At 65.6% G+C, this 115,343-nt stretch carries 97 protein-coding genes and 4 pseudogenes (1 of these 101 running past the window's edge); 53 read left to right on the plus strand and 48 right to left on the minus strand.

Going from position 1 to position 115,343, the window contains the following annotated elements; genetic code table 11:
* The first annotated feature begins 67 nt into the window (after nt 1–67).
* The gene (locus tag IPM80_18635; protein ID MBK8960372.1) at nt 68–793 is read left to right on the plus strand and encodes an alpha/beta hydrolase; all 726 of its coding nucleotides are present in this window, start codon (nt 68–70) and stop codon (nt 791–793) included.
* 46 nt (nt 794–839) lie between these two features.
* Here the strand turns inward: IPM80_18635 and IPM80_18640 are convergent, their stop codons facing one another.
* Nucleotides 840–1,979 carry an amidohydrolase gene (locus IPM80_18640; GenBank protein ID MBK8960373.1) on the minus strand — a complete coding sequence of 380 codons (1,140 nt, stop codon included), beginning with the start codon at nt 1,977–1,979 and terminating at the stop codon, nt 840–842.
* Nucleotides 1,980–2,275: 296 nt separating this feature from the next.
* Here IPM80_18640 and IPM80_18645 point away from each other — a divergent pair, with 296 nt between their 5' ends.
* Nucleotides 2,276–2,767, plus strand: a complete 492-nt coding sequence (locus tag IPM80_18645; protein ID MBK8960374.1) for a hypothetical protein — start codon at nt 2,276–2,278, stop codon at nt 2,765–2,767.
* Nucleotides 2,768–2,882: 115 nt separating this feature from the next.
* Here IPM80_18645 and IPM80_18650 read toward each other — a convergent pair whose 3' ends face one another.
* The 3 genes from IPM80_18650 to IPM80_18660 all read right to left on the minus strand — a co-directional run bounded on the left by IPM80_18650 (nt 2,883) and on the right by IPM80_18660 (nt 5,152).
* Nucleotides 2,883–3,326, minus strand: coding sequence for a hypothetical protein (locus tag IPM80_18650; GenBank protein ID MBK8960375.1), 444 nt, complete (start codon nt 3,324–3,326; stop codon nt 2,883–2,885).
* Nucleotides 3,327–3,455: 129 nt separating this feature from the next.
* Nucleotides 3,456–3,854: a nuclear transport factor 2 family protein gene (locus tag IPM80_18655; GenBank protein MBK8960376.1), complete on the minus strand. Its 399-nt coding sequence runs from the start codon at nt 3,852–3,854 to the stop codon at nt 3,456–3,458.
* A 53-nt stretch (nt 3,855–3,907) separates the two neighbouring features.
* Nucleotides 3,908–5,152 (minus strand): amidohydrolase family protein, encoded by a 1,245-nt coding sequence (locus IPM80_18660; protein MBK8960377.1) that lies wholly within the window; start codon nt 5,150–5,152, stop codon nt 3,908–3,910.
* Nucleotides 5,153–5,265: 113 nt separating this feature from the next.
* Here IPM80_18660 and IPM80_18665 point away from each other — a divergent pair, with 113 nt between their 5' ends.
* The gene (locus IPM80_18665) at nt 5,266–6,261 is read left to right on the plus strand and encodes an isopenicillin N synthase family oxygenase (protein MBK8960378.1); all 996 of its coding nucleotides are present in this window, start codon (nt 5,266–5,268) and stop codon (nt 6,259–6,261) included.
* 82 nt (nt 6,262–6,343) lie between these two features.
* On the opposite strand, the gene IPM80_18670 is transcribed toward IPM80_18665, so the two are convergent.
* From IPM80_18670 to IPM80_18680, 3 genes are all read right to left on the minus strand, one after another.
* Entirely contained in the window at nt 6,344–8,272 is a 1,929-nt protein-coding gene (locus IPM80_18670; protein MBK8960379.1) for a UvrD-helicase domain-containing protein, read from the minus strand.
* 85 nt (nt 8,273–8,357) lie between these two features.
* On the minus strand, nt 8,358–8,579 hold the full coding sequence (locus tag IPM80_18675; protein ID MBK8960380.1) for a DUF2788 domain-containing protein: 222 nt from the start codon (nt 8,577–8,579) through the stop codon (nt 8,358–8,360).
* The gene (locus IPM80_18680; protein MBK8960381.1) at nt 8,576–9,388 is read right to left on the minus strand and encodes a DUF2189 domain-containing protein; all 813 of its coding nucleotides are present in this window, start codon (nt 9,386–9,388) and stop codon (nt 8,576–8,578) included. Before IPM80_18680 ends, IPM80_18675 begins: the two co-directional genes overlap by 4 nt.
* 170 nt (nt 9,389–9,558) lie before the next feature.
* Here IPM80_18680 and boxB (IPM80_18685) point away from each other — a divergent pair, with 170 nt between their 5' ends.
* Nucleotides 9,559–11,058 carry a benzoyl-CoA 2,3-epoxidase subunit BoxB gene (gene boxB / locus IPM80_18685; GenBank protein ID MBK8960382.1) on the plus strand — a complete coding sequence of 500 codons (1,500 nt, stop codon included), beginning with the start codon at nt 9,559–9,561 and terminating at the stop codon, nt 11,056–11,058.
* A 39-nt stretch (nt 11,059–11,097) separates the two neighbouring features.
* On the opposite strand, the gene boxA is transcribed toward boxB (IPM80_18685), so the two are convergent.
* The 4 genes from boxA to IPM80_18705 form a co-directional block, all read right to left on the minus strand.
* A complete protein-coding gene (gene boxA / locus IPM80_18690; GenBank protein MBK8960383.1) occupies nt 11,098–12,375 on the minus strand; it encodes a benzoyl-CoA 2,3-epoxidase subunit BoxA in 1,278 nt (425 codons plus the stop codon).
* Nucleotides 12,376–12,472: 97 nt separating this feature from the next.
* Nucleotides 12,473–13,900 carry a benzoyl-CoA 2,3-epoxidase subunit BoxB gene (boxB, locus tag IPM80_18695; GenBank protein ID MBK8960384.1) on the minus strand — a complete coding sequence of 476 codons (1,428 nt, stop codon included), beginning with the start codon at nt 13,898–13,900 and terminating at the stop codon, nt 12,473–12,475.
* 90 nt (nt 13,901–13,990) lie between these two features.
* On the minus strand, nt 13,991–15,649 hold the full coding sequence (locus IPM80_18700; protein ID MBK8960385.1) for a benzoyl-CoA-dihydrodiol lyase: 1,659 nt from the start codon (nt 15,647–15,649) through the stop codon (nt 13,991–13,993).
* A 112-nt stretch (nt 15,650–15,761) separates the two neighbouring features.
* Nucleotides 15,762–16,694, minus strand: a complete 933-nt coding sequence (locus IPM80_18705) for a helix-turn-helix transcriptional regulator (GenBank protein ID MBK8960386.1) — start codon at nt 16,692–16,694, stop codon at nt 15,762–15,764.
* A 114-nt stretch (nt 16,695–16,808) separates the two neighbouring features.
* On the opposite strand from IPM80_18705, the gene IPM80_18710 reads away from it, so the two are divergent.
* Entirely contained in the window at nt 16,809–18,404 is a 1,596-nt protein-coding gene (locus tag IPM80_18710; GenBank protein MBK8960387.1) for a benzoate-CoA ligase family protein, read from the plus strand.
* 127 nt (nt 18,405–18,531) lie between these two features.
* Here IPM80_18710 and IPM80_18715 read toward each other — a convergent pair whose 3' ends face one another.
* Entirely contained in the window at nt 18,532–19,467 is a 936-nt protein-coding gene (locus IPM80_18715) for an XdhC family protein (GenBank protein MBK8960388.1), read from the minus strand.
* A 115-nt stretch (nt 19,468–19,582) separates the two neighbouring features.
* Nucleotides 19,583–20,053 (minus strand): hypothetical protein, encoded by a 471-nt coding sequence (locus tag IPM80_18720; protein MBK8960389.1) that lies wholly within the window; start codon nt 20,051–20,053, stop codon nt 19,583–19,585.
* A 219-nt stretch (nt 20,054–20,272) separates the two neighbouring features.
* Here IPM80_18720 and IPM80_18725 point away from each other — a divergent pair.
* Nucleotides 20,273–20,987, plus strand: a pseudogene (locus IPM80_18725) (amidohydrolase family protein).
* A 153-nt stretch (nt 20,988–21,140) separates the two neighbouring features.
* Here the strand turns inward: IPM80_18725 and IPM80_18730 are convergent.
* The 4 genes from IPM80_18730 to IPM80_18745 form a co-directional block, all read right to left on the minus strand.
* Nucleotides 21,141–21,611 (minus strand): nuclear transport factor 2 family protein, encoded by a 471-nt coding sequence (locus IPM80_18730; GenBank protein ID MBK8960390.1) that lies wholly within the window; start codon nt 21,609–21,611, stop codon nt 21,141–21,143.
* A gap of 82 nt (nt 21,612–21,693) precedes the next feature.
* A complete protein-coding gene (locus IPM80_18735; protein MBK8960391.1) occupies nt 21,694–22,464 on the minus strand; it encodes a DUF899 domain-containing protein in 771 nt (256 codons plus the stop codon).
* 69 nt (nt 22,465–22,533) lie between these two features.
* Nucleotides 22,534–23,211: a hypothetical protein gene (locus IPM80_18740; GenBank protein MBK8960392.1), complete on the minus strand. Its 678-nt coding sequence runs from the start codon at nt 23,209–23,211 to the stop codon at nt 22,534–22,536.
* Between the two features lie 44 nt (nt 23,212–23,255).
* Complete coding sequence (locus IPM80_18745) at nt 23,256–24,476, minus strand: helix-turn-helix domain-containing protein (GenBank protein MBK8960393.1); 1,221 nt, start codon at nt 24,474–24,476, stop codon at nt 23,256–23,258.
* Nucleotides 24,477–24,591: 115 nt separating this feature from the next.
* On the opposite strand from IPM80_18745, the gene IPM80_18750 reads away from it, so the two are divergent.
* The 4 genes from IPM80_18750 to IPM80_18765 all read left to right on the plus strand — a co-directional run bounded on the left by IPM80_18750 (nt 24,592) and on the right by IPM80_18765 (nt 28,530).
* Entirely contained in the window at nt 24,592–24,849 is a 258-nt protein-coding gene (locus tag IPM80_18750; GenBank protein ID MBK8960394.1) for a hypothetical protein, read from the plus strand.
* A gap of 1 nt (nt 24,850) precedes the next feature.
* Complete coding sequence (locus IPM80_18755) at nt 24,851–26,269, plus strand: aspartyl/glutamyl-tRNA amidotransferase subunit A (GenBank protein ID MBK8960395.1); 1,419 nt, start codon at nt 24,851–24,853, stop codon at nt 26,267–26,269.
* Nucleotides 26,270–26,508: 239 nt separating this feature from the next.
* Nucleotides 26,509–28,191 (plus strand): amidohydrolase family protein, encoded by a 1,683-nt coding sequence (locus tag IPM80_18760; protein ID MBK8960396.1) that lies wholly within the window; start codon nt 26,509–26,511, stop codon nt 28,189–28,191.
* Nucleotides 28,192–28,236: 45 nt separating this feature from the next.
* A complete protein-coding gene (locus tag IPM80_18765; GenBank protein MBK8960397.1) occupies nt 28,237–28,530 on the plus strand; it encodes an antibiotic biosynthesis monooxygenase in 294 nt (97 codons plus the stop codon).
* A 10-nt stretch (nt 28,531–28,540) separates the two neighbouring features.
* Here the strand turns inward: IPM80_18765 and IPM80_18770 are convergent, their stop codons facing one another.
* Complete coding sequence (locus IPM80_18770; protein MBK8960398.1) at nt 28,541–29,422, minus strand: carotenoid biosynthesis protein; 882 nt, start codon at nt 29,420–29,422, stop codon at nt 28,541–28,543.
* A gap of 173 nt (nt 29,423–29,595) precedes the next feature.
* Here IPM80_18770 and IPM80_18775 point away from each other — a divergent pair, with 173 nt between their 5' ends.
* Nucleotides 29,596–30,525 (plus strand): alpha/beta hydrolase, encoded by a 930-nt coding sequence (locus tag IPM80_18775; protein ID MBK8960399.1) that lies wholly within the window; start codon nt 29,596–29,598, stop codon nt 30,523–30,525.
* Nucleotide 30,526: 1 nt separating this feature from the next.
* Here the strand turns inward: IPM80_18775 and otsB are convergent, their stop codons facing one another.
* Both otsB and IPM80_18785 read right to left on the minus strand, forming a co-directional pair.
* Nucleotides 30,527–31,234, minus strand: a complete 708-nt coding sequence (gene otsB / locus IPM80_18780; GenBank protein MBK8960400.1) for a trehalose-phosphatase — start codon at nt 31,232–31,234, stop codon at nt 30,527–30,529.
* Between the two features lie 44 nt (nt 31,235–31,278).
* On the minus strand, nt 31,279–33,516 hold the full coding sequence (locus IPM80_18785; protein MBK8960401.1) for a trehalose-6-phosphate synthase: 2,238 nt from the start codon (nt 33,514–33,516) through the stop codon (nt 31,279–31,281).
* Between the two features lie 154 nt (nt 33,517–33,670).
* Here IPM80_18785 and IPM80_18790 point away from each other — a divergent pair.
* The 9 genes and pseudogenes from IPM80_18790 (at nt 33,671) to IPM80_18830 (ending at nt 45,871) form a co-directional block, all read left to right on the plus strand.
* Nucleotides 33,671–35,495 (plus strand): annotated as a pseudogene (locus IPM80_18790) (glycoside hydrolase family 15 protein).
* A gap of 92 nt (nt 35,496–35,587) precedes the next feature.
* On the plus strand, nt 35,588–36,088 hold the full coding sequence (locus IPM80_18795) for an ATP-dependent zinc protease (GenBank protein MBK8960402.1): 501 nt from the start codon (nt 35,588–35,590) through the stop codon (nt 36,086–36,088).
* On the plus strand, nt 36,085–36,990 hold the full coding sequence (gene rimK / locus IPM80_18800; GenBank protein MBK8960403.1) for a 30S ribosomal protein S6--L-glutamate ligase: 906 nt from the start codon (nt 36,085–36,087) through the stop codon (nt 36,988–36,990). The genes IPM80_18795 and rimK overlap by 4 nt, the downstream gene beginning before the upstream one ends.
* A gap of 4 nt (nt 36,991–36,994) precedes the next feature.
* The gene (locus tag IPM80_18805) at nt 36,995–38,047 is read left to right on the plus strand and encodes a succinylglutamate desuccinylase/aspartoacylase family protein (GenBank protein MBK8960404.1); all 1,053 of its coding nucleotides are present in this window, start codon (nt 36,995–36,997) and stop codon (nt 38,045–38,047) included.
* A 293-nt stretch (nt 38,048–38,340) separates the two neighbouring features.
* Nucleotides 38,341–40,266 (plus strand): hydantoinase/oxoprolinase family protein, encoded by a 1,926-nt coding sequence (locus IPM80_18810; GenBank protein MBK8960405.1) that lies wholly within the window; start codon nt 38,341–38,343, stop codon nt 40,264–40,266.
* 2 nt (nt 40,267–40,268) lie between these two features.
* Nucleotides 40,269–40,640 (plus strand): acetone carboxylase subunit gamma, encoded by a 372-nt coding sequence (locus tag IPM80_18815; GenBank protein ID MBK8960406.1) that lies wholly within the window; start codon nt 40,269–40,271, stop codon nt 40,638–40,640.
* Nucleotides 40,627–42,753 carry a hydantoinase/oxoprolinase family protein gene (locus tag IPM80_18820; GenBank protein MBK8960407.1) on the plus strand — a complete coding sequence of 709 codons (2,127 nt, stop codon included), beginning with the start codon at nt 40,627–40,629 and terminating at the stop codon, nt 42,751–42,753. Before IPM80_18815 ends, IPM80_18820 begins: the two co-directional genes overlap by 14 nt.
* A 33-nt stretch (nt 42,754–42,786) precedes the next feature.
* Nucleotides 42,787–45,021 (plus strand): hydantoinase B/oxoprolinase family protein, encoded by a 2,235-nt coding sequence (locus IPM80_18825; protein MBK8960408.1) that lies wholly within the window; start codon nt 42,787–42,789, stop codon nt 45,019–45,021.
* Nucleotides 45,022–45,145: 124 nt separating this feature from the next.
* A complete protein-coding gene (locus IPM80_18830; GenBank protein ID MBK8960409.1) occupies nt 45,146–45,871 on the plus strand; it encodes a hypothetical protein in 726 nt (241 codons plus the stop codon).
* Here IPM80_18830 and IPM80_18835 read toward each other — a convergent pair.
* On the minus strand, nt 45,845–46,516 hold the full coding sequence (locus IPM80_18835; GenBank protein MBK8960410.1) for a TetR/AcrR family transcriptional regulator: 672 nt from the start codon (nt 46,514–46,516) through the stop codon (nt 45,845–45,847). The two genes, IPM80_18830 and IPM80_18835, sit on opposite strands and share 27 nt — an antisense overlap.
* A gap of 579 nt (nt 46,517–47,095) precedes the next feature.
* Between IPM80_18835 and IPM80_18840 the strand changes: the two genes are divergently transcribed.
* The 10 genes and pseudogenes from IPM80_18840 (at nt 47,096) to IPM80_18885 (ending at nt 61,326) form a co-directional block, all read left to right on the plus strand.
* Nucleotides 47,096–48,157: a photosystem II stability/assembly factor-like protein gene (locus tag IPM80_18840; protein ID MBK8960411.1), complete on the plus strand. Its 1,062-nt coding sequence runs from the start codon at nt 47,096–47,098 to the stop codon at nt 48,155–48,157.
* 962 nt (nt 48,158–49,119) lie between these two features.
* Nucleotides 49,120–50,814 carry a DUF1302 family protein gene (locus IPM80_18845; protein ID MBK8960412.1) on the plus strand — a complete coding sequence of 565 codons (1,695 nt, stop codon included), beginning with the start codon at nt 49,120–49,122 and terminating at the stop codon, nt 50,812–50,814.
* 581 nt (nt 50,815–51,395) lie between these two features.
* On the plus strand, nt 51,396–51,566 hold the full coding sequence (locus tag IPM80_18850; GenBank protein ID MBK8960413.1) for a hypothetical protein: 171 nt from the start codon (nt 51,396–51,398) through the stop codon (nt 51,564–51,566).
* Between the two features lie 20 nt (nt 51,567–51,586).
* A pseudogene (locus IPM80_18855) lies at nt 51,587–52,842 on the plus strand (IS256 family transposase).
* Nucleotides 52,843–52,908: 66 nt separating this feature from the next.
* A complete protein-coding gene (locus IPM80_18860; protein MBK8960414.1) occupies nt 52,909–53,088 on the plus strand; it encodes a hypothetical protein in 180 nt (59 codons plus the stop codon).
* Nucleotides 53,089–53,169: 81 nt separating this feature from the next.
* Nucleotides 53,170–55,125 carry a DUF1302 family protein gene (locus IPM80_18865; protein MBK8960415.1) on the plus strand — a complete coding sequence of 652 codons (1,956 nt, stop codon included), beginning with the start codon at nt 53,170–53,172 and terminating at the stop codon, nt 55,123–55,125.
* 371 nt (nt 55,126–55,496) lie between these two features.
* The gene (locus IPM80_18870; protein ID MBK8960416.1) at nt 55,497–56,642 is read left to right on the plus strand and encodes a VWA domain-containing protein; all 1,146 of its coding nucleotides are present in this window, start codon (nt 55,497–55,499) and stop codon (nt 56,640–56,642) included.
* Nucleotides 56,639–58,918 carry a hypothetical protein gene (locus IPM80_18875; GenBank protein MBK8960417.1) on the plus strand — a complete coding sequence of 760 codons (2,280 nt, stop codon included), beginning with the start codon at nt 56,639–56,641 and terminating at the stop codon, nt 58,916–58,918. Before IPM80_18870 ends, IPM80_18875 begins: the two co-directional genes overlap by 4 nt.
* Before the next feature lie 7 nt (nt 58,919–58,925).
* Complete coding sequence (locus IPM80_18880) at nt 58,926–59,912, plus strand: GTP-binding protein (GenBank protein ID MBK8960418.1); 987 nt, start codon at nt 58,926–58,928, stop codon at nt 59,910–59,912.
* A 31-nt stretch (nt 59,913–59,943) separates the two neighbouring features.
* A complete protein-coding gene (locus IPM80_18885) occupies nt 59,944–61,326 on the plus strand; it encodes a DUF1329 domain-containing protein (GenBank protein MBK8960419.1) in 1,383 nt (460 codons plus the stop codon).
* Nucleotides 61,327–61,446: 120 nt separating this feature from the next.
* Here IPM80_18885 and IPM80_18890 read toward each other — a convergent pair whose 3' ends face one another.
* The 6 genes from IPM80_18890 to IPM80_18915 all read right to left on the minus strand — a co-directional run bounded on the left by IPM80_18890 (nt 61,447) and on the right by IPM80_18915 (nt 67,482).
* Nucleotides 61,447–63,375 (minus strand): ATP-binding cassette domain-containing protein, encoded by a 1,929-nt coding sequence (locus tag IPM80_18890; GenBank protein ID MBK8960420.1) that lies wholly within the window; start codon nt 63,373–63,375, stop codon nt 61,447–61,449.
* A 71-nt stretch (nt 63,376–63,446) separates the two neighbouring features.
* Nucleotides 63,447–63,746, minus strand: coding sequence for a YciI family protein (locus IPM80_18895; protein ID MBK8960421.1), 300 nt, complete (start codon nt 63,744–63,746; stop codon nt 63,447–63,449).
* A gap of 18 nt (nt 63,747–63,764) precedes the next feature.
* Nucleotides 63,765–64,340 (minus strand): peptidyl-prolyl cis-trans isomerase, encoded by a 576-nt coding sequence (locus IPM80_18900; GenBank protein MBK8960422.1) that lies wholly within the window; start codon nt 64,338–64,340, stop codon nt 63,765–63,767.
* 95 nt (nt 64,341–64,435) lie between these two features.
* On the minus strand, nt 64,436–65,218 hold the full coding sequence (gene yaaA / locus IPM80_18905; protein MBK8960423.1) for a peroxide stress protein YaaA: 783 nt from the start codon (nt 65,216–65,218) through the stop codon (nt 64,436–64,438).
* 90 nt (nt 65,219–65,308) lie between these two features.
* Complete coding sequence (locus IPM80_18910) at nt 65,309–65,998, minus strand: response regulator (GenBank protein ID MBK8960424.1); 690 nt, start codon at nt 65,996–65,998, stop codon at nt 65,309–65,311.
* Nucleotides 65,998–67,482, minus strand: coding sequence for a HAMP domain-containing protein (locus tag IPM80_18915; protein MBK8960425.1), 1,485 nt, complete (start codon nt 67,480–67,482; stop codon nt 65,998–66,000). The genes IPM80_18910 and IPM80_18915 overlap by 1 nt, the downstream gene beginning before the upstream one ends.
* Before the next feature lie 224 nt (nt 67,483–67,706).
* Here IPM80_18915 and IPM80_18920 point away from each other — a divergent pair, with 224 nt between their 5' ends.
* Nucleotides 67,707–68,153 carry a Spy/CpxP family protein refolding chaperone gene (locus IPM80_18920; GenBank protein MBK8960426.1) on the plus strand — a complete coding sequence of 149 codons (447 nt, stop codon included), beginning with the start codon at nt 67,707–67,709 and terminating at the stop codon, nt 68,151–68,153.
* 63 nt (nt 68,154–68,216) lie between these two features.
* Here the strand turns inward: IPM80_18920 and IPM80_18925 are convergent, their stop codons facing one another.
* Complete coding sequence (locus tag IPM80_18925) at nt 68,217–68,690, minus strand: hypothetical protein (protein ID MBK8960427.1); 474 nt, start codon at nt 68,688–68,690, stop codon at nt 68,217–68,219.
* Between the two features lie 402 nt (nt 68,691–69,092).
* On the opposite strand from IPM80_18925, the gene IPM80_18930 reads away from it, so the two are divergent.
* Together IPM80_18930 and IPM80_18935 are read left to right on the plus strand one after the other, a co-directional pair.
* On the plus strand, nt 69,093–70,091 hold the full coding sequence (locus tag IPM80_18930) for a fatty acid desaturase family protein (protein MBK8960428.1): 999 nt from the start codon (nt 69,093–69,095) through the stop codon (nt 70,089–70,091).
* A gap of 15 nt (nt 70,092–70,106) precedes the next feature.
* Nucleotides 70,107–70,601, plus strand: coding sequence for a pyridoxamine 5'-phosphate oxidase family protein (locus tag IPM80_18935; GenBank protein MBK8960429.1), 495 nt, complete (start codon nt 70,107–70,109; stop codon nt 70,599–70,601).
* On the opposite strand, the gene IPM80_18940 is transcribed toward IPM80_18935, so the two are convergent.
* From IPM80_18940 to IPM80_18960, 5 genes are all read right to left on the minus strand, one after another.
* Complete coding sequence (locus tag IPM80_18940) at nt 70,598–71,452, minus strand: TIGR03619 family F420-dependent LLM class oxidoreductase (GenBank protein MBK8960430.1); 855 nt, start codon at nt 71,450–71,452, stop codon at nt 70,598–70,600. The genes IPM80_18935 and IPM80_18940 overlap by 4 nt on opposite strands.
* Nucleotides 71,449–72,252: an SDR family oxidoreductase gene (locus IPM80_18945; protein MBK8960431.1), complete on the minus strand. Its 804-nt coding sequence runs from the start codon at nt 72,250–72,252 to the stop codon at nt 71,449–71,451. The genes IPM80_18940 and IPM80_18945 overlap by 4 nt, the downstream gene beginning before the upstream one ends.
* Nucleotides 72,253–72,378: 126 nt before the next feature.
* The gene (locus tag IPM80_18950; GenBank protein MBK8960432.1) at nt 72,379–73,875 is read right to left on the minus strand and encodes a 4-hydroxyphenylacetate 3-hydroxylase; all 1,497 of its coding nucleotides are present in this window, start codon (nt 73,873–73,875) and stop codon (nt 72,379–72,381) included.
* 254 nt (nt 73,876–74,129) lie between these two features.
* On the minus strand, nt 74,130–74,780 hold the full coding sequence (locus IPM80_18955) for a response regulator transcription factor (GenBank protein MBK8960433.1): 651 nt from the start codon (nt 74,778–74,780) through the stop codon (nt 74,130–74,132).
* Between the two features lie 23 nt (nt 74,781–74,803).
* Nucleotides 74,804–76,150 (minus strand): ATP-binding protein, encoded by a 1,347-nt coding sequence (locus IPM80_18960; protein MBK8960434.1) that lies wholly within the window; start codon nt 76,148–76,150, stop codon nt 74,804–74,806.
* 193 nt (nt 76,151–76,343) lie between these two features.
* Between IPM80_18960 and IPM80_18965 the strand changes: the two genes are divergently transcribed.
* Both IPM80_18965 and IPM80_18970 read left to right on the plus strand, forming a co-directional pair.
* Complete coding sequence (locus tag IPM80_18965) at nt 76,344–77,453, plus strand: DUF3047 domain-containing protein (GenBank protein ID MBK8960435.1); 1,110 nt, start codon at nt 76,344–76,346, stop codon at nt 77,451–77,453.
* A gap of 51 nt (nt 77,454–77,504) precedes the next feature.
* A complete protein-coding gene (locus IPM80_18970) occupies nt 77,505–78,410 on the plus strand; it encodes a DMT family transporter (GenBank protein ID MBK8960436.1) in 906 nt (301 codons plus the stop codon).
* Here the strand turns inward: IPM80_18970 and IPM80_18975 are convergent.
* The 6 genes from IPM80_18975 to IPM80_19000 all read right to left on the minus strand — a co-directional run bounded on the left by IPM80_18975 (nt 78,358) and on the right by IPM80_19000 (nt 82,015).
* Entirely contained in the window at nt 78,358–79,554 is a 1,197-nt protein-coding gene (locus IPM80_18975; GenBank protein MBK8960437.1) for an MFS transporter, read from the minus strand. The genes IPM80_18970 and IPM80_18975 overlap by 53 nt on opposite strands.
* 85 nt (nt 79,555–79,639) lie before the next feature.
* Entirely contained in the window at nt 79,640–80,074 is a 435-nt protein-coding gene (gene paaI, locus IPM80_18980) for a hydroxyphenylacetyl-CoA thioesterase PaaI (protein MBK8960438.1), read from the minus strand.
* Between the two features lie 36 nt (nt 80,075–80,110).
* Nucleotides 80,111–80,521 (minus strand): group II truncated hemoglobin, encoded by a 411-nt coding sequence (locus tag IPM80_18985; GenBank protein ID MBK8960439.1) that lies wholly within the window; start codon nt 80,519–80,521, stop codon nt 80,111–80,113.
* Nucleotides 80,521–81,240, minus strand: coding sequence for an alpha/beta hydrolase (locus IPM80_18990; GenBank protein MBK8960440.1), 720 nt, complete (start codon nt 81,238–81,240; stop codon nt 80,521–80,523). The genes IPM80_18985 and IPM80_18990 overlap by 1 nt, the downstream gene beginning before the upstream one ends.
* 6 nt (nt 81,241–81,246) lie before the next feature.
* Nucleotides 81,247–81,576 (minus strand): hypothetical protein, encoded by a 330-nt coding sequence (locus IPM80_18995; GenBank protein ID MBK8960441.1) that lies wholly within the window; start codon nt 81,574–81,576, stop codon nt 81,247–81,249.
* A gap of 82 nt (nt 81,577–81,658) precedes the next feature.
* A complete protein-coding gene (locus IPM80_19000) occupies nt 81,659–82,015 on the minus strand; it encodes a DUF192 domain-containing protein (GenBank protein ID MBK8960442.1) in 357 nt (118 codons plus the stop codon).
* Nucleotides 82,016–82,172: 157 nt separating this feature from the next.
* Here IPM80_19000 and IPM80_19005 point away from each other — a divergent pair, with 157 nt between their 5' ends.
* From IPM80_19005 to IPM80_19080, 16 genes and pseudogenes are all read left to right on the plus strand, one after another.
* A complete protein-coding gene (locus IPM80_19005; protein MBK8960443.1) occupies nt 82,173–82,418 on the plus strand; it encodes a hypothetical protein in 246 nt (81 codons plus the stop codon).
* 120 nt (nt 82,419–82,538) lie between these two features.
* Nucleotides 82,539–84,653 carry a hypothetical protein gene (locus tag IPM80_19010; protein ID MBK8960444.1) on the plus strand — a complete coding sequence of 705 codons (2,115 nt, stop codon included), beginning with the start codon at nt 82,539–82,541 and terminating at the stop codon, nt 84,651–84,653.
* Nucleotide 84,654: 1 nt separating this feature from the next.
* On the plus strand, nt 84,655–85,851 hold the full coding sequence (locus IPM80_19015) for a hypothetical protein (GenBank protein ID MBK8960445.1): 1,197 nt from the start codon (nt 84,655–84,657) through the stop codon (nt 85,849–85,851).
* Nucleotides 85,839–86,552 carry a hypothetical protein gene (locus IPM80_19020; protein MBK8960446.1) on the plus strand — a complete coding sequence of 238 codons (714 nt, stop codon included), beginning with the start codon at nt 85,839–85,841 and terminating at the stop codon, nt 86,550–86,552. Before IPM80_19015 ends, IPM80_19020 begins: the two co-directional genes overlap by 13 nt.
* Nucleotides 86,549–87,007 carry a hypothetical protein gene (locus IPM80_19025; protein ID MBK8960447.1) on the plus strand — a complete coding sequence of 153 codons (459 nt, stop codon included), beginning with the start codon at nt 86,549–86,551 and terminating at the stop codon, nt 87,005–87,007. The genes IPM80_19020 and IPM80_19025 overlap by 4 nt, the downstream gene beginning before the upstream one ends.
* A 118-nt stretch (nt 87,008–87,125) precedes the next feature.
* Entirely contained in the window at nt 87,126–89,087 is a 1,962-nt protein-coding gene (cpaB, locus tag IPM80_19030; protein ID MBK8960448.1) for a Flp pilus assembly protein CpaB, read from the plus strand.
* A 36-nt stretch (nt 89,088–89,123) separates the two neighbouring features.
* Nucleotides 89,124–89,441, plus strand: coding sequence for a hypothetical protein (locus tag IPM80_19035; protein ID MBK8960449.1), 318 nt, complete (start codon nt 89,124–89,126; stop codon nt 89,439–89,441).
* A 31-nt stretch (nt 89,442–89,472) separates the two neighbouring features.
* Nucleotides 89,473–91,005 carry a pilus assembly protein N-terminal domain-containing protein gene (locus IPM80_19040; GenBank protein ID MBK8960450.1) on the plus strand — a complete coding sequence of 511 codons (1,533 nt, stop codon included), beginning with the start codon at nt 89,473–89,475 and terminating at the stop codon, nt 91,003–91,005.
* Nucleotides 91,006–91,021: 16 nt separating this feature from the next.
* Complete coding sequence (tadA, locus tag IPM80_19045) at nt 91,022–92,746, plus strand: Flp pilus assembly complex ATPase component TadA (GenBank protein ID MBK8960451.1); 1,725 nt, start codon at nt 91,022–91,024, stop codon at nt 92,744–92,746.
* Nucleotides 92,747–92,749: 3 nt separating this feature from the next.
* A complete protein-coding gene (locus IPM80_19050; protein ID MBK8960452.1) occupies nt 92,750–93,628 on the plus strand; it encodes a type II secretion system F family protein in 879 nt (292 codons plus the stop codon).
* Between the two features lie 33 nt (nt 93,629–93,661).
* On the plus strand, nt 93,662–94,531 hold the full coding sequence (locus IPM80_19055; protein ID MBK8960453.1) for a type II secretion system F family protein: 870 nt from the start codon (nt 93,662–93,664) through the stop codon (nt 94,529–94,531).
* Nucleotides 94,528–95,085 carry a tetratricopeptide repeat protein gene (locus tag IPM80_19060; protein ID MBK8960454.1) on the plus strand — a complete coding sequence of 186 codons (558 nt, stop codon included), beginning with the start codon at nt 94,528–94,530 and terminating at the stop codon, nt 95,083–95,085. Before IPM80_19055 ends, IPM80_19060 begins: the two co-directional genes overlap by 4 nt.
* Before the next feature lie 7 nt (nt 95,086–95,092).
* Complete coding sequence (locus IPM80_19065) at nt 95,093–95,911, plus strand: pilus assembly protein (protein ID MBK8960455.1); 819 nt, start codon at nt 95,093–95,095, stop codon at nt 95,909–95,911.
* 138 nt (nt 95,912–96,049) lie between these two features.
* Nucleotides 96,050–97,015, plus strand: coding sequence for a carbon-nitrogen hydrolase family protein (locus tag IPM80_19070; protein MBK8960456.1), 966 nt, complete (start codon nt 96,050–96,052; stop codon nt 97,013–97,015).
* A gap of 80 nt (nt 97,016–97,095) precedes the next feature.
* Nucleotides 97,096–97,874: pseudogene (locus tag IPM80_19075) on the plus strand (SDR family oxidoreductase).
* Between the two features lie 51 nt (nt 97,875–97,925).
* On the plus strand, nt 97,926–98,546 hold the full coding sequence (locus tag IPM80_19080; protein ID MBK8960457.1) for a hypothetical protein: 621 nt from the start codon (nt 97,926–97,928) through the stop codon (nt 98,544–98,546).
* 38 nt (nt 98,547–98,584) lie between these two features.
* Here the strand turns inward: IPM80_19080 and IPM80_19085 are convergent, their stop codons facing one another.
* The 6 genes from IPM80_19085 to IPM80_19110 all read right to left on the minus strand — a co-directional run bounded on the left by IPM80_19085 (nt 98,585) and on the right by IPM80_19110 (nt 106,239).
* Nucleotides 98,585–100,195 carry a GMC family oxidoreductase N-terminal domain-containing protein gene (locus IPM80_19085; GenBank protein MBK8960458.1) on the minus strand — a complete coding sequence of 537 codons (1,611 nt, stop codon included), beginning with the start codon at nt 100,193–100,195 and terminating at the stop codon, nt 98,585–98,587.
* A gap of 51 nt (nt 100,196–100,246) precedes the next feature.
* Nucleotides 100,247–100,675 carry a GFA family protein gene (locus IPM80_19090; protein MBK8960459.1) on the minus strand — a complete coding sequence of 143 codons (429 nt, stop codon included), beginning with the start codon at nt 100,673–100,675 and terminating at the stop codon, nt 100,247–100,249.
* 120 nt (nt 100,676–100,795) lie between these two features.
* Entirely contained in the window at nt 100,796–101,593 is a 798-nt protein-coding gene (locus tag IPM80_19095) for an alpha/beta hydrolase (GenBank protein MBK8960460.1), read from the minus strand.
* A complete protein-coding gene (locus IPM80_19100) occupies nt 101,593–102,879 on the minus strand; it encodes an LLM class flavin-dependent oxidoreductase (protein ID MBK8960461.1) in 1,287 nt (428 codons plus the stop codon). Before IPM80_19100 ends, IPM80_19095 begins: the two co-directional genes overlap by 1 nt.
* 148 nt (nt 102,880–103,027) lie before the next feature.
* Nucleotides 103,028–105,499, minus strand: coding sequence for a PAS domain S-box protein (locus tag IPM80_19105; GenBank protein ID MBK8960462.1), 2,472 nt, complete (start codon nt 105,497–105,499; stop codon nt 103,028–103,030).
* A complete protein-coding gene (locus tag IPM80_19110) occupies nt 105,499–106,239 on the minus strand; it encodes a response regulator (protein MBK8960463.1) in 741 nt (246 codons plus the stop codon). The genes IPM80_19105 and IPM80_19110 overlap by 1 nt, the downstream gene beginning before the upstream one ends.
* Nucleotides 106,240–106,975: 736 nt before the next feature.
* Here IPM80_19110 and IPM80_19115 point away from each other — a divergent pair.
* The gene (locus tag IPM80_19115; protein ID MBK8960464.1) at nt 106,976–107,356 is read left to right on the plus strand and encodes a hypothetical protein; all 381 of its coding nucleotides are present in this window, start codon (nt 106,976–106,978) and stop codon (nt 107,354–107,356) included.
* Here the strand turns inward: IPM80_19115 and IPM80_19120 are convergent.
* Both IPM80_19120 and corA read right to left on the minus strand, forming a co-directional pair.
* The gene (locus IPM80_19120) at nt 107,353–108,006 is read right to left on the minus strand and encodes a nitroreductase family protein (protein MBK8960465.1); all 654 of its coding nucleotides are present in this window, start codon (nt 108,004–108,006) and stop codon (nt 107,353–107,355) included. The two genes, IPM80_19115 and IPM80_19120, sit on opposite strands and share 4 nt — an antisense overlap.
* 133 nt (nt 108,007–108,139) lie before the next feature.
* Nucleotides 108,140–109,111 (minus strand): magnesium/cobalt transporter CorA, encoded by a 972-nt coding sequence (gene corA / locus IPM80_19125; GenBank protein ID MBK8960466.1) that lies wholly within the window; start codon nt 109,109–109,111, stop codon nt 108,140–108,142.
* Between the two features lie 1,203 nt (nt 109,112–110,314).
* On the opposite strand from corA, the gene IPM80_19130 reads away from it, so the two are divergent.
* Nucleotides 110,315–111,952, plus strand: coding sequence for a glycosyltransferase family 39 protein (locus IPM80_19130; GenBank protein MBK8960467.1), 1,638 nt, complete (start codon nt 110,315–110,317; stop codon nt 111,950–111,952).
* Between the two features lie 54 nt (nt 111,953–112,006).
* Here IPM80_19130 and IPM80_19135 read toward each other — a convergent pair whose 3' ends face one another.
* Nucleotides 112,007–115,343 carry the 3' portion of an FAD-dependent oxidoreductase gene (locus IPM80_19135; protein ID MBK8960468.1) on the minus strand. 272 nt of this gene lie beyond the right edge of the window, so 3,337 of the gene's 3,609 nt are visible here — the last part of the coding sequence; the start codon falls outside the window, past its right edge; the stop codon is at nt 112,007–112,009.

The raw sequence follows: 115,343 nt of genomic DNA on the forward strand, positions 1-115,343 counted from the left end.
GGTCGATGGCGAATGCTGTGGCAACGGGAAATTCACCACCACGCCGATGGGGCAAGAGGTGCTTCACGTGGCGCTTCCGGAAGGCTATGGCAGCCGCGCCGAGCCCTACCCGGTGCTGGTGTGCCTCGATGCTCAATGGACTTTCGGCACGGTATGCGATGCGGCCTTGAACCTCGGGCTCGCGCGACTGCTGCCGCGGGTGATGGTGGTGGGCGTCGGTTGGTCGGCGCACACCGCGCGCGAAGTCGTGCATGCGCGGGCACGGGATTTCACCCCTACCGTCGGCGCGCTGCCTGCCGCCGTCGTGCGCAACATGGCGGGTGCGCCGGTGTTCGGCGGCGCGCAGGCGTTTCAGGGTTGGTTGCTGGACGAGGGGCTGCCCGCGCTGGAAGCAAGCTATAACATCGACCGCGCGCAGCGCACGCTGATCGGCCATTCGCTCTCCGGCCTGTTTTCGCTCTATACGCTACTCACGCGGCCGGCGGCGTTCTCGCGCTGGCTCATCGCGAGCCCGTCGTCGTGGTGGGACAAGCGCGTGGTATTTGATCTCGAACAACAAAATTTCGCGCACGGGCCAGTGCCCGAGGGGCGCGTGTTCATGTCGGCCGGTGAATTCGAGCAGTGCATCGGCGGCGAGATCCCTATGCTGGCCAATACCGAGGAGTTTCATGCGCGGCTCGCGATGCGACATTCGCCGTCGTTCGAGACGGTCTTTCGCGTTCTGCCCGGCGAGATACATCACTCGACGATGCCGGCCGCGGTGAGCCACGGGCTGCGCTGGCTGTTCCGCTGAGCCTTGGGGCGCAGGCTCGCGGTCCGCAGGTCCGTTGGCGGCGACCTCAGTTCCCCAGCCGATAGATCCTGCGCACGTTGCCGCCCAAGAGCTGCGCCCGCGTCGCCGGCGCGAGTTGCTCGGCAAAACGCGTGAGGTCGTCAACCCAGGTATGGGGATGATCGGGGTGGGGATAGTCGGTGGCCCACAGGAAACACTCGGCGCCGACATGGTCGACGGTGAGCGGCGCGGCGGTCTCGTCCGGGTCGGCGGAAATGAAGCACTGACGACGGAAGAGCTCGGTGGCCGAGGCACGTTTGGCGCGCAGTGAATTGGTCACCGCGTCGAGCCTGTCGAGGAAGGCGCCCAACCAACCCGCACCGACTTCGAGGATGCCGAGACGTAACGCCGGAAAGCGCTCGAGCGTGCCGAGCGCGAAGAACGAGATCAGCGCCTGCTGCACGACGGCGCGCAGCCACGTCAATTCCGCCCACGCCTGGCCGCGCGCCGGCCAGTCGAACACGCCGTAGGCGGGCGGCTGGGGAATGAAGGTCGGATGGATCGCGAACGGCACGTCGAGTTCGCAGCACTTGGCAAACAGCACGTCGTGGCGCTCGTCGCCGTGGAGGATGCGCTGGTGATTGAATGGATTCACCCACGCGCCCTTGCAGCCGTCTTTCACAGCGCGTTCGAGTTCGGCCGCGGAGCCGGCCGGGTCGAGCAGGGTCAGCATGGCGATGGGCACGAGCCGGCCCGCGCTGTCGCGACAGAAATCGGCAATCCAGCGATTGTAGGCGCGTACGTAGGCGAGGCTGAGTTCCGGGTCGGTCAGCTCGCACTCCCACAAAAGTCCAAGCGTGGGATAGAGCAGGCTGCAGTCGAGGTTCTCACGCGCCAGCAAGGCGAGCCGCTCGCCGGCATCGCCCGCGCCGTAGGGAATGTTGTCGGCGTAGCGGCGCTCCGGCCGCGGCCGCATGTCGTCCGCGCCCATCGCGCCGAGCAGGCCCAGCGAGCCGCGGTTCGAGCGCGCCGAGGGGCGGCCGTCGATCTCGAGATACTCGTAGCCTTCGTCGTCGACACGAATGCGCAGCGCTCGGGCGCGGTAGCGAGTCTCGAGATAGCGCTCCCACAGATCCGGCGGTTCCAGCACATGGCCGTCGGCGTCGACGGTGCCGTCATAGGGAAAGCGCTTGATCTCGTAGGCCATGCACATTACTCCGAAGCGGCATCGCATCGCGCCCGCGCAGCAGGGAGGATGGACGCCGCTGGTGACCGATGAGTCGGGAAGGCGCCTGTTCTGAGCAGGCACAGGCTAGCGCACGGCTGGGTGCCATGCTACCTGCTCCGGCGGGTTACGCAGACAGGCCAGGAGCAAATGCCCTGTGAATCATTTCGAAGGTCGCCGATTGCAGCGCAAGCTTCGGAGCGTGCGCAAGCACCGGCCGTCCTACACTGCAGGTTCAAGTTCACACCCACATTCGCCCGCCCCTGTTGGAGAAGGCCATGACATTCCAGGACCTCGGCGCCATCGGCTCATTGCTTGGCGCGCTCGCCGTCGGCGCCACCGTCATCTACCTCGCAAAGCAGATCCGTTTGAACACGCATGCCTTGGAAGACGCGCGCAAGCTGGCGCTCGCGCAAACCTACCAGATGCGATCCGATGCCCTGCAGGAAATGCTGGTGCACGCGGCAGATTCGCAATACCTCGGCGCGGTCATCGCCAAGTTGACAACCCTGGGCTACCCGGAAGACCCGACGGTGATCGAGCAGTTGAGCGGAGACGAACGCGCGCGGTTTCGCCTGTGGCAGATTGCCCAGCAGACCCACTGGGACAACATGTACTTCCAATATCAGCACGGCTACCTGGACGCGGAGTCGTACGAGGACTCCTTCAAGCACCGTGTACGCCGGCTGATACCGACCTGGCGAGTGTTGGGACTCATGGCGGTGCGCCGCAGCTTTCTGAACGAGATTGAACGGCTGGAGCGGGGGTGAAGGTTTCGGCCCTGGCCGCGGCAGACTGACTGGCACGCGGTCCCGCAGGCAATCATCGAGGACGCCGCGCTGTCCCAAGCAGTGGCCCAGCGCGCCGCGGCGATAGCGTCATTCGCTATTTGTCATGCCCCTTTCCGTGGCCGCGACCGCGGCCGCGATCATGGTCGCCATCGCCGCGCCGATTGTCTTTCCCTTCATGGCGGTCATGGTGAAATTTTTCCGGGTGCGCTTTATATCGAGGCACGTATTCACGTTCGTACCATTCATCCTGAACGAAATAGACCTGGCGCCCGCAGGCATCATATCGACCACAATATCGATGCCACTCGCGCGTATGGGCAATCGGCACGTGCAGGTAGATGGGCGCGAGAACGGCCGCGGCGGGCGCGGGCGCAATGATCACAGGCTGCGGAAGCACCAGCCGAGGCACCATGTCCGGGCCGAGATTGATTTGACCGTAGAAGCCGGGCTGTCCGATAGAGACGGAAACGCCAACATCCACCGCGCAAACCGAAGCAGAGACCGAGGCCAGGAATACCGAAAATATGAATTTTTTCATGTCGATTTCACCCGAATGAAGATGAACAGGGGCCCTGGGCCAGGCATTGATTGATGACGGCAACCCGAGTTTGCAGCGATGCCCCGTCGGCCGGCAATAAGTCCGACGAGCTGCGCGTCCCGAGTGAATTCACTGGTATTGCGAGGCGCCGGTCGCTGGCGGATCTTCGTTCCACCATTCGCGGAACACCTGGCACAGGCCGTCGCTCGCCAGTGTCACCAGGAATATGCCTTCCATGCGCACTGGCTGGGCGGTGGCATTGACTTTCATCGATGCCCACCAGCGCGCGATGCCCCTGCCGTCCGCCACCGTCAACACCTCGTAGCCGAAATGGATATCGGATTGCTGGCCGCGCGTGGCGTAGTCCCACGCGTCGCGGATGGCCTCGCGTCCCTCGATGGGTGGGCTGAACGGTCCCCAGGCATAGGTTCCGTCGGGCGTGAACAGTGCGGCCGCGGCGGCGGGATCCTGAGCTTCCCAAGCCGCGCCGTAGCGGTCGAGCCATGTACGAAAGCTGGCATCATTCATTGTCGGTGCTCCGGTGATAAGCAGATTAACCCCATCCCTCGTAAGCGTTCACGTCACGCGTCGTTAGCTTCCGATGGCCGATGAAGTTCGGCGACGGGACGCGTGAAGCTCAGCCGGCCTCGCTTGAATCCCCACAGCGGTTGAGCTATCTCGCTCACGGCCTGGGCGCGGGACGTACAGTCATGCACCAGCAGATCGGCGGGACTGCCGACGGCGACTGGCCTGTCGCCGCGGCGCATGAGCGCGGCGGCGCGCCGGCTGATCATTTCGTAGCATTCGATCATGTCGTCGCGGCTGCCCACCTGGCAGATGTTGGCGTAGAGGTTCGCCATGCGCACCAGCGAACAGTCACCAAACGGTGTAAACGGGTTCAAGACATTATTGGTGGACAGCGAGCAGTTCACGCCTTCACGCAACAGCAAGTGAGCTGGCGTCACGCCGCGTATCACCGCGTGATCCTGATGCCGACCCATGAGGAACAGGTCGGTCGACGGCAACACCGTGAGCGCCACGCCGGCATTTGCCATTCGCCGTCCGACTTCGCGCAAGCGCGCCGGCGGCACGGTCGACAGCTTGGTGACGTGACCGACGGTTACCCGCCCTCCCCAGCGATGACGTTCTGTCTTCTCACACACGTAATCCAGGTCCAGCGCCGCGGCATCCGCGCCGAAATCCAGGTGCATGTCGACGTCGACGTCGAACCGCTGGGCGAGTGCGAACACCCGATCGATCTGACCGGCAGGGTCGGTGTCCGTGTAGGGCGCCGCGCCGACCATGGTCGCGCCATTCTCGAGCGCGGCGACCATGAGGTCCTCGGTGCCCGGATTGTTGAGCAAGCCTTCCTGCGGAAAAACACAGATCTCGATGTCGATCGCCCAGCGGTATTCCCGGATCAGTGACTGCACGCCCTCGAAGCCGCGCAATCCAATGCCGGGGTCGACTTCGACCTGGGTGCGCATCAGCATGGTGCCGTTCACCAAGGCCTTTTCCAGGGTGCGCTTGCCGCGCGCGTAGACATCCTCGGCGGTGAAGGTCGCCTTGGCCCGTGCAACCTCGCCGATGGCTTCCTCCAAGTCGCCGCGCTGGGCGCGACAGCGCTCGAGGATGCAGGACTTGTCGAGATGAATGTGGCTCTCGACCAATCCCGTGGTAACCAGCCGCCCGCCGACGTCGAAGCGCCGCGCGTCCGCACGCAGCTGCGGCACGAGCGCGACGATGCGGCCGTCCTCGATGCCGATGTCGAGCAGGGGGGCGCCGGGCGCATCGTCGACACAGGCATTCGCGAGGATGAGGTCCACGTGGCTCGACTCCCATTGACTGGATCTCAGCATAGTCAACTGCAGCCCGACGTGCGGGCCATGGAAGTGCTTGCTATGCTCAATCGAAGTTGGCGCTCCGCGAGGACGGCACCATGACTTCACCACAGGTTCCCGTCATCGACATTGCCGGCTTTACCGACGGCACCGAGATGGTGCGCGAACGCATCGTCAGCGCCGTCAGCCAGGCGTGCCGCGACACCGGTTTTCTCATCATCCGTGGCACCGGTGTACCGGCAGCGGTCATCGAGCGTGCCGCGCGGGAGTGCCGGGCCTTTTTTGCATTGGGGACCACGGCCAAGCAGGCAGTGCGGCGGCCCCATCCCAGCCACATTCGTGGGTACTGCGGTGTAGGCGGCGAGGCGCTGGCGCAACTCGAGCAGGACGTCGTGCCGCCGGATCTGAAGGAACTGTTCGACGTCGGGCCTTTCGACCTGCCCGATGACCCGTATTACTCACCGACGCGCGCCGGCGCGAGTTTCGCGCCCAATGTCTGGCCCGCGCAAGCGCCGGCACTGCGTCCGGCCATGCAGGATTACTTTCGCGCCATGGAGCGGCTTGCCGGGACATTGGCGCACATATTCGCGTGCGCGCTCGAACTCGACGAGCATTACTTCGACGAAGGGCTCGCGCGGCACATCTCGATCCTGCGCGCGAACTACTATCCCCGACAGGACGTCGCGCCCCAGGCGCGCCAGATGCGCGCCGGAGGACACACGGATTACACGGCGTTCACCATCCTGTGGCAGGAGGCCGTGACCGGCGGTGGCCTGCAGATACGCGACCGCGACGGACAGTGGAACGATGTGCCTGCGCTTGCCGGTTGCTTCGTTGTCAACATTGGCGATTCGCTCGCGCGTTGGACCAACGACACCTGGGTATCGACCATGCACAGGGTGGCCAATCCACCATTCGAGATAGCACGCGAGAGCGATCGGCTGTCGCTGGTGTATTTCTGCCAGCCGAATTACGACACCGTCATCAAGTGCATTCCCACCTGCCAGGGCCCTGACCGCCCGGCTCGCTACCCGCCTATCGAGAATGGAGCGTTCCTGGCCATGAAATTTGCGGAACAGCAGACGGCTTCGTGAGTCGAGGCGCGCCGCGCTGCGCCGGCATCGGCCGCGGTCCGACTGGAGTATCTCATGCGAGTGGCGGCCGCGAACCGGGTAATCAGCGCGCCTGAGTCCCCGCGGACTCACTGGCCGTTGAATTTCTCGTGTAAGTACAGCCGCCGCCATCGGCGCGCCACGACGAACATCCCCAAAAGCTTGCGCGGGGGCCTTGCCGTTGGACCAACATGCCCTTGTCGCAGCGCGGGCAGCGTTCGGTCTCTTTCCCGCAATCCGAACATTCAAAAATCGACCTCGCGTGTCGCGCCAGCAAGGCACCCTCGGCGCAATGCGGGCAGGTCAACAATCGCCCGTCGCACAGAGGAAAGTTGCTGCACGCCCAAAAGGCGCCGTGCTTGCCGTCACGTCTTAGCACGGTGTTTCCCCCGCAAGCCGGGCAGGGGAATCGACGCGGGGTCTCACCGAGGATCTCGATGTTCGCGCTTTCGTGTTCGCGCAGTTCTTCGATGAACGGCGACGGCGTCTCCTCGGGAAAGAGCAGATAGGTACCGCCCAGGCTGCGAGTCAGTGCCACGTACATGAGGCGGCGTTCCTCCGCGAAGGGAAAGTCCTCGGGCACAGACGACACCAGTTGTAGAACAGGATCATCGAGCACCATGCTTGGGAAGCCGGGCGCGACCGAACTCAAGCCGATAACGATCACATGGTCGGCTTCCAAGCCCTTTGCGCGATGGATGGTTCGAACGTCCATCGCGAGGCCGGTCTTGGCATATCGAGCGATGATTCGTCTAACGGCCGGCTGGTCGATTTCGCGGTTGTACCGCGCCAGCAACAATACTCGGCGACCATTCGCGTCGTCATCCGCGATGCGGCGAAGAACGGCTTCGAGGGATTCCTGGAACTTGTTGGTCGGAAAAGGCACCAGGCGCAGGTTGCGCGTCGTGGTCGCGTCGCGGAAGGGAGACAAGGTCTTGGTCAATTGCCGTGGATTGCGTGTGATAAACGTGGAGCTGACGCGAAGTACGTCTTCCGGCAGACGAAAGGTCACGTCCAGGTCGACACGTGCCGTGACTCCAACGTGCTTCTCGGCGTCCACAAATATTCCGACGTCGCTGCCCGCGAAGCGGTTGATTGACTGCCAGTCGTCGCCAACCAGGAACAGCCGAGCCCCGTCGACCGCGTCCCGCAGGCTGCGCGCGAGCGTCAGCCGCGAGCGCGAGGTGTCCTGAAATTCGTCAACGAAGACGTATCGATAGCGAAAACTCCGGGTGCGATCGAGGCACGAGATCGAATCGGCCAGCATTGAGTCGAAATCGATTTCTCCGTTTGCCTCCAAGGGCGAGACGGGCGGCTTGAAGCCCAGCGCTTCGCCGGTGATGGCGTAGCCCAGCGCATGAAACGTGCTGGCGGTGACGCCGTGAATGTTGCGTGCCTCGAGACCTTCGCGCACGGTGTTGGCGGCGTCCTTGTTGTAGGCCAGCACGCAAATCTCACCGGGGCGCGCGAAGCCGCGCGCTACGAGGTATTCAATCTTGGCAAGGATGGTCGTGGTCTTGCCACTGCCTGCGGCGGCGACCACCAGGGTGCTGTCCTCCTCGGTGACGATGGCCCGCCACTGGCCGGCCGTCATCGCATTTTGCTGCCCACCAGGATGTGATGCCATGAGTTCGGAAACGCGTTGGTCGACGAACCGCTGGTTGTAGCTCGCGCGAAAGCTTTCACGACCGTGCAGCATCTTGTAGTCGTCGTCGTAGGCGCGTCGCTCCGACGCAGCAAGCAAGGCCAGCTCATTGGTCGTGAGCGGAGCGTCAAGCGCCGACGCGAATTGCCGTTCGAACTGTCGAAGCAGCCAGGCTGAAAAATATTCGTTCGCGGCAAAAGTCTCGAGCGCGCGAGCGGCGTGTCGGATGGCACCTGCCTTGGCCAGGGCTCCGACCAGGAGTCGCCGCTTTCTGGCTGCATGCAGCTTGAGTGCAATGAATCCGGCCCCGGTTGCCGCCGCTGCGCAAGCAATGAGTGCTAGCTCCATGCGCTGACTCTCGACCAATTGCCCGGTGGGTTACTCGCTCCAAATGCGCGAGCGCAGTTCAACACGCCGACCATGGCGCTCGCCCTCAGCGCTCCAGAAACCACTGGATCACGAACTTGGCCACGAACCCCACCATGCCGAATGCGAGCCCCAGGAACAGCACGAAGGTGCCGAACTTGCCGGCCTTCGATTCCCACGCCAGGTGGCCGATGATGAACAGGATGTAGGCCATGAACGCGGCGAGGCCGAAGGTCAGGCCGAAGCTTGCGATCTGTTGCTCGGTGAAGCCGAAGATGGTGCCGTTCATGGCCGCGGGTCGTTGCGTCGCGGCGGCAGGTCCCGCGCATCGATGGTGGCGCGATAGGCGTGCCAGCTGGCATGTCCCAGCACCGGCACCACCACGATGAGGCCGAGCAGCGCGGGCAGTAAGGCACAGAACGTGAGACTCATCAGCAGCGCCGCCCATAGCGCCAGCGGCGCGGGGTTGTCGAGCACCGCGCGCCAGCTTGCGAGCACCGCGTCGAGCACCGTGAGCTGACGGTCGAGCAGCAGCGGCAGCGTGATCACGCTCGACGCGAACACCGGTGCGGCGAGCGCGCCGCCGAGCGCCAGCCAGCCTTCGAACAGGAAGCCCTCACGCGCCAGCACCACGTGGCTGAGGAAGTCGAGCGGGGTATTGACGGGCGCCGGCGCGAACAGGGTGATGAGCGAGGCGGAGGTCATCACCCAGCCGGTGCCGGCCAGCGCCAGCAGCAGGCCGAAACACACCAGGCGCCAGTCGTGGCGCTCGCGTCCGCGCCAGCTCAGCCAGGTGCGCCATACGAGAGCGAGGCCGACGGGCTCACCACGTTCCAGCGCGCGGCTGGTGGCGTAGAGCCCGACCGCGAGCACCGGCGCCACCAGCAGGAAGCCGGAGAACGCGCCGGCCAGCAGCCAGAAATGGTTGCCGGCCACGGCCAGCAGCGCGGCGCCGAACAGTGCCAGCGCGAGGCCGTGCAACACGCCGACCAGGGGCGCGCGGCGGAAGTCGCGCCAGCCGGCCGCAAGCCACGCCAGCGGTTGGTCGACCGACAGCGGGCGGATGACCGGTGACGGTCGCGATGGGGTTTGGCTCATCGCGCGAGTCTAGACCGCGAACTCAGGATTCCCTATTCCCCGCGCGGCACACGGGCGGCGTTCGCGCCCCGTGGCTGGCACCCACGTGATCAAGATCAAGGCCCCGGAGCCCTGGCGCAGGATACTGCGCCTTCGATTTTTAACCTGCACGATAATGCCTGGGAGGAGCCATGTCCGTCACCGCATCCGATGTCCTGACCGAAGTCCCCGAGTCCATTCGCGGCGATGCCTTCGTCGAAGTACGCAGCGACGCCTCGATTCCGAACAACGTTGACCTGGAATCGGATAAGCAGCTGCAGCGCGCGCTCGAGACCTGGCACCCCAACTATCTCAATTGGTGGCAGGAAATGGGGCCGGATGGCTTTCAGAACGCCGAGGTGTACCTGCGCACCGCGGTCGGCGTCGACCCGACCGGTTGGGCCAAGTTCGGCTACGTGAAGATGCCCGACTACCGCTGGGGCATCCTGCTCGCGCCCAAGGTCGAGGGCCGCACCATTCCCTGCGGCAAGCACAAGGGCGAGCCCGCCTGGCAGGAAGTGCCCGGTGAATACCGCGCGCTCCTGAAGCGCCTGATCGTCGTGCAGGGCGACACCGAACCGGCCTCGGTCGAACAGCAGCGCTATCTCGGCAAGACCGCGCCCAGCCTCTACGACATGCGCAACCTGTTCCAGGTGAACGTCGAGGAAGGCCGCCACCTGTGGGCGATGGTCTACCTGCTGGTGAAATACTTCGGCAAGGACGGCCGCGAGGAAGCCCAGGCCCTGCTCGAACGTCGCAGCGGCCAGGCCGACAACCCGCGCATCCTCGGCGCCTTCAACGAGCGCACGCCGGACTGGCTGTCGTTCTTCATGTTCACCTACTTCACCGACCGCGACGGCAAGATGCAGCTCGCGGCACTGGCCGAGAGCGGATTCGATCCCCTGTCGCGCTCCTGCCGATTCATGCTGACCGAGGAAGCGCATCACCTGTTCGTCGGCGAGACCGGCGTCGGGCGCACCATCGAAGCGACCTGCGCGGCGATGAACAAGGCCGGCATCAAGGACCCTTACGACGTCGAACGCATACGCGCGCTGGGCGTGGTCGACCTGCCGCTCTTGCAGCGCAAGGCCAACTTCCACATGAGCGTGACGCGCGATCTGTTCGGCAGCGAGATTTCCAGCAATGGCGCCGAAGCGTTCAGCTCGGGACTCAAGGGGCGTTTCAACGAGGCGCAGCTCGAAGGCGACGATCACCAACTGCTCGATGCCTTCTACTCCGTCACCCGCGTGCAGGACGGCAAGCTGGTCGATGAACAGGTGCCCGCGCTGCGCGCCATCAACTGCCGCTTGCTGGACGACTACATGGCCGACTGCCAGGGCGGCATCGACCGCTGGAACAAGGTCATCGAGAAGGCCGGCATCGACTTCAAGCTCAGCCAGCCCTACAAGGGCTTCAACCGTCGCATCGGCGAATTCCGCGGCCATCGAATCAGTCCCGACGGCCGCCTGCTGTCCGAGCAGGAATGGCAGGCCAGCCATGGCCAGTGGCTGCCGAACGACGACGACATGGCGTTCATCGGCACGCTGATGAAGCCTTGCCACGAAGCCGGTGGCTACGCGAGCTGGATTGCGCCGCCGCGCGTCGGCATCAACCAGCAGAGCGGTGAGTTCGAATACGTGAAGATTGATTGATGTGCGAACGCGGTCCGGGCGCTGAGCCCGGGCCGCGGCTCAGTAGGTTTCCAGGTGCAGGCGACCTTCCTGTTTCAAGGTCGCGCCGAGGCGTTCCCAATCCATGCCCGCCTGCGTGGCGATGTCGCGCAGCGCGAGCACCACGCCTTCCTCCATGGCCTTCAAGCCGCACACGTAGAAGTAGGCATTCGAATCGGCGAGCAGCACGGCGAGATCCGCGGCGCGCTCGCGCATCACGTCCTGCACGTGACGCTTGGGCTGGCCGGGCGTGCGGCTGAAGGCGAAATTGATGTCGATGAAATCCTTGGGCAGCTTGGTGAGGGGGCCGAAATACGGCAGCTCCTGCTGGCTGCGTGCGCCGAAGAACAGCATGAGCTTGCCGCCTTCGAACTTGCCGCTGGCGCGCAGCCGCCGGCGCCACTCGGTCATGGCGCGCATCGGCGCGCTGCCGGTGCCGGTGCAGATCATCACGATGTGGCTGCGCGGATGGTTGGGCATGAGGAAGCTCGCGCCGAACGGCCCGATCACCTCCACGCGGTCGCCGACCTCGAGGTCGCACATGTAATTGCTCGCCACGCCGCGCACCGGGCGTCCCTGGTAGTCCTCCAGCACGCGCTTGATGGTGAGCGAGACATTGTTGTAGCCCGGGCGCTCGCCATTGCGCGGGCTGGCGATGCTGTACTGGCGGGCGTGATGGGGGCGACCGTCGGCGTCCACACCCGGCGGCAGGATGCCGATGCTCTGGCCTTCCAGCACCGGCAACGGCAGGCTGCCGAAATCGAGCACCACGTGGTGGGTGTCGTAGTCGGTGCCGACTTCGGTCACGCGCACGTTGCCGACCACCGTCGCGCTGATCGAATGCTGTGCGCAACGCGGGCCGTAGAGATTGATGTAGGCATGGGCGGCGCTCCACGGCGGCAGCGTGGCGTTGAACTGCGCGCTGTTGAACTCGTGCACGGTGCTTTCCACCGCGATGGCGGCCGGCGCTTCGGGTTCGCTGGTCTCGACCCCCGCTGCGCCCGAGGCAGCAGCCAGCGCTTCCGCCGACCATTCTGCCGGCAGTTCATCCCAGCCCAGTTGCGCCTCCACCGAATAGGCCTCGGCGCGCGGCATGGTGCGCCAGTTGTCGATGCTGCCGGTCGGGCAGGGCGGCACGCAGTCCATGCACAGGTTGCACTTGGCGGCATCCACCACGTAGTTGCGGCTGTCGTGGGTGATGGCGCCAAGCGGACAGGTCGCCTCGCAGGTGTTGCAGCGGATGCAGATCTCGGGGTCGATGAGGTGCTGCTTGATGAGGCCGGCGGCGGGGTCGGTCATGGGGCAATCCTTCGCGGCAGGGGTTTCCTGCCGCACAAACGCATGGAGTCAGACTGAAGTCTGACCCACTGGCATTGGCAAGGCGAGGTCTCGTGGCTCAGTTGAAGCGCACGTATTCGAAGTCCACCGGCTGGCGATTGATGCCGATCATCGGCGGCGCAATCCAGTTGGCGAACTTGCCGGGCTCCACCACGCGGCCCATCAGGCTCTGCACGTAGGCGCGGTCGCTGGCGCTCGGCAGCCACTCGTCGACCCGCGCCGCCCACTCGGCTTCGCTCAACACCTTGCCCTCGGGCGAGACCTTGAGCGTGGCCTGGCTGCCGATGTTGCGGTGAAAGGCCTTGTGCGGCGTCTTCAGGCGGAACGGGATGCCGGCCTTCTCGATGACCTTGTTCCAGCGCTCGACGCCGGCCACGGAATCCTTGATGTAATCGTCGCGCAGCACTTCGTTCAGGGCGTTCAGCATCGGCACGTCTTTCTCGATCAGCCGGCCGTTGTCGGCTTTCAGCACCGTGTAGGTGAGGCCTTTCAACTGGTGATCGTCGCTGCGCTTGCCTTCTTCGAAGCGGCCCTTCAAGCCGCTCGAGTAGAAGATCGCGGCATTGCTCGATTCGTCCGCGCCGAACAGGTCGATGGTCACGCTGAAATGGAAATTGAGATAGCGCTGCAGGGTCGGCAGGTCGACGACGCCTGCCGCGCGCAGGCGCGCCGGGTCGTCGGTCTTCAATTCGTTCATGACCTGGCAGGTGCGCTGAATGATGCGCGAGATGCCTGACTCACCGACGAACATGTGGTGCGCTTCCTCGGTCAGCATGAACTTGGAGGTGCGCGCCAGCGGGTCGAAGCTCGATTCGGCCAGCGCGCATAGCTGGAACTTGCCGTCGCGGTCGGTGAAGTAGGTGAACATGAAGAACGACAGCCAGTCCGGCGTCGGCTCGTTGAAAGCCTGCAGGATGCGCGGATTGTCGGCTTCGCCGCTGCGACGCTCGAGCAGGTCCTCCGCCTCCTCGCGCCCGTCGCGGCCGAAGTACTTGTGCAGCAGGTAGACCATCGCCCACAGGTGCCGGCCTTCCTCGACGTTGACCTGGAACAGGTTGCGCAGGTCGTACTGGCTGGGGCAGGTGAGACCGAGGTGACGCTGCTGCTCGACCGAGGCCGGCTCGGTATCGCCCTGCGTGACGATGATGCGACGCAGGTTGGCGCGGTATTCGCCGGGCACGTCCTGCCACGCCGCTTCGCCCTTGTGATCGCCGAAATGAATCTTGCGATCCTGCTCGGCGGGGTTGAGGAAGATACCCCAGCGATAATCGGGCATCTTGACGTAGTCGAAGTGCGCCCAGCCCTGCGGGTCGACGCTGGTGGCGGTGCGCAGGTAGACGTCGTAGTCGAGGCTGCCATCCGGTCCCATGTCCTTCCACCAGGAAAGATAATTGGGCTGCCATTGTTCGAGCGCGCGCTGCAGGGTGCGGTCGGCGGACAGGTCGACGTTGTTGGGGATCTTCTGGCTGTAGTCGATGCTGGACATGGCGTACTCCGAGGGTGCGTTGAGACCGGGAGACGGGTGCGGTTGCGGCGCGCCCGGGCACGCGCCGCACAACGAAAAACCGCTGGCGCGCTACACGCGCTGCCAGTCGAAGGCGGCTTTCTCGCCCTTGCCGTAGACCTTGAGCGCGCCCTTGTCGCCCACCGCGTTGGGGCGCTGGAAGATCCAGTTCTGCCAGGCGGTGAGGCGGCTGAATACACGCGTCAGCATGTTCTCGCGGCCGTTGAAACGCAGGTTCGCTTCCATGCCGGTGAGCGCGTCGGGGCTCATGGCCACGCGTTCCTCGATGGCGATGCGCGTTTCGTCCGGCCAGTCGATGTCATCGGGGTTGCTGGTCACGAGGCCAAGCGCAAAGGCGGCGTCGCCATCCAACTGCGTGCCGATGGCATCGCGCGCGGCGGCCACCGGCGCGGTTTCGTTGTAGAAGCGCCGGCCGATGCGGGACTCGCCGGTGACCAGCGGCAACGGTCCGAAATTCATCGGCGACAGCGCGATGTGCGGCGCGCGTGCCGGCTCGTCGGGCAACACCAGCATGTAGCTGCGATCGCAGGCCAGCGCGAGTTCGAGCAGAGTGCCGGCAAAACACGAACCGGGTTCGATGAGCGCGAACAGGCTGCGCGAGCTGACGTCGAGGCGGGCCAGCGTACGGCGCAGGAAACCGATGGTCTCGCGCACCAACCAATGGTCGGCATTGGCCAGCAGCACTTCGTCGAGGGCCAGCACCGCGGCGGCATCGCCGCTGGTCTTGATGAGCCATGTGCCGAGTTCGAGTTCGTTGCTGCGCATCCACAACAGCGCGTCGTCGAGTTCACGCGCCATGGCGAGCGGATACCAGCCTGCGCCGGCCGCTTCGATGGCGGCGATATCGCGCGGCTGCTCGCCGCTCGGTGCGCGCACGGTGAACGTCGCGACGCGGCGGGCGCGATCCATTTCGACCGTGACGTGGGTGTAATGCAATGCGTCCGCTTCGACGCGGCGCGTGATCGGCGACAGCGTCACGCCGCGTGCATCGGCCGGGCGATCGGAGCCGGCCGCGAGTTCCAGCGCGCGGGCCTGGACCTTGGCGGCGAACTGTGCGGGCTTGGCGATGTCGTCCACCAGCCGCCAGTCCTTGGCCTTCTGGCCGCGCACGCCTTCGTTGGTGGTGCAGAACACGTCGGCGAGGTCGTGGCGCACGTGGCGCTTGTCGGTCAGGCGCGTCAGGCCGCCGGTGCCGGGCAGCACGCCGAGCAGCGGCACCTCGGGCAGGCTCACGGCGCTCGAGCGATCGTCGACCAGGATGATCTCGTCGCAGCACAGCGCGAGTTCGTAGCCGCCGCCGGCGCAGGAACCGTTCACCGCCGCGATGAACTTGAGGCCCGAGTGCTGCGAAGCGTCCTCGACGCCGTTGCGGGTCTCGTTGGTGAACTTGCAGAAATTGACCTTCCAGGCGTGAGTGGAAGAACCGAGCATGAAGATGTTGGCGCCGGAGCAGAACACCTTGTCCTTGGCGCTGGTGATCACCACCGTGCGCACCTCGGGATGTTCGAAGCGGATGCGATTCAAAGCGTCGCTGAGCTCGATGTCGACGCCGAGGTCGTAGCTGTTCAGTTTCAACTTGTAGCCCGGGCGCAGGCCGGCATCTTCGTTGACGTCGAACAGCAGGGTGGCGACCGGCCCCTCGCAGGACAGTCGCCAGTGGCGGTACTGGGATGGGTTGGTCTGGTAGTCGACGATGTCGTTGGCGCTCACGGGCGATCTCCGGGTCGTTGGCGTCTGGGTTGCCGGGGTTTGGCAAGGCGACCGGCAAAATAGTGCATGCCCCGTGGGGCGTCAAGCATGAACTGGAATGCAGCAGGGTGCGTCACGGTGCCATGCCCAGGGCGCCGCGCACCACGAGGCGCAGGCGGCTGAAGGTCTCGTCCAGTGACTGGGCACTGGTGTCCAGTTGCAGGTCGGCCTTGGAATAGAACGCCTCGCGGCCGGCGAGGATGGACTTCAGATCGGCCATCGCTTCGCTGTTGCCGGCCATCGGCCGCAAATCGCCCTGGGCCAGCACGCGTTTCATGTGATCGGCGGGTTCGGCTTTCAGCCACACCGTCGTGCAGTGCTTGAGCAGCAGGTTGAAGGTCGCCGGGTCCGAGACCAGGCCGCCGGGTGTGGCGATTACGGCCTCGGGATAGATCTGCAAGGTCTCTTCCAGGGCGCGGCGTTCGTAGCGACGGTAGGCATTCTGGCCATAGAGCGCCTGGATTTCGCCCACCGTGCAGCCGGCGAACTTCTCGATTTCGCGGCTGAGCTCCACGTAGGCGAAGCCGAGATCCTCGGCCAGCATCGACCCTAGGGTGGACTTGCCGGCGCCGCGCAAACCGATGAGCGCCACATGCGGCGACGCCGTCTGGCCCGCTGCCGTGCTGGCGCCGCCGGTACCGAGCAACTCTCCGACCGCGATGCGCACGCGGCGCAAGGTGGCCTCGTCGCGGTGTTCGAGCAGTTCGCGCAGCAGCAGCCATTCCGGCGAACGGGTGGTGATGTCGCCGAGCAGTTCGGCGAGCGGACATTGCAGCGCGTTGGCAACCTGCTGCAAGACCAGGATCGACGGATTGCCAACCCCGTATTCGAGATTGGCAAGATGGCGCTCGGAGACCGAGGCCGCCTGTGCCAAGTGCTTGCGCGTCATGCCACGTCGCGCGCGCAGGGCGCGGGTTCGCTCGCCCAACACCGCGAGGAAGGGATCGCGGGGCTCGTCGCCGTTGGCGCTCGGCTCGTCGGCCGGGTGCAGTATAGTGCTTGACATGGGCAGGGGTGCCCCCTACATTCGCTGCACGCACGATAATGCATGCACCTCGGCGCTGTCCATTGATAGACGGTTGCTGCCCGGGGCAACGTCAACGAGCCGAGGAATCTGCCCATGCCGGTCGCCCAGCACGACGCCACGCCCGACGTGACGCCACCGGGCGAGGTCTTCAACTTCGCCGCCCACCTGCTCGCCGCCAATGCCGCGCACGGCGAGCGCTGCGCTTATATCGACGATCTCACCACGCTCAGCTATGCCGAACTCGCGGACGGCGTGCGACGTATCGCGGCGGGTCTGCGCGCCGCCGGTCTCAAGCGCGAGGAGCGCGTGCTGCTCTTGATGCAGGACACCGTGCACTGGCCGCTGGCCTTCCTCGGCGCGATGTACGCAGGCATCGTGCCGGTGGCGGTCAACACCCTGCTGACCGCCGACGATTACGCCTACATGCTCGAGCACAGCCGCGCCCAGGCGGTACTGGTGTCGGGCGCGCTGTTGCCGGCACTGAACAGCGCACTGGTGAAAGCCGATCACGAAGTGCACAAGGTGGTGGTGTCGCGTCCCACCGCGCCGCTGCATCCGGCGGAAGTGGAATTCGAGCAATTCCTGGCCGCGCAGTCGCCGCTCGCCAAGCCCGCCGCCACCGGCGCCGACGATCCGGGCTTCTGGCTCTATTCCTCGGGCTCCACCGGCCGCCCCAAGGGCGCGGTGCATTCCCACGCCAACCCCTACTGGACCGCCGAACTCTATGGCAAACGCATCCTCGACCTCCGCGCGGAGGACGTGTGCTTCTCGGCCGCCAAGCTGTTCTTCGCCTATGGCCTCGGCAATGCGCTGAGCTTTCCCCTGAGTGTCGGCGCCACCACGCTCTTGATGCCGGAGCGCGCCACGCCCGAAGCGGTGTTCGCACGCTGGACAGGCGAGGCCGGCGGGCCGCGACCGACGGTGTTCTTCGGCGCGCCTACCGGTTATGCCGGCATGCTCGCGCATGCTGCGTTGCCACCTCGCGAGGCAGTCGCGCTGCGTCTTGCCTCGTCGGCCGGTGAAGCGCTGCCGGCCGACATCGGTCAGCGTTTCACCGCGCATTTCGGCGTCGAGATCATCGACGGCATCGGCTCGACCGAGATGCTGCACATCTTCATGTCCAACCGCCCGGGGCGCGTGCGTTACGGCACCACCGGTTGGCCGGTGCCGGGCTACGACATCGAACTGCGTGGCGAGGACGGCGGGCCGGTGCCGGACGGCGAGCCGGGCGATCTGTACATCCACGGGCCGAGCGCCGCGATGATGTACTGGGGCAATCGCCAGAAGACGCGCGAGACCTTCCAGGGCGGCTGGACGCGCGCCGGCGACAAGTACGTGCGCAACGCCGACGGCAGCTATACCTACAGCGGTCGCAGCGACGACATGCTGAAAGTCAGCGGTATCTACGTCAGTCCGTTTGAAGTCGAAGCAACCCTGGTCGAGCACGGCGCGGTGCTGGAAGCGGCGGTGATCGGCGTCGCCGATGCTGAAGGCCTCACCAAGACCAAGGCTTTCGTGGTGTTGAAGCCCGGCGCCACGGTCAGCGAAGCCGAACTCAAAGCCTTCGTGAAGGACAAGCTCGCGCCCTACAAGTACCCGCGCCAGATAGCGTTCGTCGACGAACTGCCCAAGACCGCCACCGGCAAGGTGCAGCGTTTCAAGCTGCGCGAATCGGAAGCGGGCGGCTAGGCTCTACACGTCATCGCGGCGAATGCCGGGATGACGACGATTCGAGCGCTGACATGCGCCGTGCGGGATCTCATCGTCGCCGAAACCGGCGGCCGGCTGTATTCCGCACGCAAGCCTCGAGCGCCGCTCAGTCCGCGCCGCGGCGCCTGACTTTCACTATCTGCGCGAGGATTGCCAGGGCGATCTCCGGCGGACTGCGCGCGCCGAGGTCGAGGCCCACCGGCCCGTGCAGGCGCGCGATGACGGCGGCTGGAATGCCCATGTCTTGCAAGGTTTCGCGCCGCGCCGCGGCGGTGCGCTTGCTGCCGAGGGCGCCCACGTAAAAGGCACGACTGGCCAGTGCCTTGTGCAGTATCGGTGGATCCCATTCGTGCTCATGGAACAGCGACACGAACGCCGTCCAGCGATCGAGCGGGCCGCACTCGAAGCCGTCGGCGGTGGTCAGCGCATGGGCTTGGTGGGCGTGGGGTCGCGCCATGTCCAGGGTTTCGGTTTCCGAAGAGCAGGCGATGACTTCGAATTCCGCGGCGCGCCCGAGCTCGGCGATGAGTGGCACCAGCGGTCCCTTGCCTACCGCCCAGATGCGGATCGTCGGTTCGCATAGCCGCGCCCAAGTGCTGCCGCCATCCGGCGCGACTTCACCGGCCTCTACGCGACAGCTGCGCTGCTCGAGGTCGAATACCAGCGAGGCCGGCTGGCGCGCGTCGTTGGCGTCCAATACCTGTTGCAGATCCTGGTCGCCGAGCGTGACATCGAAAAACACGTCGATGCCGGAGCCGCAAGGCAGACGAATGTCGATGTAGGGCGAATCCTTGCCGTAGCGCACGATGCGGTTCGCGCCCTTGGCGAGACAGTCCTGCGCTTCGGCGATGATGGCGGCTTCCGCACAGCCGCCGGTGAGGTTGCCGACCGCCATGCCGTCGGCGCGGATGGCCATCTGGCTGCCGCGCGGGCGCGGCGCGGAACCGTCGACGAACACCAGGGTGGCGAGGGCGGCGCGATGCCCGTCGCGCCGCCAGGCGGCGAGGGTTGGCAGCACGTTGTTCATGTATCTGGCGGGCATGGGCGGCGTATCAATCCTGTGGCCGAGCACGTGATGATAACGGCTGCGCGCCGGACGAGTGCGCGCTTCCAGAACGTCCGGTGGCGGCAAGGCGCGCGGGCGTGATGACGGTCGTTTAACGCTCGCGCGGTTCCATGGGATGGCGGCCACCGTCTTCGTACCAGCGTCGATACTGGCCCCACCACATTTCGGCGCGCAGCTGCGCGCGGCGGCGGCGCTGCTCGGTGATGGTGTTCTCGGTGCCGATGTAGAACTTCACTTCCACCGGTTTGCCGTCGGGACATTGGCCGCGACAGATGATGGCATGCTCGATGACGCCGTCGGCGCGACGTTTCTGCTTGCGCTCGTAGGGGCCGCGACCACGCAGCTTGAAGCGGCGTGCGGCCTTGGTGCTCATGCGCCACTTGGCCGCGGCCTCGTGGGCGGCCATCACGTCGCCGTCGAAATCGCTGTAGGCAAAATACTTGGAATGGCGCACGCCGTTGACCGCCGCGCGGGCCTGCAGGCCATGGTCGTCGGGGTAGCTGATGCCGGGCCAGTGGCCGCTGATTTCAAGAGGAGAATGCTGGGGTCGTTTCCTGGGCATACAAGAAATTTCACATGCTGTCATCCCTTTCGTAGGCGTCAGTGGCTTCCAAGCCGGGCGTGCATTCTAGCGGCGGCGGCGGGCTTGCGCAGCCACCCCCATCACAAACACGGCGCCGCGGGCCGCGTGCGCGCACCACCAAAAGTGGGTTGGCGTGGTACCGACGTTTGCGCGATGCTCCGTCGGGCTTCATCCAATGGCATCAGGGGAGACGAATTCATGGCGATAGTGACTCTGCGCGGGGACTGGCTGGCGCAATCGACCGAACAGGCCATTGATACCACGCGACGCATCATCGACCCGCATCATCATTTCTTCGACAACACCGAGCATTTCCCCGATTACGATCTCGACATGCTGTGGGCCGACACCGCCACCCACAAGGTTGAGAAGACCGTCTACCTGCAATGCTGGGAGGGCTATCGCAAGGACGGACCCGAGCACCTGAAGTGCGGTCGACGCTTGGCACTACCATCCGCAGACTCCGCATCTCACCGCGCTGGCGCGCGATTTTCCCGCTACGCCCATCGTGCTCGACCACCTCGGCACGCCGGTCGGCATCGGCCAGTACGCGGGCCACGAGGAAGAGGTGTTCAAGATCTGGGCGCGCGATCTGGCGGAGCTCGCCACTTGCCCGAACGTCTGCATCAAGCTCGGCGGCATGGCCATGCCGTGGAACGGTTTTCACTTCGAAGATGCGGCCGTGCCGCCTACCTCGGACATGCTGGTCGCGAAGTGGGCGCGCTACTTCCACCACGCCATCGAGCACTTCGGCCCCGAGCGCTGCATGTTCGAAAGCAATTTCCCGGTCGACAAGTGCGCGGTCACCTACGCGTCGCTGTGGAACGCGTACAAGAAGATGGCGGCGCGTTATGGCGAGGCCGAGCAGGATGCGATGTTCCGCGGTACCGCCGCGCGCTTCTACGGGGTGTAATCCTGGCCAGGCTGTCTGGTGCATCCTGCAGGGGTGGTTGGTCAGGACGCCCGAGGCCAGGTCGGCTGCAGGGTTTGTGGGTCAGGCTTCAGCCTGACATTCGAAATCAGCGCCGCGTTCCGACCTCCACGCAAGGTGCAAATGAATTCGCACCTACGGCGCCATGCCACGCTGCGCCTTGCCGGGTGAGTAGTGGTGGTGAATGAGGATGCTGCGTTCCTTGAAGTACCAGCGTCCCCGTTCCTTCACCAGCACGTCATCGTAACGGCCGGCGAGGATGCGCACCTTGCCGTCGGCTTCGACGAAATCCGAATCGAAGTAGCTGGTGGCGGTGACGCGACCGTCCTGCTCGATGATGCAGGGCTCGAAGAGCTTGTGGCGTGGGAATCCGACCTTGCGCGGCGGTTCAAAGAAGAAGCGCGTATACCAGGCCAGGATCGCATCGCGACCGGTGTGGGATTTCTCGGTGTCGAAGGACACCGAGAACACCGCCTTGCGATGGTAGAGCGCCGCCAGGCCCGCGAGATCGCCCTTGTCGATGAGCATGCAATAACGGCTCAGCAATTGGCGCATGGCTTCGAAATCCTGGGGCGTCAATTTGGCGGCGCTGCGGCGGGTGGCCATGGCTTGCTCCTTCGGCTCATGAATGGCAGTGATTGCCTGGCGCGAGCTTAGCATCCGCCCCGCCGCCGCGGATGCCCGGCGCTCATGACTTGCCCGCGCAGCAGCCATGCGCCGCCGGCGCGGCTTCGTAACGATCGTGATGGCGCACCCATTCCATCTTGTGTGGCACGTCGCGCTCGCCGCGACCCTTGGGCGCGAGATCCAGCGCCTGGTAGGCGCCGATCATGACTTCCAGGCCACGACCGAAAGTCGAGTAGGTATGGAACACTTCATCCGCGTCATTCTTGTAGAACAGGCTGATGCCGGGCGCTTCCTCGCTCGGGAAATTCATCATCTGGTAGTTGTAATAGACCTCGCCCGCAGCGCGTTCCTCGGCCGTGAAGCTGACGTGCATGTCGTAGTTGAAGGTGCTGTCGTTCGACGACACCCAGTTGAAGCGCCAGCCCATGCGCCGGTGAAAGCGCTGGATCTCGGCGAGCGGCGCGCGCGACACCGCCACGAAGTTCACGTCGCGGTTAGCGAGATGGACGGCCATGCCGTCGACATGATCGGCCATGAACGAACAACTCGGGCAACCCTGTTCCCAGCCCGGCCCGAGCATGAAGTGCTGCACGATGAGCTGGCTGCGGCCGTCGAACAACTCGGCCAGGCGGCGCTTGCCGTCGACGCTGTCGAACACGTAGTCCTTGTCGACGCGCACCCACGGCAAGGCGCGTCGCTGGGCCGCGACTTCGTCGCGCAGGCGCGTCAATTCTTTTTCACGCGCCAGCAGTTTCCTGCGTTCGGCGAGCCACTGGTCGGGCGTGACGACGGCGTGGTTTTCGATGGTTGCCGAAGCGTTCGATGAGGTCATGGCGGTCTCCTTGCTGCGGGGCGATGTGTTGCTTTGCGATGCCAATGGAATGTGCGAATGAATTCGTACCTAGGCTGGCGTGCGCTTCGGGCGCCGAATGGCGCGCACCTTGCCGCTGGCGCCGCCGCCGGCGAAGAAGAGCTCCGCGCCGTCCGATTCCAGGCCGCTGACGCCGGTGCCGGCAGGCATTTGCAGCTGTTCGAGCACGGCGCCGCTGTCGGGATTGACGCGGCGGATCTCGCTCTCGTCGTTTTCCCAGGTGCCATGCCAGAGCTCGCCGTCCACCCAGGTCACGCCGGTGACGAAGCGGTTTGATTCGATGGTGCGCAGCACGGCGCCGCTGTCCGGATCGACCTGGTAGATGCGGCGGCCGCGGTAGGCGCCCACCCACAGGCTGCCCTCGGCCCAGGTCAGGCCGGAATTGCCGTCCTTGCCCGGCGCCGGTATCGAGCCCAGCACTGCGCCATCGGCAAGCCGGATCTTGTCGATGCGTCCGCCCACCAGTTGGTAGAGATGTGCGCCGTCGAAGGCGGTGCCGGCATCGTTGGCGCGCTCGAAGGTGCGCACCTGCTCGCCGCTGTGCGGGTCGAAGGCCAGCAGGCGCTCGTCGGTGGCGGCCCACACGTGGCGCCCGTCATGGGTCACGCCATGGATATGGGGCGCGTCGGGGAAGGGACCGTACTCGCGCACGATCTCGGCCGGCAGCGGCATGGCATTCACGGGTTGCTCGTCGATGGATTGCTTCATGGGGCCTCGCTCGTGCGCCGCGGGGTTGGCGCCGTGGAGTCACTTTATGCCGCCGGCGACACGGCCGGGAGTAACAAGATTGGCGTGAATCCGGCGAGCGGTGGTGCCAGCCAGCGCTGGGTGCGGGCACGGCCGATGGTGCGCACGCGTCCTTCAGCCAGCAGTTCGACGAGCGCGCGCTGCACGGTGCGCTGACTGGCGTTGAGCGCCAGCGCCAGCGCCGAGGTCGACCACGCCGCGCCGTCGGCAAGCAAGGCCAGCAGCGACGCGCGTTGGCCTTCCATGGGCGGCGCCAGCACCACCACCGTGGCGGGTGCCGCGAGCTCCAAGGCAAAGCCGCCGGCGGTGGCGGTGATGCGCGCGGCCGGCGCCAGCAGCGCGCGCAATCGACCGACTTCGACGCGCAGTCGCGCGCGATGACTGTCGTCCGGTCGGCGCGTATTGAAGACCGTCGCAATCAGCACGCCGCGTGGCACTTCGCGCGGCCAGGCCGTGGCCAAGGCGCGCGCGATGGCGAACAACACCGGGCGCCGCGTCAACGCCGTCCACTGGCCGCCACGGCGTACACCGTGGCGGCAGGCGTCCAGCACCCAGGCCTCGGACGTCATCAGTGCCGCAACCTCGTCCAGGCGCACGCTCTGTTCACTCGTGGCGGTGAGGAGGCGCGCCGCCGGCCGTGCGAAGTTGGTGCGCATCTCCGCGACTTCGGCCACGAGCTGCGGCACGGCGGCCGCGCGCGCGGCTGATTCCGCGCTGGCGAGGGCCGCCTGCGCGGCGGCAACGCGCAGCATGCGCAAGGCCAGCTCGCATTCGAGCAAGGCCGCGACCGCGCGCAGGGCCGGAGGCAAACCCTGCGCATCGATGTCGTGCAGCATCCCGCTCGCAGCGTCGAGACGCCCCAGCAACAGCACGCCGCGCGCGGCGATGAGGCGCGCCTGCATGGCATTGGCATGATCGCCCTGGTGAGCCAGCGCTTGCGCGGCGGCCACCAAGGTGCGCGGCCGCGTGGTGAATTCGCGCATTGCCAAGGCCACTTCGGCTTCCGCCACCACGCAGCGTGCGTGCGCCGCCGGCGCGCGATGTCCGAAACGGCGCGCCGCGCGCCGCAACAGTTCGCGTGCTCGCGGGTACTCACCGAGTTGCGCCATGGCGATGCCACGCAGCGCCAGGGCGGCCGGTTCGTCGCGCAGCGCGATGTGCCGCAACGCCGTCAGCGAATCGCCGGCGGCGAGCGCACGCGCGGCGGCATCGATGGAGGCATCCATGCGCCTAGGCTAGCGCACCTGCCAACGGCGCGACATGCCGGGCCGCGCCTGGGGTGGGCGCGATGGCCCATCTGTGCAATTCTCGCCATCATCCGCAGTGACCATGGAGCGCACGATGGCCAACAAGCAGCCCACTCATGATCGCCGGGCGACCGCCACGCCACCAAGCGTGACGACGCACGGCGTCGCGGCCCTGGCCGGCGCGACCGGCCTGTCCCTGACGCCGCAACGCATCGCGGTGGTGCAACCCATTCTCGCCGCGTGGCTCGCCGACAGCGCGGCCCTGAATGCACTCATGCAAGCCGATACGCATCGCGAGGTCGTGCCGATCACGGTCTTGCGCCATGCACCGCACGACGCGGAAGGGGGCTGACATGGCGGCCGACGACGCGTTGTCGAACCTGTCGCTGGCCGAGGCCGCACGCCAGGTGCGCGATGGCCGGGTGTCGCCGGTGGAACTCGTTGAAGCGTCGCTCGCGCGCATCGGCGCGCTCGACAGTCGCCTGCATGCCTTCATCAGCGTATTCGCGGACCAGGCGCTGGAAGTCGCCAAGGCGATGGAGATCATGGCGCGCGCCGGCCACCTGCTCGGGCCTTTGCACGGCGTGCCGATAGCGCTCAAGGACAACATCGCCGTGCAAGGCTTTCCGACCACCGCCGGCAGCAAGATCCTGGCCGATGCGGTGTCGATGGAAGACGCCACCGTCGCGCGGCGGTTGCGCCAGGCCGGCGCTGTCTTCATCGGCAAGCTCAACATGCATGAGTTCGCGTGGGGCGGCACGTCCGCCAATCCGCATTACGGCACCGTCGCCAATCCGTGGAACACCGCGCGCTTCGCCGGCGGTTCGAGTGGCGGTTCCGGCGCCGCACTGGCCGCGCGCATGTGTTACGGCACTTTGGGCACCGATACCGGCGGCTCGATTCGTCTGCCCGCCGCCATCAATGGCGTGGTCGGCATTCGTCCGACCTACGGTCGGGTGAGCAACCACGGCATCGTACCGCTGGCCTGGAGCATGGATACCGCCGGGCCGATGGCGCGTGACGCGGCGGACTGCGCGCTGATGTTCCAGGTGATGGCTGGCCATGATCCCCGCGACCCCACCACCGATGCCTGCGCGGTCAGCGATTACTGCGCGCTGCGCGAAGACGTGCTGGACGGCCTGCGCATCGGCGTCATCCCCGGCTACTTCGACGCGCATCTGCAAAAGCCGGTGCACGACGCGGTGTCGCGCGCACTTGCGCAACTGGCCAGCCTCGGCGCGCATGTGGTCGACGTCGCGATTCCCAACATCGACGCCAACATCTCCGCGCAGTTGACCATCGAGGCCAGTGAGCCCAGCACTTATCACCAACAATGGTTGCGCGAGCGGCCCGAGGATTATGGCGAGGACGTGCGCACCTTGCTGGAAGTTGGTGAACTGCTGCCCGCCACCCACTACCTGCAGGCGCAGCGCTATCGCAGCACCTTGCGTCGCGATTTCCTTGCCGCGTTCCGCAAGGTCGACGTGTTCATCTGTCCGACCTTGCCGTTCACCGCCACGCCGCTGGGCGCGACGGAAGTGGTGATTGAAAACGACACGCCCGAAGACATGCTGGGCGCCATCATGCGTTTCACCGGCATCCCGAGCCTGACCGGCCTGCCGGCCTTGAGCGTGCCCTGTGGCTTCGACGGCGACGGCATGCCGATAGGCATGCAGATCATCGGTCGGCCGTTCGATGAACAGTTGTTGTTCAACGTTGCGCGTGCCTATCAAGAGGTGACGGACTTCGCGACGCGTGCGCCGGCGCTGTAGTTGCAAGGGCTTCTAATCGCAGCTGAAACCTTTGATCTCAGGCTGAAGCCCGACCCACAATAGGGTGCGCTCGTCTTGGTCGGGCTGAAGCCTGACCTGCGGTGGAATGCGCCCCCACTATCGGGGAGTGATCAGTCGATGGCGAAGCCGTGCTTCGCGATCGGGAATGCACACGCCCGGCCGCGATTCGTTATGCTGGCGGCGCCGGACGTCATGACGAAATCACGGGGAGCGCGCGCATGTCCTACGACTTGTTGATCAAGAACGGTACCGTCGTGGACGGCACGGGCGCGGCGCCCGTGCGGGCCGACGTCGGCGTCAAGGACGGCGTCATCGTCGAAGTCGGCAAGCTCGACGGCGCCGCCGCGCGGGTCGTCGACGCCGGCGATCTCATCGTCGCGCCGGGTTTCGTCGATCCCCATACCCATTACGACGCGCAGATCTGCTGGGACGATGTCACCTCGCCGTCCTGCTGGCACGGCGTCACCACCATCATGCTCGGCAACTGCGGCGTGGGTCTCGCGCCGTGCCGCCCTGAAGCGCGCGAAATGGCGGCCTGGGATCTCGTCAACGTCGAGGCCATTCCCTTCGACGTGTTGAAGCAGGGCGTGACCTGGGACTGGGAAAGCTTTCCCGAGTACATGGCGGCGGCCGCGCGGCGCGGCAGCGGACTCAACATGGGCTTCCTGTGCGCGTTGACGCCGTTTCGTCATTACGTGATGGGCGAGGCGTCGATGGAGCGCGCCGCCAGCGTCGCGGAAATGAACGAGGTGACGGGTTTGCTGCGCGAGGCGATGGAAGCCGGCGCCTTCGGTTTCACCACCACCAGCGCGCCCCAGCACCTCGGCTACAAGGGCCGGCCGCTGGCCTGCCGTCTCGCCAGCCACGATGAACTGCGCAGCTATTCGCGCGTGCTGCGCGATCTCGGTCGCGGCTCGATTGAAATCGCGCTCACCAGCCAGGCCTCCAAGGTCAACGCGGAAGAGCGCGCGCTGCTGGAATTGTTCCTGACCGAATCGGGCCGCCCGGTGACGTGGCTGGCCTTGCTCAACCGCGACGATGATCCGGACGCGGTGCAGAACACCCTGGTCGAGACCGCCGATCTCATCGCGCGCGGCGCGATTCCGCAATGCACCTGCCGGCCGTTCATTTTCCAGATCGATTGTTCCAAGCCCTTCATCCTCGCCAGCATGGCGTGCTGGGTGCCGGTCTTGAATCAACCGCTCGAGCGCCAGATCGAAATCCTGCGTTCGCCGCAGTTCCGCGCCGAATTCCGCGAGGCCCTGAAGCGTCCGTTGATCTTCACCGGGCGCTGGGAAGTGATGACGGTGCTGGAAACCCACAGCCCGCACCTGGAAAAGTATCTTGGCCGCCATATCGCCGAGATTGCCCAGGAGCGCGGCGCCGATCCGCTCGACACCTTTCTCGATCTCGCGATCGAGGACAACCTCGCCATGCAGTTCAACTACATCCTGTTCAATGCCGACGAGAGCCGCATTCCCGAACTCATCACCGACAGCCGCACCATGATTGGCCTGTCCGACGGCGGCGCCCACGTCGACAGCATCTGCGATGCCGGCTACGCCACCTACCTGCTCGGCACCTGGGTGCGTGAGCGCCAGGCCATGAGTCTCGAGCATGCGGTCAAACGCATCACGTCCGAACCGGCGGATTTTTTCGGCATTCGCAAACGCGGCCGCATCGCGCCCGGCATGGCGGCGGACTTCGCGGTGTTCGACCTCGCCACCGTCGGCTCCGATGTGACCGGCACCATGCGCCGTGACCTGCCGGGCGGCGGCCGGCGCCTGGTGATGACGGCGCGCGGCGTCGAATACACCATCGTCAATGGCCAGGTGCTGTTCCAACACGGCGTTGACAGCGGCGCGCGCGCCGGCCAGGTACTGCATTCGGCGACGGCCTGACAGGCCGCGTCCGCTCAACCATCAACGCAAGCCAAGAGGTGCTCCATGACCTGTCTCGTGCATATCGAATTCCGCGCCAAGCCCGAAACCGTCGATACACTGCTCGGCTGGCTGCGCCAGATCCTGCCGGACACGCGCTGCCGTGAAGGCTGTGTGTCGGTGTCGGTCACGCGCAACCAGGATGACCCGAACAACTTTGCTTTCGTTGAGCTGTGGGACAGCCGTCAGCATTACGAGCGCTATTTCGCGTGGCGCGAGAGCGAGGGCGTGTTGACCGAACTTGCCCGATTCGTCGACGGCGAAGCGAAGTTCCGCTTCTTCGATATCGTCGGACTGTGAGCCCGACGCGCTAGGCACCGCGCTGCTCGTCACGCCAGCGCAGCAGCTGGAACCAGGCGAGCAGGGCGGTGAAGAGCATGGTGAAGACGCTGGCCAGCATCATGGTTTCGAGCAGGTCCGCCGCCTGCCAGGCCTGACCGCTGGGGTCACTCACGCTGAAGTCGGGCACGATGGCGAACAGCAACGGAAACTGCAGCGCGATCAGCAGCCAGAACACGATGGGCTGCAGCCAATAGCTGAAGTCGTCAATCACGCGCACCGTGGCCGCGGCGCGCGCCAGCGTCGCCGAGAAGCCGACGTAGATGATCAGCATGGTCAGCATCCAGCCAAAGAAATTCATCCAACCCACGCCGAAGTAGCCGCCGCCCTCGGCCCAGACCCAGTCGCGGTTGAGGGTGCCGCCGATGGGGTCCACGCACAGATCCCAGGCGGTGGTGATGAATGCCGCGATCAGCGGCCGCGCGATGAAGGGCGTCACGCGGCGCGCGCTGAAGGCGTCGCCCAGCAACACGCCCGCCAGCACCCAGCCGATGTAACCCGCCACCGCGAATATCGGGCCGACCAGCAGCGGCGCCTTGCCGAGCTGCGGTCCCATGCGCGCGGTGTGTTCGTAATCACCGAAAGGAAAGCCGGTGGCGACGCTGCTGTTCTCGGCGAGGTAGCTCACCAGCATCGCGATGAGGAAATACTGGCCGATGCCACGCCAGCCATAACGCGGCGCGCCGTGAGCCAAGGTGAAGGCGGTCATCAAGGCGACGTTGATGTAGCGCGCCGTCACCGCGCCGAGCAGGTTGGGCGCGAACAGGCTGGTGAGCGTGACCAGCAGCCACGCACCGATCAAGGCCCAACACCATGCGGCCGGTACACCGGTCTCGTCGTTCGCGATCATCATGTCTCCCCGCCGATTCTCGGCGACCGGGAAAGTCGCCCGTGACCATGATGGGCAATGGAGCGGCGCCCGGCAATGTCATGCACGGGCCGCGGTTACTTGGAGCGCGCGGCGCGTCGTGCTGCAATGGCGAGCAACATGGTGCCGACGGGCGCGCGAGGCGAGAGACCACCAACATGACCACGACCATCGATCATCGCGTAGCAAGCAGCCGCGCCGGCTTGTCGGTGATGCTGCGCAACAAGTGCGGTGGCCTCGATGCGCCACCGGTGTTGTTCGTGCACGGCGCCACCTATCCGTCCAGCGTGACCTTCGATTACCCGGTCGACGGCGTGTCGTGGATGGACGTCATGGCCAAGGCCGGCTTCGACGCCTGGTGTATCGATCTGCTGGGCTACGGCGCCGCGGACCGCCCGCCGGAAATGGCGGTGGCCGCCGACGCGCATGGCCCGATAGTCGACACCGCCGACGCGGTGGCCGATGTGAAGCGCGCCATCGACTTCATCCTCGCCGCGCGCGACCGAGCGACGCTCGACCTGATTGGTTACTCGTGGGGTACCGCCATCGGCGGCCAGGTCGCGACGGACTGCCCCGCGCGCGTGCGTCGCCTGGTGCTGGCGGGCGCGCTGTGGGTGCCGGAAGGGCCGATGCAGGTGGCGGTCGACGGGCCGCTCGGCGCCTATCGGCTGGTGAGCGAAGAGGCTACCGTCAAACGCTGGACCGTCGGTCTCGACGATGCGCAGAAGAACGCCATCGGTTCGGCCGCCAGCCGCGAGCAATGGGCGCGCGCGGCGGTGGCGTCCGACCCGCAAGCGGCGCGCCATACGCCGCCACGCCTGCGCGCGCCGACCGGCGTCGTCAAGGACGTCAGCGAGTATTGGATGCAGGGCCGGCCGACCTGGGACCCCGCGGCGGTGCGCTGCCCGGCCCTGGTGGTGGTTGGTGAATGGGACCACGAGACCACGCCCGCGCAAGGCCGTGAAGTATTCGCGCGCCTGACCGCCGCCGACACGCGACGCTTCGTGATGATAGGCGGCGCCACCCACCTCATGCTGCTCGAGCGTCAGCGTCAGCAGCTGTACGAAGTGGTGACGGGTTTCCTGTGACTCACGCCGACCGCAGATCGATCATGTCCTGCAGCAGCACCGCGACCTGCGCGTGGTCATCGAGAAAATAGCGCGCCGCCGAACGCACCCCGCCGTTGCCGACCCGCACCGTCAGCCAGTGGCTGGCGGCGATGGCGAATGCGGATTCGTCGTTGACGTCGTCACCGAGAAACACCGCGGCCTCGACGCCTTCCATGTCCACCAGGCGCTTGAGCGCAGCACCCTTGTCCGGCGCATGGGCCGCGGTCACGTTCACCACGCACTTGCCGTAGGTCAAGGTCAGCGGCGCCTCGAGGCGCGTCAGCAGCGAACGGATCCAGGTCGCCGCGGCCTCGCGGTTGCGCGCCATGCGGTAATGCAGCGCAATCGACAAGCCCTTGTCTTCGACCTGGACGCCGTGCTCGCGCAGTTGCTGCTGATGGAGATCGAGCAGGGCGCGCGGCGCATCGAGGATCTGGCGATACAGGTCGAGTGACCGCTCATCGAAGCCTTCGGCGCCGTGGTTGCCAATCACGTAGCGCGGCTCGAAGCCGAGGCGCGTGCTGACGTCGCTGACCGAGCGGCCGGTGATGATGGCGACCGGCAGCAGCGCGCCGAGGCGCGAGATGCGCCGCATCACGCTGAGCGGCATGGCGGCGTCCTGCGGATTGGTCACCAGCGGCGCCAGCGTACCGTCGAAATCGAAGGCCAATAGCGGCGAACGCGCCATCACCGTACGCAGCGCCGCCTTGCCGTCCGCGCTGAAGATATGTTTCACGACACGCCGGTCTGGCGTTGTACGCGCGCTTCGACGCGCTGCCGTACGCGTGCCCGGCTGGCGTCGGTCAACATGCGGCCGGCCCAGCGAAACACGTTGTATTCGCGCACGATGGTGCGCAGGCTGAGCATGCGTTCGCGCTGCTCGCCATCCGGCATGGTGAGGGCGCGGGCCAGTGCGTCGGCGGTCTCCTCGATGTGATAGGGATTGACGATCAGGGCCTCGGTCATCTCGCGCGCGGCGCCGGCGAAGCGGCTCAGGATCAGCACGCCGCGCTCGTCGTCGCGTGCCGCGACATATTCCTTGCACACCAGGTTCATGCCATCGTGCAGGCTCGTCACCAGGCACACATCGGCCGCGCGGTAGAGTTCCACCACGGCCTCTTGATCATGATGGCGCGTGACCAGCACCACCGGTTGATAGCTGCCTTCGCCGAAGCGCGCATTGATGCTGGCGGTCTGTTCGCGCAGTCGCGTTTCGAAACTGCGGTATTCCTCCAGCGAACTGCGTGACGGCGCGGCGACCTGCACCAGCACGAACTGTCCGCGCCACTGTGGATGCTTTTCCAGCAGGCGCTCGACCGCGTTGAGGCGCTCGAGTATGCCCTTGGTGTAGTCGAGCCTGTCGATGCCGAGCGCGATGCGCGCGGTGGGCGGCAGGCCGAGGCGCGTCACCACCGCGGCGCGGCAGTCCTCGGCGCTGGCCTGCGCGACACCCTGCTCCAGCAGCGGCCAGGCGATCGAGATCGGATAACTCTCGACGCGGGTTTCGTCGTTCTGATGGGAAATGACCGAGTGCTCGTGTTCGATGCGCGCCTCGAGATAGCGGTCGACGGTCTCGAGGAAATTGCGGCAGTGATAACGGGTGTGGAAGCCGACGATGGTGCTGCCCAACATGCCCTGCAACAGTTCGCGGCGCCATGGGCAGATGCCGAAGGACTCGGGATTCGGCCACGGAATGTGCCAGAAGATGAGGATGGTGGCGCGCGGCAGGCGTTCGCGGATCATGGCCGGCAGCAGCGCGAAGTGATAATCCTGCACCAGCACCAGCGGATTGTCGTCGCGCGCCTCGCTCACCACCGCATCGGCGAACCGTTGATTGACTTCGCGATAGCGTGCCCAGTCGTCTTCGCGGAACACCGGCCGCACGTGCGCGACGTGACACAAGGGCCACAGCCCCTCGTTGGCAAAGCCATAGTAATAGCCCTGCTCCTGCTCCGGCGTCAGCCATAACCGGCGCAGGCTGTAGTCGTCAGTGCCGGGCGGTACGCGCAGGCAATCGTGCGCGTCGACCACCGCGCGATCGGCAGTGCCGCTGCCGTGGGCGATCCAGGTGCCGGAACAGGCGCGCATGACGGGCTCGATGGCGGTGACGAGACCACTGGCCGGGCGACGCACGACGATGCTGTCGTCTGCGTATTCGTGGATGTAGGGTTCGCGGTTCGACACCACGATCACCTGCTCGCCGCGCAGCTGGGTGTTGAGCAAGGAGCGCAGGCGTTCGGGCGTCCACTCCGCTTCCGGGCCGAGCGCACGGCGGAATTCATCCTCGAGGTCGCGCAGCCGCGCGCGCAGATCGTCGGCGAGCGGCGCGAGTTCCGGCACCACTTCGTCGGACACCGGCGCGCGCAAATCGCCGCCCAAGAGGGCACGCGTGCCCTTCAGCCAGTCGTCCCAACTGGCGCGTGCCACGATGATGGTGATCAGCGAGGTCAGCACGCCGAGCGCCACCAACATGCCGAGCAGGTAGCGCTTGGTGGTCTTGCTGCGGTTCGTGACAAAACTCAGATCGTGCAGCGTGACGATGGCCGCCAGCCGCCGGTTGTCGCTGCTGACTTCATGATGACCGACATGCACGCGGCCGCCGGCCACCTTGATGCGCGCATGGGGCTCGACGTTCAGCGCCTTGGCGCGGTCGCAGGACAGGTCGCGGGGATAGAGCTCGGTGGCGACCAGCAATCGCCCGTCCAACGAACACAGGCCGATGGCGACCAGGCGCTCGTCATGCAATACCCGCTCGAAGGCGGCATGCAAACGTGGCAGATCGTCGACGTCCAGCGCATCGGCAATCGAATCGGCCATCGAGTTGGCAATCAATTCGTCGCGCAGGTTTAGATCGCGCACGAACCAGCGCAGCGTCAGCCTGTCCATCAAGGGCAACGTGAGATAGGCCACGCCGATCAGCATCACCAGCAAGGGCGTGATGAAGCGCAGTTGCAGCCGTAATTTCGTCATGCGAGGTCGCACGGTCGTTTCTGGCGTCGCATCTTCTCGACCTTAGCGCCATGACAGAACACCTGCAAGCCGGTCAATGCAATGTTGCGAATGTGGCGGGCAAGATGAAACACGGCGACTTGAATATGCAAAGCGTGCAGCTAGCATCGGTTTCATGCATACGCAAACGCAGCAGGCCTGCTCACATCGGCGTGCGACGCTCGATCTTGCGCTGATCGGCAATTGCACCATCAGCGCCTTGATCGACCGCTGTGCGCGCCTGGTGTGGTGTTGTCTGCCACGCTTCGATGCCGATCCGGTGTTTCACGCCTTGCTCGATTCGCGCGACGAACTGCCGCGCGATGGCAGTTTCGCGGTGGAACTGCTCGATCATCAGCGCAGTGAGCAGGACTACGATGCGGGCACCGCGGTATTGCGCACGCGCCTGTTCGATTCGAACGGACAGGGCGTCGAGGTCACGGATTTCGCGCCGCGCTTTTCCGATCACGGGCGCACGTTTCGTCCGTCGCAACTGGTCAGGCGCATCCGGCCGCTGCATGGCGCGCCCCGCATACGGGTGATCCTGCGGCCGCGCCATGACTGGGGCGCGGGCGTGCCCACCGTGACGCGCGGCAGCAACCACCTGCGTTTCGTGATGCCGCATGGCACGCTGCGCGTGACCACCAACCTGCCCCTGACCTATGTGGTCGGCGAAACCTGGTTCGCGCTGCGTGACGGCGTGAGCATGGTGCTGGGCCAGGATGAAACCCTGGAAGGCGGCCTGGAAGCGACCGCGCGCGCGTTCGAGGAGCAGACCTGTCGCTACTGGCGGCGTTGGACGCGACGCCTGGCCGTGCCGCTCGACTGGCAGGACGCGGTGATCCGCGCGGCCATCACCTTGAAGCTCTGCCAGTACGAGGATACCGGCGCGATCGTCGCGGCCATGACCACCAGCATTCCCGAGGCGCCCCACACCATGCGCACCTGGGATTACCGCTACTGCTGGCTGCGCGATGCGTTCTTCGTGGTGCGCGCGCTCAACAGCCTGTCGGAAGTCGGTACCATGGAAACCTATCTCGGCTGGCTGTACGACGTCGCGCAGGACAGCGCCGGCGGCCACATCCAGCCGCTGTTCGGCATCGGACTCGAAAAGGAACTGCCGGAGCGCAGCATCGACCACCTCGCCGGCTACCGCGGCATGGGGCCGGTGCGTGTCGGCAACCAGGCGCAGCAGCATTTCCAGCACGACGTGTACGGCAACATCGTGCTCGGCGCGGCCCAGGCGTTCCACGATCATCGCCTGTTTCCGGCGCGGCAACCTCGACGACTTCAAACTGCTGGAGAGCATCGGCGAGCAAGCCTGGCGTCTGCACGATCAGCCCGACGCGGGCATGTGGGAATTGCGCACCCGGGCTCGGGTGCATACCTCGTCCGCCATCATGTGCTGGGCGGCCTGCGATCGCCTGGCCAAGGTCGCGGCCAGTCTCAAGGCCGAGGCCCGCGTCAGCCATTGGCGCGAGCGCGCCGATGCGATCAAGACGCGCGTGTTGAACGAGAGCTGGAATGACAAGCGCCAGGCGTTTGTCGAGAGCTTCGGCGGCGAATACCTCGATGCCAGCGTGTTGTTGATGCCGGAAGTGGGCTTTCTCGACGCGCGCGATGAGCGGTTTCGCAAGACCTTCGCCTGCCTGGAACGCACGCTGTGCGATGGGCCTTTCATGCGCCGCTACGAGGCGGCGGACGATTTCGGCCTGCCCGAGACGGCCTTCAATGTCTGCACGTTCTGGCGCGTCGACGGGCTGGCGCGCCAGGGACGGCTCGACGAAGCGCGCGAGATCTTCGAGGTGATGCTGAGTCACGCCAACGCCGCCGGCCTGCTGTCCGAGGATCTCGCGCCCCAGACCGGCGAACTGTGGGGCAACTTTCCCCAGACCTATTCCATGGTCGGCATCATCAATGGCGCGGTGCGCCTGTCACGAGGCTGGGACCAGGTGGTGTGAGTCGCGAGCGCGGCGCGATGGGTCGCAGGACCGCGCTGTGCTAACGTCAGGGCTGTCATGTCGGCAGGTTCCCACGCAATGAAACCCAGCTTATCCCCGCGCGCGGTGTGCGCGTGACTGAATCGGCGCTGGCCGGCTGGCGCGAATGGGTGTCCTTGCCGACACTCGGCATCGCGCGCATCAAGGCCAAGCTCGATACCGGCGCGCGCACCTCGGCGCTGCATGCGCTGCGCACCGAGCGTTACATCGAGGGCGGCGTGCCCCATGTGCGTCTGCACGTCCAACCGCGCCAGCGCGACGGCGGCCGCGTGCTGGTGGTCGAGACCGCCATCATCGATGAGCGCACGGTGTCCGATTCGAGCGGGCACCGCGAGCGGCGCATCGTGGTCGCCTCCGAACTCGCTTTGGGCGGCGCGCGCTGGCCGATAGAATTGACCATCACCAATCGTGACTCCCTGCGGTTTCGCATGCTGCTCGGGCGCAGCGCCATGCAAGGCCATCTCATCATCGACCCGGACCGTTCCTACGTGCTGGGCAAACCGGACAAGGCAAAACTCAAGGTCGCGCGCCGCGCGCGACCGGCACACTCATGAAAATCGGCATTCTCTCGCGCAATCCCAAGCTCTATTCCACGCGACGGCTGGTGGAAGCGGCACGTGCGCGCGGCCACTCGGTGCGGGTCATCGACGTGCTGCGTTGTTACATGGACATCACCTCCCACAACCCGACCATCCATTACAAGGACGAAGAACTCACCGAGTTCGACGCCGTGATCCCGCGTATCGGCGCCTCGGTCACCTATTACGGCACGGCGGTGGTGCGGCAGTTCGAGATGATGGGCACTTTTTCGGTCAACGAGTCGGTGGCCATCAGCCGCTCGCGCGACAAGCTGCGCTCGCTGCAATTACTGTCGCGCGAGGGGCTCGGCCTGCCGATCACGACCTTCGCGCACTCGCTGGACGACGTCGACGGCCTCATCGACGAGGTCGGCGGCGCGCCGCTGGTGATCAAGGTGCTGGAAGGCACCCAGGGCCTGGGCGTGGTGCTGGCCGAGACCAAGAACGCGGCGAAGAGCGTGATCGAGGCCTTCATGGGCCTCGACGCCAACATCCTCGTGCAGGAGTTCATCAAGGAATCCGCCGGCTGCGACATTCGTTGCCTGGTGGTCGGCGGCGAGGTGGTGGCGGCCATGCAGCGCTCGGGGGCGCCCGGCGAATTCCGCTCCAACCTGCATCGCGGCGGCGCAGCAAGCGCGGTCGAGATCACGCCCGACGAGCGCTCCACCGCCGAGCGCGCCGCCAATACCCTCGGCCTCAACGTGTGCGGCGTGGATCTGCTGCGCTCCAATCACGGGCCGGTGATCATGGAGGTCAATTCCTCGCCCGGCCTGAAGGGCATCGAGCAGGTGTCGGGCAAGGACATCGCCGGCATGATCATCGGCTTCCTCGAAGGGCAGGGCGCCGGCTCCACCACCCGTACGCGTGGACGGGGCTGAGTCCATGACGGCCGCGCCGCTGTTGATCGCCGGCACCCATGTCAGCGCCGGCACGCGCGTCAAAATCGAGTTTCCGCTCGCTGACCTGTATACCTACGGCCCGCTCTCGATGCCCATCGAAGTGGTGCGTGGACGCCAGGACGGCCCCACCGTGTTCGTGTCCGCCGCCATCCACGGCGACGAGATCAACGGCATCGAGATCATCCATCGCCTGCTGCGCCAGCACACCACCTTGCGCCAGCTGCGCGGCACCTTGATCTGCATACCGATAGTCAACGTGTTCGGCTTCATCAACCAGACCCGTTACCTGCCCGACGGCCGCGATCTGAACCGGTCTTTTCCCGGCTCCGAGCGCGGCTCCCTGACCTCGCGGGTCGCGCACCTGTTCCTGCGCGAGATTGCCGCGCGCTGCGACTACGGCATCGATCTGCACACCGCCGCGGCGCATCGCAACAACCTGCCGCACATACGCGCCAATCTCGACGACAAGGAGACGCTGCGCATCGCGCGCAGCTTCCAGGTGCCGGTGCTGCTCAATTCCAACACGCGCGACGGTTCGCTGCGCCAGGCGGCCGGCGAACTGGGGGTCAAGGTGGTGCTGTTCGAGGGCGGCGAGCGCCTGCGCTTCAACGAACACGTGATCCGCATCGGTCTCGACGGCGTCATCAATGCACTGCGCACGCTCGGCATGTTGCCGGCGCGCGCCGCGCGCGAAGCGCTGGCCAAGCCGGTGGTGGCGCGCCATACGCGCTGGTTGCGCGCCGCGCGCAGCGGCATACATCGTATCGAAGTGAAGCTCGGCCAGCGCGTGCGGCGCGGCGACCGCCTGGGCGTGATCTCCGATCCTTTCGGCGCGGTCGAAGACGAGGTGCGCTCGGAACTCGATGGCATCGTCATCGGCCAGACCAGCCTGCCGCTGATCAACGAAGGTGACGCCTTGTTCCACCTCGCGCGCTTCGATCGCCTGAGCGCCGCCGAACGCGCCATGCAGGGCAAGCGCGGCCTGATCGATCTCGCCGATACCCAGCCGCCCGACGTCGAACCGCCGACCTATTGATCTCGCCCAACAGGCGCGAGCGCAGCGCTCCGCGGCGGCCCGAGTCGCGCGATATGGCACTGCACAATTGATGCTGATCACTTGTCGCGCGATGCCTCGCGCGCCGATGATTCGAAGCGGCTCCGCACACGCCTTGGAGCGGTTGCGCGCCCGGTAACTATAAAGTCTAATTGGTACCGAATAAGCATCTGCCTACATTGATCGGGTGTGTTGCCTCACACCTGCTTATCGCCTTATCGACGGCCTGGCAGCACGACACTGCATCGCTTTTTTTGGGGAGGAATGCGCACGCCATGGGCATCTTGGTCAACATCGACAACGGTGGCACTTTCACCGATGTCTGTATCAGTGACGGAAACAAGGTCGTGCACGCGAAGTCGCCGACCACGCCCCACGATCTGACGCAGTGTTTTCTGGAAGTACTGAAGCGCGGCTCGCGCGAATTGTTCGGCGAGGACGACGCGGCGCGCCTGATCCGCGAAGCCGATTGCCTGCGCTATTCGACCACCTCCGGCACCAATGCCGTGGTCGAGCACAAGGGCACGGCGGTGGCGCTGCTGGTCGATGCCGGGCAGGAACAGAGCGTGTACGGCGCCATCTCCAGCCTTGGTGACAACTCGCTGTGGAACGCGATGGTGCCGCAGGCGCCGGTCGGCATCAAAGTCGGCAAGGATGGCGCCATCGACGCCGGCGAGCTGACTTCCATCATCAACCAGCTGCTGGCCCAGGGCGCGCTGCGCCTGGTGGTGGCCCTGTCCTCGGAGGCCGCGGAACAGAACATCAAGTCGGCGCTGCTCGATCGCTATCCGCGCCACCTGTTGGGCGCCATCCCGTTCCTGATCTCGTCGGAACTGGCGCAGGATTCCAACCTTGCCCGGCGCACCGTCACGGCGGTGGTCAATTCCTACCTGCATCCCGGCATGGAGCACTTTCTGTACGGCGCGGAAAACATCTGCAAGGAGCAGCATCTGCGCCGTCCGCTGCTGATTTTCCGTAACGATGGCGATTCGGCGCGCGTGGCCAAGACCACCGCCATCAAGACCTGGGGCTCCGGCCCGCGCGGCGGCCTGGAAGGTTCGCTGGCCTACGCCCGTCATTACGACCTGGACGCGGTGGTGGCGATGGACGTGGGCGGTACCACCACCGATATCTCGGTGGTGCTGGACAAGACCGTCAAGCAGCTCGCCTACGGCGAAATCGAAGGCGCGGCGACCTCCTTCGCGCTGCCCACCATCCACAGTTTCGGCGTTGGCGGCAGCTCGGTGCTGCGTGTCGCCAATGGCGCCATCACCATCGGCCCCGACTCGGTCGGCGCCGCGCCCGGGCCGGCCTGTTTCGGCCGTGGCGGCACTTCGGCGACGCTGACCGACGCCCTGCTGGTGGCCGGTGTGCTCGACCCCAACAAGTACCTCGGCGGCGAACTGGTGCTGGACCGCGCGCGCGCCGAACAGGCCATCCGCACCCACATCGCCGAACCGCTCAAGGTCGAGCTCGAGCAGGCGGTGGCGGCCATCATCAGCGCGTTCCAGGCGACCGCCGGTCGCCACGTCAGCGATGCCGTCAAGGCCTCGGGGCGCGACCCGGCCAAGGCCGTATTGCTCGCTTTCGGCGGCGGCGGTCCGATCATCGCGTCGGGTATCGCCAGCGCGGCGGGCATGAAGCGCGTGCTCATTCCGCGCCTGTCGTCGGTGTTTTCGGCTTTCGGCATCGGTTTCAGCCATCTCGCCCATGAATACCAGGCGCCGGTTGCAGCCAATGGCGATATCTCGGCGGTGCGCAGCGACCTGCGCCGGCGCGTCGAACGCGACATGTACGGCGAAGGCGTGGACCCGGCCAAGTGCCGTTACGACGTGACGCTGTGGGCGGCGGCCGGCGAGTTCGCGGTCGAGCGTCCCCAGAGTGGCGACACGGCCAGCGTCGGCGCCGGTGAAAGCGACCCGCGTCTGACGGTGCGCGCGATCTTCGAATTGCCCACCACCCAACTGCTGGCCGACACCGTGAAGAGCTACAACGCGGTCAAGGGCGGCGCCACGGTCGACATCAACCTCGATGGCAAAGGCGCGGTGAAACTCGCGCTGGTCGAGGACACGGCGCTCAAGCCGGGTGATGAAGTGACCGGGCCGGCGCTGGTCCGCGGCAGTTACCTGACCTGCGTGGTCGCCGCCGACTGGCGCCTGCGTGTTTCGAGCAATGGCGATCTCTTCGTCGAGAGCAAGTAATCATGGCCAAGCACTCCGTCGCAATCACCGAATATCTCGAGATCGACCTGGACGCCGAGCGCTGGCACTGCCGGCGCTGCGGCCATGACATCGGCTCGGCCCGTTCACCTTATAAAGAAGGCTTGCTGGTCTACGAGCGCGACCCGCGCGAGATCCATCGGCCGATACTCGACCCGGAAAAATACGAGTTTACCTACGCGCCCGATCCGAGCTGGTGCCGCATCATCGAGTTCTACTGCCCGAGCTGCGGCACGATGATGGAAAACGAATATCTGCCACCGGGCCATCCTTTGACCAACGATATCGAACTCGACATCGACAAGTTGAAGCAACGTCACGCACAAGGGGAGGGGAAGAGCGATGCGGCGGGTTAGTGTTGATATCGGCGGAACGTTTACCGATTGCTTTCTCGCCTACGACGGCAAGTACATCGAAGCGAAGGCGCTTACCACCCATCACAACCTCGCCTCGGGCTTCATGGAAGCGCTGGGCAATGCCTGTGGTGAATTGAACCTGTCGGTGCGCGACGTGCTGTCGTCGGTGGACGCCGTGCGCTACGCCACCACCCTCGGCACCAACGCGCTGATCGAGCGCAACGGTCCGCGCGTCGGCCTGGTGACGACCGCCGGCTACGAATCCTCGGTGCCGTTGATGCGTGCCCGCGGTTATGGCGATGGTCTCGACCATGCGGGCCAGACCGACCTGCCGGGCGCCGATCGGCCGGTGCCGCTGGTGCCGATCCCGATGATCGTCGGCATCAAGGAGCGCATCGATTACAAGGGCGCGGTGTGCATGACGGTCGACGACGAGGACGTGCGCAAGGCGGTGCGCAAGCTGGTCGACCAGGGTTGCCAGGCGTTCGTGGTGGCGCTGGTCAACGCGGTGGTCAACCCGTCCCACGAAAAGGAAGTCGAGCGCATCATTCTCAGCGAGTACCCGACCCACGTGCTGGGCGCGCTGCCGATCGTGCTGTCGCATCGCGTGGCCGGTCGCAAGGCCGAATACTCGCGCACCATGTCGGCGATCCTGGATGCCTACCTGCACGACCAGATGTATCACGGCATGTCGACCTTGGAAGTCGCACTGCGCGCCAACGGTTATGCGCGGCCCATGCTGCTGGTGCACAACACCTCGGGCATGGCGCAGTTGAATTCCACCCACTCGCTGCAGACCATCCATTCCGGCCCGGTCGCAGGTCTCGAAGCCACCGGCTATCTCGCCGGGCAGTTCAAGGAACCGAACGTCATCGCCACCGACATGGGCGGCACCTCGTTCGACATCGGTCTCGTGACGTCCGACGGCGTGAAGTTCTACGACTTCAACCCGGTCATCGACCGCTGGCTGGTGTCGACGCCGATGACCTATTTGCACACGCTCGGCGCCGGTGGCGGTTCCATCGCGCGCTACGACCGGCTGTGGGGTGCGGTCGAAGTGGGGCCGGATTCCGCCGGCTCCGACCCGGGCCCGGCCTGCTACGCGCGGGGCGGCAAGCTGCCGACCACCACCGACGCGAATCTCGTGCTCGGCTATCTCGACGAAGAGAACTACGCGGGCGGCACCATCAAGCTCAACCGGCGACGCGCCGAGCGCGCGATTGAAGAATACGTGGCCAAGCCCGCGGGGCTGTCCTTGATCGACGCGGCCAAGGCCATCAAGCGCAAGGTCGATGCCAACATGGCGTCGGCGATTTTCAAGGAAGTCGCGGTCAAGGGTTACAACCCCAAGGACTTCGTCATCCTTTCCTATGGCGGCGGCGGCCCGATCCATGCCTGCGGCTATGCTTCCGAGATCGGCGTGGCCAAGGTGCTGATTCCGCCGTTCAGCTCGGTGTTCTCGGCGCTGGGTGCCGGCAACATGAACCAGTTGCACATCCACGAGAAGTCGCTGTACCTGATGCTGTACGACGCGACTTTCCGCACCGTGCTGTCGGACTACACCACGTTCAACGAAACCGTGACCGAGCTCGAAGAGCGCGGCCGCGAGGATCTCATTCGCCAGAACGTGCCGGTGGACAAGATCCGGACGCGCGTCGAACTGGACATGCGCTACGGCAACCAGCTCGCGCAGATCAGCGTCACCAGCCCGATAGCGCGTCTGTCGACTGAGCACGACATCATCACGCTGCTCGACCGCTTCAGTAACAACTATGCCCAGCGCTTCGGCGAAGGCAGCCAGGCGCCGGAGGCGGGCGTGCGCATCAACGTGATCCGCGTGGTGTCCTACGTCGAACACGACAAGCTGAGCTTGCAGCGCTCGACCGCATCTGACGCCACCAAACCGGTGGCGCGCAGCGAGCGGCCCTGCCATTTCCCGCAGCTGGCCGAACCGATGATGACGCCGGTCTACGATCACACGGCGGTCACCGACGGCATGACGGTGCCTGGCCCGGCCTTGATCGAAACGCCGCGCACGACCTACCTGGTCGAACCCGGCTGGACCTTGACCATGGGGCTGCTCGGCTCCGCGGTCATGGTCAAGAACGCTTGAAACAACTGAAGGTCCCGCGCGGGAGGATTTGACATGGGTGGCGATAAGGAAAAATCAGTCATCGAGAAATTTCTCGAAGACAACGTACTTTTTCTCGGCCCCGATCCGGAGATCATGGAAAGCCACAAGATGGCGCCAATCTCGGAACGTGAAGAAAAGGCGATGGCGAGCTTCAGCAATGCCGACCAGATCAACCTGGTACGACACAAGCTGCAGACCGCCTGCAACGAATCGTTCGACATGGTCGAGCAGATGGGCGCGGCGCCCGGCGCCAAGTGGGGCGACTTGATTTCAGGCGTGTGGACCATGCATGGTGACCTTGCCATGGCCTCCATGGGCGGCGTGCTGATCTTCTCGGTGCTGACCCAGCACCCGGTGAAGTTCATCCTGAAGTACTGGAAGGATGATCCGACGGTCGGCATCCGTCCCGGCGACATCTTCATGCACAACGATGCGCGCTACGGCAACATCCACAACACCGACCAGAGCCTGATCATCCCGGTCTTCCACGAGGGCGAACTGATCTGCTTCACCGGCGCCATCGTGCACGAAGGCGAGAACGGCGCCTGCGAGCCGGGCGGCATGCCGTCGGCGGCGGAATCGCCGTTCGATGAAGGTCTCAAGATGTCGCCGTTCAAGGTCGGCGAGAACTACGAGTTCCGCCGCGACATCATGACCTTCCTGCAGAACTCGGTGCGTGAGCCCAAGCTGCAGCTGGAAGGCATGAAGTCCAAGCTGTTCGCGGCCATGCGCATGGAAGTGCGCGTGCGTGACGCGATTGCCGAGTACGGCGTCGACGCGGTGGTGGCGACCCTGCGCAAGACCCTGGTCGACACCGAACAGGAGACCCGCCGTCGCCTGTCCACCTGGCCAGACGGCACGGTGCGCACCAACCTGTTCGCCGACGGCACGCTGCGCGAGAATTGTCTCATCAAGATCCGCTGCGAACTCGAGAAGCGTGGCGATGAACTGATCATCGATTTCCGCGGCTCGTCGCCGGAATTCCTGAATCGCGCCAACAACACCGTGCTGGCGTCCTTGAAGGGCATGCTGGCCCAGGAATTCCTGAGCTTCGTGTGGCCGGATCTGCCGCGCAACCAAGCAGTGTTCGCACCCATCAGTTTGAGAACCGACAAGCGCTCGACCCTGCACTGTTCGCCCGACGCGCCGAATGCGCAGAGCATGATGACCTTCTTCCCGAGCTTCACCGCCGTGCAAATCGGCGTGCCGAAGTTCCTGTATAGCGCCGGGCATCGCGCCACCGACGTCATCGCCGGCTGGTACAACATGATCGTCACCTTCCTCTACGGTGGCGTGAACCAGTATGGCGAACTGGTCGGCAACGTGTGCGCCGACCTCAATGGCATGGGCGGCGCGGCGCGCTGGAACCGCGACGGCGAACATTCCATCGCGCCGATCTTCGCGCCGATGGCGGACATCGGTGAGCAGGAGCTGATCGAGGAAGAAGTGCCGCTGATGAAAATCGTGCCGCACAAGCTGATGCGCGACGCCAACGGCTACGGCAAGTTCCGCGGCGGTCACGGCTACCAGCAGATTGCGACCATGAAGGACAGCTCCATGTGGGGCTACATGTGCTGCTCCATCGGTTCGAAGTTTCCGTCCACCATGGGTATCTTCGGTGGTTATGCGCCGGGCTGCTACCCGCTGTGCAAGGTCAAGGGCGTGAACGTCTTCGAAGAGATGCAGGACCATCGCGACCTGCTGCGCTTCACGGTCGAGGAGATCATGAACGAGCGTCCCTTCAAGGGCGCCAAGTACTCGACCCATCACATGGGTCTGCAGCTCGAGTTCGCGCAGCCGGGCGAGCTGTACATGATCACCCAGGGTTCGGGCGGCGGCTACGGCGACGTGCTCGAGCGTGAGCCGGAAGCGGTGTCGCGCGAGTACCTCGACGACCTCATCTCCATGTACACCGTCACCAACATCTACCACGTGGTGCTTGACGCCGAGAGCGGCGCGGTGGATGTCGCGGCCACCACCGCCAAGCGCGACGCCGAGCGCGCCAAGCGCAAGAAGCTCGGTAAGCCGTATAAGGATTTCGTGAAATCCTGGGAGACCGAGCATCCGCCGGAAGGTGTGCCGTACTATGGTTCGTGGAAGGATCGCAGTCTCATCTACCGCGGTTCCAAGGACGATACCTGCCCGGCGGACAACATCGTGGCGGTGATGATGCGGGACCCGAAGGACGTGCGCATCGAGAAGCTCGAGGCCGAACTCGCGGCGGCTCGCGCCCAGTCCAAGAGCTGACACTGAAGCCGCCCGGCGTGGCGGCAAGGCGGAACGAGCTGTGGCTACTGCACTGCTGAAAACCTGGCTGGCGCAGCGTGACTCAACGCTGCGCTGGATTGAATTCGAAGCCTACGCGCGTCGCGTGTTCGCCAACGATCCGGCCGACTGGTATCGCGATCCGGTGCGCTATGCCGCGACCCTGATCCAGGCGCAGGGCGTGGTCGGCAGTCATTGCCTCAGTGTCGACATCACGTCGCCGTTCATGGCGGCCCATGAGGGCGGCGACCTGCCGGCTTCGTTTGCCGCCAGTGCGCCACTCGATTTCGTCAGTGAAGCCTTGAACGCGCTGGCGCATCGCTTCGAGAGTCGTCTCGACCTGGTTTTGAAATTAACCGCGCCGTGGGACCTGCTCGGCGGCGGCGATGACGCCTCGTTTGACGCGATGGACGATTTGGGCACGGCGCTGGCCGCCTGCATGCGCCGTTTCTCGGACCGGCCGATTGCCGGCTTGCTGCTGGAGACCGCGCGCACGGAAGCGCTGACGGCGGATGAAATCGATGCCTATGAGCCGTTGATCAGTGCGGCGCGGCACTACGGTTGGACGACCGCCATGGCATTGGCGGCCGACCGCGACGGTGCCATTGCCTCGGTTGCGCTGGATCTCGACCTGCTGCTGTGGCCGCAACTGGAAGCAGCCCGAATTCCAAGCGCCGCCGGCAAGCCCGCACACGGCGGTGGCTTGAATGACGACGTGTGGGCGGCGCTATCCGCCCCTCCCCAGGGCAGCTCCGCGCTCCTCTACGGCGCGATACCCGCTGCCGCCACCCCGGAAACCATCGTCTCAATCACGCGCGCGCTGCAGGGCTGACAGCGCGCGTCCCGCGCGGCCGCTGGTCATTTCGCCGGCGTCGTCCCCGTAGGGCGTCAAGGCCGCCAGCAACATGCTGTAGAGCTCGTCAAACGCGGCGGAAATCGTCAGGTCCGTCGAATCGTAGAAGTCCGGCTCGCGCAGTCGATTGATGCTCGCGAACACCACCTCGGCGACGAAGGCGGGCGGGATCTTGCGGAACACGCCGGCGCGTGTACCGCTGTCGATGAGCTTGCTCAGGCCCTCGACGCGCAGGCGCACATGGTCCTGCCACAGGGCCCGGGCGGGTGGCCAGCGATGAATGTCGGCGACGGTCGTCGGGCTGAGATGCTCGGCTGCGCGCACACCGGCCTGTAGGTAGGCGTAGATGCGTTGCTGGGCATCGCCCGCAGCCTCACAGGCCTGAGCGGCGTTGCACCGAATTCGTGCAAAGAAACGCTCGAGCACCAACAGCACCAGGTCCCGTTTGCTTGGCGCGAGCTCGTAGAGCGTCCGTTTCGAACAGCACAGGCGAGTGGCGATCTCGGACACGCCGAGGCTCGCGAAACCCTCGCGCAATACCATGTCTTCGAGCGCGTCGAGCAGTTCGCAGCCGCGCTTGCTGGGAGCGAGCCTTGGGCTCGTGGGTAGCGGAGTTGTAGGCACCGTCGCTCGCAATGATGTGCGTGGCGCAGATGATAGCCCATCCCGGCGCCGCGCCCAGCGCCGACGTCCTTGCGCACGCCGGGGCGTGGGCTCGTCGAGGCGCCCGGCCGAGGCCTGGAATGGGCCGCGCCAAACACGGTAGGTGCCTAAATTTTTTATGAAAATTACTCGATTGACAGGGGTAGCCCTCACCCCTATATTCGCCCGGCCGTCACTGCGCAGTGGGGTTGGCCTTACATCCGTTACGGTATCTGACGGGGGCTGCTGAATCTGTGATAATCCTGACGGGTGGGCATGGCGGCGCGAGCCGCTCCGATGCCGTGCTGGGGATGGTCGCGAAGGCGAGCACACGACGCACGATGGTCGTGGAAGATTTCGAATAACAAGGTTTCGCCCGGTCGCTGGTCCTTGCAGGACTGCTGGCTGTCGGGCCCAGGGGAGTCAATCAAGATGCAAAGCCTGAGCTTCATTCGAAGCGGCTGCCGGTGCGAGCAATCCACCTATAGAGTTTCCGCCGTCGCCGCTACGCGCGTGCGTCACGCTTCATAAATCCAATTATTTCAGCCGAGTCCAAACACAATGAACAAGCTCATTCGTTCTTGCCGTCGTTACGCATCCCTGGCGGCTGTTCTTTCCTGCTCTGCCATGCTGGCCGCGCCCGTGCTGGCCGAAGAGGCGCCGGCTGCCGCCGCACCGGAAGCAACCCAGGAGCAAGCGGCCGCCGATCAGTCCATCGAGGTGGTGCGCAGCGGTATTCCCCATGACGCGCTGTTCGCGCTCGACATGAAGGGCCCGTGGGGCCTGGCGGTGGGCAATTTCGGCCTGATGCTCGAAACCAAGGATGCCGGTGCGAAGTGGGAGACCTTGCCTGCCAAGACTCCCCTTGGCCTGTTGGGCGCCAAGCGCGCCGGCGATCACCAGGTGGTGGTCGGCCAGCAGGGACTGGTGCTGACGCGCAATGGCGACGGCGAGTGGACCGAAGTGAAGAGTGGCTTCGACAAGCGCCTGCTCAATGTCGACATGAACGAAGCGGGCCTTGCCATCACGGTCGGCGAATTCGGATTCGTCGGGCGCTCCAAGGATTTCGGCGCCACCTGGGAGCCGGTCGCCATCAACTGGTCGGACTTCAACGACGAAGGCTACGAGCCGCATCTGTACGGCGTCGTGGTGACCGCCGAGGGCTCGGTGATGGTCGCCGGCGAATTCGGTCTCATCCTGCGCTCGGACGACGGTGGCGGCACCTGGCACGCTGTCAACAAGGGTGAGGAGTCGATCTTCTCGATGACGCTGGCGCGCGATGGCAGCAACTCCGGCTTCGCGGTTGGTCAGGAAGGCTTGATTCTCAAGACCACCGACGGCGGCGCAAGCTGGAATCGCATCAAGGCCGACACCAACGCCAACCTGCTCGGCGTGTGGTCGGGCAACAGCGAAGTCGTGATCGTGGGTATCCGCCAGATGCTTCGCAGCAGCGACGACGGCGCGACCTTCAGCACCTCTTCCGACGTCGGCATTATTCGCACCTGGTTCCAAGGCATCGCCGCCGGCGTGTCCGAGACCAAGGCAGGCGAGAAGGGCTTCCTGCGCCAGCAGAACGTGTTCGTGGCAGGCTACCGTGGCACCATTGCGCGCGTCGTGAAGTAAACCGCTCCGCTTCCATTTCCTCACGCGACGCGGCCGCTTACCCCGGCCGCGTCGTCGTTTCCGGGGTCTGACCCCTCCCGTTCCAGGCAATGCGACAGCTCCCCGAAGGTGGGCCTCGGCCCGGTATCGGGGTGTTTTGTCTGAATTCCGCCACAAATTTGTCGCCGCGGCGATGCGGCAATCCAACTTTTCTGCCGATAAGCATTGACAGCTATTTTTAAATAGCCCGTAATATCAGCCTTCTGAATAGTCATTCGAATTCTGAATAATTATTCTATTTCCTAGCTGCGTTGCGCACTTACAACGGCAACGTGTACTCCGAGCACGGCGGGGTTCCATAGCAGAGTCATCGTGTTACAGAGGAGAGTGGAGTGAAAAAAGATAATTTTGCCAGCCTGTTGATGGCGGGAGGCATGGTCGGCGGCGTTCTGTTCGCCGGGACCGCCTCGGCCATCGACTGGAATATCACCGGCTTCGTCCGTCAAGAGATTGCCTACAGCCTGAATTCGGATGGCAATCCCAACAACACGATGGACGACGTGTTCAACGACCGCATCACGCCCAACGTCACGCATGCCAACTACGGTGATGCCGCGACCACCGCCGCCGTGACCGGGGCAAACCCCAGCCTGTACCTGCCTGGTGCCGGCTTCGCCAACTTCCGCGCCCGCGCCCATGCCGATCACATCGGTGCTGGCGTGACCCAGGTCGGCAACGAACTCTTCGCCCTGGCCGGTGGCGAGACCAGCTCGCCAGTCGACTGCCAGTTCAGTCAGCAACGCGCCATCGCGGCCGGTTCCACCGGCAAAGGACCGAACGTCGGTGGTTTCGTCACGTTCCCGGGCGCCCTGTGCCCTGGCGGTGGCGGTTCCCCGCAAGCCGGTGGCAACCAGTTCGCCAAGGCCGGCCCGGTGCCGGGCGGCGATTTCTCGCTGAAGAACGACGATTCGCTCGACTTCAACATGTTCAACTCGCGCCTCGAGTTCGACATCCAGGCCAAGTTCAACGACGAATTCTCGGCCTACATGAAGGCACGCGTGTACTACGACGGTACCCGTCACTTCACCGACGGCAAGATCGGCGACAGCTTCGGTCCCGGCCAGTCGGGCAGCGGTGTGTGGAGCCATCGCCGCAATACGCTGCTCGAGTACAACACGCCGGACGCGATTCTTGACCTGCCGGCCTTCTACCTCGACTGGAACCGTGGCCCGCTGTGGTTGCGCGTCGGCAACCAGGTCATCGCCTGGGGTGAAGCCTATTTCTTCCGCACCATGGACGTGGCAAACGGCCTCGACCTGCGTCGTCACCTGACCTTGGGCCCGGGCGCCGAGGAATACCAGGATCAGCGCATTGCCTCGCCGGGCGTGCGTCTTTCCTACACCTTCAGCAACGGCTTTGAACTCGACGCTTTCGCGCAGATGTTCTCGCCGAGCCTGCTGCCGGGCCAGAACACCCCGTACAACCTCGTGAACGACGACGTCTACCTGAACGAATCGGCTGGTTTCAAGGATGCGCGTGGTTCGATGAACTTCGGTGCACGCATGACCATGCCGATCACCGAGCAGTTCACCGCCATCGTCGGCGTGGTGAATCGTCGCAATCCTGACGGCGTGCTGCGTAACGTGGACGCACCGACTTATTGGGACGGCCACATCAACACCGGCTGCGTGAACCAGTTCAACGACACCTTGAACCTGCTCAACGGTGGCAACGGCCTGCAGAACGCCGCGGCGTTTGGTTTCCCGACCTTCGACAAGCGTGCACGCACGATGGAGAACGGTTGCGGTTCGGCGTTCTCGCCTGATCACAACGCCGCGACTTCGATCAACTACTGGTCGAACATCGCGTCCGGTCGCATCGACAACGCCAACTACCTGCGTCACATCATCAACGACTTCCCGGCTTCCAAGTGGGCGGTCCGCAACATCTTCAACTTCGGTGACGAAGTGAACTTCGTTGACGCGATGCGCACGCTGGAAGGCTTCCGCTCGTCTTTCGGCCCCTTCACCCAGTGGGTGGGACGCGAGTTCAAGCGTGAGACCATCGCCATGGTCGGCGGTAACTATGTCGTGGAGTCGGAGAACGAACTGCTCGACCAGTTGATCATCCGCGGCGAAGTTTCGGTGACCCCGAACAAGCGCCTGACCACTGACCTGTCGTGGGATTACAAGGAAGTGACCGACGTCGTCTCTGCCTTGATTCTCGAGAAGTACATGCGTTTCTCGGAAGCTTTCCCGGCGACGTACATGGTGTTCCAGTGGATGCACCGCACTTCGACCGACATGTTCGGCCGCGACCTGGACAAGAACAACATGCCGACTATCGGCCACTTCATCGACTCGAAGACCGGCGCCTTCAAGCCCGCGGCTTTCGATCCTGAAGAGCTGAAGCCGCGCGGCAGCGACAATGCCGACTACGTGGTGTTTGCGTTCCAGCAGCCGTTCCCGAACCTGATCTGGCGCTTTGACATGTCCCTGCTGATTGATACCGCCGGCGGTTATCTGATCCAGCCGGGCGTGCGCTACCGTCCGTCCGCCAACTGGCAGTGGGATGTGTACGCGACCGTCATCGCCTCGCCGGGTGGTACCAACGACACCATCACCGAGACCCTCGATTTCGCTGACGAAATGTTCGTCCGCGCGACCTACTTCTTCTAAGAAGGTCCGTCGAGTCCTGAAAGAGCCGGCCCCGTGCCGGCTCTTTTTTGTCCGGGGTAAGGCAAGCGAGGGCTCCCGCTCCGGGCGGCCCCTCTCCTTGCGCCGCACTTGCCCCTCCCTGGCCTCCCAATTTCTCACTTTCGATACTGCTGCGGGCAACGCAGCAACTTGCCGCTCCTACAATCCTCCATCCGCTCAGCCGCTTAAGCGACTGCCGGTGCAGTGCACAACAAATTGCCGTCTCACCTGCCAGGACGAAGCAGCCCTACGCCGCCGTATCTGGCGCCGCCGAAGTACGTCTTTCGACGTATCGGAAGCGCGCTTTTGAGGCCGATTTTGTGGCCTCATTTGTCCAATCGTGTTGTGCGTGTGCAACACGAGTCGTCCTAAGGGCGGCGGCGATTATGGTCCGGGCTTGGCGAAAATGATTGACAGGGCCATGAAAAGCGGGGCGTAATGCCCCCCTGGCCGGGATTCCGGCAGACAATTTTCCATCTGTACCAGATAGACAACGTCAGATTGTCGTCTTGGTACGACTGGGGTTCCAAAAAAGACACATGGTTTTACAGAGGAGAGCGGGAGTGAAGAAATACACAATCGCCCAATATCTGATGGCCGGAGGCATGGTGGGCGGCGTACTGTTCGCCGGCACCGCGTCCGCCATCGATTGGAATATCACGGGTTTCGTCAGACAAGAGATTGCCTATAGCCTGAATTCGGACGGCAATCCGAATTTTGTGTGCGAGGCGTAACATGACCGAGAGGATCCGTTATGCCAAGCAGAAAGACGACCAAGGCGGCCGCGTCAGCGGTGTTGCCGGAGATCCCGAAAGAGCTGGTTGACCAGTTCGTGAAGGGCCCGATGAGCGCGGAGGCGGTGCAGGCCGCGTCCATGGCGTTCAAGAAGGCGCTGATCGAGCGCGCACTAGGAGCCGAGCTTTCCCACCACCTGGGCTACCCGCCCGGCGAGGCCCGGCCAGACGATAGCAGCAACCACCGCAATGGGGTGAGCGGCAAGACCGTCCTGACCGAGGATGGGCCGGTACGGATTGACGTGCCTCGCGACCGCGAAGGCAGCTTCGAGCCGCTGCTCATCCCCAGTACGAGCGCCGCTTCACTGGCTTCGACGACAAGATTGTGGCGATGTACGCGCGCGGCATGACGGTGCGCGAGATCCAAGGCTTCCTGGCCGAACAGTACGGCACGGAGGTCAGCCCGGAGTTCATCAGCTCGGTGACCGACGCGGTGATGGCCGAAGTGACCGCCTGGCAGAGCCGGCCGCTCGAGCCGATGTACCCGGTGGTGTTCTTCGACGCCCTGCGGGTGAAGATCCGCGAAGATGCAGTCGTTCGCAACAAGGCGGTGTACCTGGCGCTCGCCGTGCTGCCCGACGGCACGCGGGACATCCTGGGCCTGTGGATTGAACAGACCGAGGGCGCCAAGTTCTGGCTGAAGGTGTTCAACGACCTGAAGACCCGCGGCGTGGGCGACTTCCTGATCGCGGTGACGGACGGCCTGAAGGGCCTGCCAGAGGCCTTGTCCGCGGTGTTTCCGGCGACGACGCTGCAGACCTGCATCGTGCACCTGCTCCGCAACAGCCTCGACTACGCGTCGTGGAAAGACCGCAAGCAGCTGGCGGCGGCCCTCCGGCCGATTTACACGGCGGCCAGTGCGGAAGCGGCAGAGGCGGCCCTGAACGCGTTCGAGGCCAGCGCCTGGGGGCAGAAGCATCCGACGGTCGTCGCGACATGGCGCCGAGCCTGGGATCGGGTCATCCCGTTCTTCGCCTTCGCCCCCGAGATCCGGCGCGTGATTTACACCACCAATGCGATCGAGAGCCTCAATAGCCAGCTGCGGAAGATCATCAAGACTCGAGGGCACTTCCCCAGCGACGACGCGGCGAGCAAACTGCTGTGGCTCGCAATGCGCAACATCACGGCCGACTGGACCCGGTCAGTGTTGGAATGGCGACGAGCCATGAACCAGTTCGCCATTGCCTATGGCGAGCGTTTTACCAACCCGACTTAACCGACTGCCTCGCACACGAAAATCCTGACAGGCCCCCTGAATTCGGACGGCAATCCGAACAACGACATGGACAACCCGTTCAACGATCGGATCCAGCCTAACATCACGCATCACGAATTCGGCAGCCACACCACGCCGACCGCAAATCCGGGCGATTACTTCCCGACGCTCGACGCCGTGGGCCTCGTGCCGTTCGCCGGCCCGTCCGCCGGCTCCAATTCGCGTGCGCATGCGCATACCTATTGAGGTCAGAAGACCGACGGTACCGAACTGGTGCCAGCGCCCACCGGCCCGAACCCGCTGGGTATCAGCCTGAACACGGAGTTCATGACCGCGGGTAACAACACCAACTCGCCGGTGGACTGCCATTACAGCCAACAACGCGCGCTGGCCGCCGGTTCCCCCGGTATCGGTGCGAACGTCGGCGCCGTCAACGGTATTCCCAACCCGGCAGGCATCCCGATCTTCCCGGGCGCCCTGTGCCCCGGCGGCGGCGGTTCCAACTTCATCCCGGGTGCCAAGAACAACGCCAAGGGCAGCATCGTGCCCCCGGGCGACATCGCGTTGAACGACGAGGACAGCCTCGACTTCAACCTGTTCAACACCCGTCTCGAGTTCGACATCCAGGCCAAGATCAACGACGAGTTCTCGGCCTACATGAAGACCCGTATCTATTATGACGGTACGCGTCACTTCACCGATGGCAAGATCGGCGACAGCTTTGGTCCCGGCCGCTGGGGTGGTGGCATGTGGAGCAGCCGTCGCCAGACCCTGCTCGAAGCCAACACGCCGGATGCGATCCTCGATCTGCCGGCCTTCTACCTCGACTGGAACCGCGGTCCGCTGTGGGTGCGCGTGGGTAACCAGGTCATCGCCTGGGGTGAAGCCTACTTCTTCCGCACCATGGACGTGGCCAACGGTCTCGATCTGCGTCGTCACCTGACCTTGGGCCCGGGCGCCGAAGAGTACCAGGACCAGCGCGTCGCCTCGCCGGGCGTGCGTCTGTCCTATACCTTCAGCAACGGCTACGAGCTGGACGCGTTCGCGCAGATGTTCTCGCCGACCATCCTGCCCGCGCAGAATACCGCCTACAACCTGGTCGCGACCTCCGGGGCGCGTATCAACGACGAGGCAGGTTTTCACGATGCGCGTGGCACGATGAACTTCGGTGCGCGCATGACCATGCCTCTCACCGAACAGCTGACCGCCATCGTTGGTGTGGTGAATCGTCGTAACCAGGACGGTGTGTTCCGTAACGTTGACGCTCCTGCCGTCAACAACGGTCGTATCAACACCGGTTGCGTCAACCAGTACAACGACACCCTCAACTTCCTGGGTGGCGCTGGCGCGGCGGCGGCCGTGGGTTTCCCGACCCTCGACACCCGTGCTCGCAACATGGAAAACGGTTGCGGTTCGACCTTCGCGCCGGACCCGTCGGGTACGCCGTCGCTGCAGTACTGGAAGACGATTCAGGGCGCTCGCCTGAACAACCAGAACTACCTGCGTCACGTCATCGACGATTTCCCGGCCGCCAAGTGGGCCGTGCGTGACGTCTTCAACTTTGGTAACGAGCAGAACTTCGTCGATACCATGCGTACCGTGGAAGGTTTCCGCTCCTCGTTTGGTCCGTTCATCCAGTGGGTGGGCCGCGAGTTCAAGCGTGAAAACGTGTTCATGGCCGGTGGTAACTACGTCGTCAACTCGGAAAACCCGTTGCTTGACCAGTTGATCATCCGCGGTGAAGTGTCGGTGACCCCGAACAAGCGCCTCACCCATGACCTCGAGTTCAAGTACAAGGAAGTGGACGACATCGTCTCGTCCATGATCTTGGAGAAGTACTACCGCTTCTCCGATGCGTTCCCGGCCACCTACATGGTGTTCCAGTGGATGCATCGTACGGCGACCGACATGTTCGGCCGCGATCTCGACAACAACAACACGCCTGGCATCGAGAACTTCATCGACGGCAAGACCGGCCAATTCCTGCCGGCGGCTTTCGAGAAGGGCGCGATGGATCCCAAGGGCAGCCCCATGGCGGACTACGTGGTGTTCGCCTTCCAGCAGCCGTTTCCGAACCTGATCTGGCGCCTCGACATGGCGGTGCTGATCGATACCGCGGGCGGTTACCTGGTGCAGCCTGGTGTGCGTTATCGTCCGTCCGCCAAGTGGCAGTGGGACGTCTACGCGACGGTCATCGCTTCGCCGGGTGGTAACAACGACACCATCACCGAGACCCTCGATTTCGCTGACGAAATGTTCGTCCGCGCGACCTACTTCTTCTAAGAAGGTCAGTCGAGTTTGAGAAGAGCCGGCCTCGTGCCGGCTCTTTTTTTGGTGGCGACCGCGAGTCGGGTGACCGGGCTTTCGAGGTGCCGCCGTGACCGGGCGCGACCAACTTCCCAAGTGCCCACTCTTTGCTATCATGCCGGACACACCCGATGGGCTGGGCGTGCCAGGGGAAATGGAATGCATGCCCGCCAGACGCGGTCCAACCTTATAACAACAGCCGAGCGGTACACGACTCAGCAGGCTTCCATGAGCTTTTCAGCGCGCCATTTCTGTGTAGCTACCGGTTGGCCTTCGGCACGGGGGGCTGGTTCAACCCGGCAAGCCGCGCATCAGCGAGTCGCCCCTGTGTTCACCTGGTGCCGCTGATGGATCGCGGCCGCCGAGTCATCCTGTGGGTGTGTTTCCTGGCGTTTTCCGCCGTCATCCACGCCATCGTCTCGGGCCGTGTCGGTCACCAGATCGAGCGCAACCTGGGCTTGGTGACGCCCGAAGAGAAGATTGAAATCAAGGTGCCCCCGCCGCCGCAGAAGCTGGTCGAGCGCCAGCCGCCACCGGAAGACGAACTCGAGTTCGAAAAGGAACTGGAACTCGAACCGCCGGAAGTCCTGATCGCGCCCAAGGCGGTGGCGCCGCCGCCGCCCAACGTGACGGTGGCCCTCAAGGCGCAGGCAGGTGGCGCGGGCGGTGACGAGAACGCGGAAGGCACGCCGCAGATCCAGATTGCCGGCGGCTTGAGTCTCGGTGCGATTCCCGGCACCGCGGGCAGCGGTTTCGGTGGCTTCAAGTCCGGCATAGGCAACGGCTTCGGCGATGGCACTTCGCGTTTCGCCGCCTATATCTCCGGCCTGCGCGAAGCCGGCCTCGATGTCGTCTTCTGTGTCGATGCCACCGGCTCCATGGGCTGGGTGCTGTCGGAAGTGAAAGACCGCATCGAGGACATCGCCAAGTTCGTGCGCACGCTGGTGCCCATAGCGCGCTTCGGTTTCGTCGCCTACCGCGATACGGACAACCCGGAATTCACCACCCGCGTGCAGCCGCTCACCTACAGCACCACCAAGCTCAATCGTTTCTTGGGCGCGCTCAAGGCCGACGGTGGCGGCGACTGGTACGAGGCCGTGGATGAAGGCATTCGCGCCGCCATCGACGAATCGGGATGGCGGCCCGGTGCACGCAAGATCATCATCGTCATCGGCGACGCACCGATGCGCGAGGGACAGGTCAAGAAAGTCGCGCGCCTGGTCGGCAACTTCAAACATAACGGTGGCACCTTGTCGGCCCTGGACGTCAGCGACCAGGCCAACCCGCACCTGCTCGAGGCCAATCTCGGACGCGCGGTACCGCGGGAGTTGTACCGCAACGCGCCCATGGCCGATTGGCTGGTGCTGGGCGAGGCGGGCGGCGGCGACACCGCCACCCTCGATGGCGACACCAAGCTCACCCGGCGCCTGGTCAAGCTCATCATGGGCGACCAATTCGCCAACGAAATGCAAGCGCTGCTGGACGTGCTATGACGAGGCCCAAGTTCACCCATGCACTCTGCGGGCTGTGGGTCCTGGCGTCGCTGCTGTGTATCTGCATGCCTGTCCATGCCGCGGACAACGGCAAAGTCGCTGCCACGCCGGCCGCCAATGGCGCCATCAATCCGGCCCAGGACATGGCAAAACTCGCTGACCTGATAGCGCGACTGCAGGCCGCCAGCGCCGGTTCCGAGGACTTCGCGGCGGTCGCCAACGAAGTCGGCCCGGTGATCGATGAACTTCGCCAGGCCGGCCTGGACGCCAAGCAGCTCGACGCCGTCAGGCGTCAATTGGAGCAGATGCGCACGCTCGCCGAGCAGCGTCTCGATCGATACGAAGCGGATACCAACGAAAACGAGGCTGCGCTCGAGAGCATGTATCGCTCGCGCATATGGGACGACATGAGTTTCGCGCTCGCGGCGTTTCCCTATTGGCGCGCATGGATTGACCTCGAACTCGCGCGCATGGTCACCGGCCAGGGCGAGAAGAGCCAGGCCTTGAAACCGGCGCGGAGCGGTTTCAAGGCCGCGTCGGTGCAGCTGTTCAAGCCCGGCTTGGTATACGGCGGCTGGTTGGGCCTTGGCTATGTCGAACTGGAAGGCGGGCGCAAGGACCGCGCCAAGGAGATCTTCAAGAAGCTGGAAGAAGCCTTGGCCAGCGAGCCGGATTCGCCGGTGCGCCAGGCTGTCAGCATGGAATTGCGCATGCTTGATGCCAAGCAGGGCACGGTGTCGAGGTTTGCCGGTAAGGGCGGCAAGTATTCGGACAACGATGCGCCGCTGATCAAGAACGAAGCCTTCGCCATGCTGCAACAAAGCCGCAAGACCGGCGGCCGTCCGCTGGAAGCCGCGGCGCGCCTCAAGGCGGTCATCGATGCGAGCAAGATTGACGACCAGTTGCTCAGCAACATGATGACCTATGCGCAGGAACTGTCGGGCGTCGATGTCGGGCCTTACACCGATCTTGCCGGCGCCGAGTTCGCGATGGCCAACGAGCATTGGTACAACGCGATGCAAAAATACGCGGCCTTCTTCAAGGCCGTGCAGCCGCCGGCGGATCTCGATCTCAGCAACTATCGTTATCGCTGGGCGCTGGCGGCCTACAAGAGCGACATCTTCGAGCCCGCCATCGACGTGTTGAACAAGCTGCTGTCCAACCCGCGTCTGTCCGGTGAACTCGATGAAGCGGGCTCCAAGCTGCTCTATGCGATCTACGCCACGCGAGCGCAGCGCGGCGCGTCGGAAGCCAACCAGCAGAAACTGCGCGAGGCGGCGGCGCGGTTCGTGTCGCGCAGTCCGCACGACCCCGCCGCCGATGCCGCGCGCCTCATGATCGCCCAAACCTCGCGCAGCGCCGGCGATGCCTTGCAACAGTTGGGCAAGGTGAGTTCGGCGGAAGCCAAGGCCCAGATCGGACGCACCGCTTTCGGCATCATCGCGCGCGACTTCAGCGCCGCGGTGGCGCGCGGCAAGACGGCCCAGGGCGCGGGATTGGCGCGACAAGGCATCGATGCCTGGCAGACCTTGCCGCCCGAGGACAAGAAGGATCAGTTCAACTTCGCGGTGCTGTTGGAGATGCGCTCGCTGGTCGATCCTGATCCCGATGCCGTACTGAAGGCGCTCGATCAGATTGAACAGAAGGGCAAACTCAACAACGACATAGAGCGCGCCCTGGTGTGGTCGCGCCTGCAGCTGTTCGATCGCATGAAGGACCCGAGCAAGAGCGAAGCCTATGTCGCCAAGCTGGCCGGCGCCGGCATCGCGGCGTGGCAGGTTGAATACCTCTATCCCTGGATTCGCGACCGCAAGGATATCGACCAGCGCATGAAGCTCGCGCGGCTGGTGCGCCCCGCGGTCAAGGACCAACCCGAAATGGATCGCCGCTTTGCGATGCTGATCATCGAGGACCTGCTGACCAAGAAAGACGCGACCGGCGCCAATGAACAAGCCCGCGCGTTCCTGAAACAATACCCCAAGTCGGGCGACGCCTGGCGTCTCGTCGCACGCAGCTCGGAGGCGGTGCAGCAGCCATTCGAGGCGGACCGTGCGTGGAACGTCATTACCGACAAGGCCGTGCCCACCATGCCAATCTGGTGGGAAGGCATGCTGAGTCGCGTACGCATTCGCACCCAATCCAATCGCCCCGACGAAGCCTGCCCCCTGCTCAAGCAACTCGTGAAGCAGCAGCAATACGTGCCGGCGGAATTCAAGGATGAGTTCAACGTCGCGCGCGGCGGTGCGCAATGCGCGACGACGCAGGCCGCGAACTGAGCGCCCGGTGGTGAAGGGCAAGACACCGGTGGCGCTGCTGACCGGCTTCCTCGGCAGCGGCAAGACCACGTTGTTGTCGCGGGTGCTGAACCAGGGCGGCTTCAAGGACACCGCGGTCATCGTCAACGAATTCGGCGAAGTGAGCATCGACCACCTGGTGGTGGCCGATCTCGCCGAGAACATCCTCGAACTGCGTGACGGCTGCCTGTGCTGCACCATCCGCGGCGACCTCGCCATGACGCTGCGCGATCTGAATCGCCGCCGCTACCTCGAAGAGATCCCGTATTTCAGCCGCGTCATCGTCGAAACCACCGGCCTCGCCGATCCCGTGCCCTTGGTGCACACCATGATGGCCAATGCGCCCATCCAGAGCGCCTACCGGCTCGACGCCGTGGTGTGCGTGGTCGACGGCGAACATGGTGTGGCCACGCTTGCCGCCCACGACACCGCGCAGGACCAGGTGGCGATGGCCGATGTTCTCGTCATCAGCAAAATCGACATCGCGAGCAGCGAGGCGCTGGCCGCGCTACGCGCGCGTCTCGCCGACATCAACGCCGGCGCGGAGGTGGTGGAAGTCGCCAACGGCGATATCGATGCCGCGCGGCTTTTTGGTCGCGCCCTGTTCGCGCCCGGCGCGCGCGACGAGGCGCTCGCGCGCTGGATGGCGCATGCGCATGAACATCACGACCACGGCGCACGATACACCGCCCACGTGATCCGGCATGACGGACCCTTGAGCCTGGCCGGCACCAGCGTGTTTCTCAATCGCATCGTCAACGAAATGAAGGACGACATCCTGCGCATCAAGGGTATCGCCGGCTTTCGCGAGAAAGGCGGCAAGCCGGCCATCGTGCACGGGGTGCAAAACAAGTTCTACCCGGTCGCCTATCTCGACGCATGGCCGGACGAGGATCACACCAGTCGCCTGGTTTTCATCGGGCGCCAGCTCGATACGCAGCGCATCGACGAATTATTCGCGGGCCTGTGTATCTGAACGCCGTCACGCGGCATCAAAGGAATACGCCATGGCACACATCCGCAAATACACCGCCGACTACAGTCGCCGCAAATTCCTGGAACACACCGCCGCCGGCATGTTCGGCGCCGGCGTGCTGGCGCCGGTGTGGAGCACCGCCGCCGAGAACGGCGACTTCACGAAGTCCTATCCCGCCGAACTCTTGTCCATCGAGGATTACACCAAGGGTGCGCTCAAGGCCGGCGACATCATCGACGCCAACAATGTCGACTTGGTGCAGGATCTCATCGACGGCGTGCGCTACATGCAGATCAAGCAGATGGGACGCAAGATCGAGCTCGTGCCGTCCACCACCGAGATGACCAAGTTGAGCCCGGTGGAATACATCGAGGCCACCTTGCGCAACAAGGGCGTGGCCAAGTTCGATGCCGATGGCAACGTGGTGACCCAGGATGGCAAGCCGTGGATAGGTGGCAATCCCTTTCCCGAGCCGAGCAACGGCCTCGAGATCTTCGCCGGCATCACCCTGAGCTGGGGACGCCACGACGTGTCGTTCTACCCGGTCAAGAGCTTCGAGCTCGATGTCACCGGCAAGGTGCTCTACAAGTACGAACTCGCCTGGTGCGAATTCGCGCCTACCGGGCGCGTGGTGGTCGACCCCAAGCCCTACTGGCCGGGCCACGAGGACCGCCTGCGTTACCAATCGGTGTTCTTCACCATCCCGCAGGACTACAAGGGCACCTCGTTCCTGAACAGCTGGTACTACGATCAGCGCAAATTCCCCGATCTCGACGGCTACCTGCCGCAGTTCAAGCGCGTGCGCAAGTTCCCGACCAACCAGCGTTTTGAGCCTCTGATCCCGGGGTCCAGCCTGTACCTGTCGGACGCCTGGACGGCCGGCGATCCCTATCTCACCTGGGGCAACTACAAGATTGTCGGCCGCGCGCCGTTCCTGGCCGGCCTGACCGAGAACTGGGATTCGGACGACGACAATTGGGAAGGCAAGACCCACGGTGGGCCGCTGGGCTCGACGTTCTGGGATACCAAGGTCGAACTGATCCCGGAAACCATCATCGTCGAGGCGGAACCGACCGGCTACGCGCGTGCGCCCATCAGCAAGAAACGCGTATGGTTCGATGCCCGCACCGGCCTGCCGGTGTGCATGGTGACCTACGACCGTCGTGGCGAGATGTTCAAGTCCTTCGATGGCGCCTACTCGCTGTACGACAACAAGGGTAAGCAGGTGATGGACGGCGCCAACCCCTACTGGTCATGGACCCACGTGCACGCCCACGACGTGCAGACCAACCGCATGACGCGCCTGAAGCAGGTCAAGCGCATCGCCGGCGGCTACGAGATGTTCGTCAACCAGGGCGTGGACGTATACGACAAGTACCTGACCGTCGCGGCGCTGCGGCGTCTGGGCACATGAGCGAGCAAGGGAAGCGATTCCCGTGTGGGTCAGACTTCAGTCTGACATGCCCATGGATTACGCGCGGTAAGGATGCGGATTTGAATGTCAGACTGAAGTCTGACCCACAGGGGAAGTGACTCACCCGCCCTCACGCTGCATGGTCTCCAACTCGTCCCAGCGCATCATCGCCGCGTCCAGCGCCTCACGCCTGGCGGCCAGCGCATCCAGCACTGGTTGAATCTGTTCGAACGGCCGGCTGTAGAAGTCCTCGGCCGAGCTGTCGTTCTCCAGCGCGGCTATTTCGCTCTCCATGGTCTCGATGCGAGCCGGTAACTGTTCGAGTTCCAACTGCAGCTTGTAGCTGAGCTTGCCCGCGCGCTTGGGCGCTTCGCTGGTGGCGGCGGGCGCCACCTTGGGCGCGGGCGCTTCCCGTTTCCCCGCCGTTACGCTGCTCGGTAGCGGTTCGTCCTTGGCGGCCAGGCGTTTGCCCTGGCGCAACCAGTCGGAGTAACCGCCCGGATAGCGCAGCACTTCGCCGTTTTCCTCGAACACCAGGGTGCTCGTCACGACGTTGTCGAGGAAGGCGCGGTCGTGACTTACCACGATGATGGTGCCCTGGTAGTCGGCGAGCTGCTCTTCCAGCACTTCCAGGGTCTCGACGTCGAGGTCGTTGGTCGGCTCGTCGAGGATCATCAGATTGGTCGGGCGCGTGAAGAGCTTGGCCAGGATCACGCGATTGCATTCGCCACCCGACAGGAAGCCGACCGGCGTCATGGCGCGCTTGGCGCTGAACAGGAAGCCGCGCAGATAGCCGACCACGTGCACCTCGCGGCCGTTGATGATGACGTGGTCGCGGCCGTCACCCACCACCTCGGCAACGGTCTTGTTGGGATCGAGCTGTTGGCGCAGCTGGTCGAAGTAGCCAATCTCGAGGTGCTCGCCGAACTTGATCGAGCCCTCGTTCGGTTCGAGCTGGCCAAGCAGCAGGCGCAGCAGGGTGCTCTTGCCCACACCGTTGTTACCTATCATGCCGATGCGTTCGCCGCGCATGATCTTGACCGACAGCTCCTTGATGACGGGCGTGTCGCCATAGGCATAGGAAATCTTGCGCGCTTCCACCACGCGGCGGCTGGAACGCTCGGCTTCCTGCACGGCTATCTTCGCGCGCCCTTCGCGTCGGTTGCGGCCGGCGAACTCCTCGCGCATGCGTTCCAGCGCGCGCACCCGTCCTTCGTTACGCGTGCGTCGAGCCTTGATGCCCTGGCGTATCCAGGCTTCTTCCTCGGCGAGCTTCTTGTCGAACAGCGCGTTATGGCGTGATTCCGCTTCCAGCGCCGCTTCTTTCAATTCGAGATAGCGCTGGTAATCGCCCGGCCAGCTTTTCAGCTGGCCGCGATCGATATCGACGATGCGCGTGGCCAGCGCCTGCAGGAAAGCGCGGTCATGGGTGATGAACAGCACGCTGCCCTTGAAAGCGCGGATGCGCTTTTCCAGCCATTCGATGGCGGCCAGATCGAGATGGTTGGTCGGCTCGTCGAGCAGCAGCACGTCCGGCTGGCTGACCAGCGCGCGTGCCAGGCACACGCGCCGTTGCCATCCGCCCGACAGCTCCGACAGCAGGCGCTGGTCGGGCAGTTCGAGCGCGGTGATCACCGCGGCAATCTGCGATTCGACGTCCCAGCCGCCGTGGGCCTCGATGCTGCGATGGAGTTCCTCCACTTCGCGCAGACCATCGTCGTCCAGTGCCGACGCGGTCAACTCGCGATAGCGCTCGATGAGGCCGATATGGGTGGCGAGACCGCTGGCGACGAAATCATGCACCGAGATATCGAGATTGCCGGGCAGCGTCTGTTCGAGCTGCGCCACCTGCGCGCCGCCGTGGCGCCGAACCGCGCCGCTGTCGGGAATCACCGCGCCCATGATGATCTTGAACAGTGTCGATTTGCCGGCGCCATTGCGCCCGATCAGGCACACCCTTTCGCCTTCATCGAGCGTGAAATCGGCGTGGTCGAAGATCAGCTGGTCGCCGAAGTCGAGATTGATGTCGTGAAGGGTGAGCAGGGACATGGTGCGGGTCTATCGGGCGCGCGGCGCGCTGGAAATGAATGCGCCACGCTGGCAGCGCGACGCATGGAAAATCACAGGCTGAGATCGACGCCGTCGAAGAACACCTTGCGCCAGCGTTGAATCTCGACCTTCTCGAACACGCCGGCCAGCGTGAAAGGGTCGTTGGCGATGAGCTTTTCGGCCTCGGCGCGCTCGTCGGTGTCGAGGATGATCATGCCGCCCTTGCCGACGCTGCCGTCGTCGTTCAGGAAGCCGCCGGCGGCGAGTATGCGTGCGGTATGGGCGCGCAGGTAGACCAGGTGGGCGTCGCGTGTCGCGGCGCGCAGTTCGGCGACGTCGGGCTTGTCGGTGGTGCGGATCATGTAAGGCATGGTCGATGGCTCCGTGGCTTAGGGCGCGAGCAGGGTCGCGCTCTTGATGACGATGGGCTGGGCCGGCACGTCCGACATCGGCCCGACGCTGGTGGTGGTGGTGGCCGCGATCTTGTCGACCACGTCCATGCCCTCGGTGACTCGGCCGAACACCGCGTAGCCGAAGGCGGCAGGCGCCTCGCCCTGGTGATCGAGGAAGTCATTGGCGGTGAGATTGATGAAGAACTGCGCGGTGGCGCTGTCGGGCTCGGCGCGGCGCGCCATGGCCAGCGTGCCACGCTCGTTCTTGAGACCGTTGGCGGCTTCGTTCTTGATCGTGCCGTGCGTCTCCTTCTGTTCGAGGGTGGGTGTGAAGCCGCCGCCCTGGATCATGAAATTGGGGATCACGCGGTGGAACACCGTGCCGTTGTAGAAGCCGGCTTTCACGTAGTCGAGAAAATTGGCCACCGAGACCGGCGCTTCCTTGGCTGCCAACTCGATGGTAATGCTGCCTTCCGAGGTTTCCAGCACCACGCGCGGATTGGCGCCTTTGTCGGCGGCATGCACCGCGCCGCAGACGAGGGCGGCCATCAACACGATCAGTCGAACGAACATCGCTTATCTCCAGGCAAAAGTGAATGAAATAGACCTAGCGCGCCGGCGCGCCGTGCGCTGCCGCGGATAAAGAATCGCCGCACCGCCCATCGCGCTCACGAGCTGTCCGCGGCGCGGCGCAGGAACACCGGCGCTTGCGGTGTCGAGCGCGCTTCGTCGTAGGCGTAGCCGGCGCTGTCGAAATCCAGCAGCTCGGCAGGCTTGCGACAGCGTCGCTCCAGAATGTAGCGCACCATCATGCCGCGCGCGCGCTTGGCGAAAAAACTCAGCACGCGGTATTCGCCGCGCGACCAGTCCTTGAACACCGGGGTGATGACGGTCAGGCCCAGCGCCCGTTCATCGACCGCCCGGAAATATTCCTGCGAGGCGAGATTGACCAGCACCCGCGAGCGCACGCTGCGGGCCTGGGCTGCCAGTGCGCGCGCAGGCCGCTCTGCCCAGTAAGCATAGAGATTGCCGCCGGCGGGGTTCCTGAGCCGCGTGCCCATTTCCAGACGATAGGGCTGGATGTTGTCCAGCGGCCGCAACAGGCCATAAAGCCCCGACAGGATGCGCAGGTGCGATTGCGCATGCTCGACGTCGCGCGCTTTCAACGTGTCGGCATCGAGGCCCTGGTAGACATCGCCGCGAAACGCGAACAGCGCCGGGCGCACGGCGTCCGCTGACGGCGTGGCGGACCAGTCCTGGAAGCGCTCATGGTTGAGCGCCGCCAATTCGTCACTGACGGACATCAAGGATTTCAACTGTGCCGGTTTCTTGCGCGCCATCAGCACGGCGAGCGCCTCGGCCTCGGCCATGAACTCGGGTTCGGTGGCCTTGGCGCTCCACGCGGGGCAGGTGAAATCGAGCGTTTTGGCGGGCGAAATGACGGCGAGCATGACCAGCGGTGTTGTCGGTGAACCGCCGGTATTGTCGTGGTTCAGGCCATGCTTGGGAAGCCGCCGTGCCGGCCCGTGCGGCGCGCGGATTCAGTCGATCTCGAGCCGGTAACCGATGCCATAGACCGCGTGGATCACCGCTCGTCCGGGTAGCAGTGCTTCAATCTTGCGGCGCAGGTTCTTGACGTGACTGTCGATGGTGCGGTCGGAGATCTCGCGATAGTCGTCGTACACGAGATCGAGCAGCTCGTCGCGTCGATAGACGCGGCCCGGATGGCGCAGCAGCGTTGCCAGCAAGCGGTATTCGACCGGTGTCAGGTCGAGGCGCTGGCCATTGATGCTGGCGCGCATGCGATGTTCGTCCACTTCGAAGCGCGGCGGGCCGGCACTCGGCGCGGCGTGGGGTGTGCTGCGGCGTAACACCGCCTTGACCCGCGCCACCAATTCACGCGGACTGAAGGGCTTGCACAGGTAGTCATCGGCGCCGAGCTCCAGGCCCAGCAGGCGATCGATCTCCTCGGCGCGCGCGGTCAGCATGATCACCGGCAGCGTGCTGGTCTGACGCAGTTCACGACAGATGCTCATGCCGTCGCGATGCGGCAGCATCACGTCCAGCACCAAGGCCGCCGGCGCGAGTCGCGCCACCGCCGGCAATACCTCCGCGCCGTCGCTGACCACGCTGACCTGCATGCCGGCGGCGCGGAGGTAATCGCTGACCAGGGCGGAAATCTTCGGTTCGTCTTCGGCGACCAGGATATGGGCTTGCATGGGAGCGTCCATCATTGCACCAGCGGCAGTTGAACGTGGATGGCCACGCCACCGAGGGCCGACCGTCTGGCTTCGATGTGTCCGCCATGCGCCGCGACGATGCGCTTGCAGATGGCGAGCCCGAGGCCCGAGCCGCCGTGCGCGCGGCCGCGGGATTTCTCGGCGCGGTAGAGCGGTTCGAATAGCTGGCCGAGTTCGTCGTCCGCCACGCCCGGACCGCTGTCGGCGATGATCAGCTGCGCAGCGCCATTCACACGCCGCGCGGTGATTTCCAAATGGCCCGGCGCGTCGGTGTAGCGCGTCGAATTCTCGAACAGGTTTTCGAACAGCTGCAGGATTCGGCGACTGTCGACATGGGCGCACAGGTCGGCGTCGATGTCGTAGTCGTAATGAATACCGGACTGTTGCCAGCGACGCGCGAAGTGGCTGATGGACTCGGTCAGCAGTGCGCCGAGCGAGGCACGCGCGAATTCGTAGTCGAGCGCGCCGATGTCGGCGCGGGCCAGCTGGTAGAGATCGTCAACCAGGTGCGCGAGTCGCGCCGTTTCCTGGCCGAGGGATTCCACCAGTGCGGCGTTGATGGGGCGTATGCCATCGCTGGCGGCTTCGAGTTCGCCGCGCATGATCGCGAGCGGTGTGCGCAGCTCATGGGATACGTCGGCGAACCAGCGCCGGCGCGCCGACTCGTTGTCTTCGAGGGTACGCGCCAGCACGTTGAAGTCATCGACCAGCGCGCCAATCTCGTCGCTGCCTTGTGGCGCGAGGCGCGTGCCGAAGTGGCCGGACGCCAGCGCACGTGCGCCGGCGCCGAGTTCGATGATGGGACGCGACTGGCGGCGCGCGAGCCACGCCGCCACCAGCAGCGACAACACCCCCGCCACCAGCGCGCCGCCCAGCACCATGCGCGCCAGGCGCCTGGCGAAGCGCACGTCGCGTGCGTCGGCCGGATTGCGCAGCGGCGGCACACCGACATAGGCGAGCGTGCGACCGTCCCGGCTGACGGCATGCAGGCGCAGGTCGCGACGATAAGGCAGTGGGCCGGCGATGATCTTGTAATCGGTATCGTAGAGCGTCGCGTCGACGTGCGGCCCGGCGCCGAACAGCGGCCGTGGTTTGCCGTCCCGCGCGCCGTGCGGCGGCGGGCCACGATGCGCGTGGAACGGCGACAGATCGTGCCGCGGCGGCGGACGTTCGCCGCCGAGTTCATCGGGCGGCGGTGGCCTGTCTTCAGTTTGCCGCGGCGCGCGTATGGCTTCGCGCAGCAATTGCCGCCATGCACGCGGGTCATCGCGCAGCGCATGCCAGTCACCGTCGCGCGCATGAACGGCCAACAGTTGCTCGCTGAGCACCGCCAGGCGCGCTTCGCGCTCATCGTTGAGATACCGCAGGAAGCTGCGCTGGGCATACCAGTGGGCAAAGCTTGCGAACAACACCAGGCTCAGCACGCTGGTGCCGACCAGTACCAGGAACAGCTTGTGAAAGAGTTTGAGTCGCATGGTGTAGTCGATGATGGTGCGTCACCTGCCTCGCGCTCGGCAAGCATTCTGCACACTCTGGCGCGGTTCTCCACGATCCCTGCACGATGTCGCCGAAAAGCGTGACGAGCGCCTTCATCTTTACTGCGCGATGCGCGCGGACACTCTTCGCGTCCACAACCACGCGGCCGGCGGCCGCGGCCATGCCGGGCGCCGCCAGCCCATCACTCAACGAGGAGTACGACATGAAAACCCCCACACTTCGCCAACCCCTGTTGCTGGTCCTGTGCATTGTCGGCGTGCTCGGCTTCGGTGTGTCGGCCTGGGCCGGCGCCGGCGGCGGGCCTCGCGGCCCGTTCGGCGACGACCTGTTCTCGACCGAGCGCCTTGCCAGCGAACTCGAGCTGACCGACGCGCAGCGCGATGCAGTCGAGCAACTGATGGACGAGACACGCAAACAGGCGCGGCCCTACGTGCGTACGCTGATGGCGCAGCACAAGGCCATGCGCGCGCTGAGTGAGAGCGACAGCTTCGACGAGAACGCGGTACGCCAGCAGGCCGCGCAGGGCGTAGCGGCCATGACCGAACTGGCGGTGATCCACGCGCGCGGCGGTTTCGAGTTGCGCAAACTGTTGACACCCGCGCAGCGCGACAAGCTGCACGACATGCACGGCCGTCGCCACCGTCGCTGATGCGGAAAAAGAGCGCTCGGCGACCGCAGAGGAGGGACGGTCGCCGAGCGCGAGGGAGGAGTGCTACTGCTTCACCCCCTGCCAGATGAACTGCGCCATGCCGGTGGTGGCGGAATTCTTGTTGCCGGTGGCGGTAAAGGTGGTCTTGCCCCTGTCCAGCGCCATCGAGTCCACGGTGAAGGTCAGGTCCGGCTGACCGGCGGCGTGCACCTTCATGGAGAACGCCCTGACGGTGCAGGACTTGCCGGAGATCTTCATGACGCCCGAGATGTTGCTCGGACCCACCGACGAGGTGCAGTTCGTCGTCGACTTGGTGAAGACGCCCTTCTTGTCGACCTTCACTCGGCAGAAGGTGGTGAAGGACGCCTGCTCGTGGTTGACCACATCATAGGTGACGGTCGACAGACCGCTCACCATCCAGGTGCCCGCCAGGTCAGCCTGGGTGCAGGCCGCCTGGCTGGCGATGGAACCGGTACCGAGCAATGCGGCCAGCGCCAAACGCGCCAGCGGTTTGTGAGCGATGGTGGGATTACGCATCGTATTCTCCTTGGTTTCTGAGATTGGTGTGGCGCCCATCGCTGGCCCGGGAGGCGAGATGTGAGCGTCATGGTCAGCGTGGACCGGGCACGCGCCAGACGCTGTGAGAATCCCCACTTGCATGCCGATAGCGGCCGCCATGCACGCGCGGGCTGTGGGTTTTGCCACCTTGGTGACGCGATCGCGTGCCGCCATCGCGCCTGTCGTTCGTGTGTGCGTCGACATGCCGGCGCCCGTCACATGACCCGCTCGCGCACGAGGAGTGGCGCACGGTCTCACGGACGCGGCACGACTGGAGATTTTTTTCGCCTGGCACGTGGCGAATGCCACTTTCGAGCCGCGCAACTCGCGGGCTCCGCGTGCCGGTTGTACACTGCAAGCAAGTCGCCGATATTCGCCGCCATGCGTAACAGTCCGTCCGCCGCCAGCCTGCTCGAACCCGCCCAACTCGAGGCCGTGCGCACGCGCTCCGATGCCTGGGGACTGGCGCTGGTGGGACATGCCTGGGTCGTCATCATCGGCGCGGCCGCCTTGTTCGTGTGGTGGCCCAACGTCTTGACCTTCGCGCTCGCGGTGATCCTGATCGGCAGCCGCCAACTCGGTCTGCTGATCCTCATGCACGACGGCGCGCACGGTTCCCTGTGTCGCACGCCGTGGTTGAATCGACTGCTGGCCCAGCTGTTCTGCGCGTGGCCGACCTTCGCCGACACCGATGTCTACCGCACCTATCACCTGAAGCATCACACCCGCACGCAGCAGAGCGATGATCCCGACATCATCCTGACCGGCTATTACCCGATCAGCCGCGCCAGCTTGAGGCGCAAGCTCACGCGCGACCTGTTGGGCAAAACCGGATATTCACAGCGGCGCGCGCAGCTCCTGCAGGCGTGGGGGCCGCCGGGGCTGTCCATCGCGCAACGCATGCGCCATTACTGGCGGGCGCTGGGCCCGCAGACCGTCACCAATCTCGCGATGGCGTGGCTCGCCCATCGGGCCGGCCACGGCGGTCTGTACCTGGCGCTGTGGTTGCTGCCCTTGCTGACCTGGCAGCAACTCGTGCTGCGGGTACGCAATATCGCCGAGCACGCGGTGGTGCGCGCGCCGGACGACATGTTCGGCAACGCGCGAACCACGCTCGCCAACGTTCTCGAGCGTGCGCTGGTGGCGCCCTACTGGGTCAACCTGCACCTCGAGCATCATCTGCTGATGTGGGTGCCGTGCTATCGGCTCGCGCTGCTGCGCCGTTATCTCATCGACAACGGGCATGGCGACAAGATTGAAACCGAGCGCGGTTATCTCGCGGTCTTGCGCAAGGTCACCACCGCCGGCGACGACGTCGGTGGCGATGCGCCGCGCAAGCGCGCCAGCGGCACCTTCGCCAACGGTTTCGAGGCGGTCTAGCAGGATGCGCGGCGCGTGACGACGCTGGCACCGGCGTTGCTTGCGCGCGTGTTGGACGTCGAGCCGGTGGCGCGCCTGGCGGTGCTGGACGACGACGGTGCACCCGAAGTCATGCCGATAGTATTCGCGCGCGTCGGCACCACGTTGTTTTCACCGGTGGACGGCAAACCCAAGAGTCATGCACGCCTCGCGCGCCTGCGTCACATCGAAGCCCACCCGCGCGTGGCACTGGTGGTCGATCGCTACGACGACGATTGGCGACAGCTGTGGTGGATACGCATGGCGGCGATGGCCAGTATCGCGGTGGGCCACCATCGCGACTGGCAGGCGGCGGTCGAGGCATTGCTCGACAAGTACCCGCAGTATCGAACGACGCCCTTGTTCATGGGCGAGCCGACCCTGATCTGCTTCCAACCCATGACGGTGCGTGCGTGGGCGGCGGCGGGGGACGAGGGCATTGCCGCCAGTGTCGCGGCGGCGTCTGAGCACGACGGCTCTACGCTGGTCTAGACGCCGAGCGTCGCGCGCAGACTCGCCAGCTCGTCCAGCACCACCGGCACCTCGTGCTGGCGCGTCGGCGGCACCAGGAACACGAAGCCATCGCAGCCCCGCGCGATGAAATCCTCCAGCACCTTCGCATCGATCGGCGCGCCGAACAGCAATACCGTCATCTCGGTGTAATCGCGACCGGCGGCATCACAGGCGGACTTGAGATCGGTGAGCGGGTCGCCGGCGTAGCGGTCGTAGATCGGCATCCAGCCGTCGGCGTAATCGGCGACACGCGCCGGCACCGCGTCGGAATTGGAACCGATGTAGATGGGTGGTCCGCCGGCTTGCAAGGGTTTGGGCTGCGACCACGCCGCGTCGAAGTTGACGTAGTCGCCGTGGAACTCGGCCGGGTCGTTGCGCCACAAGGTGCGAATGGCCAGCGCGCGTTCGCGCACCACGGCCCAGCGTTCCTTGAACGCACAGCCGTGATGTTCGATGGCTTCCTTGATCCAGCCGCCGGCGATGCCGAACAGCACGCGGCCGCCCGACAGGTGGTCGAGCGTGGCGATGGCCTTGGCGGTGATGAGCGGATCGCGCTCGGTCAGCAGGCATACGCCGGTGCCGAGCTGGATGCGCTCGGTGACGGCGGCGCAGGCGGCCAGCGCCGTGATCGAATCGTGCATGCGCGCGAACGGCTCGACGATGTCGCTGCGGTGGTAGCTGTTCTTGCGATGCTTGACCGGTACGTGGCTGTTCTCGGCGAAGAACAGCATGTCGAAGCCACGCTCCTCGACGGCCCGCGCCAGCGCCGGGGGCGGCAGCGTCTGGTCGGTGGGCAGCAGGCAGACGCCGAAACGCGGCTTGGTATTCAAACCCGAGCCGGATGCAGTTCGCGGATGAAGGGCGGTTGCTTGCGCCACATGCGGCCCGCCATGAGGCCGCCGTCCACCACCAGCGCGTGGCCGGTGACATAGCTCGCCGCGTCGCTCGCCAGCCACACCACCGCCTCGCCGATTTCCTCCGGCTCGCCCATGCGCGGCATGGGTTGATCGTCGACCGCCCCTTCACGGATCTTGGCGATGCGCTCGAGCCAGCGCGCGTCCTTCACGCCGGTATGGATGGGGGTGGCGATGTTGCCCGGGCACACCGCGTTGATGCGCACGCCGTCCTCGGCGAGTTCCAACGCGACCGACTGCGTGAAATTCACCACCGCCGCCTTGCACGCCGCGTACACGTGCGGCGAATAGCCGCCGGTGAGACCGGCCACGCTCGCGACATTGACGATGCTGCCGGATTTTTGCGCTTGCATGATGCGCGCCGCATGCTTGGTGCCGAGCACCACGCTGCGCTGGATGATTTCCTGCGAATAGTCGTACTGTTCGAGCGGCAGGCTGGCGATGGGGCCCATCACGCCGACGATGGCGGCGTTGTTGACCATCGCGTCGAGCCGAGCATGGCGTTCCATGATGCGCGCGAAGGCGCGCTCGAACTGCGCTTCCTCGCGCACGTTCAAATCGATGAATTCAGCCGCGCCGAGCTCGTGGGCCAGCTCGCGACCCTTGTCGCCCTGCACATCGCCGATGTAGACGAAGTAGTCCCGTTGCGCGAACAGGCGCGCGGTGGCGGCGCCAATGCCGCTCGCACCGCCGGTGACGAATGCTACCTTGGTCATGCTTACTCCCCGTCGAATCCAGGCATCTGTCGATTCGATCATTGTGGGTCAGACTTCAGTCTGACATTTTGCCCAGCGCCCCGGGGTGTCAGACTGAAGTCTGACCCACAAGGTCATTGTTGCCGCCTACTTGCATCCCTCGTCACAACACTGCCCGGGCTGCGCGCAGTCTGACTTGTCCTTGCTCAACACCCCGCGCTCCATGAGGCGGGTGACGAGTTTCTTCCTGTCGTCGACCGGGTAACGCCGGAAGATCTCCGCCTTCATGGCCGCCGGCGAACCGCCGCCGTGCAGGCTGATCAGCGACATCCAGCCGGCCGCATCCGACGCGGTCAGGTCTTCGATGAAACGCGCGACCTGCGCGCGTTTCTCATAGGGAATGTCGGCGCGACCGCGCAGCACGTCGCTGAGCATGGCGCGCGTTTCCGGATTGTGGTCTTCATCAGGCCCGGGCAGCGCGACGATGAGACCGCCCGACACCTCGTGGGCGAGGCGATGCATGTCGTAGATCTGCGTCGCCAGCAGCAGCTTGCCGATGTTGGAGAACACCGGCTCGGGCTCGACCACGCCGGACGGATCTTCGGTCGGATACACCGACGCCGCCACGCCGCAGGCATAGAAGCCTTCGACGGTCTTGATCAGTTCCACCATGGTGTCGCGCAGGTGCGAGTTGCGCAGCAGGTCGAGGCCGTTGGCCTCGACCATCATCGCGCCGGCGCCGATCAGGAGATCGCCAAAACCGGCGCGGGCCGCGATGCAGGTGTGGCGATGATGGGTGGCATAGCTCTTGGTGAGGAATTCCGAGTGTTCGAACTCGCCGCACAGGAACACCTTGTCCCATGGCACGAACACCTGGTCGAACACGCACACCGCGGTGGTCTGGCCGTACTTGTTGCTGAAGATGGCCTTGTCGGAGCCCGGTCGGCCGGCGGGTCGCGCGATGATGGTGAGGCCCTTGGCGTCGATGGGCACCGCGCAGGCGATGGCGAAGTCGCGATCGGCCGCGGTCATGGCCCGCCCCGGCAGCACCAGCAGTTCGTGCACGTAGGGCGCAGAGGTGACGATGGCCTTGGTGCCCGAGATCACGACGCCATCCGCGCGCCGTGCGACCACGTGCACGTAGGCATTGGGGTTGTCCTGCTCATGGGGACGCAGGCTGCGATCGCCCTTGGCATCGGTCATGGCGATGCCGACCGTCAGGTCTTCGTTCTGCACGCGCTCGAGGTAGGCGCGCAGGCGCGCGTGGTATTCACCGCCTACCGCGTCATCGAGGCGGTGCGTCAATTGCCACGCGGCGTTCAAGCCGTCCATCGACAGGTAACGCATCGCACAGCCGGTTTCCTGGCAGGTGAGGCGCGTGAATTCGAGCTTGGCGAGCAGGTCGTTGCTGTCGCGATTCAAGGCGATGAAGCGATTGACCTGCCCGGCGCGCGAGGCGTGGGGCGCGAGTGCGACGGCGGCGTGGGCCGGGTCGAGCGCGTAGTCATAGGTCACGCCGATGGCGTTGATGCCGGGCGCGAGGCGCGGCTCGTCGGCCACCGAAGCGATGGCGTCGCCATCGACGAACACGCGCGGCTGGTAGCTGCGCAGTGACTCCCGGTAATCGGCGGCGCTCATCAGCATGACGGCAGCGCTCCGGGCGTGGGGACGAGACGGGGATGGCAAAAACGAAATGGGCTGCCCATGGGGCTCCTCGGCATGTCGACGTGGCAAGCAGCGAGGTTACCACGCCCGCCGCGCGCCCTGTAGGTGCGAAGTGCTGCGCATGACGAGGTTGTCAGGCTGAAAGCCTGACCCACAAAGGAGATCAATCTTCACGTGGGTCAGGCTTCAGCCTGACACCATGAAAACCATCCCATGGGTCAATGAATTGCTACCTACGACGGCGGCGCTGGCGCGGCAAAATCCACCAGGTCGACCACTTCCAGGCGCAGCGCGAGACGCACCAGCTCGATGTCGTCGCGCACTTCGAGCTTGCGCTTGATGGCGTAGTGCAGGTTGCGCACGGTCTTGACCGACAGGTGCAGATCGCGCGCGATGTCGTCGACGCCGCGCGCGGCGAGCAGCAGGCGCAGCACTTCGAATTCGCGCACCGACAGGCTGTCGAGCCGGCCATGGGCCGAGCCGAAGCGCTCCCAGGCCAGCAGCTGCGCGATGTCGGCCGACAGGTAGCGCTGGCCGCGCGCCACGCAGGCGATGGCTTCGAGCAAGGTCTCCGGCGGGCTCGACTTGGTGACGTAGCCGAGCGCACCGGCGGTGAGCGCCTGCACCGCGTAACTCGGGTGCGCGTGCATGGTGAAGACGAGCACATGGGGTCGCGCGCCGCGCTGGGCGAGATGGGCGGCGGCGGCGAGGCCACCCTGGCCGGGCATGCTCAAGTCCATCACCAGCACGTCGATGTCGCCGTCGCGCGCACGCGCATAGGCGCTCTCGCCGTCGCCGGTCTCGGCCACCACCACGAAGCGCGCATCGGTGTCGAGCAGTGCGCGGTAGCCGGCGCGCACCACCGCGTGATCGTCGACCAGCATGATGCGCAGCGGCGCTGCTTCGCTCACGACGCGGCCTCGAGGTGGCCGGCCGGAATGTGCAGGCGCACACGCAGGCCACCGCTGGCGACGTGGTCGATGGTGAGCGTGCCGGCGCAGGCGGCGGCGCGTTCGGCGAGACCGGTCAGGCCATGGCCCGCGACGCTGGTGCCGACACCGCGTCCGTCGTCGCTGATCTCGACCTCGAAGCCGTGCGCCGTGCACGACAGGGTGACGACGATGAGACGCGCGTCGGCGTGGCGCACGGCGTTGGTCACCGCTTCCTGCACGATACGCAGGATCTCGGCCGCCAGCGGCGCCGGCAAGCTGTCGAAGCGTCGCTCGCAATGTGCGCTCAAGCGTGGCGTGCCGGCGCAGCGGCGATTCCAGTCCGCCACCAGCGCTTCTACCGCCGCGCACAGGCCGAGTTCATCGATGCCGGGTGGCCGCAGACGCAGCAGCACGTCGCGCACCAGGGCGTGCAGGTGCGCGATGCTGTCGGCGCCGCGTTCCAGCGCCAGTCGCAAGGTCTCATCCTCATCACCGACTCGGCGTTTCAAGGCGGCGGTGGTGGCGGCCAGCGCGGTCAGGTGTTGACCGAATTCGTCGTGCAGGTCGCGCGCCAGCTGGCGCCGCTCGTGCTCCTGCACTTCGAGCAGGCGCAAACTCAAGTGCGCACGCTGCTGTTCCAGCGTCGCGAGCGTGGCCGCCAGCGAATCGCAGGCGTCGGCGATGCGCTGCATCTCGGTGTGACGCTGCGCGCCGAGACGCGCCTCGCGCGCGCCCGCCGCCAGCGCTTCGAGGTGCGCGACGACCGCCTGCAGCGGCCGCAGCGCGCGCGTCATGAAACCGGCCAGCACCACGCACAGCATCGACACCACGGCCGCGGTGAGGGCCGCCATGCGTTGGCTTTCGCGCCAGCTGCGCGCGATCTCCGCTTCACCGTCGACGCTGAGGGCGAGGCGCGCATGGAGTTCGCGACCGCGCTCAATCTCACGCGTCACGCGCCGCGCCGGCGCGAACAGCACGCTGTAGCTGGCGGCAAACCACTTCGGCACGCCGACGTCGGCGCCGCCGCCACGACAATCGCTGCGCCACGGTTGGCCATTGGGATGTTCGAGCTTGAAGCAACTGCCATCGCTGCGCGTCACCACGCTCAAGGCGCTCCAATCGGGAAAGCGCGCATCGAGCGTCACGCCTTCGTTGAGGCCCATCAGCTGCCCGCGCAGGATGCGCGCGCCGGTGTCGGCGATGTGCTCCAGCTGACGCATGGCGGCATGGTGTTCGAGGCCGAGCAGCACCGCCATCGCCAGCGCGAAGGCGAGCAGCGCGCAGCCGGTGGTGACGATGAGCAGGTGGGTGGTGAGACGCACGCCTCGGCGCTCGCGGGTGATGATGGCCGCAGTGTAAACGAGCGCGCCGCGGGCCGCCGTCGGCGCCGCGAAGCGCGGGCATTTTGCCCGCCACCGGTCGGGCAAGCTGCCGTGGCGCGGCGCGCGCGCCTGCCCCAGTCTGCGCTGACGCCCGGCGGGCATGTCGCTCGCGGCGCCACACAGGAGTCACGCCATGGCCGATATCCGCAGTCCCTTGCATGCAGACCATCTCACGCGCAGCGCCGAGCGCCTGGCCGCGGGCCCGCCGGCGCAGGTCGCCGCGTGGCGACGGCTGCGCGTCGACAGCAGCCAGGCGCCGTGGCTCGATACCGGCATCGCGCTGGTGGCGGGCCAGTCGGTCAGCTACTTCGCCCATGGCGCGACGCGCTTGAAGGCGCTGCACGCGGTCAGCGTGCCGGCGCGTTTTCAGCTATGGGCGCGGGTCGGCGCGGGCGAGGTGCTGCGCGGTACGCGCGACAGCCACAGCTTCGTCGCCGAGTGCGACGGCGCCTTGCAGCTCGGCGCCTATTTCCCCGGCGAGTGGAGCAGCCGCGGCGGCGACAACGCGGTGCCGGCCGCCGCCTATCAACAGGTCGAGGGCGACATTGACGTGCTGGTCATCGCCTGGGCCGCCGGTGTCGATGCGCGCGACGGCCTGGCGGCGCTGGCCGGCATCGCCGATGAACTCGTCGCCAGCGAGACGGCGCGCTTCGCCACCGCGCCGGCCACGCCCGCCGGCTGGCAATACCTGTGGTTTCTCGGCCCATCGGAAAGCTTTCGCGATCATCGCCACGCCGGCGAGTCGTGCATTGATTGCCGCACGGCCGCCGACGCCGCCATCCTGCAGCACGACGCCGAACTGCCGCTGCTGCCCGGCACGCGTCTCGCCTGGCGCTGGTGTGTCGATGCGCTGCCATCGGCGCTGGCGGAAGACAGCCTGCCGACCCACGACTACTTGAGCATCGCCGTCGAGTTCGACAATGGTCTCGATCTCACCTACCTGTGGAGCGTGAGCTTGCCGGTCGGCACGGTGTTCCGCTGCCCGCTGCCGCACTGGGATCAGCGCGAGACCCACGCGGTGGTGCGCAGCGGCACGCGCGAACTCGGCCAGTGGCTCAACGAAGAGCGCGACGTGTTCGCCGACTACCAGGCGATGGTCGCGCCGACCGCCAATGCGCCGGAACCGGACCGCGTGCTGCGCGTGTGGCTGATCGCGGTCAGCCTGTTTCAGCGCGGCACGGGCGCGTGTCGTTTTGCCGACATCACGCTCACCAACACGGCGGGGCGCAGGACCATCGCCTGATCCTTCGCGCAGTGGCGGGGCAGGGCGCGATGCTGCATCATCGCCGGCATCGTGTCCGTCCACTTCAAACTGCTGCTGGCCTGCCTGTTCTGGGGAATGACGCCCACCATCGGGCGCGTGCTGTCGGAATTCAAGGCGCCGTTCGTGGTGGTGTGCGGGCGCTTCATGGTCGCCTGCGTGTTCCTGGTGTGGTTCTGCCATGCCGCGCAGCAGTTCGCGCGCGTGCCGGCGCGGCACTGGTGGCGCTTCGCCGGCATGGGCGCGAGCGGCATCCTGTTGCACAACGGCCTGTTGTACAAAGGTCTCGAATACACCAGCGCCACCACCGCGTCGATCGTGGTGGCGCTGATTTCCATCCAGGTCGTGATCCTCGACACGCTCATCTATCGCCGCATGCCCGATCATGTGACGGTGTTCGGCGTGCTCGCGAGTTTCGTCGGCACCGCCTACGTGTTGACCGATGGTCACCTGTCGCAGTTGTTCGCTATCGGCATCGGGCCGGGCGAGATCCTCGCCTTCCTGTCGGCGCTGGCGTGGGCGGTGTATTCACTGCTCGGACGTTCGCTGCTCGATGAGTATTCGCCGCTGCTCGTCACCACCTACGCGGCGCTGGCTGGTCTCGCGATGCTGTTGCCGTTCCTGTTCGTCGAGCCCGCTGCGACGCGCGCGGTGTTCGGCTCGCCCCAGGCGCTGGCCCTGATGTTCTTCCTCGGCTTGGTCGGATCGGCGCTCGGCTTCCTGTGGTATTCGCAGGCCATGCTCAAGATTGGCGCGGTCGGCACCGCCATCTACATCAACCTCACACCGGTGTTCGGTGTGATCGCGGCCAGCGTGTTCCTGGGTGAGCAGGCCTCGTCATCGGTGCTGCTCGGCGGCCTGGTGGTGTGCGCGAGCCTGATGATGGTCAACCGGCCGCGCTGGCCATGGCGCCGCGCCGCTCGTTCCGCCGTTCGATGATGCCGGCCGTCAACGGCACCGCCACCAGCGTCAGCGCGCAGCCCATCACCGCGTTCCAGCCCGCGTGCTGGTAGACCCATGCTGACCAGGTGATGCCGAACCACGCGCCGACGTAGTAGCCGAGCACGTACAGGGCATTGGCGCGGCCCTGGCCGACCGTGAGCTTGCGATTGAGTGCGCCCACCGCCGCCGCATGCACGGTGAAGAAGCCGCCGCACACCAGTACCAGCGCCAGCACCACGGCGATGAGCGAGGGCGCCATCAACAGCAGCAGCGCGGCGGCCAGCGTCAGCGCGCCGCCCATCAGCGTGCGACCGGTGCCGTGGCGATTGGCGAGGCGTCCGGCGCCCGGCGCCATCACGATGCCGACCAGGTAGACGAGGTAAACCAGTGATGTCTGGTCGGTGCTGAGCGCGAACGGCGTTTCGGCGAGACGGTAGGGCATGGTGTTGAAGACCGGCGCGAACACCGCCTGGCCGGCGGCGCCGCACAGGCACGACAACCACAAGGCCGGTCGCGACAGCAGCGCGAGGAAACTCACGCCGTCGCGATGCACGCGCGCCGGCGGCGGCGCGTCGCGCAGTTCACGCCACGCGAACATCATCGCCAGCACCACCGCCAGCGAAGCGGCGACGAAGGCCCAGCGCCAATGGCTGGCGGGGAACACGAAGCCGCCGAGCAGACGACTCAGCATGCCGCCCAACACGGTGGCGGCGACGTAGGCGCCCATCACCACGTTCAAGCGCGCGGCGGGCAGTTGTCGGGCGAGATGGGCGGCCAGGCAGGTGGTGAGTGCCGGTATGAAGGCGCCCTGCACGAAGCGCGCGGCAATCAGCACGCCGAGCGTGTCGGTGACGCTGCACACCAGGCCCGCCAGTGCGATGACCACGCCGCCCAGCATCACCAGGCGCGCCACCGGCCAACGGTCGGCCAGCGCACCGAAAGGCAGGTTGGCGAAGGCCACGCCCAGCAACACCGCGGACACGCTGAACGAGACCTCGAGCAGCGAGGCGTGGAATTCGTCTTCCAGCACCGACAGGATGGGCTGCGTGATATAGATGTTGAGGAAGGCCGCGCACACCAGCGCGAACACCACGCGCTGCAGGCGCGCGGCGTTGAACTCGGCAGGACCCTGCGAATTCATTCGCACATTAATCCCGAATGGGCGGCTGGCGCGTGCAATCTAAGGTGCGAATGAATTCGCACCCACAGGGATGACAGCGAACAAGCTATCGAATCACTTCGCCGCCCACGCCGAAGGTGCGCCCGCGGAAATGACACACCGCCTTGCCGGCGTCGTTGACGATGCTGACGTCGTACATGCCGGTGCGGCGCGAGCGGTTGCTCTCGCGCGCTTCGGCAATCAGGGTTTCACCGAGCTGCGCGGGGCGCAGGAAGTCGATGTTGGCATTCAAGGCCAGGTGCGCTTCGTTGTGCGAGTTGCTGGCGAAGGCCATGGCGGTATCGGCGAGCGCGAACAGCAGGCCGCCGTGACACACGTCATGGCCTTGCAGCATCCAGTCTTCCACTTTCATTTCCATGCGCGCGTAGCCGGGCGCGCATTCGAGGAGCTTGATGCCGAGCTCCTGCGAGGCGCGATCGCGCGCATACATGTTGGCGCCGGCGGCGCGCGCCAGTTCAAGCTTGTCGGTCTTGGTTGTCATGCCGGCGTTCCTGTCGCTGCGGATTCATTCGCACATTCATGTTTGACGCATGTGCTCGCACACCACGCGCACCCTCTCGGCCGGCACCGCCAGCTGGCGCATGAGATACACCTTGAAATCTTCCTGCCAATCCTGCGCCGCAACGGCTTCCGCCATGACGGCGAGCCATGCATCGCGCGCGGCCGCATCGACGGCGAGATGGGCATGCACGCCGGGAATGCTGATGCCGCCGTATTTCGCCTGGTAGAGCTTGGGACCGCCCAGCCAGCCGCACAGGAAGGTCGCGAGCTTGTCGCGCGAGACCTCGAGATCGGCCGGATGCATGGCGCGGATGACGCGCGCCACTTCACGGCTGTCCATGAGCTCGTAGAACAAATCCACCAGCTTGCGCAGACCGGCCTCGCCGCCGGCGGCCTGGAACGAGGCGTCGCCCACACCGTAGCTCATCAGTCGCGCCCCGCTTCGATGATCTTGCGCGCCAACAGCGCGGGATTGGTGAAGCACAGTTCATGGCCGCCGGCGCATTGCACCAGGCGAAACAGCCCCAGCCGCTCCGACAGGCGCGGATGCCAGCCGTGGCTGTGGGGCAGGGCAATGTCCTCGGTGCCGTTGAGAAACGATTTGCCCATCGGCAGTTCGGCCGGAGGGCGAGCCAGGCGCAGGGGCTCGCTCAGCGTCCGCCACGGGTGCGGATTCAAGCGCGCATAGGCGCTCTCGGCCTCGGCCAGCGAGGCATCGTTCATGAACGCCTCGCGCCAGATTGGAAACGGCATCATGGTGCCGCCGTCGGCCGCGCGCAGCGCTTCGAACAACTGCGCGTATTGCGGCGGCACGAGATCGGTGAGGGCCTCGCCGTCCAGCGGCACGAAGGCATTCCAGTACACCAGCCGGCGTACGCGCGTCGGCAAACGGTCGGCGACGGCGGTGATGATCATGCCGCCATAGCTGTGGCCGACCAGCACGAAGTCGTCGAGCGCCTCGGCATCGAGATAGTCGACGAGCGAGGCGATGGCTGCTTCGAGCCCGATGTCCTTGGGCTCGCCCGCTCGATTGCCGGCCAGCGTCGGCAGGTGCACGTCGTGACCGGCCGCGCGCATCGGCGCGGCGGTGGCCTCGAATTCGGCGCCGGTATGCCAGGCGCCATGCACGATCACGAAGCGCGCCATGCCCGCCTACTTGGTCTCGACCAGGATTTCACGATAGCGGCTGGTGCCGGTGTTCTTGGCCGCGTGTTCGGCCGGCACACGGATGGACGGGTCGTGCACACCGACCAGGTCGTCGCCGTCCATGCGCAGCACGAACACCGAGCCGGTCTTGGCGTCCAGCGTGCCGAGATCCTTGCCGGCCACGTCGAACACCTGCAGCGGCGCGCCGTCCAGCACGTAGAAAATGTAGTCGTGCTCATGGGTGTGCATGGGCGTGGTCTCGCCCGGCTCCAGCACGAATTCCCAGACGATGATCTTGTCGTTTTCGAAAACCTTGGTGGTACCGACGCCAGCCATGGATGCACTCCCCTGTGAAGATGAATATCGAGGCGGGAAGGTTAGCCAATTGCGGGCGGGCTGACCATGCACCGTTGCGGCATCAGGCGTGGGCATGCCAACGCAGTCTTTGTCCCACCACCAATTCGGCAGCGGCCGCGCCGCCAGCCGCCAGTTCCAGGGTCGAGCGCGCACGCACGCGCCATGCGCTGCGCCATGGTGGCAGCGCCGCTTCGATGTAGACGATGGTCAACGCCCGATCGAGAAACACCACGTCGATGGGGTAGCGCATGAAGGCGGTATGCACGCTGTTGCAGGGGGCTATCCACAGGCCGTGGTCGATGAACAGTGGCGCGTGCCCCAACAGGCCGCGCATGCGCTCGAAGGCCGAACTCGTGCGGCGCACGTGACCGACCACCACCGATTCGCTGACGTCGTCGAGCAGGATGCCCGAGATCATGTTGGCGTGTCTCCCGCCGGTTCGCGGCAAACGCATTGCGCGCGCCACCCGCCAAAGTTTCGCAGCATCTTGGCTGTCATGTACACATCGTATATCTTGCTGGCAACCGCCGGGGTGCCGGTGTCGGGACTTTGCGAACAGGGGGAGGAGAACTGAGATGATCAAGTTGAAGCTCAAGCAGCTCGGCCAGGGCATGACCGAGTACATCATCATCGTGGCCCTGATCGCGATTGCCGCGATTGCCATCTACGGCCTGTTCGGCGACACCATACGTGGCCAGATGGGCGTGATGACCGAAGAACTCGCGGGCCAGAAGGGCACCGCCAGCGTCGCCGATCCGAACACCACGGACGCCACCTCCACCCGCGGCCTGCAGGACTTCTCGGAAGGCACCAAGCAGTAGCCCTGACCGCGGTGCTGCGTGCCGCGGCGCCCGGGATCTGAACTGATGGCGCGCGCTGGCCCCGATACTCGCGCGCCAGGCAGCCGCCGCGCCCGCCTCCAGCGCGGGCAGGCCGCTTTCATGACCCTCATCCTGACCGTCGTGCTGGTGCTCGGCGGTCTGACCCTCTATCGCGCCGGTCGCATGACGGCCGACAAGATGGAACTGCAGAACGCCGCTGACGCCATGGCCTTCGGCGTCTCGACGGTGGAAGCGCGCGATCTCAATTTCACCGCCTACACCAACCGCGCCATCATCGCCAACGAAGTCGCCATCGGCCAGGCCATCGGCATGGCCTCGTGGGCTTACCACTGGAAGTCGCTCGGCGACTTCCTGCTCGAGTACAACAAGTTCCTGTCGGGGCCGACGCTCGGCATCTCCAATTCCATCCTGCCGCCGCTGGCCACGCCCTTCCAGGTCTCGGGCGGCGTGTTCGTGACCATGATGCGCGCCTATGCCAAGGCCATGACGGCGGTCAATCACAACGTCAACAAGGTCTATGGCATCGCCCAGCAGATCTATCACCTCGCGAGCATCATCAACACGCTCGGCATGCTCGATGCCGCGATCAAGGACAACGCGCCGGAGCAGGCGCACATGTCGGGCTATGGCGTGCTGATGCTGCTCTCGCACCTCGCCACCTACGGCGGGCTGCCGACCAGCGGCATCATCGATCACCTGCCGAGCATGGTGGCCGATCAGCTCAAACCGTTCACCAAGTCCTACGACCCGTCGGCGGCGGGCATTCCCACCGCCGACTGGCAGGCCGATACGGCGGGCGATACCGATGCCGGCGGTTTCGGCCGTCTGGCGGCCATCATCCACAACTCGGGCGACCCGTTCACCAAGGGCCATGTCAATCCACCCGACAGCGACAATCCCAATTTGACCGGGCGCGGTTGGATCATCAATTTCTTCGATCTCCTGCAGCAGGCCGGACTCATGCCGGCGCCGGTGACCATCAGTTTCGATGCCGGCATAGTCAAAGGCGGGGCGTCGTTCGGCGTGTTCACCGATCCCGATCCGCCGCGCGCCAAGGGGCCCGGCTGGCTGGGCTTTTCCATGAATGGCGGCGTGGACTTCGGCATCGTCGGCGCGTCGCTCGAGTACCACATCTACATCCGCATGCGCATGCTGCGCGAAGGCGGCAGCGAACTGCGCATGGTGGTGCCGCTGACCGGCAGCAACGCCAACCAGGCGGCAGGCAACGAGTTCTCGTGGTCCAGCGCCGACACCACCAATTTCGATCTCGGTTTCGCCGGCGGCGGCAGCTTCGACGCCTTCATCCGTTTGCCCTTCATCGGCAAGGTGAACCTGATCAGCGCCTCCATCGACATGGTGGTGGCGGACGACAACATGTTCCTAGGCTTCAGTTTCGGCGGCAGCGGCACCGGCTGCAGCGACCCGACCACCGACGACGATCCCGACAACGACGACGATGAGCCGGTGTGCGAGGACGCCTCGGGCGACGCCGACGTGGTGCTGTATGACGGCGCATTCCCGACCTCGGCGCCGATGGGCGCGGCCTTCGTGCACAGCGGCAAGACCACCGGGCCGGTGCCCAATGCCCTGACCTCGACGCCGCAACACATGGGCACCGCCGCGAGTTTCGGCGGCGCGGCGCCGGGGCCGATCCCGACGGAAGCCTATGGCGGCGCCGCCAATCACCTCATCGCCTGGTATTACCCGCCCAGCCTGCCGGCCTCGGGCATCTTCTTCCAACCCTCGGTGCTGCCCGATCACAATGTCACGCAGTCGTACAAGGGACTGCCACGCTACATCGACACCACCGAGTCCGAGCCCTTGTTCAAGTCCGGCGGCCCGTTCCTGCTGGTGGGCCTGACCCTGGACGAGGACGATTTCACCGATTCGCTGTACCGGCTCAATCCCGGCAAGGCGCCGACCGGCCGCTTCGCCCTCGAGGAAAATTTCGCCGACGGCTCGATGTCGGCGGTGTCGAAGTCGGAGGTCTATTTCAAACGCCCGCTCGATCTCGATTACTTTGCGCGCGGCGACGGCTATGTCGAACACGGCAGCGCCTTCAATCCCTACTGGCAGGCGCACCTGACGGAGACCAGCCATGCCGATCGTGTGATAGGGCTGTTGCTGCAGCACGGCGAGCTGGCGCAGGGCATTTCGCTGGACGGCAACGTCGAAGGCCTGTTGAATTGGTTGCAGGATGCGTTGGGTTTCTGACATGACGACCACACCCGCCCACCCGCAACGCGGTCAGGCCATGACCGAATTCGTGATCGCGGCGACCTTCGTGCTGTTGCCGCTGTTCGTGTTCGTGCCGATGCTCGCCAAGTACATCGACTTCAAGCATGCGGCGATCCAGGCGGCCCGCTACCAGGCCTGGGAGTACACGGTGTGGTACAACGATCTCGACGATCGCGACATCGTCAATAACTTCAACTCCGGTCATTCCGGCTTTCGCATGCCGCGCAAGGATCTCGCCACCACCGAGCTCGAATCGCGCAACCGCATCATGGGGCCGCTGGGCACCACGCCGGGTGATGACCTCGCCGATCCGTCGGTCATCGCGCCCATCACCGAAAATGACCAGACCCGCAGCTACGTGCCCAATCCGCTGTGGAAGGACCACCGCGGGCTGGCGTTCTTCGACGGCACCCTGGAAATGAACGAAATCGAGACCGACGACGACACGCCGACCATCACCATCTTCGGCGTCAATGTCGGCAGCTGGATCAACACCATTCTCGACATCGTCGATATCGCGTTCGGATTCATTGGCGACATCATCGGCGTCATCGACTCGGTCACGCCCGGCGATGGCGGCGGTGCGCCACCCGGCGCCGGCGAAGTGTTCGCGGGCTCGCCGGAGTTCACCGCCATCAACACCAATGGCTATTCGCACGTAGACTTCGACGCCATGGCGCTGGTCAACACCCTGGGCAGCAATCTGCGCACCGATCTCCAGGGCGGGCCGGCCGGCGTGTTCGAAACCCTCGGTTTCAAGGCCCATGCCGGTGTGCTGGCCGACGGCTGGAATGCGGGCGGCACTGCCCACACCTATCTGCAGGTCGGCGGTGCGACGCCCTCGACGCTGGTCAAGGAGTTGCTCAACCTGCCCGGCCTTTCCCAGATCTGGGATTTGATCAGCTTCATCGCGCCGGAATTGTCGCGCTGCGATCACCCCGATGGCGATGGCCCGCACCCGCTGGTCAAGTCGCCGCTGGCGGCGCCCCAGGGGCATTTGTGGCTGGGCTACGTGGATGGCGACGTCGTGCATCCCGACCGACTGTCGGTGCCAGGCGAAGATCCCACCGAACGTCTCGGTACCCACGTGTGCGACGACAGCGGTCGTTGCGTGTGGGAGGACGCGGTCGAAGCACTCGATCCGCCGATGTCGCATTCGCCATGCCAGCCATGATCGGCGTGCGTTGCCGCCAGCTGCTGCTGTGTGCGTCGATGCTGTCGATGGCCGCCACGGCCGCGGCGCGGCCGCCGGATTTTCCCGCGCCCAAGGACGCCCAGGTCAGTTCGGTCGCGCAGGAGATGACCGTCGCCGGACGCAGCATGGCGGTGCGCGCGTTCGTCACCGATGACGGCGTCGATGATGTCGTCGATTTCTACAAGGACGTGTGGAAGGAGCCGCCGGTGGACGGCGCGCCCGGTTGCGCAATCGAGACCGAAGCCCTGGCGCCATGGACACTCGTCACCCGCGTCGAGGATGACTACGTGATGACCGCGCAGGTCATGGAGCGCAAACCCAAGGGCGCGTTCGGCTTCCTCGCGCTCGGTCGCCTGCCGGAACCGGGCGTGCCGCCCAAGGCGCCGCCCGCGCCACCCTCGATGCAAGGCAGTGAAGTACTGTCCAACATCACCAGTCACGATCCCGGCCAGAGCGCACAGACCGCGATGCTCCACAATGACAAGTCGCTCGCCAGCAACGTCAGTTTCTATCGCGCCCAGTACCAGGACTGGCGGGTCGACACCGACAAGGAAGTCAGTCGTGGCAAGCTGCATGCGCTGGCGTTCACGCGCGGCCGCGAGCAGGTGGTGATCACCATCCAGAGCGGTCGAGACGGTAGCCATATAGTGCTAAACTCGGTCAAACACGACCTCCTGTGAGCAGCGTGACGCGTCATTTCACCAAGCAACGCCCCTCCGCAACGAGCGCCCGCCACGCGCGTGGGCAGGCGATGGTCGAATACACCGTCATCCTCGCTTTCGGTCTCATGATGCTGCTCGGTCCCGGCGGCGACGTGCTGCGCGATCTGGCCGACGTCCTGAAGAACAACTACCGCGGCTACAGCTACGCGATGTCGATGTCGCCGCTGCCGGATTTCGACACCGGCTCGGAGCTGCGCGAGTACGTCGAGGGTCTCGGCCTCGATCCCGAACTCGACGAACAAACCCTCGACCGCCTGGCGGTGGACCCGGTGGATGACGCGGTGACCGCGGCCCTGAGTCCCTTGACCAACCTGACCAGCCAGTTCAGCAGCGTCGACGATGTGCTGAACGCGCTGCCGGATATCCAGGACATCGTCACGGAGATGGCCACCGACGCGATATCGCCGTTTTGACGGTGCGCGGGAAAGGACAGGGATGAGGATCGTCCGTGCGGACGACGCGCCGTGGATCGCGGCGCAATGAAGAACGAATACAAGAATAACTGCACACGTAGGTGGGGGACGAACGCTCATGGCGGAAGCGCGTGAGACCAGGAGTGCCTTTGGCATTCCCTTGATAGTCGGTGCCATCGGATTCGGCCTCGCCGCCGCTCTGATGTCCTTCATCTACCTCAAGTCCGAGAAGGCGGCGCTGCTGGAAAAATATGCCGGCAGCAACCGCAAGGAGATCACCGTGCTGGTGGCCGCCAAGGACTTGCCCAAAGGCACGGTGGTGCGCCAGGAGGTGCTGTCGCAACGACGCATTCCCCAGGGCTTCGTCGCCAACGATGCGATCGCCGCGGCCGATTACGAGAAGTACCTCGGTCGCGTGCTCGAGGCCGATGTCGGCGCCGGCAAGCCGCTGTTGACGAGCTATCTCGACAACCGTTTCCCTGTCGACTTCTCCGATATCGTGCCCAGCGGCAGGCGCGCCATGACCATCCAGGTCGACGACCTGAACTCGATCGCGGGCTTCCTGCGGCCAGGCAATCACATCGACCTGTTCGTCAACATCCCGTCGGCGCTGTCGGGTTTCTCGGCCGGCTTCATCTCCGCCAACATGATCGATTCGATCCCTTCGGAACTGCGCAACGCCATTCCGCCGGCCTTGCTGGACGCCGCGCGCGGCGCCGACACCAGCGACTCGACGGTCAAGGACCTGCTCGCCAACGCGCTGCCCAAGGAATTGATATTGCCGGTGCTGCAGGACGTGCGGGTGCTGGCCACCGGGCGCGATCCGTACCGCGAAGAACTCGATCAACTGGCCTATCCGCAGCCGCGCGCGCAGCGCACGTTCAACACCGTGACCCTGGACTTGAGTCCGCGCGAAGCGGCGCTGGTGACCGCCGCCATCAAGAAGGGCGACATGCTGGCGGTACTGCGCAATCGCAATGACAAGAGCGGCGCGGATTTCTCCACCGTGTCGGCGCAGGACCTGTTCGGCAACGCCTTCAAGCTGGCCAAGTCCGAAGGCGAGCGTCGCCAGCGCGTGTCGGTGGCGGGTGGCCTGGACCGCGCCGGCAACCTGGTGGATGCCGCGGGCAAGACCATCATGAACAGCGAGCAGCTGGCCGCCGCGGGCCTCACGGTCAACGCGCAAGGGCAGCTGGTCGACAAGAACGGCCGCGTGATCGATCCCAAGGACGTGGTGGTGACCGCCGACGGTCGCGTGCTCGAGAAGAGCGCGCTGGCGGCGGCCGGACTCACGGTCAACGCCAGCGGACAACTGGTCGACAAGAGCGGCAAGGTGGTGGCCGCCGACGCGGTGGTGACCACCGCCGACGGCAAGGTCATGACCAAGGAGCAACTGCAGGCCGCGCGCCTGTCGGTCAACGACGCCGGCGAAGTGGTCGACGCCCAGGGCCGCGTGGTCGACACCGCGCGCATGATCACGACCAAGGACGGCAAGGTGTTGACCACCGAGCAACTGGCCGCTGCCGGCCTGTCGGTCAATGACAAGGGCGAAATAGTCGACGCCAGTGGCAAGGTCGTCGACCCGGCCACGCTGGTGGTGTCGGGCAACGGCCAGATCCTGAGCCACGAGCAGCTCGCCGCCGCCGGTCTCAAGGTCAACGAGAAAGGCGAGGTGGTGGACGCCAGCGGCAAGGTGGTTGATGCCGCCACGCTGGTGACCGACGCCAACGGCAAGGTCATCGACGGCAAGACCCTCGCCGCGGCCGGCCTCAAGGTCAACGAAGCGGGCCAGGTGGTGGACAAGGACGGCCAGGTGGTGGCGCCCGCCGATCTCATCGCGACCAAGGACGGCGGCCTGGTCAGCCAGGCGCAGCTGGCCGCCGCCGGGCTCAAGGTCAACGACAAGGGTGAAGTGGTGGACAGCAAGGGCCGCGTGTTGAACCGCAAGGAGCTGGCGGCGGTGGCGGCGGCCACGCCGATTGCCGGCCAGGCTGCCGGTGGCCGTGCCGTCGGCTACATCATCGGCGGTTCGCCGAGCGCCGGCGTGGCCAAGAGCACCACGCTCAAGGTCACCGACTGAGCCATGGGCAGGGCGCGTCACGCGGCTTGGACGGGCATGGCGGCCGCATGGCTGCTGCTCGTCGCCGGCGATGCGAGCGCCGCGGGCAAGGTCATCGAAGCCCACGGCGGCTCGCGCCAGGGCACGGTCTACGAGGCCACGCCGCAGCCCTATGCGCCACCGACGGCGACGGCGACGGCGGCCGCGCCGGGCGCGACGCCGGCGCGCAGCGAAGGCGCGAGCGCGGCGCCATCGGTGAGTGACGGCAGCGGTGGCAGCGCGCCGCGTGAAGCGGGCGCCGGCGTCGAGATCATTTCCGGCGGCGGCAGCTCGGCCGGTGCCGCGCGGGTCGGGCGCATGCCGGTCCTGCAATGAACAACAAAGACGAAATCACGGGGCAGGGAACATGACGATGGGGTCACAGGTTGCACGACGACTTAAGGGACGCGCGGCGCGTGGCTGGCGCTGTTTGAGCGCGGTGGCGCTCGCGCTGTGCATGACACAGGCCTTCGCCATCAACCTCAAGGTCGGCGAGCTCAAGATCATGAACCCGGGCGACATCGATCGCGTTGCGGTAGGCAATGCCAACGTCATCAGTACCTCGCTGCTGAAGAACGGCCAGCTGCTGGTGTTCGGCGAGGCGCCCGGCCTCACCACCCTGCACCTGTGGCTGAAGAACGGCCAGGAAAGCCAGGTCGAGTTCACGGTCGACAAGTCCGACTACTCGGCCGCCGTCAACAGCGGCGTGCTGCAGCAGAAGCTCGCGGCGGTGAAGAAGCTGGTGATGGACATTCCCGGCCTCGAGGCCGCGGTGGTCGGTGACAAGATCGTGCTGTCCGGGCAATACGACGGGCGCTACGCGCCGCAGGTCGCGGCCGTCAAGGCGGCCTACCCGGAAGCGCTCGATCTTTCCATTTCCACCAAGCTCGCCGAGGTCAAGCAGCTGGTGGCGGACATCAAGGGCATCGACGTGCGCCTGGTCGGCAGCCGCATCGTGTTGTCCGGCACCATCGACGACGGTTACGAAGCGACCATCAACACCATCATGGGCGCCTATCCCGATGTCATGGATCTCACCCGCAAGGAAGAGGTCGAACTGCCCGACGACAAGATGGTGCTGGTCAACATCAAGATCACCGAGTTCAACAAGAGCGCGTCCGACAGTCTCGGCATCAACTGGAGCAACAACTTCGCCGGCCCGGCCGCCGCCATAGCCTCGGAAACCACCTTCGGCGGCTCCCGCGACCAGGGCGTCTCGGTGATCGGCGGCAGCAATGCGCCCGGACCGCTGGCGTCGGTCGATCCCGCCGCCGACACCTCGTTCGGCTATTTCGGCATCGCGACCGAAATCACCTCGCGTATCAATCTCGCCATCAACACCGGCAACGCCATGATTCTTGCCGAGCCGCGCCTGGTGGCGCGCAGCGGCGGTGAAGCGAAGTTCCTCGCCGGTGGCGAAGTGCCGATTGAGATCGTCACGCCGACCAGCGCCTCCATCGAGTTCAAGCAGTTCGGTATCCTGCTCAACATCAAGCCCACCATCGACCGCAACGACAACATCCGCGCGCATGTCGAAACCGAGATCAGCGCGGTCGACAAATCGGTCGCGGTCGGCAACACGCCGGGCTTCCTGACCCGCCGCACCGACGCCGACATCCTGCTGCACTCCGGCGAGACGCTGGTGATGTCGGGGCTGGTCGACCGCGAGCTGGGCCGCGATCTGACCGGCCTGAAGGGCCTCTCGTCGTTGCCCATCCTCGGTCACCTGTTCCGCTCGCGCGATTTCCGCGACAAGAAGACCGACCTCGTGATTTTCGTCACGCCGCAGGTCTACGACGCCGAGCACAAGCAGAACATCGACGCGGTGGCGGCCGAGAAGGCCCGCGAGGACACCTTCCTCGAATCCATGCGCACCGCAACGTTCAAACTGGTGGAGTGAGCGCGAGCAGCCGAAGATGTTCAACGTCGTCATCAAGAATGGCAAAGGCGAGACCCTCGATACCATCGAGTGTCCAGTCGATGTGTGCTCCATCGGCAAGGCGCGCAGCAATCTCGTGCAGCTGCGCGGCTGGCGGGTCGCACCCCAACACGCCGAGATCCACCGTACTTCCGAAGGACTGTTCCTGGAGCGCGTCTCGCAGAAAGCGAGCGTCGAGGTCAACGGCAATGCGGTCGATCACTACGGACCCTTGCGCACTTCCGATCAGATCTACATCGCGGGCTACTACCTGCAGGTCGGCGAACTGGCCCGGCGCGCGAGCGCCGACACCCGCGAAGCGCTCAGTCGCACCAGCACGGTACGGGACGACGATGACGACGACGAGGACCATCTCAAGACCGTGATCGGCGTGCCGCGCCACGCGGTGCTGGAAGAGTCGGAGGCACTGTCCAAGACCTTGCTCGAGCTGCGCCACAAGGACAAGTTCAAGTGGCGTAACCGCGTGCACGAGGAACTGCTGGCGGCGATGGACCTGCGTCGCACCGACATCAGCTCCATGAGTGAGGAGGACCTGCGCAAGCACGTCAAGGGCCTCATCAAGGAGATCATCAACGGTCTTGGCGGCAAGTTGCCGGCCGATGTCGATCACGAGCGCCTGGCCAAGGAGGTGCTGGACGAAGCGGTGGGCCTGGGGCCGCTGGAAGACCTGCTGGCCGACGAGACCGTCACCGAGATCATGGTCAACAAGTACGATGACATCTACATCGAGCGCGCCGGCCGCCTGACCAAGTCGGAAGTGACCTTTTCCAGCGATGACGCGGTGATGTCGGCCATCGAACGCATCGTCTCACCGCTCGGCCGGCGTATCGACGAGAGTTCGCCCATGGTCGACGCGCGCCTCAAGGACGGCTCGCGCGTCAACGCCATCATTCCTCCGTTGGCGCTGCGCGGGCCGTGCGTCACGATCCGAAAGTTCTCCAAGAAGAAATTGACGGCCGACGACCTGATCGGCTTCGGCGCCATCAGCCAGCCGATGATCGACTTCCTCAAGATCGCGGTCGCGCAGCGGCGCAACATCGTGATCTCGGGCGGCACCGGTTCCGGCAAGACCACGCTGCTCAACATGCTGTCGAGCTTCATCCCGCCCGACGAGCGCATCGTGACGGTGGAAGACGCCGCGGAACTCAAACTCGACCAGCCGCACCTGGTGTCGCTGGAAGCGCGCCCGCCGAACCTCGAAGGCAAGGGCGCGGTGACGATCCGCGACCTGGTCAAGAACTGTCTGCGCATGCGCCCCGATCGCATCGTGGTCGGCGAATGCCGCGGCGGTGAGGCGCTGGACATGCTGCAGGCCATGAACACCGGCCATGACGGCTCACTCACCACCGCCCACGCCAACACGCCGCGCGACCTCGTGTCGCGCCTGGAAGTGATGGTGATGATGTCGGGCATGGACCTGCCGATCCAGGCCATTCGCGAGCAGGTGGCGTCGGCGGTGGACCTGGTCGTGCAGCAGACGCGCTTTCCCGACGGCTCGCGCCGCGTGGTCAACATTTCGGAGGTGACCGGCGTTGAAGGCGGCACGGTGCAGATGCAGGACATCTTCGTGTTCAGCCAGACCGGCTTCAACGATCGCGGCCGCGTGGTCGGCGAGTTCAAGGCCACCGGTCGCGTGCCGGAGTTCTACGAGGAACTGCGCAGCCGCGGCGTGAAGGTCGACATGAGCATTTTCGGGCGCTGAGCGGTGGGCTTTCTGTACGGAATCTTGGGCGAGCTGGCGTTTCCGGTCGCCATCGCGCTGGTGTTCCTGTCGGCCACCTGCGCGTGGTTGCTGTTCATCAGCCGTGCGCAGGCCAAGCTCGCCAGCTACCGCGAGGACTTCACCAACCAGGCGAGCAGTAACATGGCGGACATGTTCATGTTCGTCGATCCGCAGCGCCTGTTCCGCATCAATCTCATCGCGTTGGTGGTGGCGCCGCTCTTCACCTGGATACTGCTGCGCGACCCGGTCACCAGCATCGGCATGTTCGTGTTGATCCTGGTGCTGCCGACCTACGTCTACCGCTCGATGCGCGCCAAGCGCCTGGCGCGCGTCGAACAGCAACTGCCCGACGCCCTGACCATGGTGTCGGGCGCGCTGCGCGCCGGCGCGAGTCTTTCCATCGCGCTCGACAACCTCGTCGCCGAACAGCCGGCGCCCATCAGCCAGGAGTTCGAGATCCTGACGCGTGAGCAGCGCATCGGCGTCGATTTCGACGTATCGCTGGCCAACATGGAGAAGCGCATTCCGCTGCAGGACTTTCGCATGCTGACCACCGCGCTGCGCATCAACCGTGAAGTGGGTGGCAACCTTGCCGAGACCGTCGAATCGCTGGCCGACACCCTGCGGCGCAAGTCGACCATGGAAGGCAAGATCCGCAGCCTGACCGCGCAGGGCAAGCTGCAGGGCATCGTCATGACCGGTCTGCCTGTGCTGCTCGGCGTGCTGCTCAATTTTCTCGAACCGGAGGCGATGGCCAAGCTGTGGACCACCGGCGTCGGCTGGATCGTGCTGACGGTCATCATCGTCATGGAACTCATGGGCTACGCCATGATCAAGAAAATCACCTCGATCGATGTATGAGGACCGCCCGCCATGGATAAGCTGAGCGGCCCGATGCCGTGGCTGATCTCCATCGCCTGGGGGCTCTCGGCGATGTCCTTCCTGTTGTTCATCCTGTGGCTGAACGCGCAGATGGAAGAGGAAGACCGTGCCTACATGGATCCGCTGCCGCCGCTGCTGAAAGTGATCTGGCCGTTCATCCAGGTCATCGCCAACTTCATCTGCGTGTTCCTGCCCTACGACTACATGGAAATGGTCGAGAAGCGCCTGCAGCGCACCGGCGTGTCCTACCTGCTGACCGCCGACCAGTACGTGGCCCTGCAGATCTTCATGGCGCTGATCATGCCGCCGGTGGTGTGGATGTGCCTCGCGGTCATGCACAAATCGTTTCCGCTCGCGATCATCGTCGCGCCGCTGCTTGGCTTCCTGTTTCCCAACGTGTGGCTGTCGGATACGCGCAAGCGGCGCGAACTCGGCGTGATCCGTTCCATGCCCGTCTATCTCGATTTCATCACCATGTGCGTGGAGGCGGGCCTGAACCTTTCCGGCGCGCTCGGCCAGGCGATGGAGAAGGCGCCGCCCGGGCCGTTGCGCAACGAGTTCGCGGTGGTCTTGCGCGACCTGCGCTCGGGGCTGACGCGCGCCGACGCGCTACGGCGCATGGCCGATCGGCTCGACATTACCGAGGTCACGAGCTTCGTCAGCGCCGTGATCCAGGCCGAACGCATGGGCGCGAGCCTCGCCATGGTGCTGCGTGTGCAGGCCGAGCAGCGCCGCAACGAGCGCTTTCAACGTGCCGAGAAACTCGCCATGGAAGCGCCCATCAAGCTGGTCGGTCCGCTCATCATTTTCATTTTCCCGGTGACCTTCATCGTGCTCGCATTTCCCATCGTGATGAAATTCATGGCCCAGGGGGGCATGTGACGAGGCTCTTTCGGGTGCTGCTGCTGGCGGCCAGCGTGGGATTGGCGGCTTGCAGTTCGACGCCGCACAAGTTCGGCGGGCGCAGCGCCGACGACGTCAAGGCCACCGCCGCGCGCGCCGAGCAGAGTTATGCCAACAGCGAATGGGCGGCGGCGGCCGATGCCTATGGCGTGCTGGTGGAAGAGATGCCGCAGGACACCCACCTGTGGTTCCGCTATGCCAACGCACTGGCGCGCTCCGACCAGCCCGACAAGGCCGTGACCGCCTACCGCGAAGTGCTGGTGCGCGACGCGCATTACTCCAAGGCCTGGTTCAACATGGGTATCGTGCAGCTGCGCCAGGCGGCCAACAGTTTTTCGCGCATGGGCAGCAACATCAGCGCTGATGACCCGCTGCGCGCCCAGGGCGAGCAAGTCTATGCCGGCATCACGCGCCTGCTCGGCGACGATGGCAACGTCAAACCGGCGGGCGCCATGGGCAAGGCCAAGCCGGGCCCGGTCGCGCCTTCGTCGCCGCCCGCCAGCGACCACGATGCCGGCGGCGCGAGCCACTGACACACGCATGACCGCCGCGTTCGCACGCGGCGCGGTGCGCGGCCAGGCGATGGTCGAGTTCGTGGTGATCGCGTCGGTGCTGCTGCTGTTGATCATGGGCACCATCCAGTTCGCCATGATCTACCAGGCCAAGATCACGCTGAACTATGCCGCCTTCGAGACCGCGCGCGCCGGCTCGGTGAACAATGCGCGCATGTGGGCCATGGAACTCGCGTTCGCGCGCGCCATGGCGCCGCTCTATACCACGCCCTATGTGAAAGAGAGCGGCGGCACCTGCAGGAGCGAGTTCGAACTCGGACGTTTCGAGGGCGCCAACGTCGCGCTCGAACTCAGCAACGTCAAATGCGCGCGCGAGCACGTGCGCGACATGCTGGCCGAGGGCAATGCGCGCATCCTGCTGGTCAATCCCGGCCCGGATTCCTTCGACGGCGACAATGCCGTCACCGAGCATGGCCGCACCTTCATTCCCAACGACAACCTCATGTACCGCAGCGCCTTTCCCGACGCGCTGTCGGGGCAGTCGGTGCAGGACGCCAACCTCATCAAGGTGCACATCGGCTATTGCTTCGAACTGCTGGTGCCCTTGGTCGACAGGCTCATCAATCGCATGGTGGCGACCGCACCCAGCGCCCTCGAGCCCGAGAACTTCGGTCCGGCGGCGGCCGGCAGCTTCGCCGCTGCCTGTACCGCCGCGCATGAGCCGGAACGCTACGGCGTGCCGATCTACGCGCAGGCCGTGATGCGCATGCAATCGGAGCCGGTGCGCGACGCATTCTGCTCCGGCCAGTGCAGCGAGGAAAGCGGCTGGCCGCGCGACAAGTTCTGAGGATATCGATGTCAGGCTGCAGCCTGACCCACAACGAAGACCGCTCTCCCCTGGAAACGGGCGCCAGCCTGACGAGCGCAGCGTGCGAATGAATTCGCACCTACAATAGGCGCCGTCGCAGATCGTCCAGGAGCATTCATGACCACCATCAAAGTCGCCGCCGTGCAGGCCGCGCCGGCATTTCTGGACCTGCCCGGCAGTGTCGCCAAGGCCATTGCCCTCATCGACGAGGCCGGTCGCCAGGGCGTCGAGCTGTTGGCGTTTCCCGAAACCTGGATACCGGGCTATCCATTCTGGATGTGGCTCGATTCGCCGGCCTGGGGCATGCGCTTCGTCGCACGCTATCACCACAATTCGATGGAGGCGGGCGGCGCCGAAGACCAGGCCATCGCCGAGGCGGCGCGGCGCAACGGCGTGATGGTAGCGATGGGCGTGTCGGAGCGCGACGGCGGCAGCCTGTACATGGGCCAATGGCTGTACGGCGCCGATGGCCGCGTGCTGGCGCGGCGGCGCAAACTGAAACCGACCCATGTCGAGCGCACGCTGTTCGGTGAAGGCGATGGCAGTGACCTGCTGGTTACCGAAACGCCGCTCGGACGGGTCGGCGCGCTGTGCTGCTGGGAACATCTGCAGCCGCTCACCAAGTACGCGATGTACGCGCAGCACGAGCAGATCCATATCGCGGCGTGGCCGAGCTTCAGTCTCTACGTCGGCGCGGCCTACGCACTCGGGCCGGAAGTGAACACCGCCGCCAGCCAGCTGTATGCGGCCGAGGGCCAGTGTTTCGTGCTCGCCGCCTGCGCGGTGGTGTCCGACGACATGATCGAGATGATGTGCGACACGCCGGCCAAGCGCGAGCTGCTCAAGAGCGGCGGCGGCCATGCGCGCATCTTCGGGCCGGACGGCGCGCCGCTGGCGACGCCGCTCGCGCCCGACGCCGAAGGCCTGCTGGTAGCTGACATCGACCTCGAGGCGATCACCTACGCCAAGTCGGCGGCCGATCCGGTGGGCCATTATTCGCGTCCCGACGTGTTGCGTCTCATGTTCAATCCGCAGGCCACGCCACGCGTGGTGCCGCTCGAATCGGACTTCGAGAGTCCGTAGGCGCGCATTCAAGGGTGCGCGAGCGCCCGCTTCAGATAGTCAATGTGCGAATGAATTCGCACCTACAGGGCAGGCACTACATGATCAATGAACTGTTCTCCGTCGCCGGCAAGACCGTGCTGATCACCGGCGGCTCGCGCGGTATCGGCTACATGATGGCCCACGGTTTCGTGGCGGCCGGCGCGCGCGTGTACATCTCCTCGCGCAAGCCGGAAGTGTGCGACGCGGCGGCGGCCGAGCTCGGCAAGCTCGGCACCTGTGTGTCACTGCCTGCCGATCTCGGCAAGATGAGCGAGGTCGAACGGGTCGCGACCGAACTGCTGGCGCGCGAAGAGCGCGTGCATGTGCTCATCAACAATGCCGGCGCGACCTGGGGCAGCACCATCGACGCGTTTCCGGAGGCGGGGTGGGACAAGGTCATGGACTTGAACGTCAAATCACCGTTCTTTCTGCTGCAGAAGCTGTTGCCGGGCCTGGAGCGCGCGGCGCGCGCGCTGACGATCCGGCGCGCGTCATCAACGTCGGCTCGGTCGACGGCATGCATACACCGCTGTTTGAGAATTTCTCCTATGCGCCGTCCAAGGCCGCCTTGCATCACCTGACCCGCATGCTGGCCGCGCATCTCGCCAAGCGCCACATCAATGTCAATTGCATCGCGCCCGGCCCCTTCGATACCGACATGATGCGGCCCATGGTCAAGTCCATGGGGCTGGACGGTGTGACTTCCAACGTGCCGATGGGGCGCATGGGCGACACCCTGGACGCCGCCGGCGTCGCCATCTTTCTCGCCTCGCGCGCGTCGGCCTATGTCACCGGCACCGTGCTGCCGGTGGATGGCGGGCTGTTCGGAGCGTCATGAGCTTGGCGGCTTGCAAGCGCGCGGCCTCGAGAGCGGTGGGTCGCCGCGGCCATGGCGGTTCTTGACCCGGCCTACGCCGAGCTGCTGAGGGACTACGATCTCACGCAGCTCGATCGGCACGAGGGCGCGATCTACGTGCTTAGCGACGATTGGCGCCTGCGCTATTTCAATGATGGCTGGTCCCGATTCGCGCAGGACAATGGCGGCGAGCCCGCGCTCAGCCAGCGCTACCCACTCGGTGCACCGGTCTTCGATGCCTTCTCGCCGCCCGCGCTGCGCGAATTCTTTCAATTCCATTACCGCCAGTGTCGCGCCGAGGCGCGCCCGTGGAGCCACGACTACGAGTGCTCGAGCGCCCATGAGTACCGACGTTTTCGCCAATTCGTCTATCCGTTGAAAGGTGAGGGCGTGATGGTCGTCAACTCGAAACGAGTGGCGCGGCCGCGGCTGGAACTGCCGACATCGGTGCAGCCCGCGGAATCGGACTACCGCGATGGCGCGGGTCTGGTACATCAGTGCGCACACTGTCGCCGCATACGCTCGGCCGCCAATCACGACAGTTGGGACTGGATACCGGCGTGGGTCGCGCACATGCCGCGTCGCTGCAGCCATGGACTGTGTCCGCATTGCCTGGTGTATTACTATCTCGCGCCATCATCGCCGACCAACTAAGGGGTGGGCGGCGCGCGCAGGCGCGACGCGCGAGTTCGCTAGCGCTGATCCTCCAGCACCATGGCCGCGCCTTTCTCGGCGATCATGGTGACCGGCGCGTTGGTATTGCCGGAAGTGATGCGCGGCATGATGGAGGCATCGATCACGCGCAGGCCGGCTATGCCGCGCACGCGCAGGCGTCCGTCCACCACCGCTTGCGCATCGCTGCCCATGCGGCAGGTGCCGACCGGGTGGAAGATGGTGGTGCCGAGATCACCAGCCGCGCGGCGCAGTTCTTCATCGCTGTCGCAGGACGGGCCGGGGCGGAACTCCTCGGGTTCGAAGCGCGCCAGCGCCGGCGCCTGCATGATGCGACGCGTGAAGCGCATGGCATCGACCGCGACCTTGAGGTCGTCCTCGGTGGAAAGATAGTTGAGTGCGATGACCGGCTCGGCGCCGGGCTCTGGCGAGGCGATGTGCACGTGGCCGCGACTCTCGGGCCGCAAGTTGCAGACCGAGGGGGTGATGGCCGGAAAGGGGTGCAGCGGCGAGCCGAACTTGTCCAGCGTCAGGGGCTGCACATGCCATTCGATGTTTGGCACGTCGCGTGACGGGTCGCTGCGCGCGAAGGCGCCGAGCTGGCTGGGCGGCATGGTCAGCGGGCCGCGTCGGCGCAGCAGGTAATCGAGGCCCATGAAGGCGCGCCCCCACAGTGAATTGGCCTGCTCGTTCAAGGTGCGGGTGTTGCGCACCTTGTACATCATGCGAATCTGCAGATGGTCGTGCAGGTTGGCGCCGACCGCCGGCATCTCGTGCAGCACCTCGATGCCGTGCTGGCGCAGCAGCGCGGCCGGGCCGACGCCCGACAGCTGCAGGATCTGCGGCGAGGCGATGGCGCCGGCCGCGAGTATCACTTCGCGGCGCGCGCCGGCGCGGGTTTCGGCCGCGCCCTGGACGCGGTAGCGCACGCCGCGCGCGCGCTTTGCGCCGTCGCGATTTTCGATATCGAGCGTCGTCACCAGGGCATGGGTGATGACGGTCAGATTGGGGCGATGGCGTACCGGATGCAGGAAGGCCTTGGCATTGCTCCAACGCACGCCGCGCCGTTGATTCATCTGGAAGTAGGCACAACCGTCGTTGTCGCCACGATTGAATTCCTGGATGGGCGGTATGCCGCTCTCGGCGGCCGCTGCGCGCCAGGCGTCGAGGATGTCCCAGCTTACGCGTCGCTCCTCGACGCGCAGCTCGCCGCCGGCGCCATGGAATTCATCGGCGCCGTGCACGTAGTCCTCGCTGCGCTTGAACCACGGCAGCACGTCCTGCCAAGCCCAGCCCGGCAGTCCAAGCGCTGCCCAGTGATCGTAATCCGCGGCCTGGCCACGCATGTAGATCATGGCGTTGATCGACGAGCAGCCGCCCAGCACCCGGCCGCGCGCATAACCCAGGCTGCGGCCGTTGAGCCCCGCGTCCTCGGTGGTCTTGAAGCACCAGTCGGTGCGCGGATTGGCGATGGTGTAGAGATAGCCGACCGGCACGTGGATCCAGAAATAATCATCCGCGCCGCCGGCTTCCAGCAGCAGCACGCGGTTGTTGGGATCCTTGCTCAGGCGGTTGGCAAGCAGGCAGCCGGCCGAGCCGGCGCCGACGATGATGTAGTCGTAGTCTTGCACGTGGCCGAGGCCCGGAAGCGGGTCGGGCCCGCCTCCAGGCGACGCACTCCCTTATTCCGGCAGGGTGTCACCCGAGCCGCCGAATTCCTTCGGCAGGTCTTTGAACTTCGGCAGGCCGTCCTTGATGGCGATCATCTTCTCGCCGTAGAACACGTGCAGGCCCGGCTCGAACTTCAAGGTCGGCAGCACGGCCGCGAACACGTCGGACATGCCCATGCCCGGATGATCGTTCATGACATGGCCGCCGCACTTGGTGCACCACTTGCGGTGGCTGTTGTCGGTCTTGGCGAAGGTGCCGATGAGGTCCGCGCCGGCGGTAATCTTGACCACGTCTTTCGGCCACAGCGCGAAGCTGTTGACCGGGCCCGCCGACCAGATGCGGCAGGATTCGCAATGGCAGATGCCCATCGCCGCCGGCGTACCGCTGACTTCGAATTGCACGGCGCCGCAGAAGCAGCTGCCCTTGTGTGTATCACTCATGGTGTTCTCCCCGGTGTGGGAAAGCAGGCCTTACCCGCTTTCCAATTGATGTTCAAATCGATGTTCAACGCGCCGCGCCGTCCAGGCGCGCGGCGCGCGTTCGTACGCCGTGCTCCGTGCTCAGGCCACCGCCGGCATTGCGTGGGTGCGAACGAATTCGCGCACCAGGCTGGCAAAGGCGTCCGGCTGTTCGAGTTCGGCAAGGTGCCCTGCATTGGGGATGGTCGTCAAGCGGCTGCCGGCAATCGCATCGCGCCACGCGGGGCCATAGGCCGCCGGCACCACGGTGTCGCGCTCGGAAGTCGCGATCAAGGTCGGTGCTTCGATGCGCGGCAGGCGACGCTTGACGCCGGTGTCCGGAATCGGCCACAGGAACTTGGCGCTGGCGCGCAGGTTGAGCAGCTCCTCGACGTGCGCATCCATCTTGTCGCGGCCGTCGAACAGGAACTGCTTGCGCATGCCGGCCTCGGAGAACAGCACTTCCGACGGCATGCCGGGATGCTGGGCGAAAGGATCGGCGCCGCCGACTTCGTCCAGCCACAGTCCCAGCGGATTGACCAGCACCAGGCTGTCGACGCGCTGCGGGGCGATGGCGGCGAGTTCGGCCGCCATCCAAGCGCCGATGCTGATGCCGACCACGTGCGCGCTCTTCACGCCCAGCGCATTCAACAGGTCGACGTTGTGCAAGGTGAGATCCAGCGGTCCCGGATCGATGTCGGTGAGGTCATCCTTGGCCGGGCCCCAGCCCGGCGCATAGGGTGCGATGACGTCGAAGGACTCGGCGAGTTTCGCCAGGGCCGCTTCGAAACCGACGATGCCCAGCATGTGATGCAGGTACAGCAGAGGCTGGCCCTGGCCCTTGCGGTAGTAGTGAACGGTGCGGTGCGCGGCGCCGACGCTGAGGGTGGCGAGATTCATCACTTCACCTCCGCCACGCGCTTCGGCGCGCTGTCCTGGCCGCCACGCGCGAACGGCGTGACGGTGCGCGGTTCGGCGCGGTCCTCCAGCGCCATGGGCTTCGGCGACCAGTGATCTTCATAGCCCTTCCACTTCGAGCGCATCTGCGGAATGACCTTGGTGGCGAACATCTCGGTGGAATAACGGCACAGATCATTGGGCATGTCGCCGAAGTGCAGCAGGCACACCAGGTGACCGATCTTCAACGAGTCGACGACTTTCTCGATCTGCTCGGCGACGCTGTCTGGACTGCCGGCGACGATGTAGCCCTTGTCGATCATCTCGCGCCACGACAGCGCCGCGGCCTGGTTGAGCGCCGAGGACTGGCCGGCCATCTGCGAGGACAGGCCGGCGCGGATGGTGGGCTCGGTGCGATAGCCCGGCGCGTCGGCGAAACCCGGGTACACGTGCAGGCAGCGTGAGAAGAAATAGCGCGCATGCTTTTCGTACAGGCGCTGCGCCTCGGCGTCGGTCTCGGCCACGCAGATCTGCTGCGCGAACGCGGCCTGGTAGGGATTGAAGTCCGAGCCCAGTTCTTCCATGCGCTGCCAGAAGCCTTCCATGAGCTGCGCGCCACGGATGTAACCGGAGAACGACAAGTAGCTGTAGTTGTACTTGTGCGCGGCGCAGAAGTCCCAGGTCTCGAGCGAACCGCCGCCCGGGATCCAGATCGGCGGCGGCGTCTGCAGCGGCCGCGGCCACAGGTTCACGTAGCGCAGCTTGTAGTGCTTGCCGTTCCACGCGAACACGTCCGGGTCGCGCCACGCGCGCATGATGAGGTCGTGCGCTTCGTGGTACTGCTCGCGCAGGGTCGCGGGATTCACGCCGCAGGCGTAGTTGTCGTCCATGGAGCTGCCGACCGGGAAGCCCGAGATCAGGCGCCCGCCGGAGATGCAGTCGATCATCGCCATCTCTTCGGCGACGCGGGTCGGCGGGTCGTACAGCGCCAGCGACTGCCCGAGCAGCAGGATGGCCGCGCGATGGGTGCGGCGCGCGAGCGTGGCGGCCATCAGCTGCGGCGACGGCATCAGGCCGTAGGCGTTCTGGTGGTGTTCGTTGATGCCGAGACCGTCGTAACCGACGTCCTCGGCGAGTTCCAGCAGGTCCAGGTAATCGTTGTAGATGCGATTGGCCTTGCGCGCGTCGAACAGGCGCGAATCGACATCGACCCATACGCTGCGATGCTTCTCGGTGAAGTCATCGGGCAGGTAGGGCCACGGCATGAGGTTGAACCAGTGGAACTTCATGGGCTGTTGTCTCCTTCTGAGGTGGGCGCCACGGCGCGCTGCCTTGACGCGCAAAGCAGGGATTGTCGACGCTCCCGCCCGCCAGGGATATCCCGCCAGCGGGTAGGGGATTGACCAGGCGGAAGCGCAGCCCGCGCTTCCACCGCGCTCAGGCGCCGGGCAGGATGTCCTCCAGCAGCGCGCGAAAGGCGCCGACCTCGAGCGGCTTGCGCACCAGGGCGCGGATGCCGCTGGCCTTGAGAGCCGCTTCCGACAGGCCCTCGCTGTAGCCGGTGTAGAGCACCACCGGCAGGTCGGGCCGGAGCTTCAGCAGCCGCTCGGCGAGCGCGGTGCCGGTCATGTGCGGCATGGTCTGATCGACGATCACCAGCTGCCATGCCTGCGGGTCGCGGGCGAATTCATGGAAGGCGCCGAGGCCATTGCCGAAGGCGCTGACGGTCAGGCCCCAGTTGGTCAGCAATTCCTCGAGAAATTCGCCGACCACGAAGTTGTCATCGACTATCAGCACCTTGCCCGCCAGCGGCCGCCGGGCGTGCACGGCGGCACTGCCGCGGGCGGCGAGCGCATGCTCCGGCAGCGAGGTGTCGCCGGGCAACAGGATGCGGAAACGCGTGCCGAAGCCGAGCACGCTTTCCACCACGATGTGGCCGCCGTACTCGTGCACGATGCCATGCACGGTGGCGAGACCCATGCCGCTGCCCTTGCCGACGTCCTTGGTGGAGAAGAACGGCTCGAAGATGCGGTCGATGAGCGCCGCCTCGATGCCGGCGCCGGAATCGCCCACCACCAGTTCGACGAAATTGCCCTGCGCCAGCTGCCGGCAGGACGCGCACAGCTGGGGCGCGGATGGCGTCGCATGCAGTTCCACGCTGAGCGCGCCGCTGCCCTGCATGGCGTCGCGCGCGTTGATGCACAGGTTGACCAGGATCTGTTCGACGTGCAGCGGATCGATGACGACCGCCGGCAGGTCGCGCGCGAAGCGCCGTTCGATGCGTATCGAGGCGGGCATGGTCGAGTCGAGCAAGGCCATGCCTTCCTCGATCACGCTCTGCAGGCGCAGGCGCCGAGGTTCGCCCTGCTGGCCGCGGCTGAAGGTCAGCATCTGTGCGATGAGATCGCGCGCCCGTTCGCCGGAGCGCTGCGCGCGTGCGAGGTAACGATGCAGGCGCTCGTCATCGAGCTCCTGTACGCGTTCGGCGGCGAGATGCACATAGCCCATCACGCTGGTGAGGATGTTGTTGAAGTCATGGGCGATGCCGCCGGTGAGCTGGCCGATGGCCTCCATCTTCTGCGCCTGGCGCAGCTGGCCTTCCAGCAGCAGGCGTTGATCGGCGGCGGCGCGGCGATCGGTGATGTCGCGCAGGTAGGCGACGAAGATGCGGCGCCGCTCGTCGCCGGTCATGGCCAACACCAGTTCGACGGGAAACTCGTCGCCGTCGGCGCGCTGCGCGGTGCATTCCATGCGTCGCGCGCCCGCCAGTGACTCGTGGCCGGCGGCGAGGCGCGCTATTTCGTCGTCGACGGCGCCGCGCGCGCGCGGCGGAAACGCGAGCGCGCTGAACTCGCGCCCCAGCACTTCGGCGCCGCGGTAACCGAAGCACTGCTCGGCGGCCGGGTTGAAATCGAGGATACGGCCGGTTTCGTCCAGCGCGATGATGCAATCGAGGCTGGCACGCACGGTGGCGCGCAAGCGGTCTTCACTGGCGCGCAGTGCCAGCGCACGGGCGCGCGCCTCGGAGATGTCGCGCACGATGCCGAGAATATGCGGCGCGCCGCGATAGTCCATGCGTATGCCGCTGGAATGGGCGTGGAACACCGAGCCGTCCTTGCGACAGGCGCGGTGCTCGGCATGCGCCGAGCCATGCGCCAGCACGTCGTCGACGAAGCGTCGCGACTCGGCGAGGTGCGCCTGCGCGAGGTATTCATGGATGTTGTGTCCGAGCAATTCATCGCGGCCATACAGGTACAGGCGTTCGATGGCCGGATTCACGTCCACCACTTCGCCGTCGGGGCGAAACAGCACCAGGCCGTCGACCGAGGCGGTGAAGATGGCGCGGTACTGCTCCTCGCTGGCATGCAGCGCCGCCACCGCCGCGCCGCGTTCCACTTCCAGCGCGGCGCGCTCGGCGTAGATGCGCAGCAGCGACTCGACGCGTTCGACGCGCTCGATCTCGCCGTACTTCATCACCACCAGGATGCCGAGGGTGCGGTGCTGACTATCGAACAGCGGATAGGCGGCATAGCCCGAGATGCGCGTGTCGATGTCGTTGATTTCCGGAAAGCTGTAGGCGACGTCGCGGGGGAAGATGCGAAATTCCTGGCGGACCACCGTTTCGCAGGGCGTGCCGTGCAGGGGATAGGTGGAGAACGGCATCAATTGGCCGTTGGCATAACAGGACAAGGACCGTATCGACGGCACGCCGTCGATTTCCAGATAGAGGCCGACCAGGCCGATGTCGCAATCGAGCAGTTCGGTCAGCGAGATCACGAGATCGTCGTAGATGTTGTCGCAGCGCGCACCCGACAGGGCGCGCGCGGTGCGCAACAGGAAATCCTCGGCGCCGCGCTCGTCGCGCCGCGTGGCGGGCCGTGACAAGTTCTCGACGCGCGACTGTTCCATCAGCGCGTACCTGGCACGAACATGTAGCCCATGCCGCGCTTGGTGCGAATGGCCTGCGGCTTGTCCGGATCGGTCTCGACTTTCTTGCGCAGGCGCGCGATGCGGATGTCTATGCTGCGGTCATAGGGATCCCATTCACGGTTTTGCGTGAGGCTCATGAGCTGGTCGCGGCTGAGCGGCCGGTTGGGGCGTTCGGCAAAGACCTTCAGCAGTTCGAACTCGGCGGCGCTGAGCGGGATCTCGTTGCCGTCGGCGTCGAACAACTGGCAGCTCACCAGGTCGAGCGCGGCGACGCCGAAGCGCACCCGCGTGTGGCTGGTGTCCTGCGCCGCCGGCGGCGGCTCGGGCTCGCGCTGATAGCGGCGCAGCACGCTCTTCAGGCGTGCGCGCAGTTCACGCAAATCGAAGGGCTTGGTCAGGTAGTCGTCAGCGCCGATCTCGAGGCCGACGATCCTGTCCACCGTATCGCCGGCGCCCGACACGATGATGATGCCGATATCGAGTTGTTCGCGCACGAAGCGCGCCAGCGACAGGCCGTCTTCGCCCGGCAGTCCGATATCGAGCAACACCACGCTCGGCGTGTGCGTTTCGAGCAGCGCGCGCATGGCCTGGCCGCCGTTCGCCGACAGCACCTGGTAGCCGTTGTCGCCGAGATAGTCCTCGAGCAACTCGCGCACCTCGGCGTCGTCATCCACCACCATGACGGTCACAGCGGCGGTCGGCAATGAGTCGACGCTCATCGAATCTCCCAGGCAGCCAGCGGCTGACGCTGTGTCACGCGTGGACGGGCCGGGGCATTCTTTCATCACGGTCGTGGCTTGCATAGCGAGTGGCGCGCTCCGGGTGCGCGCTCAGACCAGCGGCGCCGCGAGGCCCAGCAGGCCGTGGGCGCCGAGCCCCGCGGCCACCGCGCCAAGCGTGGTGATGAAGGCGGTGGCGATGCCGAATTCCAGTATCCAGTCGTTCATGTGCCGTGCTCCCCGTTGCCGGTCGCGCGCCGCGCGACCCGTGTGGTGAATCAATCTAACGGCGTCGTGTGCTGGCCGCGTTTCAGTAGTCGCAAGTTTTGTAATGGATTTGTTTCAACACCGCGCGACCCGGCGCCGGCGCAGGCGGCCGAGGTCGCCCCCGGCCGCGGGCCGCCGCTCATGCGATCGGCGGTTTGAGGGCGCCACCCATCTGGATCCACAGGAAGGCCCACAGGGCGATGCCGGTGATGGTGCAGGTGACGGTGGCAATGGTGTCGGAAATCTCGGTACTCATGGCGGTGCTCCCTTGAAGCTTGGTGCGCGACGCCGATTGGCATTGCGTGGGAACAGCCTAGCGGCGCCGCGTATCGACAGGGTTTCACGGCGCTGGCGCTTTGTAGCGCGATTGTTGTGGCTGGTCGCGCGGTCGCGTCAGTCGCGGCTGACTTGTATTGTGCGGAACGCTCGCATTTAATCCCGTCACCTCGAACCCAGGCGGACGGCGGCGATGGTGACCCGGTTTGTACGCGAGCCCGATTACATGCTGGTGGCGATGCAGGGCGCGATCGACCTGCCGCGCGTCAAGGCGCTGGTCGAAGCGTTCGTGGCCCATCCCCAGTTCGAGACCGGCATGCCGGTGCTGTGGGATGCACGCGAGATCGAGTCATTCAATCTCAACTTCGACGACATGCGCGAATTCGGCAAGTTTCTCGCTGGCCTTGCCGAGCGACGTGGTGGCGGCCGCTCGGCGATGGTGGCGAAGGACGACGCGGTGTTTGGCACCTTCCGCATCCATCAACTCATGAACCAGTCCGTGGTCAGTTACGAATTCCACGTGTTCCGCGATTTCGACGAAGCGCGTCGCTGGCTGTTGCAGCCAGCGGCTTAATCCATGCGTTCGGCGCCCGGCAGGGCTTGCCCATAGCTGTCGAGAAACGCGAACTCGCTTAAAGGCTTGCGATGCAGCCTGGCGGGGAAGGGCTTGGCCGGCCAGCCGAGCGTGATCATGGCCGCCACCGCCACGTGGCTCGGCATGCCAAGCAGCGCCTGCACGTCTTTTTCCGCCAGCGCGAGGATGGTGGTGAGCGTGGTGCCGAGGCCGACATCGCGCGCCGCGAGCAAGAGGTTCTGCACCGCCGGGTAGATGGACGAACCGCCGGTCAGGGGCAGGCGTCCGAGATTGGCGTCCAGCGCCGTGACCTGCGTCATGTCCGCGCACACCACCACCATCACCGGCACCTCGGCGAGATGCCGCGCGAAATGATCGACGTGCTTGAGAAAGCCGGGCTTGAAACCGGCCTTCGCTTCACCGGATTCGTACCTTGGCAGGATGGCGTCCCACAACGGCTGGTAGAGGTCGTGCAGTGCGCGGCGCTTGGCCGCGTCGCGCACCGCGAGGAAGGTGATGGGCTGCTTGTTGGAGCCGGTCGGCGCCCAGCGCGCCGCGTCCAGCACCTTGAGCAGCAATTTATCGGGCACCGCGTCGGGTTTGTAATAGCGGCAGGCGTTGGTGGTGCGGATGACGTCGGTGAGTTCCATGGTTCTCTCCCGGGACGATGGATATCCATTGCAGGTGCGAATTCATTCGCACATTCGTGGCGTTGCGATGCGCGTGCTTACGTTTTCAATATGCGAATGAATTCGCTCCTACGCGGGAAGGCCGTGCCCGGCCTCAACGCAGCCAGCCCTTGCGCCAGAAATAAATCATCGGCGCCGCCACCGAGGCCGTCATCAGCGCCAGCGCGAAGGGATAGCCCCAACTCTGGTCGAGCTCCGGCATGAAACGGAAATTCATGCCGTAGATGCTCGCGATCAGGGTCGGCGGCAGCAGGGCCACGCTCACCACCGAGAAGATCTTGATGATCTTGTTCTGGTTGATGTTGATGAAGCCGACCGTGGCGTCCATCAGGAAGTTGATCTTGTCGAACAGGTAGGCCGTGTGTGAATCGAGCGAGTCGATGTCGCGCAGCAGCTGGCGCGAGGCTTCGACCTGTTCGGGATTGAGCATGTGACTGCGCAACAGGAAGCTCACCGCGCGCCGCGTGTCCATGACGTTGCGGCGGATGCGGCCGTTCAAATCCTCTTCATGCGCGATGGCCGCCAGCACCTTGCCCGCTTCTTCGTCGCTGACGTCGGTGGTCAGCACCGCCGCGCTGTGGGCTTCGAGATTGTCGTAGATGCCTTCCAGGGCGTCGGCCGAGTACTCGACGTCGGCGTCGTAAAGGCGCAGCAGTACATCGCGGTCGTCGCTGATCAGGGCCGGGATGCGCCGTGCGCGCAGACGCAGCAGGCGGAATACCGGCAGGTCTTCGTCGTGCACCGAGAACAGCACCTGGTTGAACAGGATGAAGGCCACGCGCACGTTGCGCGGATTGTCGTCGTCGTCGATGAGGAAGTCGGAACGGATGTGCAGTTCGCCGTTGTCCTCCTCGTAGAAGCGCGCCGATTCCTCGATGTCCTCGTCGGCCACGTCGTCGGGGATGGTCAGGCCGAAATGGCTGGTGATCCAGGCCTTCTCGGCGTCGGTGGGGGCTTCGAGGTCGACCCAGATCGGGGTCGAGGGCCCGATCTCGAACTGGTCGAGGGGCATTTGCACGAGGCCGCCCTTCAAGCGGCCGTTTTCGAGCGCGAACAGATTCAGCATCGAGGGCTCCAGGGCCTGGCGAGTCAGGCCGCACTGCTTTCGTCTTCCGGATGTGAGCTGGGTTCCCGTCCTGTTCCGGTTCGACGCTGCACCTCGCGGGGTGCGCATGCACTGGAGCAGACGGCTACCGAGGGGGGTAGCAGTCCAATGGAATTCTCCGCTGATGAAGTGGCGCGGATTATGTCATCGCGCGCAAAACTGCGGCAAGCCACCGCGCGCGCCGGTTCACGCCCACGCGGCGCGGCGAACGATGACGGGCCATGGGGGCGGTCGTCGTCTTGCCCTCGCGAGTACGACGCAAGGAATGAGACTTGGTTGGTACCCGAGAGCGTCGATCTGCGTCTAGCATCGCGGTGTATCAATATTTTACGTTTAGGGAAAGGGTAGGGATATGCGGACAGCTCAGCGGACGGCAGCGTGGCTGGGGCGCCCGGGGGGGGGCCGGGGGGGGCGGCGCGGCGCGCGGGCGGGGGGGGTGCCCCGGGGCGGCCGACCGGAGGACCCCGGCGGCCCGGGGCCCCCCCGACAACGGACGGCGCGCGGGCGGGGGGCGCCGCCGGCGCCCCCCCCGCCGGGGGCGGCGCGGGGGCGGCGCCCGACGGCCGGCCGGGGGGGGGGGCGGCGCCGCTCGCCGCCGGCCCCCGGCCCGCGGCCGCGGGGGCCGCCGCCCCCCGCCACCACCCCCCCCACCACGCCGCCGGCGCCGCCGCGCTTGCTGCCCCCCCGGCCGGCGGCACCCCCCTCTGTCCCCCCCCCCCACCCCCACCCCCCTCCCCGTCCCCCTCCCCCCGCGCCGCCAGCGGCCCGGGCTCCCCCACCACGGCCCCCGCGACTGGGCGGGCACCCCCACCCCCGCCCACCCGGGCCGGACCCTGGGACCACCAGACACAGGCCCCCCGGCGGCACACGCGCGGCGCCCCCGCGGGGGCGCCGGCGGGGGGCGGGCGGGGCGGCCGGGGTGGGGGGGGGCGCGGCGGGGCTGGCCCGGCGCCCCGGGTCCCCCGGGCCCGCCCGCGGGGCCCGGCGCCGGGAGGCGTTGGACTGCGCCCGCGCCCCGGATGATCCTGCGCGGATGGCGTCGCCCTGGCGACGCCGTCCGGCCTCGCCGCGGGTCGGGGTGACAGTCGTCGCCCCGCCGCGCCGATAATGCCTCCATCGAATTGAGTGGAGCTGCCCATGCGCCCCTTGGCGTGGACGCGAGGTATGGCCGTTGACGGCGGCAAGGACCCAGGGTCGGCGCCGTGGCCGCGCGCCTATGGCGTGCTGCTCGGCGGTTTGTGCCTGCTCGGCATTGCCTTGCGCCTGTCGTGCATGGTGCGGCCCTACTGGATAGACGAGGCCTGGGTGCTGAACTCGGTCGCGAGCGCCAGCCTCGACGACATGTTCCACTATCGCCATTGGCTGCAGACCACGCCGCCCGGTCTGCTGCTGGTGCTGCGCGGTCTTTACCTGGCGTTGCCCCAACACCTGGATGACCTGCGCTGGCTGTCTGTCGCGAGCGCCGTGGCGACCCTGTTGTCGTTCACCTGGCTGGCGCGCAGCCTGCTCGGGCGCGGCGCCGCCGCGCTGGCCTGCGCGGTGTTCGCCTTGAGTCCGACGCTGGTGCTCTATGCCACCGAGCTCAAGCAATACAGCTTCGACGCGCTGGCCATCACCGTCAGCCTGGTGTGCGGCAGGCTCTACATCGAACAACCCTCGAGCGCACGCCTGTGGCGCTGGACGCTGTGCGCCACGCTCGGTCTCACCCTGTCGTTCAGCGCCGCTTTCAACCTGCCCGCGCTCGCGACGGTGGCGGTGCTGGTGAGCGACGAAGCGCGCTGGCGCACGCGAGTGCGGCGCCTGCTGCCGCACCTCCTGCTGGCCGCCGGCACGCTCGCCTTTGTCTACTTGCGCTACGTGCATCCGCACGCGGGCCTGGAGAGCCTGCGGAAATTCTGGGCGACGGGCTTCCACGCCGCGGACTCGGGCGCCGTGCTGTATTACTGGCGGCATAACGTCGGACTGCTGTTCGACTTCCTGCACATCGATACGACCCGCCTCGCGGTGCTGGTGCCGTGCTTGCTGGCGAGTGCTGGCGGTGTGCTGGGCTTGCTGCTGAGGGCTGGTCCGACGCCGCGCGCCCGCGCGCTCGGCGTGCTTCTGGCCATGCCGGTCTTGGCGACCTTGGTCGCCAACGCGCTGGGCCTGTATCCCCTCGGCCTGTATCGCATGGTGGCGTTTCTGGCGCCGGCGCTGGTGCTGCTGCTCGCGCTGGGCCTGGAATTTCTCTTCGGCTTGCCGCTGCGGCGTTATGTGCGGCGCACCGGCCAGGCTTGCATCGACGGCCTGGGCGCGGTCGCCGCGCTGGTCATGACGGTGCATCTCGCCGCCAGTCTCAACATCGGCTGGTGGGCGCCGAGCCGCGACGGCGGCGCGCTGCTGTGGCGCGCCAACACCGAGATACTGCCGGCACTGGATTACCTGCGCGAGGTCGACGCGCTCGGGCGGCCACTGTTCGTGCACGCGGTCCTCGAGCCGGTGTTTCGCTACTACACGCGCGATGCGCCGCTGCGCGCGCCGGTGAGCTTTGCTGGCAGTGGCTATCCGTGTTGCATTCCCGGTCGGCCGTGGCGCGGCTACCTGCCCGTGCGTGAAGAGGTCAGTGCCGAAGTGGCGGCGCTCGAGAAGCGCCATGGCGGTCGTCCCTTTCACGTGCTGCTGACGGCGCGTCCCAACTGGCCGAGCGACGACTGGGTGGGAGCCTATTCGGCAGAGTTTGCCAAGCGCGGCTGTGCCGTCGCGTGGCGTTACGACAGCTATCGAGTGGTGTTGTTGAGAGTCGTCTGCGGCGCGACGCCGTGACCGCGGGGGCCTGAAGGCCGGGACGCTCGCGCATCCCGGCCCATTGTCGATGGCTCAGGCGCCGCCGCTGCTCAAGAGGTGGTCCAGGTACATGTTGGAAAGCTTCTCCTGCACCGTGTTCTGACGCAGGCGCGCACGCAGATTGGGGAAATCCACGGCGTCCAGCGGCTGATCCTGGTTGTAGCAGGAATACACGAAGCTCTCTTCACCGGTCTTCGGATCGACGTGCTTGCACAGGCACTGCGCGCACACGCCCTTCATCATGCATTGCATCGGCGAGTTGATGGAGCCGATGGCCGCATGGTCGGGTTTCAGGTAGGGCTTCAGCACTTCGAAGCGCGCACGCTTGACCGCCGCCATCATCATGTCCGAACCGATCACGATGACCTCTTCCATGGTCTCGAGCGGCAGCGTCACCTCGCCAAGCTGGCCTTCGGCATAGGCAATCATGGACTGCACCACGTTGCCGACGAAGGAGCGGTCCTGCGCGCGGCGCGGCTTGATCGCTTCGACCTCGGGGCCGGGGTCGACCGACCACACCACGATGTCGGCCGCCGCTTCGATGTCGTCGAGCTTGAACACGTCCTGCGGCTTCTTGTAGCCGGCGAAGTACAGCACCTTGTTGCCGGCCGCGCGCAGCGCCTTGCCGATCGAGAACAGCACGGCGTTGCCGAGACCGCCACCCACCATCAGCACGTTGCTGTTGCGCGGGATGTGGGTCGGCGCGCCGGTCACGCCCATCACCACCAGCGGGTCGCCGGGACGGCAACGCTGCAAGAGGCGTGAGGAGGTGCCCATCTCGAGCGCGATCAGCGACACCAGGCCCTGCTCCTTGTCGACCCACGCGCCGGTCAGCGCCAGGCCTTCCGGCGCCAGCACCGTGCCGTCGACGCGCGGCGCGAACGCTTCCGGGTTCTGCACGCGGTAGAACTGGCCGGGTTCGAACTTGGCGGCCGCCGCCGGCGCATGGGCCACCACTTCGATGATGGTCGGGGTCAGGCGGTTGACCGCCACCACCGTCGCCAGGAAGCTTTCGTCGAGGCGCGCGATGAAACGGTGCAGGTCCACTTCCCGCTGTGGCTGCTCGTCATCCTTCAAGGCCGCGATGTGATCCTTGAACAGGTCGACGATGTAGGGATACCCGTCCTTGGCGCTCGCCATGGCCTTGACCACGTTGCCGGCGTAGACCGGGTGGTTGTCGCCGTAGAACGTCACGTAGCGGCCGTCACGCTCGTAGGAGGTGAAGGGCGAGGGCGCGCCGAGCTTCGGAATCAAGGAACCTTCGACGGCCTTGAGCTTGCCGTCCACCGGCTCGAAGCGGCGGAAGAACTTGCCGTCCAAATCGAAGGTGCCGGGGTGTTCCTGCTCGTAGATGATGTTGGGCGAGGTGCCGGCCGCGACGAACAATGCCTTCAAGGGCAGTTCGATGTCGTCTTCACCCTTGCCGCGTGAGAAGCGCACCGATTTCAGCGCGCCGAACTCGTCGGCGAAGGCTTCTTCGGGATTCATGCCGGTGGCGATGTAGATGCCTTCCTGCAAAGCCTCGTTCACTTCCTCGTGGTTCTGGCGATAGGCCGGCGAGTCGTGAATGCTCTTGCGATAGAACAGCGTCACGCCGCCCCACTGCTTGACCAGCGGCGCGAAGTCCGGCTGTTCGCCGGCCGCCGCCGCGCGCGCACGCTCGGCGCGCACCGCCTGGCCGTGAGCGATGAACTCATCGAGGATGCCGAGCTCTTCCGCATCGTATTTCGCACGCACCGCGTCGACGCCGAGTGAGGCGCACAAGGCCTCGTAGCGATTGAGCGTCTTCTCGACCTGGCGCGGGTAATAGGCCATCACTTCCGTGGCGGTATCGACCGCCGTCAGGCCGCCGCCGATCACGCCGGCCGGCAGGCGCACCTGCAGGTTGGCCAGCGAGCTGTGCTTGGCGGCGCCGGTCAACTGCAGACCCATGAGGAAGTCCGAGGCCTTGCGGATGCCGCGGATGAGGTTGTTCTTGAGCCCGATGATCGAGGGTTTGCCGGCACCGGTCGCCAGCGCGACGTGATCGAAACCGAAGTTCCACGCGTCGTCGAGATTGAGGCTGCCACCGAAACGCACGCCGCCGTAGGCGCGGAAGGTGCGACGGCGCAGCAGGGTGAGATAGATGACCTTGAGGAAGTTCTTGTCCCAGCGCACCGTGATGCCGTACTCGGCGACACCGCCGAAGCCGTTGTTGGTGCGCTTGTCGAGGTCTTCGTAGAGCGTGGCGAAATCGCGCACCGGCTGTGGCGGCGCGGTGGCGGACCCGGTCAGGTAGGCGGGCAGCGGTTCGACCTTGAGCGCGTCGATGCCGACCACCGCGAAACCTTCCTGCAACAGGTAATGGGCGAGCGTGTAGCCGGCCGGCCCCAGGCCCACCACCATGACTTTCTTGCCGTTGTAGGGCGCGAGCTGCGGGCGCTTGACGTTGAGTGGGTTCCAGCGCGTCAGCAGCGCATAGATCTCGAAGCCCCACGGCAGGTTCAGCACATCGGTCAGAACGTTGGTTTCGATCTGCGGAATGTTGACCGGCTCGGTCTTCTGGTAGATGCAGCCCTTCATGCAGTCATTGCAGATGCGGTGACCGGTGCCGGGGCACATCGGGTTGTCGATCACGATCAGGGCCAGCGCGCCGATGTTGTCGCCCTGGCGCTTGACCACGTGCATCTCGGAGATCTTCTCGCCGAGCGGGCAACCGGTGACCGGCACGCCCAGCGCATTGGTCTTGAAGCCACCGTCCTTCTTGTTCGGCATGCCCTTGGAGCAGGTGTCGTTGTCGCGATCGTGGCAATAGATGCAGTGGTCCACTTCGTACAGCACGCGACGCTGGCCGTAACGCGGATCGGTCAACGAGAAACCGTCGCGCCGACGGCGGTGCTTGTCCTCGGCGGCCCACGCCTTGTAACCGCCGCGATCGAATTCGGGGTGATGCACGAGGTGCTGCACATCGGTCTTGGCCGGCTGCTTGAACGACACCCAGGCATTGCTGGCGGCCGGTGCGAAGTTGTCGTCGGCCTGCACGGTGAGGCACCACTGTTCGAGGGCGACGCGCGCGGTTTCGGTCAGCATCTCGTCATCGGCAAGCGCGGACCACGCGGCATGCTGGCGCAACTGGGCGAGGAAGCGCGGGTTCGGCGCGTCCGCACCGAGCAGCGCGGCGGCGCGCGCGGTCAGGTATTCGTCGTCATGCACCAGGCGCGCGCCGTCGCGGGCCGCGTCACGTAGCGCCTGCACCGCACCGGTCAGCGCCGCGCGGTCGAAGCTCGCGACATCGACGCCTTTGTATTTCTTGGCCAAGGGTTCGATGAACTGGTTGCGGAAACCGAGCACGGTCTGGTCTTCGTCGCGGATCATCGCGCCCTGCGCGTCC

Source organism: Pseudomonadota bacterium (assembly GCA_016719885.1).
Lineage (GTDB): Bacteria > Pseudomonadota > Gammaproteobacteria.

Coding starts and splice junctions, on each gene's coding strand:
- IPM80_18640 (MBK8960373.1), bottom strand. CDS start 1,979: ATGGCCTACGAGATCAAGCGCTTTCCCTATGACGGCACCGTCGACGCC.
- IPM80_18645 (MBK8960374.1), top strand. CDS start 2,276: ATGACATTCCAGGACCTCGGCGCCATCGGCTCATTGCTTGGCGCGCTC.
- IPM80_18650 (MBK8960375.1), bottom strand. CDS start 3,326: ATGAAAAAATTCATATTTTCGGTATTCCTGGCCTCGGTCTCTGCTTCG.
- IPM80_18655 (MBK8960376.1), bottom strand. CDS start 3,854: ATGAATGATGCCAGCTTTCGTACATGGCTCGACCGCTACGGCGCGGCT.
- IPM80_18665 (MBK8960378.1), top strand. CDS start 5,266: ATGACTTCACCACAGGTTCCCGTCATCGACATTGCCGGCTTTACCGAC.
- IPM80_18670 (MBK8960379.1), bottom strand. CDS start 8,272: ATGGAGCTAGCACTCATTGCTTGCGCAGCGGCGGCAACCGGGGCCGGA.
- IPM80_18675 (MBK8960380.1), bottom strand. CDS start 8,579: ATGAACGGCACCATCTTCGGCTTCACCGAGCAACAGATCGCAAGCTTC.
- IPM80_18680 (MBK8960381.1), bottom strand. CDS start 9,388: ATGAGCCAAACCCCATCGCGACCGTCACCGGTCATCCGCCCGCTGTCG.
- boxB (MBK8960382.1), top strand. CDS start 9,559: ATGTCCGTCACCGCATCCGATGTCCTGACCGAAGTCCCCGAGTCCATT.
- boxA (MBK8960383.1), bottom strand. CDS start 12,375: ATGACCGACCCCGCCGCCGGCCTCATCAAGCAGCACCTCATCGACCCC.
- boxB (MBK8960384.1), bottom strand. CDS start 13,900: ATGTCCAGCATCGACTACAGCCAGAAGATCCCCAACAACGTCGACCTG.
- IPM80_18705 (MBK8960386.1), bottom strand. CDS start 16,694: ATGTCAAGCACTATACTGCACCCGGCCGACGAGCCGAGCGCCAACGGC.
- IPM80_18710 (MBK8960387.1), top strand. CDS start 16,809: ATGCCGGTCGCCCAGCACGACGCCACGCCCGACGTGACGCCACCGGGC.
- IPM80_18715 (MBK8960388.1), bottom strand. CDS start 19,467: ATGCCCGCCAGATACATGAACAACGTGCTGCCAACCCTCGCCGCCTGG.
- IPM80_18720 (MBK8960389.1), bottom strand. CDS start 20,053: ATGCCCAGGAAACGACCCCAGCATTCTCCTCTTGAAATCAGCGGCCAC.
- IPM80_18730 (MBK8960390.1), bottom strand. CDS start 21,611: ATGGCCACCCGCCGCAGCGCCGCCAAATTGACGCCCCAGGATTTCGAA.
- IPM80_18735 (MBK8960391.1), bottom strand. CDS start 22,464: ATGACCTCATCGAACGCTTCGGCAACCATCGAAAACCACGCCGTCGTC.
- IPM80_18740 (MBK8960392.1), bottom strand. CDS start 23,211: ATGAAGCAATCCATCGACGAGCAACCCGTGAATGCCATGCCGCTGCCG.
- IPM80_18745 (MBK8960393.1), bottom strand. CDS start 24,476: ATGGATGCCTCCATCGATGCCGCCGCGCGTGCGCTCGCCGCCGGCGAT.
- IPM80_18750 (MBK8960394.1), top strand. CDS start 24,592: ATGGCCAACAAGCAGCCCACTCATGATCGCCGGGCGACCGCCACGCCA.
- IPM80_18755 (MBK8960395.1), top strand. CDS start 24,851: ATGGCGGCCGACGACGCGTTGTCGAACCTGTCGCTGGCCGAGGCCGCA.
- IPM80_18760 (MBK8960396.1), top strand. CDS start 26,509: ATGTCCTACGACTTGTTGATCAAGAACGGTACCGTCGTGGACGGCACG.
- IPM80_18765 (MBK8960397.1), top strand. CDS start 28,237: ATGACCTGTCTCGTGCATATCGAATTCCGCGCCAAGCCCGAAACCGTC.
- IPM80_18770 (MBK8960398.1), bottom strand. CDS start 29,422: ATGATGATCGCGAACGACGAGACCGGTGTACCGGCCGCATGGTGTTGG.
- IPM80_18775 (MBK8960399.1), top strand. CDS start 29,596: ATGACCACGACCATCGATCATCGCGTAGCAAGCAGCCGCGCCGGCTTG.
- otsB (MBK8960400.1), bottom strand. CDS start 31,234: ATGGCGCGTTCGCCGCTATTGGCCTTCGATTTCGACGGTACGCTGGCG.
- IPM80_18785 (MBK8960401.1), bottom strand. CDS start 33,516: ATGACGAAATTACGGCTGCAACTGCGCTTCATCACGCCCTTGCTGGTG.
- rimK (MBK8960403.1), top strand. CDS start 36,085: ATGAAAATCGGCATTCTCTCGCGCAATCCCAAGCTCTATTCCACGCGA.
- IPM80_18805 (MBK8960404.1), top strand. CDS start 36,995: ATGACGGCCGCGCCGCTGTTGATCGCCGGCACCCATGTCAGCGCCGGC.
- IPM80_18810 (MBK8960405.1), top strand. CDS start 38,341: ATGGGCATCTTGGTCAACATCGACAACGGTGGCACTTTCACCGATGTC.
- IPM80_18815 (MBK8960406.1), top strand. CDS start 40,269: ATGGCCAAGCACTCCGTCGCAATCACCGAATATCTCGAGATCGACCTG.
- IPM80_18820 (MBK8960407.1), top strand. CDS start 40,627: ATGCGGCGGGTTAGTGTTGATATCGGCGGAACGTTTACCGATTGCTTT.
- IPM80_18825 (MBK8960408.1), top strand. CDS start 42,787: ATGGGTGGCGATAAGGAAAAATCAGTCATCGAGAAATTTCTCGAAGAC.
- IPM80_18840 (MBK8960411.1), top strand. CDS start 47,096: ATGAACAAGCTCATTCGTTCTTGCCGTCGTTACGCATCCCTGGCGGCT.
- IPM80_18845 (MBK8960412.1), top strand. CDS start 49,120: ATGTTCAACTCGCGCCTCGAGTTCGACATCCAGGCCAAGTTCAACGAC.
- IPM80_18860 (MBK8960414.1), top strand. CDS start 52,909: ATGGACAACCCGTTCAACGATCGGATCCAGCCTAACATCACGCATCAC.
- IPM80_18865 (MBK8960415.1), top strand. CDS start 53,170: ATGACCGCGGGTAACAACACCAACTCGCCGGTGGACTGCCATTACAGC.
- IPM80_18870 (MBK8960416.1), top strand. CDS start 55,497: ATGGATCGCGGCCGCCGAGTCATCCTGTGGGTGTGTTTCCTGGCGTTT.
- IPM80_18875 (MBK8960417.1), top strand. CDS start 56,639: ATGACGAGGCCCAAGTTCACCCATGCACTCTGCGGGCTGTGGGTCCTG.
- IPM80_18885 (MBK8960419.1), top strand. CDS start 59,944: ATGGCACACATCCGCAAATACACCGCCGACTACAGTCGCCGCAAATTC.
- IPM80_18890 (MBK8960420.1), bottom strand. CDS start 63,375: ATGTCCCTGCTCACCCTTCACGACATCAATCTCGACTTCGGCGACCAG.
- IPM80_18895 (MBK8960421.1), bottom strand. CDS start 63,746: ATGCCTTACATGATCCGCACCACCGACAAGCCCGACGTCGCCGAACTG.
- IPM80_18900 (MBK8960422.1), bottom strand. CDS start 64,340: ATGTTCGTTCGACTGATCGTGTTGATGGCCGCCCTCGTCTGCGGCGCG.
- yaaA (MBK8960423.1), bottom strand. CDS start 65,218: ATGCTCGCCGTCATTTCGCCCGCCAAAACGCTCGATTTCACCTGCCCC.
- IPM80_18910 (MBK8960424.1), bottom strand. CDS start 65,998: ATGGACGCTCCCATGCAAGCCCATATCCTGGTCGCCGAAGACGAACCG.
- IPM80_18915 (MBK8960425.1), bottom strand. CDS start 67,482: ATGCGACTCAAACTCTTTCACAAGCTGTTCCTGGTACTGGTCGGCACC.
- IPM80_18920 (MBK8960426.1), top strand. CDS start 67,707: ATGAAAACCCCCACACTTCGCCAACCCCTGTTGCTGGTCCTGTGCATT.
- IPM80_18925 (MBK8960427.1), bottom strand. CDS start 68,690: ATGCGTAATCCCACCATCGCTCACAAACCGCTGGCGCGTTTGGCGCTG.
- IPM80_18930 (MBK8960428.1), top strand. CDS start 69,093: ATGCGTAACAGTCCGTCCGCCGCCAGCCTGCTCGAACCCGCCCAACTC.
- IPM80_18945 (MBK8960431.1), bottom strand. CDS start 72,252: ATGACCAAGGTAGCATTCGTCACCGGCGGTGCGAGCGGCATTGGCGCC.
- IPM80_18950 (MBK8960432.1), bottom strand. CDS start 73,875: ATGCTGATGAGCGCCGCCGATTACCGGGAGTCACTGCGCAGCTACCAG.
- IPM80_18955 (MBK8960433.1), bottom strand. CDS start 74,780: ATGCTGGTCGACGATCACGCGGTGGTGCGCGCCGGCTACCGCGCACTG.
- IPM80_18965 (MBK8960435.1), top strand. CDS start 76,344: ATGGCCGATATCCGCAGTCCCTTGCATGCAGACCATCTCACGCGCAGC.
- IPM80_18975 (MBK8960437.1), bottom strand. CDS start 79,554: ATGAATTCGCAGGGTCCTGCCGAGTTCAACGCCGCGCGCCTGCAGCGC.
- paaI (MBK8960438.1), bottom strand. CDS start 80,074: ATGACAACCAAGACCGACAAGCTTGAACTGGCGCGCGCCGCCGGCGCC.
- IPM80_18985 (MBK8960439.1), bottom strand. CDS start 80,521: ATGAGCTACGGTGTGGGCGACGCCTCGTTCCAGGCCGCCGGCGGCGAG.
- IPM80_18990 (MBK8960440.1), bottom strand. CDS start 81,240: ATGGCGCGCTTCGTGATCGTGCATGGCGCCTGGCATACCGGCGCCGAA.
- IPM80_18995 (MBK8960441.1), bottom strand. CDS start 81,576: ATGGCTGGCGTCGGTACCACCAAGGTTTTCGAAAACGACAAGATCATC.
- IPM80_19000 (MBK8960442.1), bottom strand. CDS start 82,015: ATGATCTCGGGCATCCTGCTCGACGACGTCAGCGAATCGGTGGTGGTC.
- IPM80_19005 (MBK8960443.1), top strand. CDS start 82,173: ATGATCAAGTTGAAGCTCAAGCAGCTCGGCCAGGGCATGACCGAGTAC.
- IPM80_19010 (MBK8960444.1), top strand. CDS start 82,539: ATGACCCTCATCCTGACCGTCGTGCTGGTGCTCGGCGGTCTGACCCTC.
- IPM80_19015 (MBK8960445.1), top strand. CDS start 84,655: ATGACGACCACACCCGCCCACCCGCAACGCGGTCAGGCCATGACCGAA.
- IPM80_19020 (MBK8960446.1), top strand. CDS start 85,839: ATGCCAGCCATGATCGGCGTGCGTTGCCGCCAGCTGCTGCTGTGTGCG.
- cpaB (MBK8960448.1), top strand. CDS start 87,126: ATGGCGGAAGCGCGTGAGACCAGGAGTGCCTTTGGCATTCCCTTGATA.
- IPM80_19035 (MBK8960449.1), top strand. CDS start 89,124: ATGGCGGCCGCATGGCTGCTGCTCGTCGCCGGCGATGCGAGCGCCGCG.
- IPM80_19040 (MBK8960450.1), top strand. CDS start 89,473: ATGACGATGGGGTCACAGGTTGCACGACGACTTAAGGGACGCGCGGCG.
- tadA (MBK8960451.1), top strand. CDS start 91,022: ATGTTCAACGTCGTCATCAAGAATGGCAAAGGCGAGACCCTCGATACC.
- IPM80_19055 (MBK8960453.1), top strand. CDS start 93,662: ATGCCGTGGCTGATCTCCATCGCCTGGGGGCTCTCGGCGATGTCCTTC.
- IPM80_19065 (MBK8960455.1), top strand. CDS start 95,093: ATGACCGCCGCGTTCGCACGCGGCGCGGTGCGCGGCCAGGCGATGGTC.
- IPM80_19070 (MBK8960456.1), top strand. CDS start 96,050: ATGACCACCATCAAAGTCGCCGCCGTGCAGGCCGCGCCGGCATTTCTG.
- IPM80_19080 (MBK8960457.1), top strand. CDS start 97,926: ATGGCGGTTCTTGACCCGGCCTACGCCGAGCTGCTGAGGGACTACGAT.
- IPM80_19090 (MBK8960459.1), bottom strand. CDS start 100,675: ATGAGTGATACACACAAGGGCAGCTGCTTCTGCGGCGCCGTGCAATTC.
- IPM80_19095 (MBK8960460.1), bottom strand. CDS start 101,593: ATGAATCTCGCCACCCTCAGCGTCGGCGCCGCGCACCGCACCGTTCAC.
- IPM80_19100 (MBK8960461.1), bottom strand. CDS start 102,879: ATGAAGTTCCACTGGTTCAACCTCATGCCGTGGCCCTACCTGCCCGAT.
- IPM80_19105 (MBK8960462.1), bottom strand. CDS start 105,499: ATGGAACAGTCGCGCGTCGAGAACTTGTCACGGCCCGCCACGCGGCGC.
- IPM80_19110 (MBK8960463.1), bottom strand. CDS start 106,239: ATGAGCGTCGACTCATTGCCGACCGCCGCTGTGACCGTCATGGTGGTG.
- IPM80_19115 (MBK8960464.1), top strand. CDS start 106,976: ATGGTGACCCGGTTTGTACGCGAGCCCGATTACATGCTGGTGGCGATG.
- IPM80_19120 (MBK8960465.1), bottom strand. CDS start 108,006: ATGGAACTCACCGACGTCATCCGCACCACCAACGCCTGCCGCTATTAC.
- corA (MBK8960466.1), bottom strand. CDS start 109,111: ATGCTGAATCTGTTCGCGCTCGAAAACGGCCGCTTGAAGGGCGGCCTC.
- IPM80_19130 (MBK8960467.1), top strand. CDS start 110,315: ATGGCCGTTGACGGCGGCAAGGACCCAGGGTCGGCGCCGTGGCCGCGC.